Origin of the sequence: Primorskyibacter flagellatus (genome assembly GCF_048268605.1) — a bacterium.
In the GTDB taxonomy this organism is placed as follows: domain Bacteria; phylum Pseudomonadota; class Alphaproteobacteria; order Rhodobacterales; family Rhodobacteraceae; genus Primorskyibacter; species Primorskyibacter flagellatus.
In genome coordinates, this window is the sequence record NZ_JBLWVF010000005.1 from 1 (window position 1) to 113,156 (window position 113,156).

The following is a 113,156-nucleotide window of genomic DNA, read 5'->3' on the forward strand; positions in this document are numbered from 1 at the left end:
CAGTCACCGGCGCGAACGATACAGAGCCAGAAGACCCAAGCTCACCGTTTCGATACTGCCGCCGCCAAGTCGTCAAAAGCGACCGGCCAATGCCGTGTCGCCGCGCCGTGGCTGTCACCTGACGGTGGCCAATAAAGCTTTCTTCCACAATGCGCAGTTTGTCATCATCCGACCAATGCCGGCGGCGTTCACCATCGGCAGCAGACAGAACTTCGATTTGAGGGCGGTTGATAAAGTCGGACATAAGGTCGGACTTACCATCAGATTGAGCCTGAGATCAGACGGCCGTCGCCGGAGGTTTACGTGCAAACCGAGGGTCGCGAAGCCATTTATGGATCAGGTTGGTGTTCATCGCGTAGCGCCGCGCGACCTGCGCAACCGAGACACCGGGAACCCGCGCCTGCGCGCAGATCGACCGCTTCTCATCGTCTGACCAGATCCGCTTCTTCTGGCCCTTCTTGCCCGCCATCGCCCACCTCAAGATGTCCACTATCGATGGTGGACATCTAGCAGGCACTCCATCTCCCCGTCAGAGCGGGGAAACCGGACGGATACGCTGGACGTATCAGATGCCTGCAAGTTGAAAGCGCTGGAAGATGAGAACGCCAACCTCGGCCTCAGTCACTGATTTACAAACCTTCCTTTTACGGATCAATATGATACCAACAGGCAGGTTTACAAACTCGTGCTGAAAAGGAGGCCAATGAAGGCCAAACTCCTACAAAGAAACAAGTAAATTTGAACTACTGTATTGGAAGAAGAGGATTTGAGATGAACTACCTTAAGACTCTGATAGCCTTGGTTGCAGCCCTCGGATTGAATATTTCTAGCGCAGATGCAGAGGAACTCTACGAAGGCTTGGTCGAAACTCGCATTCTTGACTTCGATCCGCAAAGCGGCGTCAAATCGCAACACTTTTTCTTTGTTGATTTCAAGAGCGAGACTGTAAGCACAAGCTATGAAACTGGTTCCACAGACTTTTTTGGAGTAAATCTTGACAGCGTAAGAGATAACTTTGTAGCTTCATCTATTTCTTTTTCGGAAGATGCAGTAACTTTCGTCCTATCGGGTAGTACTGCATCTGGAGTCGGAATAATCCCAAATATTGACTACAAATTTGACATCATAATATCTCGGAGTGGTCAAATTAGGATTAGCGGATGCCACGACGGGTATCCAGCGTATCTAGTGCAATTCAACGGTTCTGACATCCATAGTTACGACCATAAACCAAAGAAAATTTATAAGCTCTTTGGGAACTGCGATGTTGCAGTATCCATATCAAAATGATGCAATCTGGAGATCATTTGCAATGATCCATGTCTGAATCTGCTTTTTTTGGCTCGTCGATCAAGAATTCAAATCGCTCAACTTGATCGGTCGCATCTGGATTGAGCGCGACGAGTGGAGCTAATTCACTCCCGTCACCGGGTGGCAGACCATCTATGGCCAAACGCCCGAGTCCAGATGTTTCCAGCACCAAATTGTAAGTGTAATCCTTCGAAGCGGCTGCACGAGACAGAAGCAAATCTTCGAAGCCAGCGTTGCGGTTGACACGCAACCGATATCTCCCTGGACACGGATCTGAGAAATGCAGCCAGAGGCCCGATCGCTCCGAACCCGTCTCTATGTCCACCGCTCTCATCGCGGTACCACCGGCGTCGCTAAAGCCAGCACCGAACACACTTGACCAAAATGCCTTTGGCCCCGTGCCGTAGCTCATGTTTCCAAATTGCCCGGTTTGCTGTAGCCGGCCTTCCGTCAGTCTGTAACTACTCCAGTCCGAGGCTTCTGGGTTTGAGTACTCTATGATTGGTTCGAAAGTCACATCGGCTTCATCGCCCCCTGGCCATGTCAACCAGACTTGGATGAACCGTTCACCACCACCGCCTGGCGCCCCAACGTCTATCGGGAGAGTGGCAAAAACTAGGAACAAAAAAAAAGCTGCACCAAATCCACCGGAGACCATATCGACAAAACTAAAACCAAACGTATCAGGCGGCTCCTCATCTAAGTCATCCAGTTCGGCATCCATCGACATGCGATCAATTCCCTGCGCTCAATCGGAATTCACCAGATTGCCTCAAGGAGGCAAATGACTCGGTTCCCTGTCCAGGGCTGAACGGAATGTCAAATTTGATCGTCTCAGAGTAGAGGTTACCAACCAGCACCCGCATGGCCACGTTTCGCGCAGGACGGCGAGCCGTGAACTCAATGGCGCTCGCACTGAACCCGCTGGGCATATGCACAAAGAACCTGCACTTTCTTGCCGCGTGCCCCGGTCCTTGTGGAGAAATCCAGTGTCTGACATCTTCGGGCGCCCCCGCCCCCACTCGAATCCCTGAGATTTCGCGACAATCGCGTGCGGCAAAGATCAGCGTAACACTAAGTCCACCATCGAACGCTCCATCGAAGGAACCATCTCCGAATGCAACCGTCTCAGTCTTGTCTGACGCCTCGTTTCGCGTCACCGACGGATCGAGCTTCACCAGCACAAGAAAAATAACAAAAAGAGCGATGGCAGCCCCAAAAACGCAAGTCAGCGCGTCAGCAAGGGACATCACAAATGAATTTCCGGTTGGCTCCTCACCAGGATATCGAATGGCTTCAGCCGCCGGTTGGGCTGGGACTTGCTCAGACATCCTAGACACGCAGGACCGTCACTTCGCTCAGTCGTTGCTCAGCACCGGCGACCAAGCTCAAAACTATGCCCAAGACGAGTGCAATTAGAGTTGTCGCAAATGCCAAGCCCAGATCAGTTGCAAGCGCACTGATCGCAGCGGACCGCTCATTGATCGTCGTTGCCCAGACAATCTGATCCGCCCCAGTCAAGCTCAGCATGATGCCACGTACCGTTCCAACGAAACCTATGGCTGGGAGAATCGCCGCTATAAGTCGCAGAGGCCATCGGCTGGACCGAAGCCCAAAGAGCAGGGAACTGACAGAAGTGCCATCTGCTGCAAACCAAATTTCTCTCTTAAAATAGGCAAGGCCAAGACTGACGAACCGAAATAGCGCGAAAAGCAGACCCAGAACAAACAGCACAATCATTGAGAACTGCTCGTATCCGGTTACCAATGTCAGCCAAAAACGTTCGTCGCGTGTGGCGTCAGCGGTCCGGATACGTCCTGCTACATAAAGAGCAATTTCCTCACGCATCTTCAGCACCTTGAATAGTTGCGCTGGATCGTCGAGGTCAAATCTGTCGGGTGTGGCTGCGGCTGAGGTGGAAACTTGGGTGATCGAACCCTGGCCTGGTTTTTCGGACTTGTTCAGAATTGCCGCGCAGAGGTTCTCGAATTCGTCGCTTTCCTCCGTGAGACGGACATAACTGCCGATAGTGCTGCCGTTGTCTTCGGACTTTCGCAAGTCCAGAAAGCTATTTGCCGCCGCTATCTGATCGCCACTATAAGCTGCGCCGGACAAAAGAAGTGCGGTCAGAAGTTCCTCGTCTCGGTAGGGCTGCGGCATTTCCTTACGGTATAGGTCTCGGAACCTGAAAAAATTGTTGGTTTCATTTCGCAACTTCTCCAAATCGCTCCGGGAAAACTCGTAGAGGCGAAGGTCCGTAAGGCCCGCTAGGTGCTCTCTATCGGCTCGAGAGGAAAGCGCTCGGTGGGAGATATCAAGCGTTCGGTCCTGCAGGTCCGCCAGAGTGAAGGCGATAGCCATCTCCAGCGCAACGTCATGCGCACGTACAACGTCTTTATCTTCGCCGTCACTTTGCCCGGCAATCCCGCATGGGCGTGTTAGAGACTGAAGGAGTCCAAAACTCGTCTCTTCCATCCTTTCCTTCGCACGAAGGAAGTCGATTATCATTGCGGTGGCCTTATCCGTCCGATCGGCCTCCAATAGGGCGCCTGGGTTCGGAAAGTTGCGTTCGTCCAATTGGTTTGTCTCGCGCAACAGTGACCAAATGGTCAGCCAGCTTAGCTGACCTCGCTCCGAACCTTGCGCGCTGCCTTGAACCACGTCCAATGCAGGGCCCTCGCAATCAGACTGAACAAGTCCCGGCGTTCGGGCGCACAGGTCGGCAAGCACATCGACCTCCGCAGTGGCGCTGTATAGGCGCGCCTGCGTTGAGTCTTGCAGATATCGGTAAACTGCGCTGCCGGTGAGCAATGACAAGGCGATGAGACCCACAACTGGCAACGCACCTAGCCCAAGATCGGGTGCTAGCCATTGCTTTCGTGGTACTAGCCAAGCGATCACAGGGCATGCGAAAACGAGCAGCACTGGCAGGAGGCCCGGCCCTAGCCAAAATGCTAGAAACAGTGCAACGAATGGCAAAACGCCATACAGCAAGAATTGCTCAACACGGTCACTGATATTGAACTTCATTCGAATGCCCCCGGGCATGAATCGTCAGGAAGACGAACTAAAGGATCTGGAAGCGCTCGAAGGCCCCGGTAGGTTCGATCGAAGCCTGGTGGATCAGTTAGCGCGAGGTCGACCGCGCCCTCTGCCAGCATTGCCTCAGCATCGCGAGGGGGGACTTGAACAGAGCCGAGTGCTGCGGAAATCTCTCCCCGAGTTGTGCAACGGCGTCTCGTGGCGCGCATTTCCGCAGTTTCGACCACTGTTTCATTCTCGGCGAACGTCGCATTCCACAGAACGTCGATGGCAAGGTTCTTGGAGACAACCCGGTCTAAAAGTAGATGGATGGTTTGACCTGGCTCTCCGTTGGCATCGAGATCATAGAATGCCCAGCTTTGAGTGCCCTTGCGCGGGTCGATCCCGGCGACAACTTTCCACCCCATCTTGGAGGGCGGTAACCGACGAACTTCCTCCCAGACACTATCGAGGATGATCTCTTTGGCCGGTGTGGCACCAGCAGACATTCGCAAAAATCCTCCATTTGCAGGGAGTTGCAGTGGAAACTCTATTTCCCTTTCGATTAGCGCAGTTTCAGGCCCAGCTTGCCAAAGCCAAAGTTGTCGTTCGCTCCGTGCAGCTTGGTCACCACTGGTTCCAAGTACGAGATAGTGGTCATTGGGAGGCGAAAGGATCTCGGGCCGCCGACCATTGGCAAGCCAGAAACCGAGCACCTTGGCCAGGATTTTTGGACGGGCGGAGTATCTCATCAGTGGATCATTCGCTGTCAGTACAAGCGGAATGACGTCCACTCGCCCCTCCGCAGCTCGATTGCGCATCATTAGATGCCAATTCAACAACTCTCCGGCAGCGTTTCGTTCAGTCCATGGCTCAACACTGTAAACTCTGTCTTCACTGCCTACTACATCCGGAACGCTAAAGGAGGTTTCCAGTTTCATGTTTCGTTGCTCGCCGTGACCTTCAACCAAAGGTGCCAATCCGGTGACCGTCAGCTGATAAACCCGCTCAGCGGAGACAAGGTCAGGTACCGGATATCCACTTCCAGCATCTCCAGGCACAACTTTCAAAAGACCGGCGTCCTGGCAAAGCGTAGCGATCTCGGGCGACGCAGCGATTGCCTTCTCAAGGACATCACCCGACGGGCAACGAGGAGCGATCAAATAGCGAGATGGTGACCCTTCCGTGGCCTGTTCATAAAACCAATCCCCCCAGATCGCCAAAGACCAGCCGTCAACCTCGGCACACGCCAGATGCGTAGAAAGGTTGATAGCACCTTCAAGCGGCTCGCTTCGCGTTTGGCCGGGCGCAACTCCTGCAATTGGGGTGTAGCTGAACGAGGGGGGTTCCAGGCTGTCGCAACGTCGCCATGAGGCGTAGCGGCGGTCTGTGCCGACGATTGTCTTATGTAATTGATACGCACTTCCGACCAGTTGGCACAATTCTGCGGTGGAACTCTCTGTATAGAGTCGCCACCATGGCCAGCTCTTGCCGGGTGGTTCTATGGGCCAGCGGAAAGCCGGAACAATCTCCGCCTGCTCGCGCACGGAATGAACAAAAAAGCGGGCATCAAGCTCGTCCGAAATGGTATTTAAACCAGGAGTCCCAATCACTTTTTCGCAGATGTTTGCGAACACTGTTTGGCCCCAAGGAGTCTGCTCAGGCGCGCCGCGGCCATCTCCTTCTGGAGGAGGGCTACCCGTTTCTTCGAGGTCTGCCGGTGTTGTGCCCGTCCCTACGTTGTCACCTGGATTATCTTGACCGTTATCTGCTTGGGCGGATGCCTCAGAATCCGCGTCACCTTCGTGCACACTCTGTGTTGACCCATCACCCGACATCACCGAGATAGAGATATCGGTCGGATCGATCTTTAGAAGGTCTTCCAGACTAATGTCGAAAAGCGCCTTTAACAGATCGATCAGGTATTGTGGGGTCATCGTTTCAATCGATGGCGTGACCGCTTTCACTTTAATGCCCAGGAACTTTAAGGCTACTTGCACACGTCTTAGATCGGCGTCAAAACGGGCACTTCCCGGTTTCCAACCAAACAGATTGAGACCAATTCCTGCCCCTATCTGGGGGTCCTTGAAGTCAAGATCGGTAACGGCGTGCATAAGTCCTTTGCCAATAAGCAAGTTTTCTTCCACCGTGACCTCGGCGAGGTGTTCTCTTTCAGACCCATCACCGCAAGCTTTGACACAAAACGCTACGTCAGTGCGAGACAGGTCGATTCCCAGCACGCCGAGTTGCGACTTGGCTAAGAACCGCTGTTCCCCTCCATCTAAGTCCAGAGCAATTCTGAAATCCAAAATGTCGCGGATTGCATCCGTGGTTTCCGCATCCAAGGTCGCCCGAACCTGCGATAAGTCCAGGACCCCCTTGGACTTGAAAATCTCTAATGCGCTCAGAACGACCAGATTGCCGGTCGCGGTGAACTTTGGCTTGTCGATCTCGCTGAGGTCCAGCAATGCACGCAGTTTGATGAGATGAGCGAGCTGCGGCTCAAAAACAGTCAAATCTGCACCGATCTCGATACCTGATTTGCCGCCATCCTCACCGGTGTAGAGGCTGATCAGTGTCTTCGACAGAGCCACTATCCCCAGATAGATCGGTGTCGATACACCTCCGGTGATCTTCTCGCCAAGTTTGACGCCCCCTTCACTGATGACAACGCGACTGGCGCCGACGATCAGGCCAGGCTCTATCGGGACTTCCGCCTTAACACCGAACACCAGGCCCCATTCACGTCCCAGATCATCAAGTCGGCCAAAACGCGGGTTCTCGATTTTTACTGTGTCTTCCGGAACAAAATCGAGGAGTTTCGCCACGGCTCCCTCTACTGCCGCCGTCATTGCGGCATCCTCATCGATCTGGATACGCATGGCATCCAAGCCCCGATCCAGCCTTAGTTCAAGACTGCCGGGAATGGCTATCCCGTAGGCTTCTATCCGGATATCCGCGGTCAAGCTCGGCGTTGGGCCAAATAGATCGAGGGCCATCGTTCCCGCGACCATTGAGACTTTGCCAATACCGGGAACCTCGAGTTCGGAAACCTGCTTCTCGATTCTTTCCGTGAGGGCCTGGCTCGCTGCAGCACCAAGCGCGTCGATGAGCAGGTCTCCAATGTCACGATCCAAGTGCAGAAAATTCTGCCGTGGCAAAACGACCGTGCCCACCATGGGCAGATCTTTAAGCGCCAAGTCCGCCGCAACCAGGTCATGCCCGACAGCTAGTCCACGTAGTTCGAAGTGCGGCCTCAAAGCCTCCGGCGTCACGGTTTCTATGCGGCACGAGAGCATCCGACCCAGGGTGTTCTGGTCGTTGTCTTGCATTTGCCGGAAATCAAGTTTGAGACCGGAATCCGCTTTCAGACGTATTCCCTCCACAGACCGTGCTGGAAGACCCGTACAAACACCTAATGGTGCTCCCTCCCCCGTTGCCCCATCGGCCAACGTGAAAACCAGTGGGAGCTGTCCGTCAATCGCCTCTTGGATCGCAGAGGCACCTGATGAGACAACAAAAGGTACGCCGAGTACATCCAGTGTTTGTGACTGAAGAGCGGTATCAACCGCCGCTGTCAAAGGTTCCGCCAGACAAGTGGTCGCCTGGGCTAGAACCGCATCGGCTGCCTCTCGCAGAGCAGCTTCCGAGCTATCGGCGAACAAGTCTTGGAACGGAATGGAAGCCGCCGCCTCAATCGGACAGCCCTCGATTTCCTTTTGAAAAGCGAGGCGCAGATGAAGATCGCCACCTCGAACTTCAGGAGCGACGTCGATAGACCCACCCAACGCTTCGGAAACGTCGGAGAACAGACCCGCAATCCGTTTGTTGACATCCTCCATCCCTGGAGTTGCAAAGACAATCCGCTGCATTTCCAAACCGGTTGCACCGAGGCTTAGCTCAACCCCCGCGCGAACCGCTACGGCAGACGCAGCGGGTTCATCCGGTAAACGAGCGCTCAGCTCGTAGAGTGCTCGGAAACCTAATGATGGGCGTTCCCAGTCAAGTGCAATCGCTATATCTGGGCTACCGTCGGCGGTTAGAACGGGGCCGAACCGAACCGGTGCCTCCGCATAGCTTCCGGGATCTGCCGGCAAGCGCAGGCTAGCCATGAAAGCCTCGATTTCGGCCAGTTTTTGCGACATATTCTCATTTATCTTCGTCTCAGCGGCCTCAATGAGTTTCGGGAACAACTCCTGCCATTCTCCGTTTTCCCTGAGCTTCAGATTGACTTGCCCTAAGGGGACATTGGCAACGGTGAGATCTCCGATCAATCCAATGTCACGTGTCGATCGATCATCCCCAAACACCACCTCGTCCAAAGAAAAAGACACGAACCGCGGCATGCCCAAACGGCGCAACGTATCTGTGAGTGTCTGTTGATTGGGCCTGATGGTGTCGACATCGTCGATTTCCTCGAGAAGCAGCCAACACTCGGCCAAGTCAGCTGCATCGCAATCATCAGGCAGCTTCAGACGTGTGAAGCGCACGCCTAGCGACGCCAAATCGGCTGCTGTCGCGGTATCTTGATCGCCCAAAATAGAATTGGGAACGCATTCTGAACCTGTTGTCTCGACCTCACCGGTCAAAGAGTAGGTGGTGTTGACTATGTCGCAGTCCGCGGTGGCACCGGCTGGCCCCGGAGAGCGCAGTTCAGGTAGTCGAACTGACAGGGTCCCTGCAAGACGGCGGGATCCATCAGCGAAGGTCCCTGCATCTTCTAAAGACAATCCAACCACACCGCCAACACTCATCCCTCCAAGGAACTTGTCGCCCAGTCCAACTCCCCCTTGGGGTGCCGTTGTGCTTGGTGTGAGAAAGAAATCGTTCTTCGCGAAGCGATCTTCTGGTAGGCGGACTGGATTCGGGCCATCGCTGCCTGCAGCCCATGAATTTTCTAAGAAATCAAAAAGGTCCTCCAAAGGGACTTCGAAGTCGCGCAGAAAACTGTCGGTACCAGCAGCACCGTAAAGCTCGGAATACGCATCCTTGTCGCCATCCTCGCCAAGGCTGCTACTTAAATTGGGCCGGGCCTGGCGCACCCTTTCGGCCAATGCGCGAAACTCGGCTGCCGCGATGCCCAGAGCGCCGAGTTCATCGTCATTGTAGGGCTCCAGCATCCTTAGGAGTGTCAGACGGCGCTCAAAACCCGCTTGGCGCTCACGTGCTTCCGCAACGCGGTCAAGAACCCAGTCTGCCTCGAGAGACAGAGGCGCACCCGCCGTTCTCTGGACACGCAAATAGGGTGCCAACGTCCCGATCAGAGACCTGAGCCTCTGTCCTCCATCAAACACGACGATGTGCTTGCTTTCTGTCCAATACGATGTGATCGGGCTGTCCTCTCCCCGCATTACCCAAGAGGCCAGCCGTTCCCGACGAGAATTGATGGCCGGACAGACGCCAGGATTGCTTGCGTCGGGAGATGCATCCGCGTCGAGAGCTCCACCCTGCCCGAGTTCCAGAGCTAAAACTAACGACATACCGCCGGAGGACCTTACCGTCAGTGCGCGGTCCTGTTTTCCCATGGGGTTTTGGATAACCGATTGGTCAGGCAGGCCTGAGCATCCCCAGAACAGGTCCTCGCCGAACGTTGGAGACAACAGGATGCGTGCAGCGCGACGCACCTCCTGAACGTCTGCTGGACTAAGGCTACCCCTTTCCTGCCGCATCAATGCATCGACACGTTCCAAATCACCAGGCTTGAGAACCGCAGCCGCAGCCTCTGGAGCGACCCGTGACTGCAGAGCCATCAAAGTGCGCAAGTAGTCAACGAATTCGTTTTCACTCCGCCCATGGACGATCATCACCATTGCGGAGCCTGTGGCCACTCTCCACCAGTAATTTCCAAAGACCCTCTCTTCGGGATCGAACAATCCCGCCTCCAGAGCAGCGTTCAAATAGGTTTTCGTCTTCGACAGATAATCCCTATGACTTTGGTCCTGCTCACTCCGAAGGATCAGCGAGGTTTGCAGACAGTACAGCGCCTGCTGCGTTCTCGTCAGCTCAGCCGTTATGCCCCGGCCCTCCGCGCTGCCAATGTCGATCAACTCAGGCAGGCGATCTCTTATGTAGCCTTGTTCCGCCAAGACCATCCGCAAATCGAAAGGCAACGGTGTATCGCGCATCCCCGAGAACATGGGATGCATATCTCGTGTTATGGTTCTTTCCGAAACCGGATCACGCAATTGAAATGGCCGAGAATAGCGCTCCTCCGTCAGAAGATAGGTGATGATGGGGAGATTGACGTTGTGATACAGTTCCCAGTTGATTGTTTGTAAAATCTGCCGGGCACGGCGACTTACCATGAGGCTTTCAGCGCCCGTGAGTCCGGCACAATCCTCATCAACAAAAACCTCATCGACCGTGTCAAAGAGCGCTTTGAATTGATCGGCGTCGTGCAACTCCAATGGATCGACCATCCCGATACCGAGGAGCTTCGTAACCGCTTCTGCGGCAGAAAAGAACCTGGGGTATGGATTACCGGCCCCTGCCTTTTTGATCAGCGCGTCCTGCGCAGCACGATAGCCCAATGATCGCTCAAAAATGGACGCGCTGAGCATCGTATGGCCACGTGCTCTCAAAATGCCCGCACAATGATACACATCGCTAACGATTGGATCGATGCGGCCATTTGCGAGCGCGGTCCGGTAGTCAGACCATCCAGCGATCGGGCCTGCGACCAAAGCCACGCCGAATTGGATCAGCAAATCAGGCGCGATGAATATTCCGGCGCGGGACGCATGCTCCGCAACCCAACCCGCAACAGTGCCGTCGCGGGCGGCGGAGGAAAGCCAAACGAGCGTACGGAACTGCGATAAGTCGCGACCAATCATGTCTTGGTAAAAGATCTCGATCGGGTTGCTACTACGCACAGAATCCGGATCGGGAACCAGCCGCGTTACCAAGTTTGCCACAGACAGGTTACAACCGCTCATGACATTGGCTCGGGCGGCCAACGTGTCGCGTGACGTCAGATCCAGTGTTGCCTGATACAACCATCCCAATGCAGTCCGAGCTGTTGGCGCAACAGGATGATTGATAAAGCGGCCATCGCTGGAAATGTGAACCTCCTCCACCCGCGCGGCATTCATCGCGCGCTGCATCCAGCCACGCGCCAATCTGTGGAAACCGACAATCGAGATAGGTGCATTTTCCGCGATGACTTGGGCGGACGCGTCATCCAGCGCTTTTTCGACAAGCAATGCTGTGGGCAAGTCCAATTCGATTACAAACACAATGTCCGGCGGAGGACCTAACGGTGGTCCTCCGTCTTTTTCTCCCCGCCAGCGATGCTTCGTAATTCCGTCAACGACCTGGAAAAGGTTTGGATGCCGCTGCCAATCAGAAGTGCTTTTGCCCGCGGTGAGGGCCGGGGTCGAGAGATCACGAAGCCCAAGCGAATAATGTGTTGCCAGTGTCCGCCGCGCGCTTGTCTCGTCATACAAGGGTGCGTCGCCCAAAATTCGTGCGATCGCTTTCTCCGGATCACCGGCATGCATCGCGACGTCAGGGCGGGCAATCGTGATATCGAGTCTAAGAGAGGACGCCTCAATCACCACGGCCGAACTGCTCGCGGCAGTTATCGCGTCCGGCTTGATACTGACTCTTAGTTCCGCATAGGCAGGTCGATCGGCAATGAGAACGAGAGCCGTTAGCAGAAATATCTTAAGAACAAAATTTCTCATTCACGAACAACCGTGATGCAAATAGATATTCAACGTAGCAATGGTGCCTAACTCTGTAAAGCGACATGGAAACAAAGAAAGAGTGATACCAGTCTTCATGGGCTTGATGTTGGTAAGGGAGTGACGCTTGCTCCGAGGTCGTTCGAGTGAATTGAACGACTGCGAGCTCAGTCAGTTGCCACTAAGGTTCGGCACGATCTGACGTAGGTTGGATCGGCTCACATCAATAAGAGACGACAACTTTCAGCATCGCTCCGAATATCCTGAAGCTGCCCCTTATCGAATGCTTCAAGTTTTGTGTTGTCGTCAAGCTGATCATCCAGCGTCCGATTAGAAACCGCAATTTGAAGTAGTATGCTCGACAGCCTGTCTTCGGCAAAATCTTGGTGCCGATTACGCAAAAATGGGTATAACCAAGACGGGTTTTCTCCAAATTCTTCGAGATCAGCATTCCTGAATGCCTCGAGACCTCGCGTCGTCATGACGAGCTCAAACGCATCCCGGCAAGTCGCTTCAATTGAACCGCATTAGAAAGCCAGCAGCTTCAGGAATAGGTAACGGCAGGGTTCTTAGATGCCGGGCGGGTAATGGAGAGCTCCGTTATATCCGTGTCTAATTGGCCTGCTGCCGGTTTTGTGGACGGCAGCTTAAGCTTGCGTTGACTTTGCTTGTTCGTTGCGCGTCGAAATCGCGGTGCTAGAATTGCTGTCGGTGGGCAATGGAGTCAACTGGGCACTTGTGAATGACCGCTCTCGCGAGATCTGCCGCATTGCCGAACATACCGTGCCGCAAGAGCGAAGGCATTCTGCGCCAGCAATAGCCACAGTAGCAAAAGGCGCGTTTGTCCCGCGGAGCAGATCTGACTGCCGCCCACTTCGAACGACTGCTTTCAGAAGCACATGCAGCTCCTGCGAACTAGCCACCATAGACTTCTCGTCCCCGGGGCCCGCCAAAAACCCCGAGGAAACCAAAACCCGCCAACGCGCCGAAATGCCCTCGACGCAGTGCGAAATCACGCGATCGAAACATGAACATACGCTGCACACGGCACCCCGCAACATACTGATATCATGCTAAAATCGCTACCATCCATCATGGGTGCGATGGATAGGCGAGCGGCGCGGGAAACGTCCGATTTCCCTTGTTTTATTGGGTATTCCTGCTCAGCCATCCGTTCGGTCTTTCTCTGTTTGGGCGTGTTTGCCCCCGTTCTTGCCCCCGGCGCAACAAAATGTTGCACCAAACCCGAAATGTTACAACGCCGCGCTCGCGATCCTCCGCGCCGTTTTTCCATAATGGAAACGGCGGCAAGTTCCCGCAGCGACACAAGCCCACGTCAACGCAACAGCGGTGAGTTATCGAACCTTGAGCATGGATCCAACCGCCGAACGGTTCCTGAGCCGATTTCCCGGATATCGAAACACACATCGGAGAGGAAATCCCCATGGGAACCATTAGCAACTGTATCTGTCAGGTCGTCGTGGCTGCCCATTTCTGACGGCTCTTGCACAACGCATTAGCGATGGTGACCAGCTTTCTGGCGACGGCGGTGATGATGACCTCGGCTACCTGCCGGTCAGTACATCAGGCAGCGCGCTGTTTTTTTTCAGCTGCTTAGAAAGCGTTGCGAGAAGACAAGCGTCGTCATCACCACAAATCTGAGATTCAGGGAATGGGCCACTGTCTTCGGCGATGCCAAAATGACAACAGCGCTTCCGGATCGCGCACGCCATCATTGTGCCATCATCGAAACGGGCAACACCTCATAGCGGTTCGCACAAAGCAAGCAACGCGGAAAAACATAAACCTCGCGCAAGCAAAGCCCCCAGACGGATCCGCTACATGAGGGTGGCCCGACTGGGCGCTTTGCACCACATAGGGAGGTAGATTTAATCGCTGAAACCGGCTCAGTTTTGAACGTTTACTGACATGCCGATATCCCCCGATCTGTCCCTTCTGGACTACTCCGCGCACACGGAATAGCCAATACAAACAAGCTTCTCTCCGGTGGGAGCCGGGTCCAGATCAAATGCAGATGTCGTTGCCCTAGCGAAACCTTTCATCGTCGTGACATCGCCGAAACATGGGCGCTCCCGGTGGTCAGGCATCTGAAGCCTGTCACCGAACGCGCCGTCCGTCTGAACCCGTCAGATCAATCCGTATTGGCGGGCCTTGTTTCGCAGGAATGGCAGGCCGTTCTCCATCACTTCGGCTTCGCCGGACGCGACAGGCCGCCAGACGGACAGGCCGTTTGCAAGCGCGGGCGGCATGTTGATAAAGCTCTCCATCGCGAGTCCCCCTTTGAAACCGATCGCGCGCAACGCACTGTAAATCTCGTCCCAAGCGATTGTTCCCGCCCCCGGCGTTCCCCGATCGGATTCCGACAGGTGGATGTAGCGCAGGTGGTCACGCGCATCGATGATGCCTTGCGCGATGCCCTTTTCCTCGATGTTCATATGGTAGGTGTCGAGATGAACAAATATGTTGTCCGCGCCGATGCGTTCGATCATCTCGACCGCTTGCCAGCCGGTATTGATCAGATGGGTCTCGTAGCGGTTGACCGGCTCGATTCCGAACAGCAGGCCCAGTGATTTTGCGTGTCTCGCCGCGCGGGCCATTGCATCCGCCACGTTATCCAACTCGGCTTGCGTCGGCGGCTGGCCCGTCCGTTCGCCGATGCCGCCGTAAACCACGCCGGACAATGCCTCTGCGCCGATTGCAGCACATTTATCCAGCGCCACGGTCAGGAAATCGACCGCGCCATCGGGGTTATGCGAGGCCCATACCTCTTGCGGCAGGCCCAGCGAACAAACCGCGCGCATCTTTGCAGCCTCCAGCATCTGACGGCTATGCGCAGCATCGACGCTTGGCGGATCGAGCAGCGCAATTTCAAGGAAATCCATGCCATAGGATTTCGCCTTGGTGACAGCCCTCTCGCAGCCCGCCCTGTCCCATGTCATGGTCCACATGCTCGTATGAACACCGAAGCCTTCCATATTATCCTCCCAGATCCTTTCTGGCCTGCACAAGCGCCACGGCAAGCCCTTCGTCAATCAGTAGTTTCTTGACAAACCCGGCGCGCAGCACCGCCAGTGTCGATGCCAATTTACCGACGCCACCGGCAAGAAGGACCGTATCCATCTTCGCCATGTCGGCAGGCTGCACGCAGGGTGTGCAGCGGTTCAGCTCTATATCCGCGACGGTGCCATCCGCCTTGTAAAAGACACCGCAGCAATCGCCAACCACCTGTGCATCAACAAGCTGCTGGATTTGATCCGCGGTGAAGATATCGCTGTCGAACAGGATCGCGCCTTCGCGGCATTCGCCGACGCTCATCAGCGCGTGATCGGCCTTGCGGGCGACATCCATCGCCTCGCGGACAAGACGCTGTGACATGATCCCCTCACAGGCAACTGCACTGTCTGTCACAAAAGGCGCAGGCAGCAGAATTGCCCGTCCTCCGGTCTGTGCCGCCAGCCTGACGCAGACATCGCCGGGGGCGGTATGTGAGGCATAGGTTACAGACCCCATCAGCGACACAAAGGTCAGGCCCGTGTTGCGCACACCTGTCAGGTTGTCTGCCATGGCGGACAGCGTGCGCCCCCACCCCAGCCCGACCGTGGCCTGGCTGTCGGCCCCGGCGATCCGGGCAAGATAGCCGCTTGCAAGGATGGCAACCGCATGGCGCGACATGACGTCATCATCGGTCGCAGCCCCTGTGGGCGCGACCTGCACCTCTTGCAGGCCAAACCCGTCAACCAGTTGATCGGCCAGTGCCAAAGTGCGCGAGGTTCGATGTTCGACGGTGATACGCACCAACCCCTGTTCGCGCGCGTCGGCCAGCATACGCAGCACTTTGAAGCGCGAAATGCCCAGCCGCTTGCTGACCTCCTGCTGGCTGAGATTGCCAACGTAATAAAGCCACGCTGCCTGTGCGATATCGTCATCAGCCTGGCGTTTCTGCAGCATCATCGCGCGTCCGAGACTCCTTGGATTTCCAACGACAAAATGGCTTGACCGACGAAATGATGCTAATATAGTCACAAACGTGCAGTCAATGCACAAGTGTTGAAAGCGCGCCGGGCCTAGCGGCTGCGGCCCTTTCGTCGGAGGTTCGAAGTAACATATTCTGCTTGGGTCGATGAGTTTCCTCGTGGTCCAAGTCAATGACCCGCAAAAGGCGGGCATAGGGAGAGAGACATGAAGACCAAGATCAAACTGCTTGCCAGTGCTGCGCTTGTATCGACCGCCTTTCTAGGCACTCAGGCAACAGCGGACAGCCACTCCAAGAACATTGCCACCGTGGTCAAGATCGCGGGCATCCAGTGGTTCAACCGCATGGAAGAAGGCGTGAACAAGTTCGCGGAAGACACCGGCATGAACGCGTTTCAGGTTGGCCCCGCGCAGGCGGATCCACAGCAGCAAGTAGCGCTGATCGAGGACATGATCGCCCAGGGTGTTGACGCGCTGGCCGTTGTCCCGATGTCCCCAGAGGCGCTGGAACCGGTACTGGGTCGCGCCATGGAGGCGGGCATCGCCGTGGTCACCCACGAGGCGGCGGCACAGGAAAACACCACCTACGATCTTGAGGCCTTCGTGAACGAGGATTTCGGCGCAAACCTGATGGAACAGCTTGCCACCTGCATGGGCGGTGAAGGCGAATATGCCGTGTTCGTCGGCTCGCTGACATCGCAAACCCACAACCAGTGGGTCGATGGCGCAATCGCCCATCAGGAAGCCAACTATCCCGACATGACGCTGGTCGGTGACAAGAACGAAACATTCGACGACGCCGAACAAGCCTATACCAAGGCGCAAGAGGTTCTGCGCGCCTTCCCGGATATCAAGGGCATGCAGGGATCAGCCTCGACCGACGTGGCGGGTGTTGGCCGCGCCATTGAAGAACGCGGCATGGAAGACGATACCTGCATTTTCGGCACTTCGCTGCCGTCGATCGCCGGTCAGTATCTTGAAACCGGTGCCGTGGACGGCATCGGGTTCTGGGATCCGGCCGTTGCAGGCGAAGCGATGAACAAGATCGCGGTCATGCTGCTGAACGGTGAAGAAGTCACCGACGGCATGGATCTTGGCCTGACTGGCTATGAGAATGTGAAACTCGATGGCAAGGTCATCTTCGGCCAGGCTTGGGTGAACGTGAACAAGGAAAACATGAGCGAATATCCGTTCTGATCCTGTCGCATCCGGGGGCGGCTTGCGGGCCGTCCCCATTTTTCAACTACACTCAAATCAAGTTGGTTGTTCATGTCCTCAGACCATGACACCGCGTTTATCGACCTGCGAGCGATCACCAAACGCTACGCCGGCGTTACAGCGCTCGACTCTGTCGATTTCACCGTGCAGCCCGGCGAGGCCGTCTGTCTGGCCGGTGAAAACGGGTCCGGGAAATCGACGCTTATCAAGATCATTTCTGGCGTGGAGCCTGCCACCGAAGGCACGATCCGCATCGCCGGTCAGGAGCATCCGACGCTCAATCCGCGGATTTCGGCAGCGGCTGGCGTCATGGTGATCTTTCAGGATTTCTCGCTGTTTCCGAATCTCAGCGTGGCCGAGAACATCGCCTTCGCCACCCAGCTTTCGACCCATCAGAGGTTCTTCAAAACCGGTGCCGTGCGCAAGATTGCCCGCGCCGCGCTGGAGCGGATCGGCGTGCAGATCGACCTAGATGCACGGGTCGAGTCCCTGCCCGTCGCGCAAAAACAGTTGGTCGCGATTTGCCGTGCATTGGCATCGAAGGCGCAGCTGATCATCATGGACGAACCCACCACGGCGCTCACCGAGAAAGAAGTTCGCCGCCTTCAGGGCATCATCCGGATGCTCAAGGAAGAAGGCGTCGCGGTGATTTTCGTCAGCCACAAACTGGCCGAAGTGCTCGACGTGTCGGAAAAGGTGGTGGTGCTTCGCAACGGCAAGAAGGTTGCCGAGGGGCCTGCATCCGAGTTCGATACGCAATCGCTGACCTATCACATGACCGGCCGCGACGTCCCCGAAATGCCGCCCAGCGACGTGACCGCCGGGGCACAGACCCTGATGCAGGTTCAGGGGCTGACCAAGGCAGGGTCGTTCTCCGACATTGATTTCGAGCTGAAGACCGGCGAAGTGCTGGGCATCACCGGCCTGCTGGGATGCGGACGCACCTCTGTGGCCAAGGCGCTCTTCGGTTTGGTCTCTCCGGACGCAGGCAGCATCACGGTCGATGGCAAGCCAGTGCCGCTGGGCGATCCGCAATCGGCGTCGATGGCGCGGATCGGCTATGTGCCCGAGGACCGCCTGACCGAAGGCCTGTTTCTCGGTCAGTCCATCCTGCGCAACGTCGCTGTCGGGCGTCTCGATGCGCATAGCAGCGGTGGATTTCTTAACATGCAGGGTCTGACCGAGGAGGCATCGGACTGGCTTCGTCGGCTCAAGGTCAAGGCACCGGATGTCGAAGCCCCGGTAAAATCCCTGTCGGGTGGGAACCAGCAGCGGGTCGCACTGGCGCGGTGGTTGTCACGCGCGCCCCGCGTCCTGATCCTGAACGGCCCCAGTGTCGGCGTCGATGTCGGATCGAAGGCCGATATACACGGCATCATCCGCGATCTGGCAAGCGAAGGCATCGGGATTATCGTGATCTCGGACGACCTGCCCGAGCTGCTGGCCACCTGTCACCGCATCCTGGTGATGCGCGACGGCCGTATTATCGACGCGCTGGACGGCAAATCGGTAACCGAAGACGCTCTTGCCCAGAGGCTTGCCTCATGACCAACCTTCTTCCCAAGGATTTCTGGAGCCGCAACGAAACGCTGGTCGCCGGTGTGATCGTGCTGTTCTGCGTTCTCGCAACGCTGTCGGATCCGCGGTTCTTCAGCATCACGACCGTGTCGGACCTGCTGCGCGCCTCTATCGTGATCGGCATTCTGGCCGTGGGCGCGATGCTGGTGCTGGTCTCGGGCGGGATCGATGTCAGTTTTACCGCAGTGGCCGTTGTCGCGATGTATTCATCCACCGTACTGGCGCTGGCCATCTGGCCCGACATACCCTGGCCGATGATCTTCGTGATCGCGGTCCTGATCGGTGCCGGATTAGGCGCGATCAACGGGTTTTTCATCGCCTTTCTGGGCCTTCCAACGCTGATCGTCACGCTTGGCACATTGTCGATCTTTCGCGGCTTTCTGCTGACCTTTATCGGCTCGCAACGGATTTCGAACCTGCCGCCCTCGATGCGCGATTTCTCACGCGGCGTTCTTGCGCGAGGCACCACGGAGGCGGGGAATTTCTACTCGATCCCCTGGGCGGTGCTTGCGCTTGTGTTCGTGATCGTCCTGACATGGTTCATCCTGCGCAAGACCATGCTGGGCCGGTCGATCTATGCCATCGGCGGATCGGTCGAAAGCGCGCGGCGCATCGGCATCAATGTCAAATGGACCCAGTTCTTTGTCTATGTCTATGTCGGCGCTCTGGCGGGCCTTGCGGGCATCATTCACGGGGCGGTCGGGCGTATGGCAGACCCGTTCTCGCTGGTCGGGCTGGAACTGTCGGTGATCGCTGCCGTGGTTCTGGGCGGGGCGCGATTGATCGGGGGGTACGGCACGCTGACCGGAACGATGCTGGGTGTCGCCCTGATCGTCATCGTCCAGAACAGCCTGATCGTGGTTGGCATTCCGACCACATGGCAATCCGTCACAATCGGCATCCTGATCTTGCTGGGCACAGGCATTCCCGCCTATCGCGCCAAGCGGACCGCAGCACAGGCAGGATGAGGGTATCATGTCTACACACACATCCATGAAAGACGTCACCGCCGCCCCGGAATTCCGGTTGCTGGTCATCGCGGTCTTTGTCTTTGGGCTGATGTCCGTCCTGTCGCCGGACCGCTTCCTGTCAACGCAGAACCTGACCTCCATGGCGTTTCAGTTTCCGGAATTTGCAATTCTGGCGCTGGCCATGACGATCGCCATGATGACCGGCGGCATCGACCTGTCGGTGGTGGGGGTCGCCAACCTGTCGGCGGTGGTGGCCGCCCTGATTCTGACGCAATTCTCGGATGCCGAGATGCCCGCCTCGCAATCGGCCATCTGGCTTGCCGTCGCCGTCACGGCGGCGCTGTGTATCGGGGCCATTGCCGGGCTCATCAACGGATCCCTGATCGCATTCTTTGGCCTGCCGCCCATTCTTGCCACGGTTGGATCGGGTCTGGTCTTTACCGGTTTTGCCGTTGCCATGACCGGCGGCAGCGCTGTGATGGGATTTCCGGGCACCGTTGCGCTGATCGGAAACGCGACGCTTGCAGGCATTCCCGTGCCGCTGATCCTGTTTGTCCTGCTGGCCGTCCTGCTGCACCTGATCTTGACACGAACTGCGTTCGGACTGCGAGTGACGATGTACGGGGCCAACCCGATGGCCGCGCTTTATGCCGCGATTGATGTCAACCGGGTGCTTCTCAAGGTCTACATGAGCGCGGGGGTGTTCTCGTCCATCGCGGGCCTCATCGTGATGAGCCGCGCCAATTCGGCCAAGGCCGATTACGGGTCGTCCTACCTGCTGCTGGCGGTGCTGATCGCCGTGTTGGGCGGGGTGAACCCCTATGGCGGCTACGGGCGCGTCATCGGTGTCGTGCTGGCGGTGCTGTCCATGCAGTTCCTGTCCAGTGGCCTGAACATGCTTCAGGTGTCCAATTTTGCGCGCGAGCTGATCTGGGGCGCGCTGCTGATCCTGGTCATGGTCATCAACACACATGCCGTCACCGCCCTGCGCGGCAGTCTGAAACCTTCAAAATAAACACCGGTCCCCTACGGGAGGAGGACATGATGAAAAAGATACTCAACAATCCGGAACACTATGTAGACGAGATGCTGGAGGGGCTGGTTGCCGCACATCCCGAATATTACCGCCTGCATGGCGACGGCGGCAAGGTCGTCGCCCGCGCAAAACCGGGCAAGGATGGCAAAGTCGGCATCGTCACGGGCGGCGGATCGGGCCACCTGCCCGTCTTTACCGGCTATGTGGGCACGGGTCTGCTTGATGCCTGCGCGATTGGGGATGTGTTTTCCTCGCCCTCTGCCGAACAGATGGCCGATGCGATCCGCGTGGCCGATAGCGCCGCGGGCGTGCTGCGGCTCTACGGCAATTACGGCGGCGATGTGATGAATTTCGACATGGCCGGAGAGTTGGTGGAATTTGAGGACATCACCTGCTCCACCGTGCTGCTGGCCGATGACGTGGCCTCTGCCCCACGCGAGGAGCATGAAAAGCGTCGCGGCGTGGCTGGCATGGTCTACGCCTTCAAAATGGCCGGTGCTGCCGCCGAGGAAGGCCGCGATCTGGAGGGCGTGACCGCCGTGGCGCAGAAAGCCGCCGATGCCTGCCGCTCGATCGGGGCGGCCCTGTCGCCCTGTACGGTCCCGCAAGCCGGCAAACCCACCTTCGAGATCGCCGATGACGAAATGGAAATGGGCATGGGCATCCACGGTGAGCCGGGTGTCTGGCGCGGCAAGCTGCAAACGGCGGACCAGATCGCCGGTGAGATGATGGATCGGCTGCTGGCCGATATGCCAATCTCCAGCGGCGACCGAGTTTCGGTCATGGTCAATTCTCTGGGCGCGACCCCGCCGGAAGAGCTGTATATTCTCTATCGCACCGTGAAGGCCCGGCTGGAGGATGCAGGCGCGACAATCGTCATGCCGCTGGTCGGACGCTATGCCACCTCGATGGAGATGGCGGGTGCCTCCTTCACCCTGTGCAAGCTGGATGAGGAGTTGGAAAGCCTGCTGCAAGCCCCCTGCGACTGCGCGTTCTGGAGGGTGGGATGACGATCACCCGTGACATGCTTCTGGCCGCCATTGACCGCGTCGCGGCGGCGATGGAACGCGATTTCGACATGCTCAACACCGCCGATGGTGCCTTGGGGGATGGGGATCTGGGGGTCACGATGACCCGCGGCATGCGCGCCATCAGCGCCATGAAGGACGACTTGCCCGACGATATCGGTATGGCGCTGTTTCAATGCGCGCAGGCCTTCACCAAATCATCGGGATCATCCTACGGCACGCTGATGGCCACCGGGCTGATGAGCGCCGCCAAAACCCTGCGCGGCGCGCAGTCGATTGACGCGGCCGACGTTCCGGACCTGATCGCGGGTGCGCGTGACAAGATGAAGGAACGCGGCAAGGCGGAACTGGGCGGCAAGACCGTGCTGGACAGTCTGGACTATGTTTCGCGCGCTACGGCCGAGGCGGATGCCGGGGAAATGGCGCGCGCGGCCGCCCAAGCCGCAGACAAGGCGCTGGACGATTTCCGCGACAAGCCCGCCACGGTTGGACGCGCCCGCATATTCGGTGAAAAAAGCATCGGATTGGACGATCCCGGCATGCTGGCCATGCAGTCCGTGGTCAAGGCGGCGACCGGACAGTAAAACCGCTGCCAAACGGGAAAGCCGAACATCGCTGTGGCTGAAGATGCGGTCCGGACCCTGCCCGGACCGCTTTGCCTTAGACCAGCGGATCGTCCCCGCCATAATACCGGTCGGCGTAATCCGCATGCAGGGCCTGATCGGCGGCGCTGAAACGGGGGCGCGCAAAATTGTGCTGGTGCCAATAAGGATAGACCAGCGGCAGACGACTGACATCGTTGAGGCGGGTCAACTCGTCTTCGGACAGCACCAGATCCACGGCACGGAAATTACGCTCGAACTGTTCCACCCTGCGGCCGCCGACAACCAGTGACGCGATCGCCGGACGGGTCAGAAGCCAGGCCAGCGCGACCTGAGCCGCCTCGACATCATGCGCCTCGCCGATTTCAACCAGCACATCGACGATGTTCCAAAGCCGCTCGGTGTCGCGGATCGGTGGCTCGTCCCAGCCCGCAGCCTGCCGCGATCCTTCGGCCGGACCCGCACCCCGACGGTGCTTGCCCGACAGAAGGCCAGCTGCCAAAGGCGACCACACAAGCACGCCCAGCCCCTGATCGACCGACAGCGGCAAAAGCTCATATTCCGCCTCGCGTGCCTCGATCGTATAGTGGATCTGCTGGGTGGCAAATCGGCTGGAGTGGCGCGGTGCAGCGGCCAGAGATTTCATCACATGCCACGCTGAAAAATTGGAACATCCCGCATAGCGGATCTTGCCCTGCTGGATCAGCGTATCCAGTGCCTCCATGGTTTCCTCGACAGGGGTCAGGCCGTCCCATTCATGCATGTAGTAGATGTCGATATGATCGGTGCGCAGCCGTTTGAGCGAGCGTTCACATTCGCGGATCAGATGCCAGCGCGACAGGCCTTCATCGTTCGGGCCGTCGCCAATCGGCATCCGCGCCTTCGAGGTGACAAGGATGTTGTCATATCGGCCTTCCAGCACTTCGCCCAGAATTTCCTCGGACAGTCCTGTGGAATACATATTCGCCTTGTCGAACAGGTTGATGCCGTTGTCGATGCAGGTGTCGACAAGCAGCCGTGCATCGCTGACATCCTGACTGGCGGCGCGCCCGAAGGCCCCGCGCCCGCCGAATGTGAACGTGCCCATCGTAAGAGCGGAAACCTTCAGACCGGTCTGGCCTAGGGTGCGATACTGCATGTTATGCTTCCTTAGTCTTCTGTGTTGTCTGCCTCTCGCGGCCCGTAGCTTTGGAACGCGACCAGCACTTCTGCGATCTCGGCATCCGACAGGATCTGCGCCTCTCCGCCGATGCTGCTGAACAGGTAGGTGCGCGCAAGCGTTTCAAGTTCTTCCAGCCGCCAACGGGCCTTGTCGATCGTTTCGCCCAGAACCGTCGCGCCGTGATTGGCCATCAGGCAGCCGTGCCGGTCCGCCATGATCTGGGCCATGTTGGCACAAAGTTCGGGACTACCAAAGAGCGCATAATCCGTCATCGGCACATTATTTCCGCCAAAGGCCGCTATCATGTAGTGGCACGCCGGGATCTGTCGGCGCTGTACCGCAAGCACGCTGCAATAGGGCGGATGCGCGTGCAAAACCACCGGCATATCGGGACGCGCGTTGTGCATCCCCTGATGGAATGGCCATTCCGAAGACGGCTTTGGGTTGCCGTCCTTGGGCAAGCCGGACAGCGGGATCGTGACCATCGCGTCGGGCGACAGGGCCTCGTACGGCACACCGGACGGCGTGATCAGGATACCGTCATGGGTCCGGGCAGAGATATTGCCCGAAGTGCCTTGGTTGAGGTGCCGTTCGTTCATCCAGAGGCAGGCGTCGATCAAGGCCTGACGGGTTGCGGTGGTATCGGGAAGCGGGGGTGCAGGCGTCATGGGTTCATCTCCAACAATTCTTGCGCGACCCGTGTACTGGTCGCGAGATGCGTGACAAAGCCGCCCTTGATGGCCGCCTTTGCAGGTGCCGCGCGGCCCGGCCCGGCGGCGACCAGAAGCGCCATATCCTTGCCGCGCATCTGATCCAGGGTCACGCCGATCATGCGGTCCTCAACCTCGGTCGGCACGGGCTGCCCCGCGCTGTCGATCAACCGGCCACAGATCACGCCGACTGCACCATTGTCACGGGCATCAGCGATGGTTTCAGCGCTCAGGATACCGGAGCGCACCACATGGGCGTCGGCATCGCAGGTGCCGCAAGCCAGAACGGTCTTGTTGCAGCCTGCCAGTGCGTCAAGCTGATCATGCACGACCGGTTCGGCTGACAGCGCGTCGCGCAACGCCTTGCTCGACAGCACCAGCGGCACATGCAGGTTGATGCATTGCCCGCCCAGCCGTTGCGCCAGCATCGCGGTACAGGCCTCGGCCGCAAAGCCAAGTGCGGCGGGGCGCGACCCCAGAAGCTGGATCACCGTCAGGTCCGGCACCGGCATGTTGGGCAATTGCTGCGCCATCTGATAGATGGTCGCGCCCCAGGACACGCCCAGCCTGTCGCCCGGCCCCAGCAGTCGGGGAAACCAGTCGGCAGCGGCCCGCGTCACCCGCGCGACACTCGCCGCAGCGCCGTCGGGATCGACCGGATCATCGGGCACCACAAGCGCCTCGGCCAGCCCGTAGACGGCGCAAAGCTCTGCCGCGAGCCGATGGCCGCAGAACACATCGCTGTCAAGATGCACGCGCACCCAGCCCCGCGCGCGCGCCTCATTGAGGTAATTGACCACCGACGCGCGGCTGATCCGCATACGTTCCGCGATCTCGTTCTGGTTCAGCCCGTCGTGATAATAAAGCCATGCCGCCTCGACAAACGGCGTGTCGTCGCGCGGCGGAAGCCGCGCAACATCCGTGGCACCGGGTTTTGCCTTGCCCAACGGCCCAACGGACATGGGCATCGCCTATTCTGCCGCTCTGGCAAAATCCGGGAACAGATTGGCCAGTCCCTCCTCGGACGCCTCGCAAACCCCGCGTTCGGTGATCAGGCCGGTGACCAGACGGTTCGGCGTCACGTCAAAGGCCGGGTTGCCCCCGTCCGTCCCGGCGGGCGTGACCTGCACGGTGCCGATGCGCCCGTCCTCTGTCAGGCCCTGCACATGGGTGATCTCCTGCGCGTTGCGCTCTTCGATGGGGATTTCGGCCACGCCGTCGCTGACGGTCCAGTCGATTGTCGGCGATGGCAGTGCGACGTAGAACGGCACCTCATTGTCCCGTGCCGCCAGCGCCTTGAGATAGGTGCCGATCTTGTTGCAGACATCGCCGCGCCGGGTGGTGCGGTCGGTTCCGGTGATGACCAGATCCACCATGCCGTGCTGCATCAGATGCCCGCCTGCATTGTCGGTGATATAGGTGTGCGGCACGCCGTGTTTGCCCAGCTCCCATGCGGTCAGCGCGCCCTGATTGCGCGGGCGGGTTTCATCCACCCAGACATGCAAGGCAACGCCCGCGTCATGGGCATGATACATCGGGCTTGTCGCGGTGCCCCAATCCACGGTGGCCAGCCATCCGGCATTGCAATGGGTCAGCACCCGCACAGGCTCACCCGCCGGTTTTCTGGCGGCGATCTCGTGGATCAGGGCAAGACCGTTCTCACCGATCCGGCGGTTGATCTCGACATCCTCATCGGCGATCTCATGCGCGAGGGTCAACGCGGCTGCGGCGCGGTCGGCCTCGGCCAAGGGGCGCAAAGCCGCCCGGCAGCGGTCCAGCGCCCAGCGAAGGTTGATGGCCGTTGGGCGGGTCTTCTCAAGAAACGTCCAGGCCGCATCCATATTCGTATCCGTTGGATCCTCGGCCATCGCGAGTGCCATGCCATAGGCCGCCGTGGCCCCGATCAGCGGCGCCCCCCGGACCCGCATCTGGTAGATCGCATCCGCAAAATCCTGCATCGTCGCCACAGGATCCACGCGGAACTCATGCGGCAACCAGCGTTGATCGATGATTTCCAGAACGTCCTTGTCATCGTTCCACCACAGGGACCGGTAATGCGTGCCGTCGATCTTCATAAGACGTCCTTTCCATTGTAGGCCCGTGCAAGGGCGCAAACCGCCTGCGCATCTGCAACCGTATCTGCCGTGTGAATCAGTTCCGCGCCCATCAAGAGGTTCCGGGCCTCAAGCGATGCGCGGACCGACATATCGGCGATGTCTTCGAAATCGGCATTATGTGCCAATGACAGGCAACGCCGATGCATCTCGATCCCGCAAACGGCCCAGGCGTCGCACCACAGCCCTGTCAGAACGGCGTCGCAGGCCGGCGTGCTGTCATGGCCCTGATCTTCGAACAGCGCGGCGGGAAACAGGATGCCCGTCCGCTCGGTCGCCCAGAGGTGGCGAAACTCCGACTCGAAAATGCGGCAGGTGTCCGCGATGAGGCCAAGGATCCAGTCCTGATATTCGTCAAGGTCAGCCCCGCGATGCGCAGGCTGGCTGAAATAGGCCATCAGGAAATTCGCACAAAGCATCCCGATATCGAATCCCAGCGGGCCGTATTGCACGAATTCCGGGTCAATCACCCGGCTGTCGCGACCCGTCGACATGATGGACCCGGAATGCAGATCGCCATGCACCATGGTTTCGGTATTCGACACGAAGCGCTGCAACGCCTGCTGCGCCTTGACCTTGAGGGCAACATCCGCGCGCAGCGTTGCAATGACGGGTTCCAGACCCTTCGTATGGCTGTTCATCTCTGCATCGAAATACGGATCGGTAAAGACCAACGCCTCGGTGATGGCGGGGATTTCCACATTGCCGGCAAACAGCGCCACATCCGCTTTCTTGTCCGGGCTGTTCATCGACAGTTCCGAGCCGCGAAAGGCCGTGCGTGCGCAGTAACGCCCCAGAAACTCTGCAAGACCGGCGACATGTTCGCCCGCGATCAGCTTGCGGCGCAGGATCACATGCGGGGCCAGAAACTCCATGATGATCAGCGCCTGCGACTCGTCGAAATGGTAAATGGCCGGCACCGCCCCCGGATCGCGGGCGGCCTGACGGATCAGCGCGTGATATTCGTAAAACGCCCGGTACAGGGGCAAAGGCCAGCTATCGCCGACAAGGCGCACATAGGGCAGCGCCTGTTTGACGATGACTTTACCGCCGGGGCCCGTGACGATGAACACAAGGTTGAGATTGCCGTCCCCGACCTCTTCCACCTGCCACAATGCCGGATCTTCACCGACCTGCGCTGTCAGGGCCGTCACGTCTTTCAACCGTTTCGGCAAGGTCTCCACGGTTAATGCTTCATACGCCGTGTCTGCGCTCATCAGCGATGTCTCCCTCTTGCTTCGACGCGCTGTCACGTCTTGGGTAGCCCCGTATTTATACTTTTGTCAAACCATTTGACAAATGCATTCCCCCGCGCCTACCGTCGCCCCATCAACGGGAGGAAGCGAGTGGCCGGTGACGCGCTCAAAGTAAACGGATTGCAAAAATCCTTCGGGAAAAACCATGTATTGCGCCAGATCGACCTGACCCTTTCGCCGGGCTCCGTCACTGTTCTGATGGGGGCGAACGGTGCGGGCAAATCGACGCTGGTCAAGGTGATCTGTGGCCATCATCACGCCGATGGCGGCACCATGACACTGGCCGGATCAGCGTTCGAGCCGACAGATGCGGCGGACGCGATCCGCAAGGGCGTCGTTACGGTGCATCAATCGATTGATGACGGCGTCATCCCCGATCTGGACGTCGCCAACAACCTGATGCTCGACAGTCTGGTGGATCGCGGTCACGGTCTGTTCGTGCGCGAACGCGACTTGCGCGCCCAGGCCGCCAAGGTGGCTGCCGCGATGGGCATCGACGTGAACCTGCGCGCGCGGGTGTCCGACCTGGCGGTTGCCGATCGCCAGATGATCGCCATCGCCCGCGCCATGGCCCGCGCCCCGAAAGTGCTGATCCTGGACGAGCCGACCTCATCGCTGTCCGCAACCGAAGCGGACCGGCTTTTTGCGCTGATCGACCGGCTGCGCGATCAGGGCGTCGCGATCCTGTATATCTCGCACCGCATGTCTGACATCCGCCGCATTGCAGACCGCATCGTGGTGATGCGCGACGGTGCAATCTCTGGTGTGTTCGACACGGATCCGCTTGATTACGAAGCCGCCGTCACGGCGATGTTGGGACACCGCATGACCGATGTGGATGTCGCGGTGCAAAACGGCACCAAACCGGTTCTCGAATTGCAGGATCTGCAACTGTTCGCCAATGCCGCACCGATCAACCTTGCAGCGCATGATGGCGAGGTGGTGGCGCTTGTCGGGTTGTTGGGCAGCGGCAAAAGTCGGCTGGCCGAGATCCTGTTCGGTATCGCGCGCGCCGCACAGGGGCAGATCCGCATCAACGGCAAAGATTACGCCCCCCGCTCGGTCGAGGATGCGGTTGCACAGGGGGTGTTCATGTCCCCGAAGGACCGGGGCACAAATGCGGTGATCCCGGCTTTCGACATTGCCGACAACATGACCCTGCCCTTCCTTCAGGGTCTCAGCGTCGGGTCATTCCTCAAGGCCCGCAGACAACGCAGCAAGGCGCAAGAGATGGTCGACCAGCTTGGTATCGTCTGTCAGTCGGTGGGCGACGGCATCAACACGCTGTCGGGGGGCAACCAGCAAAAGGCGATGATCGCCCGCTGGCTGCTGGAACCCGCGAAGGTGCTGCTGCTGGATGAGCCGTTTCAGGGCGTGGACATCGGGGCGCGTCGTGACATCGGTCGCCATATTCGCGCCACGGCACCGGGGCGCGCCACATTGGTCTTTCTTGCCGAGATTGACGAGGCGCTTGAACTCGCCGACCGCATCATCGTGATGAATGAGGGCGCAATCGTCGGCGAGCACGCAAACCAGAACATCGACCTCGCCGCGCTGGTCGCGGATATTTCGGGGGCCAAACCTATCGCAACAGGCACTGCTACATGAACGACCGACTTCTAGACTTCGCCATCCGTTATGGCTTTTTGATCCTGCTGATCGGGCTGATCGTCTATTTCAGCCTCGCGGCACCGGGCTTCTTTGGCCCATTATCCGCCGCATTCGTGCTGCAATCGGTGGCGATCACGGGCATCCTCGCGCTTGGTGTGACCTGCACGCTGGTTGTCGGCGGGTTTGACCTGTCCATCGGGGCGGTCGCGACATCGGCGCTGATGCTGTCGGCCTATTCCATGGTGATCCTCGAACATCCGGCCCCTGTGGCCGTTGCGCTGTGCCTTGCGATGGGTGCGCTGGTCGGGTTCATCAACGGATTGCTGATCGTGAAATTCCGGGTGCCGGACCTGTTGGCGACGCTGGGCATGATGTTCCTTCTGATCGGCTTGCAGCGCATCCCGACGCAGGGCAACTCCATCGCGACAGGCATGATGCTGCCGGACGGCAGCGTGGCCGAAGGCACATTCTCGGCCGCGTTCCTGTGGCTGGGCCGCCATCGTTTCGACGTGGTGATCGACCGGCTGTTGCCGATGCCCGTGGTGATCTTCGTTGCCATTGCCGTGCTGATCTGGCTGTTTCTGGGGTTCACCCGGCATGGTCGCCTGATGTACGCGATCGGGTCGAATGCGCGGGCGGCCGCGCTCGTCGGCACACCGGTCAACCGCTACAAGATCGCCGCCTACATGATCTCTGGCGTGACGGCCTCTATCGGGGGCATTCTGCTGGCCGCACGGCTGGGGCGCGGCGACATCGCCAGCGGCAACAACCTGCTGCTGGACAGCGTCGCGGCGGCGCTGATCGGGTTTGCGGTTCTGGGTGTGGCCCGGCCAAACGCATTCGGCACCGCCATTGGCGCGCTGTTCGTCGGCATCCTGCTGCAAGGCATGACGATGATGAACGCGCCCTATTACACACAGGATTTCGTCAAGGGGGCCGTGCTTGTCGCCGCTCTTGTCTTCACATTTTACCTGTCCTCACGCCGTACCGGCACGGGACATTGATCATCAGCGAATGGGAGAACGCGATATGTTAAGACGTCACTTCATGGCCATGGCGAGCGTGGCAAGCCTTGCGCTTGGCGCGGGCGCGGCAACGGCACAAGAGGCGCCCGCCCCTCTGGACAAACCCGAGGATGTGACCATCGCGCTGGTGCGCTACCTGTCCACGGGCGACTTTTTTCAGGCCTATCTGTCCGGCGTCGAAACCCAGGCTGATGCGCTTGGCGTCAACCTGCGCGTGCTGGACAGCCGTCAGGACGCGGCACTTCAGGCCGATATGGTCGATCAGGCGATTGCGCTGGGTGTGGACGGGATCATCATCCAGCACGGGCTGACGGAATCCATGCGCGAGGCCGCGCAGCGGGCCGTGGATGCGGGCATCAAGGTTGTGGCCTTCGATGTGAATGTCGAAAACGAGGCCATCCCCCAGATCGAACAATCCGATTACCTGCTGGGCAAGCTGGCGCTGGAACAGGCGATTGCCGACAATGGCGACAGTTTCGCGGCAGGCTATGTCTATGTTCCGGGCATTGCCCCGCTGGATCGTCGCCATGTCGCCTGGGAAGAGGTCAAGCAGGCCAATCCCGGCATCACCGAGGCGGCGCGGGTCGGCACGCTCGACAATCCGATTGCCAACGCCAACGCCAATCAGGCGCGCGCGGCGCTTCAGGCCAATCCCAACATCTCGGTATTTTTCGCGCCCTTTAACGAGTTTGCGAAAGGCGTGAAAATCGCCGCGGACGAGCTGGGCCTGAGTGGTGACTTGAGCATCTATTCCGCCGACGTCTCGACCGCGGATATCGCCCTGATGCGGGAACCGGGCAGCGCCTGGAAAGCGACCGTGGCCACGAACCCGTCCGTGGTGGGAGAGGTTTCGGTCCGGGCACTGGCCTTGATGCTGACGGGTGAGGATCCGGGAGCCTCCGTGGTGGTGCCGCCCACCCTGATCACGCAGACCTTCCTGAACGACAATGACATCCGCAATATGGAAGATCTGGGCGCGAAGATGCCCCAGTTCCAGCATGCCGATGTGGCGATGGCCGACTGGATGGCCCTGCCCGCGCGCTGATGCAAACTGATCCGGCCCTGACAGTTTCCGGGCCGGACCCCCAACAGGAACGGAGCGCCCCAATGCTGATCGGACTGGACCCACGAACGACACCCGAATTGCTCTACACGCTTGCGCGGATGGGGCATGGCGACGAGATCGTGATCGCAGATAGAAACTATCCGGCGCAGTGGTCGGCCGCAGGCTGTCTGGTCAAGGACGTGATCCATTATCCCGGCCATGACGCAACCATCGTGGCCGATCTGATTACCCGCCTGATGCCACTGGACACGTTCCACACGCATTCCGTCCTGCGCATGGAAATCGACGATCAGCCTGACACCATGTCAGAGGTGCATCAGGCCGTCTGGGACGTGCTGACACCGCGCTTGCCGGAGGGCGGAATTTTATCAAGCATCGAACGTCAGGCCTTTTATCGCCGCGCCGGGGGCAGCTTTGCCGTTGTGCAATGCAGCGAGGACCGCCCTTTTGGGTGCTTCATCCTGCGCAAAGGTGTCATTTTCTGAAATTCGGTCAGACTGCCCGATGGACGAACAGACCTCTGGCCGTTTAAGACGTATCCAGAAGTGTGGTCTGGTGCGATCGACGCCATATCGCCATGCCCATGACATCAGTGGCACCCCCAGGGCAACGACTAGCTATCGCTGCCCACGCCAATTTGCTGCATCACAGACCCTCCTGCCCTTCAAGCTTTGCCAAACGCGCCCGCAAATCCCTCTCGACCTCTTGAAGGCTTTGATAAGCTGCAAAGCGCAGCTCGTGTTGCGCGGCGATATGGCCCCCGGCAGGGTCAAACCGCGCGCCGATATGGGACATGCTGTCCATGCAATCCTGCAATGTCGCATGATGGCCAGAGGCAACGGCCCCCAGCATTGCCGCCCCCAGCAGCACCGGCGCTGAACAGGTGGTTGACAGGATCGGCAATCCACCCGCATCCGCCATAAGCTGCTTCATCATATCGCTTTCGCCTGCCCCGCCGCTGATCACCAGCGCGCGCGGTGCCACATTGTGGGCGCGCTGAGCTTCGATGATCTGGCGCAGCCCATAGCCGACGCCCAAGACCCCCGCCACATAGGTTGCCAGCATGTCCTCGAAATCCGTCGCCATTGTCAGACCGGACACCACCGCTGTTGCGTGGGGATCGGCATGGGGCGCGCGGTTGCCCAGAAAATCAGGAACGATGATGCGAGCACCTGCCAGGGTGACGGCGGAACTCAGGTCAGGACATCGACGCTGTGCTTCGCCAAGAAGATAGCTTTGGATGCTTTGCCCGGCGGCGTCGGCACGAGACTTGGCTTCGGCACGGGCGGGATGTGTGGCGATCAGATGCGCAATGGCCTCGCCGGCCGCGGATTGCCCGCCCTCACTCAGCCAAAGCCCCGGCACCATGGCCGAATAATAAGGGCCCCAGACACCCGGTACAAAATGCGCCTGCGCAGACGACGCCATCGTGCAGGCCGAGGTTCCAAAGACATAGGCCATTGTCGCCTCTGCCCCGGCATCACGGTCTGCACCAACGGTGCCTATGCCACCAGCATGGGCGTCAATCAGCCCTGCACCGACGGGCGTGCCCGGACGCAAGCCCAGGGACTCCGCTGCCTTCTTGGTCAACCCGCGGCCCAAAGGACTGCCGGGGGCGACGATTATCTGACCAATGCGCGCGTAATCCTCCTCTGCCAATTCGCTCAATCCGATCTGGTGGAAATAGCTGGAAGCCCACTTGTCTTGATGGGCCAGATAGGTCCACTTGCAGGTTACGGTGCAGGCGGAACGCGTCAACGACCCGGTCGCGACCCATGTCAAAAAGTCGGGCAAGTCGAAAAATTGCCCTGCGGATGCAAAACGGTCAGGCAGGTTTTCCTTGAGCCACAGAAGCTTGGGCGTTTGCATTTCCGGTGAAATGCGCCCACCGACATAGTCCAGCACCGAATGGCCTGTGGCGTTGATCCGCGCGGCCTGATCCATGGCGCGGTGATCCATCCAGACCATCACGTTGCGCGCGGCATCCTCGGTCAAGCTGACCGAGAGCGGCTGCATCTGCGCATCCAGCATCACCAGCGAACAGGCCGCATCGAAGCCAAGGCCCGCGACCTGCTCGGGATCAATCCCCGTCTGCGCCATCACGTCTTGTACCGCATGGCAGACAGCGGCCCAGATGTCGTCGGACGATTGTTCGGCGATATCGCCCGCATCACGCCACATCTGAATGTCGCGCTTCCGGCTGGCCAGCAAGGTGCCTGCCGCATCGAACAGCCCGGCGCGCGCGCTGCCGGTTCCGACATCAACACCTACAAAATAAGGTCCGGTCATCTACAGATCCACAGCATTGGGCAGAAGGACCAGATCGCGAATGGTCACGTTCCGCGGCCGTGTCAGCATGAAAACCACGCAATCCGCAACTTCCTTGGGTTGCATCAGGCTGCCTTCGGCCAGCGCCTGATCCATCTTGGCCTTGGGCCAGTCATCCAGCAACGCCGTGACAACAGGCCCCGGCAGGATCGCACCCACCCGCACCCCGTGTTTGGACATTTGCCGACGCACTGTGTGGGTGAAGGCCTGCACCGCATGTTTGGACGCTGTATAGATCGGTTCCCATACGACGGGAACGACCCCGGCGACAGAGCTGGTAAAAATGACATCGCCGGATTTCTGCGCCGCCAGATGCGGAAGCACGGCATGGACCGATCGGAACACCGCGTTGATGTTGAGGTTCAGCACCCTGTCCCATTGATCCGGATCGCCTTCAAGAACGTCGCCCCCCACATAGGCCCCCGCATTGGCGTGGAACACATCCAGCCTGCCGGCCTGTGCCAAAATCTGCGGCAGCATCTGCGCGACGCTCTCCGGGTTCAACAAATCGGTCACCACCGGATAGGTGCCTGCGCCAAGCTCTGCACAGGCTTTCTGCACCGCAGCCTCGTTGCTGTCGATCAGCGCCACCCGCGCACCTGCAACCAGACATTCCCGCGCGCAAGCCAGACCGATGCCAGAGGCCGCGCCTGTGATGGCAACAACCTTGCCGTTCAGATCATTCATTTCGACTGCTCCCTAAATGCTGGAATGACCGCCTTCGATCATCATGATGGCCCCGTTCACGAGGTCCGAAGCGGTTGAGGCGAGATAAAGCGCCATATCCGCAATCTCGACCGGTTCCCCGAAACGCCCAAGTGGTGTGCGGGCGATAAACGGGTCTTTCTTCTCGGGCGCGGACCAAAGCTGTTTGCCCATCTCAGTCATCACCACGGTCGGGCAGATCGCATTGACCTGTACGTTATGTGGCGCGGCCTCGACCATCAGCGATTTGGTCAGGGCGTTCAGCCCGCCCTTTGAGGTGGCATAGGCCGCATGGTCTTGCAGCGCGATAACGCCGGTCTGCGACGAAATGTTGATGATCTTCCCCGATCCGCGCGCCATCATTCCGGGCAGCAAAGCCTGCGACAGCACAAAGGGGGCTGTCAAATTCACGGCCATCGTCCGTGCCCAATCCTCAATGGCATAGGTGGTCACGGGCCCGGTGACCGCGATCCCGGCCGAATTGACCAGAATGTCGATGTGTCCCGCTGCACCTGCCAATGCTGCTTTGGCGATGCCGGCAGTTTCATCCGCGCAGGCCAGATCACCCGTCACAGCCGTAAATTTGCGTCCCCGTGCCGACACGATCCGGCCCAGTTCCGACAACCTGTCACGATCCCGCCCATGACCGATGATATCCGCGCCTGCATCGGCAAACACCTCGGCGATGGCAAAGCCGATCCCCGACGATGCGCCCGTCACAAGCGCCGTGCGCCCGGCAAGGCTAAATCGGGTTTCCCAGTCCGACATGGTCTACTCCAGATTGGTGTGATTGGCGCGCATCGCCTCTGGTGACAGGGCCAGACGGTCGCGCAGATCCAGAACCAGAAATTCAAAGAACACCAGCATCAGCACCTCGAATAATGATCCCATCGGCAACACAGAATTGTCAGTTACCCCCTGATCCGACGCCATGGTCTGCGCGGGCAGATGGATTACCAAATCCGCTTTCAGCGGCACAGCCCCGTCAGGCGTCGCCGTAATGCACAGCACCCTTGCGCCCGCGTTCCGCGCGACCTGTGCCAAGCCCGCAACTGTCGAGAAATCACCGGGGCCCGCGCTTATGAACAGCACGTCGCCATCCGCAACCGGCGGCACTGTCATGTCGCCCGCCACATGCGCATCAAGGCCCAGATGAAACAGGCGCATTGCCAGCGCCTTCATCATCAACCCCTCGCGCCCGACGCCGTAGCAGACGATACGGCCGGCACCGGTCAGTTCCGTTGAAAGGTTGTCGATCTGATCCAGAACGGCTTTGCCCAGACCCGGCCGCAATTCGTCCAGAACCCGCTCTGCCAGTCTCTCTCGGGACGGGACCATCGCTCAGGCGTCCTGCATGCTGATCTGTATCTTGACGTCGGTCGGGCGCGCCTCGACGGCGCGATCAAAGGCTTTCACGCTGTCGGAGAATGCAAATGTGGCCGAGATCAGCGGTTTGAGATCAACTTTGCCAGACGCCAAAAGCTCTATCGCGCGATCATACATGTTTGCATAGCGAAACACCGTTTCCATGCGGATTTCCTTGGATTGGGCCAGCACGATGTCCACCGGGACCGGATCCACCGGCATCCCGACCCAAACCACGCAGCCCGCAGGTGCCACTGCCTCCAGCGCTGTCTGCACCGATTTTGCCGCCCCCGCACATTCAAAGACCACATCAGCGCCCCAGCCAGACGTGCCCGCGCGCACGACCTCTGCCGCGTTGTCCCTGGTCACGTTGATCGGGTGGATATTCCCGTAATTTGCGGCAACGCCCAGCTTTTCATCGACCAGATCAGAGATATAAACCTTGGAGCATCCCGCCGCCAAAGCCGCCAGCGCCACCATGATTCCGATTGGGCCAGCCCCTGTGACCAGCGCCACATCGCCGGGCTTGATCCGGGCACGGGTTGCCGCTTGCATTCCGATCGCAAAGGGTTCGACCATCGCACCCTCGGCAAAACTCACATTCTCGGGCAGTTTATAGGTGAAGGCAGCGGGATGGACCACCGACGGCGTCAGGCATCCATGCACCGGCGGCGTGGCCCAGAACCGCACATCGGGATCGACATTATAGACACCCAGCTTAGTGGCCTTGGAGGCCATGTTGGGAATACCCGGCTCCATGCAGACGCGATCCCCGACCGCCAGATGTGACACGCCCTCGCCCAGTTCCGTGACAATGCCCGCGGCCTCGTGGCCCAGAACCATCGGCGCGTTGACGACAAAGGGGCCAATCTTTCCATGCGTGTAATAGTGCACATCGCTACCGCAGACACCGACCGTATCCACGGCGATCCGCACGTCACCCGGCCCCACATCATCTGGCAGGGCAATGTCCCTCAGCGCCAGCTTGTTCTTTTCTTCCAATACCAGTGCAATCGGCATCGCTACCCCCGTCTAAACTGAACCTGTTCAATCAGTGTCCCGCGCCACTGTCGAGTTTTCAAGCAATGCGCGGGCCGTGTCCTCATCCGTCACCAACGTGTTCACAAAACCGCGCCGTAGCGCCGCCGTTATTACCGGCACCTTATGCGCGCCCCCCGCGGCAAGGATCACGTTGGGTATCGCCGTCAGGTCCTCCAGCGAAACACCGATAACGCGCTGATTCACCGGATGGTCGATAAGCGCACCATTCTCATCAAGCACATGCCCGATAATGTCGCCCACGCCGCCGCACGCGCGCAGCTCTTCGGCGTCAATATCCTTGGGCAGCGCATCGCGGACCAGCAGCGAACTGCACAGATCCCCGGTCGCCAACGCGACCGCCCCGCAAGAGCGGATCTTGTCAAGCATATCCGCGATAATGTCCTGCTGCATGAACATCGCCTGGCTTTCGGCACTTCCGGCAAATAACGGCGCGGTGAAAAAACTGTGTTCCGCGTTGCACAGATCGGCAAGCCTTGTGGTGATTTCATAGCCGTTCACATCCGACCCGCGCACGATGCCGCCCATGATCGACACGATCTCCAGGTCGGGCCGGTCGATCGGCTGCATGAAGCGGGTGGCCAGATTAAGCGTATTTCCCCAGGACATGCCAAATTTTTGCAAACCGGGATCAGTCAGAATTGGTCCCAGATAGCTGCCCAACCCCGCGCTTATCAGTGGCGTTGTCGAGGCAGGGCTTTGCGGCGAAGGGACGATCACGGCACGCGCCAGCCCGAAACCGCGTTCGATTTTCCATTCCAGATCCGCCGAGGCCGCATAAATGGAATCGACACTGATCCTCAAGATGCCGCGGCGCCGGGCCTCGCCGAGTGCCTTGTTCACGCGCATTCGGGTGATTCCGAACCGCTTTGCGGCGTCGGCCTGTGTCAGGCCTTCGATCTCGCAGGCCCAGGCCAGACGTACCAAAAGCTGTTCGTCCTCATCGATCTGTTCAATTTTGACACTCCGCGACATCTGAACCGCTAGACGTCATAGCGGCGGGGCCGCAGGTGGAGCTTGCCGCGCGTGCACAATCCGGAACCGGCATCGCTCATTTGACCGCCCCCATGGTCAGACCACGCACCAGTTGCTTGGACGCAAGCAGCGCAAAGATCAGCACCGGGATCACGATCAGCGTAGAGGTCGCCATGATCTTGCCATAGGGAAGGTTGTAGCCTTCCATGAAGGACACGGCCATTGCGGGGGCAGTCTTGGCCTCGGACCGGGTCAGGATCAGGCCGAACATCAGCTCGTTCCACGAGAATATGAACGAGAAGATCGCCGAGACCGCGACGCCCGGCATGGCCAGGGGCAGACAGATCTTGCGCATGATCCTGAATTGCGACGCCCCTTCCAGACGCGCGGCTTCGTCCAGATCGTAAGGAATACCGCGAAACTGGTCCGTGACGATCCAGATCACGATCGGCAGATTGAAGGTCAGGTAGATCAGGATCAGCGTGATGTGCTTGTCAAGCATCCCCAGATTCCGCGCGATCAGGAAGAACGGCAGCGCCAGCACGATGGGCGAGACCATGCGGTTGGTGATGAACCAGAACCAAAGGTCCTTTTTCCCACGAAACTCGAACCGAGCCAGTGCGAAAGCGGCGGGCACCCCCAGAAAAATTGCCAGAACCGTGGTCGAGATCGCAATGATCAGAGAGTTGATCAGCGTGCGCAACACGCCATCTTCGAACAGCGCTTCGCGGTAGTTGTTCAGGGTCGGCTCGAATATCCAGACCGGCGGCGCCTCCAGCGCGACGATCTGTGTCTTCAAGGACGTGGTCACCATCCAGTAGAACGGAAAGACACAGACCGCGATGATGACGAAAAGCAGCAGGATCTGAGAGGCCAGTGACCGCGTGGTATTCATCGCTCAAACCTCTTTGTAGAAGACGCGAATATAGATCTGCGCCAGAATGATGGTGATGATCAGCAGGATGATCGCCTGCGCAGATGCCAGCCCCTGATCGAACCCGCGAAAACCGACGCGCTGGATCATCAAGGATATGAACTCGGTCGCGGCACCGGGCCCGCCGCGTGTAAGTGTGAACACCATGTCAAACAGCTTCAGCGTGTCCGCCGTCCGCAGGATCAGCACGGCCACGAGACCGGGCAGCAGGAAGGGCAATTGAACATAGCGCAGGACCGTCCACCAGCTTTTGGTTTCCAGACGTGCGGCTTCCTCGACCTCGCCGGGGACCATGGTCAGACCCGCCAGCAGCACCAGCGCGACAAAAGGCGTCCACTGCCAGACATCCCAGAAGATGATCATGGCAAAGGCATTGGTCGGATCGCCGATCCAGTTGATGTTCGCGCCGCCAAGCATTTGATTGATGACACCGAATTTCTGGTTGAACATCACCTGCCCCAACAGGCCGACAACCGCATAGGTCGTGGCCATCGGCAGCACCAGCGATAGCCGCGCAAGGGTCTTGAGGATGGTCAGCCCCGGTTTGTGCAGGACCAGTGCGATGCCCAGCCCAAGCGCCAATTGCAGGGGCAATGCTGTGCAAAGCAGAAAGAACGTCCGTCCCATCGCCTGCCAGAACACCTCGTCTGTCAGAACCGTCCAATAGTTTTCAAGCCCGATGAACTTGACCTGCTTGAGCTTGATCAGGTTGAAGAAATGCAGCGAGGTCCACGCCGCGTAAAGCAAGGGCGCGATGCCGACGATCGCAAGACCGAAAACTGCCGGAGCAATAAAACCGATAACTGTACGTCTGGAAACTTGTCCGCGCATGCTGCGCCTCCCGGCAGTCAGAGCGAGAGCGGCACGTTCTGCGCCGCCCTCTTGTTGGTGTGTGGCTTATTGCGCGAGCGGCTTTTCGCCCGAGTAATACCCGGCTTCTTCCAGCACCGCTTCCATGCGGGTGCCGATTTCCTGAGCGCCCTCTTCGGTCGTCACCTCACCCAGCATCATCTTCGTGCCCCATTCCTGCACGATCTCGGTGATTTCGGGCCATTCGGCAAAGCGTGGGCGGAATTCAGGCACACCGTCCTGCCAGCTTTCGACCAGCGCGGGGATATACTTGAACGTCTCGGCCAGCGCCGGATCTTCATAGGCGGACTGCCGGGCGCTGACACCGCCGCGTTCGACATACTCGACTGCATTGGCTTTGGAGGTGGCCCACTGGATGAACAGATAGGCTGCGGCCTGCTCGGCCTCGTCCGCCTGACTTGCCACAGCCATAGAGAACCCCCCAAGTGCAGGCTTGCGGCCTGCCGGGCCTTTTGGCTCTGGCGCGATTTCAACGCAGTCCGCGACCTTGGAAGTTTCCGGCGAGACGACGCTGGAATAAAACGCCGACCACTCGGTGATCATGGCAATATCGCCTTGAGCGAAACCGTTCACGACCTCGGCATGGTCATAGGCCACGATGCCATCCGGCATGTATTGCATCAGATCCTGACGGAACTGTAGGCCCGCCTGCGATTCAGGCGAGTTGAGGTTGGATTTGAAATCCGCGTCCAGGAAAGACCCGCCAAACGGCCAGATCATCCGGGCAAAACTGTCTGCCGACTGGGTTTCATTGCGCTTGGATTGCAGCGCGAAGGCGTATTTTCCGTCTTTGGTCAACGCCGGTCCGTACTCATCCTTCAACTCTGTCCATGTCTCGGGTGGGCCGTCAAAACCGGCTTCTTCAAGCATGCAGCGATTATAGAACATCAGGCCCGAATAGTTATCGACCGGAAGGCCATAGGTTGTGCCGTTCCAGCTTCCGAACGCGTTCAGCACAAGCGAGAAGAAGTCGTCGATATCCAGATCAGGATCGACAATATCTGGAAACTTGGCCTGAACATCAGCAAGCGGCAACGCCCAGTCGTTTTCCGCAAAGTTGCCGATCCAGACAAGGTCGATCAGCACGACATCCAGATCGCCGCCAGCCACGAAGTCGCGAACCTGTTCGCCCAGAGCATTCTCATACGGGTGCTTGATGACGTTTACCTTGATGCCGGTTTCTTCCTCGAACGCCGGCAACATGGCTTCAATCGCCTCGTAGCCCGGACGCAGCAGGAACACGACATCGACAGTGGTGCCCGCATATGGCTCCGCCGCTTTTGCCAGGCTCCAGCCATGCCCCTCAGCCAATGCCCCCGTCGCCATGACCCCGCTCAAAGCCACGGAACATAGTAGCTTCCTGATACTCATTTTCTCATCCTCCCTATCGCAGTAATTGATTGACAATCATATGTGTCTGCGTGGATACAAATGTAAATTCGACGGGTATGAAAAAGCAAGTGCTTTCTTTCACTCAAGCCGGTTGAAACCCAAAGGTGACGACGGAGGAAGTCCACGATGGCCACAGTACAGATCCGAAAACTCAACAAGTATTACGGTAAGATGCAGGCCCTTTTTGATGTGGATCTGGATGTGGCGGACGGTGATTTCGTGGTCTTTGTCGGGCCTTCCGGCTGCGGGAAATCAACGCTTCTGCGCGCCCTTGCAGGATTGGAAGGCATTGATTCCGGCACGGTGAAGATTGGCGGAAAAGACGTATCGAATGCTGAACCTGCGGATCGTGGCCTGTCGATGGTATTCCAGTCCTATGCGCTTTACCCGCATATGACCGTCCGCCAGAACATGGAATTCGGGATGAAGGTGAACGGCGTCGCCCCTGCCGAACGCACCGAGCGGATAGATGAGGCCGCGCGCATTCTGCAACTGACCGACTATCTTGACCGCAAGCCGTCGCAACTGTCAGGCGGTCAACGTCAGCGTGTCGCGATCGGCCGGTCGATCGTCAAGAACCCGTCGGTTTTCCTTTTCGACGAACCACTGTCCAACCTTGATGCCAAACTCCGCGTTCAGATGCGGGTGGAGCTTGAGGCTTTGCACAAGCAATTGGCCGCGACAATGATCTATGTGACCCATGACCAAGTCGAGGCCATGACGATGGCGGACAGGATCGTTGTGCTCAACGGCGGTCGCATCGAACAGGTCGGCACCCCGATGGAGATCTATCACACGCCGGACAGCAAGTTCGTCGCCGAATTCATGGGCTCACCGGCCATGAACGTGTTCCGGCACAGCGGCATGCGCGATATGGCTTTGCGCCCGGAGGCGACCTATATCGGCTGCCGTCCGGAACATATGGTTATCCACCCGAAAGGCGGGGGAAACGTTGACGCGGTTGTGTCGAACAAGGAACAACTGGGCGGCGAAAACCTGCTATATCTAAGACTGGCTGACGGCCTGACCTTGGTCGCACGCGTTGATGGCGACGACCAGACGGCGGTGAATGCCGAGGTCGGCGTCGAATTTCCTCCCAATCGCCTGCATCAATTCGATCAGGCTGGCCGCGCGCTGCGATAGGACGGTCCTTTTGGCGCTCAACAACAATGATCCCCGATGCTCCGCCCCCGTCACCGACCTGGTGATCCTGGATTTCGACGGCGTTGTGGCGGATAGCGAGGTCATTTCACTGGGCAGTTTGCAATCCGCCCTGAAAGACTTTGGCGTCGTTTTCGATCTGCCCGAGACGCGTCGTCGATTTTTGGGAAAATCCCTGAACGCGATCAAAGCCGATGCGAGCCAAATCGCCCCCGAAGGAAAATGGGACGGTTTCGAAAACCACTGGCATTCCATCCTGTTTGAAAGGTTCTCGAAAGAACTGGTTCCTGTTGCAGGCGTGGCCGATTTTCTTGCACGTCTCAAAGCGGATGGGCTCCCCTATTGCATTGCGTCAAGCAGCGGGTTCGAACGCATCTACTTTGCGCTGAGTGTCATGAAGCTGACCGACCAATTCCCCTGTGTTTTCAGTGCCCAACAGGTGACGCAAGGCAAGCCAGCTCCAGATCTGTTCCTGTATGCGGCCCGGAGTATGAACATTGCCCCCGAAAGATGCGTGGTGATCGAAGATTCGCCATATGGCATCCTGGCCGCAAGGGCCGCGGGAATGCGTTCAATCGGCTTTCTGGGGGGGCAACATCTTGCAGGATCGCGAAAATCGCATCGCCAATTGCTATTGGCGCAGGGCGCGCACGAAATTGTCGATGCTCTCGATGAGATCACGTTTGAGGGACAAGCACATTTGCAGGACCGTGTGTGATTTTTTGTTCTTGGAGCTTTGGCGGTCAAGGGTGCGGGGGGCTATACGCGGGCCGCGCCTAGAAGAGCCGGAACATGTCTGCGCTGATGCCCGGTGCTGGTAGGGGCGGCATCCTGGATGGCCGCCACATTCGTGCGTGATGGCTTGGGATTCAGGCCAGCTTAACCCCAGGCACGCAAGCACATCGTCGTGATCGCGTGCCGGGAAACACGTGCGGGAATGAGGGGCCAACCCCTCATACTCCCCGGAGTATTTTGGCCAAGAAGAAGCGCAAAAGAGTCTGAGGAGCGGTGGTGTGCCATTTCAAGCGGGGACCTGCGGCGGCCCTTATGATCCCAGAACGCCGACGGACAAGGTCCTGTACATGCCCCAAAGCGTCGTCACGAAAATGGCCGCCATAGCCACGGACTGAACCCAGACACGGTGGCGGTGCAAATGGCGAAAGAGCGCCTCACCCTGAGGACCCTCGGCACGGATGCGTTTTGCGGTAAGCAGCGACAGAAGCGCCACGAAACCCAGTGGCAAGCCCAGAAGAAACAGTGCCTGGGCCAACTCGATCCAATACACCCAGCCAAGAATCAAAAGCCCGGTGAGCATGAAACAACCCAGACCCAGCAGCCAAATCCCGGCCTGGTCGGCCATGCGGAGACGTCGCAGGACGTTGATGCGGACCATGTCTTCCAGGTCTTGCTCTGCCTGACCACCCTGTCTGCGCGCGGCGGCAATCATGTGGTAGGGCACGCCAAGCACATGGTGGCTGACCATCGACCAGACAGTCGCGAGCATGATCCAGAACCAAATGCTGGAAAACGACCGCATGTCGATTGCCTCGAATATGGTTCCGTACAAATTCTATCCTCTGCCTTTTCCGCGTAATTTCGTGTCGATATGCATGCTGGCCATGACCGTTTGCCCTTAACCGCGCCCTTTCGCAAGACATGCGCGTGCAAATCCGGTTTGGGACGACGGGCCGGGAGTGGCCTGCCACATCGTGAATGCGCCGCAAAGCTGTCCGGTTGCAGGCCTGCGCGATGGCGGGCCTGCCCTGTTGCTCCGTCTTGGTTGTCGACAGGCAGTGATGACAAGAAATCGTCGGTTGCTTCCGCAAGCCCTCTGCCAAGTTGCGCACCCGCAAGGTCTGGACAATGCGCCCCCTGACGGTGCATCCAAAGGGTCAGACGCAATTGCCAGAGGTGAACGTCTTTGTCACATCAACAGGCCCCCTTCCCCGCCGCCCGGTTTCGGCGCGCGCGCCAGTCCGAGGCCATCCGGTCGCTGGTCCGCGAGAACGCGCTTTGCCCGTCAGATCTTATCTGGCCGATCTTCGTGCGCGATGGCGAAGGCATCGAAGAACCTGTCCCCTCGATGCCCGGCGTCGTGCGGCGGTCGGTCGATCTGGTGGCGCAGGCGGCGCGCGAGGCGTTTGCCATGGGCATCCCGGCGATTTGCCTGTTCCCCTATACCGATCCGGCACTCAAGACCGCCGATTGCGCCGAGGCCTGGAACCCCGAAAATCTGTCGAACCGCGCCACACGGGCGATCAAGGCAGCAGTGCCCGACATGGCTGTGATGACGGATGTGGCGCTTGATCCGTATAACAGTGACGGCCATGATGGCTTTGTCGAAAATGGCGAGATCGTCAATGACCGTACGGTGGAAGCGCTGGTGAAACAGGGGCTGTCTCAGGCCGATGCTGGCGCGGATATTATCGGGCCGTCGGATATGATGGACGGACGCATCGGCGCGCTGCGTCAGGCGCTTGAGGGCGCGGGGCATTCCAATGTCATGTTACTGAGCTATGCGGCGAAATATGCCAGCGCCTTTTACGGCCCGTTCCGCGATGCCGTGGGCGCATCGGGCGCGCTGAAAGGCGACAAGAAAACCTATCAGATGGATCCGGCCAATGGTGATGAGGCGTTGCGTCTGGTGGCCCGCGATCTGGGCGAAGGCGCGGATATGGTGATGGTCAAGCCGGGCATGCCGTATCTGGACATTTGCCGCCGCGTGAAGACCGAATTCGGCGCGCCGACCTTTGCCTATCAGGTATCGGGCGAATACGCGATGATCCAGGCGGCGGCGCAGAACGGCTGGATCGACGGAGAGCGCGCGATGCTGGAAAGTCTGATGTGTTTCAAACGCGCAGGCTGCGACGGTGTGCTGACCTATTTCGCGCCCGAAGCTGCGCGCGCGCTGGGAGCATAGCGGACACCCGCCGAACGGCCACGCTTTGGCGTGACAGACGGCGGGTTTCCGCGTATAAACCGGCATAACCGGCCAGAAGCGTCGGATCCGAGGCAATCAGGCGCAACCGACACGCGCCGCATCAGAACGAGAGCAGGCAACATGAGCCAGATTTCCCGACGCAATCTTACACTTTCTCTGGGGGCCCTGCCCCTTGTCGCGGCCTGTGCCAACGGCATCGGCAGTGACGGTCCGCAACGGATCGACGCCCGCGTAGACGCTACCTTGGCGCAGCTTTTCACGAACTTTCCGGGCACGCGCTCTTTGGAAAGCAAATCGACCGGTATGCTGGTCATGCCGCTGGTCACCGAAGCCGGTCTTGGCCTTGGCGGTGCCTATGGGCGCGGCGCGCTGCGTGTCGGTGGTGTGACGGTTGATTACTATTCGACGACAAAGGCCAGCGCAGGCATTCAGATCGGTGCGCAACAATATGCGCATGTGCTGTTTTTCATGACCGAAGATGCCTTGCTGAATTTCCGCCGTTCGCCCGGATGGGCCGCCGGTGCGAACGTGCTTTATGCCACGCCGGAAACCGGTGCGACGCTTGGGGCCGAAACGACAACCTCCATGGCACCGGTCATTGCGGTTGTCTTCGGCCAGTCCGGCCTGCGCGTCGGCGCGACTCTGGAAGGTGTGAAATACACCCGCATCATTCCATAGCGACAAGGCGAAACGCCAAGCCAATCGGGGGGCTATATGCCCCCCGCCAACCGTTTTTGCATGTCATCAGTGGTAGGTAAATTCCCCGACGACGTTCTGCCATTCCCCCGATGACAGCATCTTGCGATGGGTGAAGCGGACAGAATGCAACGGGCCTTCGATCTCGTCCTGCCAGTATTCGATGAACCGGAACAGTTTCGGATGATCCGGCGCAAGATCGTATTCCTGCCAGATAAATGTGTTGAGAACATTCCGGTAGTCCGGCATCCGGTAGAACATTTCGGCCGTGGTCAGCCCGTAGCCACGCAGCATCAGTTCGGTTTCGCTTTCCTGCATTGGGAACCTCACGTTTCTTATGGGTCTGTAAATCATGCCGGGCAAAGATTTACTTTTCAATAAAAACAGTGTGTTGGCAGAGTGTTCTGGTGGCTGCCAGAGGAACTTGGTCACACCCATTGCACCCCATATCCTGCCTCTGATATAAGGCGGGCAACAAGATATAGAAAAACAGGAAGATGGGAACCTGACGTGAGCGATACACCGGAACCCCCTGAAAACATGGGAGAAAATGCACCGGAACGCCCGGCCTATAGCGGGCCGACGGTGTCGATCACCGACGAGATGAAGACCAGCTATCTCGATTACGCGATGAGCGTGATCGTCAGCCGGGCGATTCCCGATTTGCGTGACGGGCTGAAACCCGTGCATCGGCGTATTCTTTATGCGATGCATGAAACCAACAACAGCCACGACAAGCCGTACCGCAAGTCGGCCCGTCCCGTTGGCGATGTCATGGGTAAGTATCACCCGCATGGCGATTCCGCGATCTATGACGCGCTGGTGCGGATGGCGCAGGATTTCTCCATGTCGCTGCCGCTTCTGGACGGTCAGGGCAACTTTGGCTCGATGGATGGCGATAACGCCGCCGCCATGCGCTATACCGAAGTCCGCATGGACAAGCCTGCGGCCTACCTGCTGAACGATATCGACAAGGACACGGTCGATTTTCAGGACAACTATGATGGCAAGGATCGCGAACCGACGGTCCTGCCTGCACGGTATCCGAACATGCTGGTCAACGGGGCCGGCGGGATCGCCGTCGGCATGGCGACCAACATTCCGCCGCACAATCTGGGCGAGGTCGTGGATGCCACGCTGGCACTGATCGAAGACCCGGATCTGAGTTCCGAACAGCTGATCGAATATGTGCCCGGACCCGATTTTCCAACGGGCGGTATCATGCTGGGCCGAACCGGCGCGCGCAAAGCCTACCTTGAGGGGCGTGGCAGCGTCATCATCCGCGCCAGAACGCGCGTCGAAGAGTTGCGCCGCGACCGTTGGGCGATAATCATCGAAGAAATCCCCTATCAGGTGAACAAGGCCACGATGATCGAAAAGATCGCCGAGGCTGCGCGCGAAAAGCGCATCGAAGGCATTTCCCACGTTCAGGACGAATCCGACCGTGACGGCGTGCGCGTGGTGATCGAGCTGAAACGTGATGCCACGGCCGAGGTCGTGCTGAACCAGCTTTTCCGCTTTACCCCGATGCAGACCTACTTTGGCTGCAACATGCTGGCGTTGAATGGCGGACGTCCGGAACAATTGACGCTGCGCGGCTTTTTGACAGCCTTCGTCGATTTCCGCGAGGATGTCGTGGCGCGGCGCACCGCCTATCTGCTGCGCAAGGCGCGCGAACGCAGCCATATACTGTGTGGTCTGGCTGTCGCCGTCAGCAATGTGGACGAGGTCGTCGCCACGATCCGCGCCTCTGCCGATGCCGCCGAAGCACGTACCAAGCTGATGGAACGACGCTGGCCAGCCGGCGAGATCCTGCAATATATCGCGCTGATCGACGACCCGACCCACAAGGCCAATGAAGACGGCACATATAACCTGTCCGAAGTTCAGGCCCGTGCCATTCTGGAACTGCGCCTGCAACGCCTGACCCAGTTGGGTGTCAAGGAAGTCACGGACGAGCTGGAAGAACTGGCCGGCAAGATCAAGGAATATCTTGAGATTCTGGGCAGCCGCGAACGGATCATGGAGATCATCTCGAACGAGCTTCTGGAGGTGCGCGAGCAATTCGCCGTGCCCCGCCGCACCGAGATCGTCGACTGGTCCGGCGATATGGAGGACGAAGACCTTATCGAGCGTGACGATATGGTCGTGACCGTCACCCAGTCCGGATACATCAAACGCACGGCGCTTTCGGATTTCCGCGCGCAACGGCGTGGCGGCAAGGGACTGTCGGGCATGTCCACCAAGGACGATGACGTTGTCACCACGCTTTTCGTCGCCAATACCCATACGCAGCTGCTGTTCTTCACCACGGATGGGATGGTCTACAAGCTGAAAACCTGGCGTCTGCCGCAGGGTGGCCGCACGTCCAAGGGCAAGGCGATCGTCAATATCCTGCCGATCCCGGTAGGCGTTTCGATTGCCGCGATCATGCCGGTGGACCGCCCCGAAGAGGAATGGGACGCACTGCAAATCGTCTTTGCTACCAGCGCGGGCGACGTGCGCCGCAATGCTCTGTCGGATTTCACCAACGTGATGCGCAACGGCAAGATCGCGATGGATCTGCCCGAAGGCGTGGAACTGGTGAATGCCCGTATCGCATCCATGGATGATGACGTGATGCTGGTGACAGATTCAGGCCGCGCGATCCGTTTCCGCACCACTGATGTGCGCGTCTTCAAGGGCCGCAAATCGACCGGCGTGCGCGGCATCCGTCTGAACGGCGACGACCGCGTTGTGTCCATGGCCGTGATTCGTCACTTCGAGGCAAGCCCGCAGGAGCGCGCGACCTATCTCAAGATGCGCCGGGCGATGGCCGGGCTGACGGATGAGGTTGATACCGATGACGACGAAGAAGCCGTCGCGGGTGTCGAGGTGTTCACCCAGGAACGCTATGCCGAAATGTCGGCGGCGGAAAACCTGATCCTGACGATCACGGCCAAGGGGTCGGGCAAACTTTCCTCCAGCCACGATTATCCGGTCCGCGGGCGCGGTGGTCAGGGCGTGAATGCCATCGACAGGGCCATGCGTGGCGGGGCCGTGGTTGCCGCCTTCCCGGTCGAGATTGACGATCAGATCATGCTTGCCACCAGCCGCGGCCAGTCGATCCGCGTCCCGGTCGAGGGCATCTCTTTCCGCTCGCGTAGCGCCGGGGGCGTCAAGGTGTTCGACACGGCCAAAGGCGAGGAAGTCGTCAGCGTCGCCTGGATCGCGGATCAGGGCGAGGATGACCCCGCCGAAGAAGGCTGATTTCCCGATCAACGGTAATACCTGAAAACGGGCGGCAATCTTGTCGCCCGTTTTCTTTTAAGAAGGTTTTGGAGAAGGCACTGGACAAGATCAAATCAACGCCCCGGTACAGGATAGACTTCGCGGCTATCCAAGGACCGACCTGATCTTCGACGTCGCGTGAAGGCCGTTGCGATCATGCTGCGCGGGGTCCCCAAAACCATTGCTCCGTTGGGCCGCATAGCCTGCGGTATCTCTAATACTTAGAAGCCGCGCGTCAGACCCCGTAGATCGCGCCGAACTTGGCCTCCAGATAATCCAGCAAGGGCGCCTCGCTGGGTGCCTTACCGCAGGCCAGCGTGATCAGCTCGCGCGGCTCATATAGCCCGCCATGCTGCTGCACGTTCTCCCGCAACCAGCCCGTCGCGCCGCTGGTATCGCCGCGCATCAGTTGTTCATCAAGCTGCGGCACGTCCCGGAGCAACGCCTCGTGCAGTGATCCGGCATAGACATTGCCCAGCGTATAGGTCGGGAAATAGCCAAACAGACCCACCGACCAATGCACATCCTGCAAGCAACCGTTGGAAGGCTTGTTGACCGGATAGCCGAAATCCGCCTCGAACCTTTCGTTCCACGCCTGCTCCAGATCCGCCACGGGCAGATCGCCCGAGATCAGCTGACGTTCCAGGTCAAAGCGGATCAGGACGTGCAGGTTGTATTGCACCTCATCCGCCTCGGTCCGGATATAGTCGCGATGCACCGTGTTGACGGCGGCATAGAAGGCATCAGCACTGTCCACGCCAATATCGCCAAACCTGTCGCGCATCTGCCTGTAAAGATATTCGCAGAAGGCACGGCTGCGGCCGATCTGGTTTTCGTAGATCCGGCTTTGGCTTTCATGCACCCCCATGCTGACCCCTGCCCCCAGCGGCGTCAGCAGGAAATCGGAATGGATATTCTGCTCGTAACAGGCATGGCCCACTTCGTGGATCGTCGAATATACGCAATCAAAAGGGTTCTGTGCGTCGGTGCGCGTGGTGATACGCACGTCCTGCCCGCTGCCGGAACTGAACGGATGCACCGCTTTGTCGATCCGACCACGCGCAAGGTCATAGCCGAAGGCTTTGGCGATGGTTTCGGACAGGGCCAGTTGTTGCGCCACGTCGAACGTGCCGCTCAGCCCCTTGGGCGTGGGCGCGCCCAACAATTTCTCGCGCAAGGATACCAACCGGGGGCGTAGCGCGCCGAAGAGGTTTTCCAGAAAGGCGGCAGAGGCGCCGGGTTCGTAATCCTGTATCATCGCGTCATAGGGCGTGTAATCCGTGCCCTCGGCCAGCGCCGCGCCCTCTTCCTGACGCAGGCGGATCACCTCGGCCAGAATCGGGGCAAACCGCTGGAAATCATCCGCCGCGCGGGCCTCTGCCCAGGCACCCTGTGCAAGGCTGGCCACACGCGCCAGTTCCGCCGACAGGCGCGCAGGCACCCGTGTGGCACGATCATGCGCCCGGCGGATATGGCGCATCTGGGCGGCGGCCACAGTGTCCAGCGCGGCATCGTCGATCCCGGCCAGCCAGTCGCCAACGCGCGGATCGGTGCGGCGGGCGTGCAAGACGCCCTCCATCGCGGCCATTTCCTCGCCCCGCTGGGCCGCAGCGCCGCGCGGCATGACGGTTTCCTGATCCCAGCCCAGACGGCCGGACACCTGCTGCAACGCTTCGGTTTCGCGCTGGAATGCCAGCAGGTCCTGATATGCCGACATGGGCTAGCCTCTCACGGATTGAGCATGGGGATATTGCGCGGCAAAGCGCGCCCGCAGGATCAGCACCCAGGCAAGGATCGCGCCCAACTGATGTAGAATGGCGAAATGCAGCGGCGCGGAATACATCACCGTGACGATGCCCAGCACCATTTGCAGCAGGATCATGGCGATCATCGCGTTGAAGGCAAAACGCGTGGTGCCATTGGGCGAACGGCGCGCCCTGAGCCTGACGACGATGGCGTAGACGACCAGCAGATAGCCCGCCATCCGGTGCATGAACTGCACCAGCCCGGCATCCTCGAAGAAATTCCGCCAGAGCGGTTCTATCTGGAACGGGTCCGGCGGGAAAAAGCCCCCGGCCATCAGCGGCCAGTCGATATAGTTGCGGCCCGCATCGATGCCCGCGACAAGTGCGCCCAGCAGGATTTGCAGAAAGGCCAGATGCATCAGGCCGGTGCCCATGCCGAACAGTTTGCGTTCGCGGGACCTTCGGGCCTGCATGAGGTCGCGCTCCTCGCGTGACAGCATCAGGATGTACCAGGTCAGAAAGCCAAGGATCACGAAGGCCAGCCCAAGGTGAATCGCCAAGCGGTAGCTGGCCACGCTCAACATCGAGCCTTCCAACCCGCTGGTCACCATCCACCAGCCGACAAAGCCCTGAAGCCCGCCCAACGCGCCCAGAAGCAACAGGCGCGGTGACCAGCCCGGCGGGATCTTCCGCGCCAGCAGAAAGCCGATGAACCCAAGTGCCCAAACCAGCCCGATCACCCGACCAAGCTGTCTATGCCCCCATTCCCACCAGTAGATCGCCTTGAATTCGGACAGGGTCATGTCCATGTTTTGCAATTCATATTGCGGGATTTTCTGATAAAGCTCGAACTCTGCTTGCCAATCTGCCTGCGTTATTGGCGGCAGTGCGCCGGTCACGGGCTTCCATTCGGTGATCGACAGGCCGCTATCCGTCAGACGGGTCAGCCCGCCCACGAGGATCATCGCCACGACCAGCGCGAAGATCAGCACCAGCCACAGCCTGACCGGCCCGCGCGCGCCGCGTTTGGCGCGGTCGATCACGCCGGTCTGCGGGACCGCCTTGTCGCGCGTCTCGACCTCTTCGAAGATGCTGCGTTTCTGGCTCATCAGGCTATTCTCCTTCGCGGGCCGCAAGGCGCCGGGTCAAGCCCGGCGCGGGTGTGCGCAGACATTAGGGCTACCCCCCCGTGGCTTCAAGTCAGTCGCCACGTTCCTTCCATCGGACCATCTGCCGCAGGATCCCGTGCAGCATCTGCACATCGGCGCGCGTCATCGGCATCCTGCTCCAGAGGTTGCGCAGGTTGATCTTCATGCTTTCGGCCTTGGCTTCGGGAAAGAAGAACCCGGCCGTGTCCAGGCGTTCCTCGTAGTGTTTTGCCAGCGCGTCCAGTTCCTTGCCATTGGCCCATTCGGACCCGCCCATGGCCATGTCCTCGGCCACGACATCAACCGTTTGGCGGCGCCATTCATAGGCGGTCAGCAGAACACATTGCGCAAGGTTCAGAGACGCGAAGTCCGGGTTCACGGGCACCGAGATAATGGCATTGGCCTGGGCGATATCGGCGTTTTCTAGCCCCGCGCGTTCCGGCCCGAACAGCACGGCGACCTTCTCGCCGCGTGCAATCCGGTCGCGGGCCTCTGCCATGGCACGTTCGGGGCTGAGCACAGGTTTCGTCAGCCCGCGCGGTCGCGCCGTCGTTGCCAGAACGTAGGTGCAATCGGCCACGGCCTCTGCCACAGTCCCCGCCACCTGTGCCTCGTCCAGCAACCGTCCGGCACCGGCCGACATGGCAGTCGCGTCGGGATTGGGCCATCCATCACGCGGCGCGACCAGCCGCATTCGGTCCAGCCCGAAATTCCACATCGCGCGCGCCGCGGCACCGATATTCTGACCCATTTGCGGGCGGACGAGCACAAAGGCAGGTTGGGGCGTCGCGGATGGCATGGGGTCTCCGGTATGGTTTCGCGGTTCCCGATACGCAAGCCGCCCCCGGACTGCAAGAGACGCGGGCGCGGATCACCATACCATGACTGGTTTTGCACTGCTTGAATGGCTGCAAACCATTTCGGACTCCGCCTCTGCCGCCGGATGCCTGCGATAATGAAACCATCCACGAGAGGCTGACACATATGGCCGTGGCCTTTGTCAGCTCCTTGTTCGACAAATAGGCCCGCCGCGCTGTGCAAACCCCCATGGTCAAGGGCAAAAACCCGCGCTATAGAAGGCGCTCGACAGCTTTGGGAGCCAAAATGATGGCCGAGACGGAAACGCCGCAAATCTATCTCATCACTCCGCCGGAATTCGAGCTGAGTACCTTTCCCGAGCTTTTGGGCCGTGTGCTGGACAGCGCCGAGATCGCCTGCATCCGCCTGGCCCTTGCCACACGGGACGAAGACCGGATTTGCCGCGCGGCCGACGCCGTGCGCGAAGTCGCCCATACCCGCGACATTGCGCTGGTGATCGAGGAGCACGTCCTGCTCGCACAGCGGATCGGGTTGGACGGGGTCCATTTGACCGACGGGTCACGCTCTGTGCGCAAAACCCGCAAGGATCTGGGTGCGGATTCGATTGTTGGCGCGTTTTGCGGACAGTCCCGCCATGACGGGCTGATTGCCGGTGAAGTTGGGGCCGATTACATCAGCTTCGGCCCGGTCGGAGACAGCCCCCTGGGCGACGGAACGCGCGCAGCAACAGAACTGTTCGAGTGGTGGTCCGAGGTCGTCGAAGTGCCGGTGGTTGCCGAGGGCGCGCTTGACGTGAAGACCGTGGCGGAACTTGCGGGCTATACGGACTTTTTTGGATTTGGCGAAGAGGTCTGGACAGCAGATGATCCGGTGAAGGCACTGTCCGACCTGATCGCGGCGATGGGGTAAGGCACCGACGCGCGAAACCTCGCTAGGATCGCTCTCTTAGCTTCTGATTTTCCAATGACTTCTTATGGCTTTCGCGCACCGAATCTTCTGTAGCGCGGGCCAAACTCTTGCGGTTCGGAAAATCGTCGACACGCAAAGGCGCATGGTAGATCAGTTCTATCCACCCCTGACGCCGCGCTGCCAGTGTCTTGAGCAGATGCGAGCCGAAATCCATATCGCCCCACCATCCATAGAAGCGCAGGCTTTCACCCTTCGGCGCATGATACACCAGCGTGACCGGCTGAACCCAGATCCTGTGCTTCAGGTGTTCGGAAAAGAACGCCGCGTAAAGCGTTGACTTGAATGGAAGAACGCGCAGCCCATCGGTCGAGGTTCCTTCGGGGAAGAACAGCAGCTTGTGCCCGGCCAGAAGTCTGTCCTCGAACAACCGGGTTTGCGCCCGCGCTTCTCGCGGATCACGCCGGATAAACACCGTTCCCGTCGCCCGCGCCAACCAGCCGATGCCGGGCCAGCCCGCGACTTCAGATTTCGAGACGAAATAGATATTCTTTCGCGAGTTGAGCAAGAAAATATCCAGCCAGGACGAATGGTTGGCGACGATTGCACCATGATGCTGCATCTGCTGGCCGCGCACCGTCAGCCGTAACCCCATCAACACCAGTGCCACCCGGCAAACGCTCTGAGTGACATAGGGCGTCCACGGGCGCTGTACCCCGTTCAGCGGCCTTTCGATCAGGCGCAACAACAGCAGCACACCCAACCCGCCGAACACCACCGTCCCGACCGCCAACCCCCGCAAGACAACACGAAGCCAGCCTGCCGGGCCAATGCGAACCGGCTCTTCCGGCTCATCTGCATCCCAGGTGCCGCTCATGCGTCGCTGCGTTGATAAAGCGATCTCTGCCGCTGATTCATCCGTGCAGTGTCCATCACCAGGCAGACATCGGTCGTATTGAACTGGGTATCGACAAAGACACCGTCCCCGACAAACCCACCCATCCGCAGATAGGCCTTTATCAAAGCGGGCGTCTCGACCATCGCACGGCGACGGTCGATCCTGTCCTCGGGCAGCAGATCCATCGGGTGATAGCTCCGCGCCCGCACCCGCAACTCAGGCGGGGCAAGATGGCGCGCCCGCAAAAGCGATAGAGGTTGCGCCAAGGCCTGCGGATCGGTGCCGTGAAAACTGGCCACGCCGAACAGGATCTCAATCCCGTGTTCTTGAACGTACTCCGCCAGCGCCCCCCACAGATGCACCATCGCCGTGCCTCCGCGGTGATCGGGATGAAGGCACGACCGCCCCAGTTCCAGCAAACGCCGCCCCGAGGCGCGCAGCGGCGCAAGATCATATTCATCCTCGGAATAGAACTGCCCAGCAGCTTTGGCCTGATCGCTTCGCAACACCCTGTAGACGCCGACGACAGATAAATCGGTGCCGGCCGGCGCGTGAGTATCAAGCAGAATCAGGTGATCGAAATAGGCATCGAAACGGTCACGCTCCAGCCCGGCAGCGTGGTCGACAAGCACACCGTCGCCGCCCAGTTCACGGATAAACACATCATAGCGAAGCCTTTGCGCCGCTGTGACCTCTGCCCGGCTTTGCGCCAGCCGCGCGACATATCGAGGGAGTTCTGAGTGCATTCCGTCCGGTTCTATTGTTGCGCTGAGCGAACACATTAATAAGACTGCCCGTTGCAAGATCGCAACCGTTTTGCCACTGGCAATTCAACCTTGGGGTGATCTAAGGTTGCGTTTACCATTCGTAAAGACTCCTATGTCCTAGTCGTCGGCATCAAACACCGGCACCAGACTCACGCGGGAACCTTCTATGACTTTCTTTCCGGCTTCGCGAAAATTCACGGTGATACGTCCGGCAATATTGGATTGCACCTGTCCCAGCCCCCAATCAGGGCAGTCTGGATGGCGCACAATCATTCCTGGCTCCAGAAAAGCGTTCAGGTCGTCCATGACGGCTCCTGTCGTGAGGGGGACCAATGATGCAGGGTAACGCGAACCTGGCAGAGTTGATAGGCTCTCGGATCTGTCATGACCTGATCAGCCCGATTGGCGCAATCCAGAATGGGTTGGAACTGATGTCGTTGACCGGCGAAATGGGACCCAACCCGGAGATGGACCTGATTTCGGAAAGCTGCGCGCATGCCAATGCCCGGATCCGGTTTTTCCGCGTTGCATTCGGATCCACCGGGGGCGGGCAATCGCTGAGTGCCGGCGAAGTGCAAAGCATCATCGCGGGCATGTTTCAGGGCGACCGGCTGAGCGCGACGTGGAATCCCCGCGACGCCACGCCCCGCGAAGAGGTGCAACTAGCGCTATTGGCCCTGCTTTGCATGGACAGGGCGTTAAGTCGCGGTGGAGAGGTCCGCATCGACTGCGATCAAGGCGAATGGCATCTGTCTGCAAGCGGTCCTCAGCTTCGTGTTGATCCCGAAATGTGGAAACTTCTGCGTAATGCCACCGGCGGGTCGGATGTCATGCCCGCCGATGTGCAGTTCCCGTTGCTTTCGGTGCGCGCAAGCGACCTTGGGCGCGATATCAACTGGCGCGAAAACAGCGAGACGCTGGATATCCGGTTCTGAGGACGGATCCGCGCAGTCAGTCGCGCAAAGTGCCATCGCCCGTCACGATATACTTGAAGCTTGTCAATTGCTCTGCGCCCACCGGACCGCGTGCATGCATCTTGCCGGTGGCAATACCGATCTCGGCACCCATGCCGAACTCTCCCCCGTCGGCGAACTGGGTTGAGGCATTGCGCATCAGAATGGCGCTGTCCAACCGCTCGAAAAACCGCTCCGCGGCGGCGTCATCCTCGGTGATGATGCAATCGGTGTGGTTGGAGCCATATTGCCGGATATGGGCAATCGCTGCATCAATATCCGGTACGACCCGCGCAGCAATATCCATATCCAGATACTCGCGCCCCCAATCGTCGGTCGAGGCCGCCTGCGTGCCTTCGATGGTCTGAAGCGTCTCATCCGCATGCACGCGAACGCCTGCGTCGATCAAGGCGCGAATGACGCCCTGGCCCACCGTGTCCAAAGCCTCTTGATGGATCAGCACACATTCGGCGGCACCACAAATTCCGGTGCGCCGCGTCTTGGCGTTCAGGACAATGTTCAGCGTCTTGACCGGATCGGCGTCCTTGTCGATGAAAATATGCACAATGCCTTCAAGATGGGCGAAAACCGGCACGCGTGCCTCGCGCTGGACCAGCCCGACAAGGCCCTTGCCACCACGCGGCACGATCACGTCGATCGTGTCTGTCATCGTCAACATTTCGCTCACGGCGGCACGGTCGCGGGTGGGCACAAGCTGGATCGCATCTTCGGGCAGACCCGCTATGCGCAAACCTTCGACCAGACAGGCATGGATCGCCTGTGAGGAATGAAAGCTTTCAGAGCCGCCGCGCAGGATCACCGCATTTCCGGCCTTGAGACAAAGCGCGCCTGCATCCGCTGTCACATTGGGCCGCGATTCGTAGATTACACCAACGACGCCCAGCGGTGTCCGGATGCGCTTGATATGCAGGCCCGAGGGTTGGTCCCATTCTGTCATCACCGCGCCAACGGGATCATCCTGCGCCGCCACGGCGCGCAATCCGTCGCAAATCCCCTTGATACGCTCATCGGTCAGCGAAAGCCGGTCCATCATCGCATTGGTCAGACCCTTTTCCCGGCCGAATTCCAGATCCTTGGCATTCGCGGCGACGATGACGGCCCGCGCGGCCCACACGGCATCGGCGGCAGCCTCAAGCGCTCGAGCTTTGGCCGACGGGTCGGCATAGGCCAACTTTGCGGCGGCCGCTTTGGCACGTTCACCGATCTCGGCCATGACGGCGGGAATGTTGTCGAGGTCTTTCATGGGTCAACCTTTCGCATGGGGCCGGGCGGAAACGGCCGCGGACAGTATAACAGACGACGCGCTCATAGCGCCATATCATCGCGGTGGATCAGTGCGGCCCGGCCGGGATAGCCCAGCAATGCCTCGATCTCGTCACTGCGATGGCCGGAAATCACGCGCGCCTCTGCGGCGGTATAGCGCGACAGTCCCTGCCCCAGAGTACGGCCGGACAGATCACTGATCTGCACCGGATCACCACGCCCGAATGTGCCGGAAACTTCGGTGACACCCGCAGGCAGCAGACTGTTGCCCTGTCCGAGGGCGCGCGCGGCCCCCTCATCCAGAACCAGCGTTCCGCGCGGTTTCATCGCCGCAATCCAGCGTTTGCGCGCGGCGTGCGGATCCAGCAATGGGGTAAACCAGGTCGCGGGCGCGCCGTCCTCCAGCGCGCGCAGCGGATGCAGCACAAAGCCATCGGCGATGGCCATGGCACAGCCAGACGCCGTCGCGGTTTTGGCCGCCATCAGCTTTGTCTTCATGCCGCCCTTGGAAAGGCCCGAACCGGCATCGCCTGCCATGGCCTCGATCTCTGGCGTGATCGTGTCGATGACATCGTATCGGCACGCGGTCGCGTCCGTTGCCGGGTTGGCCGAGTAGAACCCATCGACATCCGACAACAGGATCAACTGGTCCGCCCCCACCGTGACCGCGACCTGAGCGGCCAGCCGGTCATTGTCACCATAGCGGATCTCATCCGTGGCCACGGTGTCGTTCTCGTTGACGATCGGCACCACGCCGAAGCCGACCAGCGTCTCCAGTGTGGCGCGGGAATTGAGGTAGCGACGGCGGTTGGCGCTGTCCTCCAGCGTGACCAGCACCTGCGCGGTGGTGATGTCATGCGGGGTCAGCGCCTCTTCGTAAGCGCGGGCCAGGCGGATCTGGCCAACTGCGGCGGCGGCCTGGCTTTGCTCTAACGCGAGAACCGTCTCGGGCAGGCGCAGCACACCGCGCCCCAAAGCGATGGACCCCGAAGACACAAGGATCACATCCGTCCCGCGCGCCTTGATCCGGGCCACATCCGCGGCCAGCGCGTGCAGCCATTCGGATCGTAATGCACCTGTGGACCGGTCGACCAAAAGGGCCGATCCGATCTTGACGACAAGCCGCTTCGCCTGACTTAGGGACGCCACGCTTCCGTCTCCTGCTGGGGGCCTTTCTGGCGGATGCGGTCCTCGGAAATCTGTGCCCGCACGGCGCGCAGAACCTCTGGCAAGCCTTCACCGGACACGCCGGACATCAGCATAACGGGTCCGCCCACCACGGCTTCCAGCTCTTCTTTCAGGAAGGCACGTTCTTCGTCGTCCAGCGCGTCGATCTTGTTGAGCGCGGTCACGCGCGGTTTGTCCGCAAGTGCAGCACCGTAGGCTTCAAGTTCGTCGATAATTGTCCGGTAATCCACCATGGGGTCGCCCGATGTGCCATCGACCAGATGCAAAAGCACAGAGCATCGTTCGACATGGCCAAGGAACAGGTCACCCAGCCCCCTGCCCTCATGCGCGCCTTCGATCAGGCCGGGAATATCGGCCATCACGAATTCCGCGCCATCAATGCCGACAACGCCAAGATTGGGATGCAGCGTGGTAAAGGGATAGTCTGCAATCTTCGGCCGCGCATTCGAGGTGGCGGCCAGAAAGGTGGATTTTCCTGCATTGGGAAGGCCCAGCAGGCCCGCATCCGCGATCAGTTTCAGCCGCAGCCAGAGCGTGCGTTCCACACCCTCCTGCCCCGGATTGGCACGGCGCGGTGCCTGGTTGGTGGAGGTCTTGAAATTCAGGTTGCCCCAGCCGCCATTGCCGCCCTTGGCAAGCAGAACGCGCTGGCCAAGCTCGGTCATGTCGGCGATTACCGTTTCTTCGTCCTCATCGAGGATTTCGGTCCCCACAGGCACCCGCAGCACGATGTCTTCGCCCGTTTTGCCGGTGCGCTGCTGGCCCATGCCGTGCTGACCGTTATCGGCGAACCAATGCTGCTGGTAGCGAAAGTCAATCAGCGTGTTCAGCCCATCGACCGCTTCGGCCCAGACGTTGCCGCCATTGCCGCCGTCGCCACCATCGGGACCGCCGAATTCGATATATTTCTCACGGCGGAAGCTGACTGCGCCGCCCCCGCCCGAGCCCGAGCGGATGTAGACTTTGCACAGATCTAGGAATTTCATCGGAGCCCCCGGAGGTTTTGCCTGTCAGGCGTTACTGTGTCTGGCGTCAAGGCTCAAGCCCCGAGGTGGTGTGCGGCGCTTGACCCAGCGCCGCAAAAGCGGCCTAGCCGCGCAGTTTCTTGATGTAGGTCCAGGTCGGAACCGTGGCGTTGCGCGCGACACAGAAAACTTCTGCGTCACCGATATATTCAAAGCCGCAATTGGTCAGCACCCGCGCCGAAGCGGGATTGTCCTGAAACACGCTTGCGAACATCGTCTCATTCTCCAGCGGATTCGCTGCGACCAAGGTCTCTACCGCCTCGGACGCATGGCCGGTGTTCCAGTAGGCAGGCGCAATCCAATAGCCGACTTCGGATTGGTTGCGGTCCATCTTCTCAAGCGAGATGATCCCCATCACTTCCGGCCCCTGGATTTTCGTCCCGTCGATCACCCAGACGTCCTCATCACGCACCGGTGCTTGTGCCCGTTCGATGAAAGCCTCAACAGTGCCCGGCGGCAACGGATGCGGGATAGAGGCGGTCATCTGCGCGACGCGTTCGTCCCCTGCATGCAGTTCGATCAGGCCAATATCGCTTTTGCGCAACGGGCGCAGGTCAAAGCGGTCGGCTTGAACAACCGCTTGCGGGTTGATCTTCTGGTCAAGGCTCATCGGGTTCCTCCCTAAAAGAGCGTATGGCTGTTGCCGCATATAACGGACACAGGATTATGGTTGCCCGGCGCACTACGGCCGCCGTCGATGGGCTTGTCGCGCCACGTTCCAGACATTTCAGCCGGATGAGAAAACCTGCGTAACCTATCCTGATAGATGGCGATTGGTGCTTTGGCTTGCAAGACGTGCCTCCGCAGATCGTCTGATCTGCCACGTCCGCCAAAGTTATGAAATAAGAAAAAGGGACCGGCCCCGAAGCCGATCCCCCAAATTGTGTCTCACCAATGGGTCGGCTTATTCAGCGGCCTCCGCCACTGGCAGAACCGAAATAAAGGTGCGGCCCTTGAGGCCCTTGTGGAACGTCACCTTGCCTTCTTCGGTGGCAAAGATCGTGTGGTCGCGGCCAAGGCCGACGCCCTCACCCGGCCACCACTTCGTGCCGCGCTGGCGGCAGATGATGTTTCCGGGGATTGCATGCTGCCCACCGTAGAGCTTTACGCCCAGACGGCGGCCGGCAGAGTCGCGACCGTTGCGGGAGGAACCGCCTGCTTTTTTATGTGCCATCTTTCAGCTCTCCTTACTTCGATGCCAGATCTTTGGCCTGAGCGATCCAGCCTTCACGCTCGATCCGGCCCTTGAACGACAGTTTCTCGTCCATCTCGGTGACGTCTGGCTCGGTCCAGGCTGCGATCTGGGCGAATGTTGTCACGCCGTTTTCATGCAGTCTTTTTTCCAGCGCGGGGCCGACGCCCGACAGTTTTTTCAGGTCGTCACCGCCAGCGGCTGCGGCTTTCGGCGCGGATTTCTTAGCGGCGGCCTTTTTCGGTGTGGCAACGGCCACGCCTGCGACTGAACCGGCACCTACGGCGGCCTTCACACCGGATGCATCCGCGCCAGAGGCAAGAATGTCGGTAATCCGCAGCAGCGTCAGTTGCTGACGGTGGCCCTTGGTGCGCTTGGAGCTGTGCTTCCGGCGGCGCTTGACGAAGTTGATGACCTTGTCACCCTTGATCTGGTCGATCACGTCGGCCTGCACGGCAGCATCGGCCACCAGAGGTGCACCGACAACGGGGCTGTCGCCACCAACCATCAGAATCTCGTTGAACTGGATCTTGTCTCCAGCATCGGCAGCCAGCTTTTCCACCCGAAGCACATCGCCCGACTGTACTTTGTATTGCTTGCCGCCGGTTTTCAGAACCGCGAACATTTCGGTCTTCCTTGTCTCTTCCGCGTCCTGTGGCCCCGGCCCTGCCGGTGTTCATGGGCCTGCGCCCGCCTCGAACTGCGTGCCCCTTTGCGGGACAACGTTAATAAAAACACGACAGCGGAGCCAAAAGCCCCGCCGAACATGTCGGGCGCTTATCGTGAACCGCCCCCCGATTGTCAAGCTTTCAAACTGGCTTTTTGACGGATGTCCCGCGCCTACAGGTCCTGACCTTGCATCTGGCGCGCGGCAGCCAGTCCAAGTGCATATGAAATATCACCGTACATATCGTCAAACCCGGCAAACAGCGCCCGGTTCATGGCCGCCCCAGCCTCGGTTCGCGATAACGCGGTATAGTCCTCGATGACCTCCGGCTCCAGCGGGCCGTACGCCATCAAAAGATACCCGTAAAGCCATTCGCGCGTATCAACGCGGGTTTCTTCCTCCTGTGCCCAGACATCCGAAACAATCTCGTCTTCGGACATGCCGACCGCGCCGCCCTCGGCCAACCCACGATAGAACTGATAGCTGGAATTCAACGCGCCGACGACATTGGCCTCGATCAGATCGTTGACCTCGACAAATTCGTCGAGCAACCGCAGGCGATCATCGTCACTGCCATCAAGATTACGAAACGCGGCGCGGGCCTGCTCTTCGACATCCTCATCGACCAGGGCCCGCCTGGCACTGATTTCCAGCCTGACGATGCGCTGGCCTTGTGTGGTGCGAAAAAACGCAAGCAGCGGATCCAGATCGGTATCCGCCAACGTTTCACGGAACCCTTCGCGGACCGAGGCTTCCATCTTTTCGACTGAATAGATCCGCTGAACCGTTGCGTTCCAGCTTGGGCTTGGACCGCCGGGGATCAAATCCTCGGCCAGTTCCGCTCCATAATCAACCCCCTCGTCCTGCATCACCGCGATCACCTCGGGGATACCAAGCGCATCCAGCAACTCGTCTGCCTGGCTGCTTGCGGCAGGCAGTGCCATGAATATAAGGGGCAGTGCCAGAATTTGACGAAGAAACATGATGGGCATCCATTGTAGCGGTTCAGAACGTCAATTAGTCCCTTGACGCGCGATTTCCAAGCCGTGCCGCATCGCCGACGAGGACTGCGGCAGTTATACTGTTCGATTTACCGGCTGCACAATTGGTGGTCGTCGGTTGGAAAATCGTATTGCCGCGCGTCACGGTCTTCCGGTTCCGCATGTTGCGCCCGACCGATGAGCCTGATCCCGAACACAGATGCCGCACAAAGATTTCATGCCTCAATCAGTGACTTTTGCGGTTGCACCCCACCGCCAGAGCCGCTAAATGCCTCCTCCACCAGACCCCCGCGGAGAGGTGCCGGAGTGGTCGAACGGGGCGGTCTCGAAAACCGTTGAGGGTGCAAGCCTTCCCAGGGTTCGAATCCCTGTCTCTCCGCCAAGATATCAGATTAAGGCGCTGTCAGTGTTAAATAATTTAGCGAACCCCTAAAGCGCATCCCCCACTACATCCCCCAGATTGACAGCGCATGCTCCGGAATACCTTGGAACTCGGCGGCCAACGCACATCGCAACGTCACTCATCAACATGAGAATGGTGAAACCTAACAAAAGCTAACATTGAATGACAGTTTCTTTCGCGGCCACATCAGCCACCGAACACTCGAGCGCTGGCGTTGGGTCCAGGAGGGCCGGCGATACCTGAAGATCGGCGGCCGGGTCGTGTATAGACTATCCGACGTCGAGGCATTTGAACGCCACGTTCAAACCTTTCCTGACGAGCTACTGGCCGAAGGCTGAGCAACCAACCCCGCGCCGCCCAAGACTCCGACATCACGAAAAAGGCAATCTTACGAAGCATTTCGATTGAACACGACATGACTCCCCGCTAGCGTTCAGCTAGCACAAAAAATGGGCGCGCATATTAATCAAACGCGCCGAGTCGGGAGTGCGAAGTGGATAGTGACAAATCGGATCTTCGTTGGGGAGTCGCTCAGCGCCTCGAGTTCATCGATTTCCGATTGTTCTGAGCTAGATACGACAGCCGCCTGCATTTCGTGCAGGGATGTAACGCAAAGCCGACGCTGCCGAATGGGCTTCCAGCACATTGTATCGCCGACTAACTTCGGCAGGCGCGCGTCCGCCATACAGGTTAGCTATGGCGACATGCCGTGATTGTATTTTCCAAGCGCGCCGGCAAACTTCATGATCCGGTCAGCACGGCGCGCATCTGGTTTGCGCGCCGCCAGACGGCCCCGTTTTGGCCGTCTTGTCGATCGGGATGCTCTTCATCTTCAAACCTAAACCGCCGCGCCTGTGCGTGGTGTGAACCCTTGTCGCGCACCCGTCGCGGCGCAGAAAACAGAAAGCCCATTCGCCCCATGAAACTAGCTGCAGTCACCAACGAAGTCGCTCCGCTGACCGCCCCTGGAACGCTCGATACGATCCTGAAAGCCGCCGTTGATCATGGTATCACCATTTTCGAAGCCCGCACCGTTGAGGCAAAGCGCTTTCCCCTACTGACGGGTCAGGCGTGGGACGTGCTGAAAGGCGCGAAGGATAAATACGGCATCACCTATTCCGCCGCCTCTGCCGGTAACTTCATCGGTATGGAGGTCGGCAGTGATATGGTTGATCTGCACAAGGGCGGTCTATGGGACATGAGCATGGATATGGCGGAAAAGCTGTCGACAAACACGCTGATTACCTTTGCCCCCCAACGCAGCGCCAACGCCAACACTGCCGAGTTGAACCAAGTGGTCGATTTGCTGGGCGAAGTTGTCGACAGCGCTGCCGCCCGTGGCATCAACGTCCAGCTTGAAAACCTGCCGGGCACTTGGGCCGACACCAGCGATGCCTGCCTTGCCCTGCTCGAGGCTGTGAACCGCGACAGCTTTGGCTATGTCTGGGACACTGGCAACCTGTATGAAGCGGAAAACGAAACATTCGAGGCCGGATTTGAAAAGCTCAAACCCTTCATCCGCAACGTGCACCTGAAAGACGGCCAGATCATTGATGGCAAGATGACGTGGCAGCATTACGGGACCGGTGTAACCAACGTGAAGGGCCAGATCGATGCGTTGAAGGCCATCGGCTACGACGGCACGCTGGCATTGGAAGCCGCGCGGATCCCGCATATCGAAGGCGACTTCGAGGCATCTTTGGGCTATCTGCGCACAATCCTGTAGCGCAATTTCATCCCTGCTAGGGGATGACTATAACCGATCAAAGTGGCAGGGGATTCCCTGCCACTTTTTTATTGCCGGACCCGATTTCAGTCGAAAGAACAGGTCCGTGCATCGTCGGAATTTCCCGAATAAGTTCGCGCGGAGCCTACATTTTCAGCGAAACCGTTGCCCCTCACAGCGTCCATAACTTTGCGGACGACACAGGGCGACGGTGCGACAAGCCCTTAAAAAAATTGGAAATACAGCTTCAAAACGCCGCTTTAAGCGGCAATCCAACGGCGCACATTGGCTTTGGCTATGTCGTCAGTTGGCTTTGCTATTATACAAATCCATCCGCCTCCCTGCACAGTGATCCCACAATAATTCGAACCCGACACCACCCGGTTCAAAAGAAAAACGACCACCAAACAGGGAACGCTTATGACCTATACTTTGAAAACTCTCACCCGTCGCACCGGCAAGGCCGTGAAAGCCGCATTGCTGGCCGGCACCATCCTGAGCTCCACCATGACTGGGGCGGCGCAGGCACAAGAAACCGTTGTTGTCGCCGTCAGCCCACTCGGCGCGGATTCCAACCTGTACTGGACCACAACAGGCGCCTTCATTCTGCCGTCGCTGCAGACGCTGGTCGGGCAAGATCCTGAAACGGGCAAGTATGACAACAGCCAACTGGCCGAAGGCTGGGAGCACAACGAAGACTTCACCTCGTGGACGTTCCGCCTGCACCCCGAAGCCAAATTCAACGGCGACTGGGGCCCCGTGACATCCGCAGATGTGGTCCACAGCTTTAACCTGCACATCGGCGACGATGCCAAACTGAGCGGTATCAGCGCCTTCCGCGAAATCGAAGTCACTGCCGTTGATGATCAAACCGTCCAGTTTGACCTTCCATCACCTGAGCCGAACTTCCTGTTCTCCCACGCAGGTCGCGGATCGCTGGCGATTTACAGCAAGGCGCAGTTCGACGCCGAAGGCATCGAAGGATATGAAACCGCCCCCGCAGGTTCTGGCCCGTTCCAATACGAAGGCCGCGAAACCGGTCAGTCGGTCACATTCAGCACCATTCAGGGCCACTGGAGCGGTGTCAGCGCCGACTATGACGCGATTGAATTTCGCTGGGTGAGCGAGCCGTCCACCCGTCTTGCCATGCTCTCTGCCGGAGAGGCGCATGCCGTCACCTTGCCCCGCGACCTGCAAGACGATGCAGCCGAGGCCGGTCAGACCATTCTGGCGTCCAGCGAAGGCGCGATGCAGACTTCGATGTTGTTCACCGGTCAGTTTTTGAACCCTGAAGGCGAAGAAAACCGCGATGCCCGCACCTATGCCTGGGCTGACCAGCGGGTCCGCGAGGCGATGAACCGCGCGTTGGACCGTGACGCAATCCTTGAAGCGCTCTATGGTCCCGAGGTCCGGAAACTTTCCGTCTTCACAATGGATCCGCGTTTCACCGGATATTCCGAAGAACTGGAAGAACGGTTCGACGAAGCCTACGGATACGACCCTGAGCGTGTGGCGGAACTTTTGGAAGACGCAGGCTACCCTGATGCTTTCGACAATCCGAAAATCCCGCTTGTGGTGACGAGCCTTGCTGGCAACCCCGAGTTCGCGCAAATGGCCGAACTTGTGCAGGCCTATTTCGACATCGCCGGTATCCAAACCGAAATGCGCGAACAGGACTGGGCGACGGGCAACACCGCAATCCGCGGCTTCTCGGCTGACTTCGTGACGCCGATGCGCAATGCGCCTGTCCGGCCCAGCGCCCTCGGGGTCCAGATCTACTTTACGTCACTGGCCAGTCCGCACCTTGATCTTGGTGATCCGGACATCAACGCACTGGGCGCCGCTTTGGTCGAGGAAACTGATCCAGAGCAGCGTGACGCGACCCTGAACGAGATGTTTACACGCATCTTTGACAGCTATGCCCACCTGCCGATGGCGACAGTTCCTGCCGCTGTGGCCGTGAACAGCGATCTTGTCGAAGGCTGGACCTTCCCGGGTTCGACATCTTCGGGCCTCAGCCATTTCGAACTGATCGAACTCTCGGATTGATCGACCTGACTTAACTCTCGTCGGCGCATCAGGACGGGGCGGTTCCTCCCGGCCCCGTCCTGATTGCACGTAAGGAAACACATAATGCTGCGCTATGTCTTGCTCAGGGTCTCGTCGAGCCTCTTTGCACTTTTGATCATTACGATGATCGTCTTCTCTCTTTCACAGCTTTCGGGCAGTCCGGTGGATGCACTTCTGCCGGATGACGCCACACAGGAACAGATCGACCTTTTCATCAGTGAATGGGGTCTGGATCAGCCCTTGTGGAAGCAATACGTCACCTTCCTTGGCAACGCGGTTCAAGGCGATTTCGGGGTCTCCCTCAAATGGCCGGGCGAAAGTGCGATGGGCTTTGTGATGGACCGTATGCCTGCGACCCTAAAGCTGGGCGGGTTGTCGATCCTGATCACCCTTGTCATCGCCCTGCCTCTAGGCATCGCCGCTGCAGTCTACAAAGGATCGCTGATCGACATATTCGCGCAGGGCTTTGCGCTGATGGGGCAGTCGATGCCGAATTTCTGGCTTGGCATCGTGCTGATCTGGGTCTTCTCGGTCTGGCTCGGCTGGTTGCCGACCTCTGGTATCGGGACGTTTGCACATCTGGTGCTTCCGGCGATTGCCATCGCATGGTTCCAGATTTCGGCACTCGCGCGGCTGACCCGCTCTGCCATGCTCGAGGTGCTGGACGCCGAATATATTAAACTGGCCCGCGTCAAAGGGGCGTCGGAATGGGCGGTCGTGTTCAAACACGCGCTGCGCAATGCGGCGGTGGTGCCGCTGACCTACTTCGGCATTCTTGCAGCGTCGATCCTGACGGGATCGGTCGTCATTGAATCGGTCTATTCCTACCCCGGAATGGGCTGGGTCGCGATCGAGGCGATCCGTGGCCGCGACTTCCCCGTCGTGCAGGCCGTGATCATCGCCTACGCCGTTATTTACATGCTCTCCAACCTTCTCGTCGACTTGCTCTACGTCGTCGTCAACCCGAGAATCCGACATGGTTGAGGTTACAACACCAACGCGCACAGGCCCCAGTATCTGGCGGCAGCTGCGCGACCTTCCACTGCTGCCAATGATCGTATTGCTGACAGTGTTCATCATTCCGGCCTTCTTCGCCGATTTTATTGCCCTGCACGACCCCTACATCCCCAACTTGCGGCAGCGCTTGCAGCCGCCTGTCGGCTTCGGGGGCACTTGGGAATACCCGTTCGGCACTGACAGATTGGGCCGTGATATCTACAGCCGGATCGTGCATGGCGCATGGTATGTGCTTGCGGTTTCGATGATCGGGATCGCGGTCGGCGTGGTTGTCGGCACGACGCTAGGCCTGATCGCCGGGTATGTGCGCGGCTGGTTTGACGGGCTCGTCATGCGTCTGGTCGATATCTCACTGGCCCTGCCTGCGATGCTTTTGGCGCTGGCGCTGGCCGCTGCCATTGGTGCAAGCTTTCTGTCCGTGGTGATCGTGGTCGGCTTCGCACTTTGGGCTTATTTTGCGCGGCAAGTGCGGGCCGAAGTGCTGTTGCTGCGCAATGCCGATTTCGTGGCAAGGTCACGGGTGGCGGGGTCATCACACACCCGTATCCTGTTCCGCCACATCCTGCCCAATGTCACCAACACCATCGTGGTGCTTGCCACCTTGCAGGTCGGCATCGCGATTATGCTGGACGCGTCGCTCAGCTTTCTGGGTATCGGTATCCCGCGCCCAACACCGACATGGGGGCTGCTTGTTTCAGACGGGCGCGACTTCATCGCCACCGATTGGTGGATCGCCTTCTTCCCCGGCCTTGCCATCATGCTGACCGTGCTTTCGGTCAATATGATCGGCGACTGGCTTCGTGACACCCTCGACCCAAGACTAAGGCAGGTTTGATATGAACACCCAAGACACAGGCCCCCTGCTCGACGTCAGGAACCTCAGGGTCGAACTGACCACCAAAGCCGGAAGCTTCTTTCCGGTCAACGATCACAGCTTTTCGGTTCAGGCCGGAGAGACGCTGGGAATTGTCGGTGAATCCGGATCTGGCAAATCGATTACCGCCATGTCGCTGATGCGGCTGCTGCCCAAACATGAGGCGAAAATCCGCGGCGGCAGTGTTAAGCTGGACGGACGCGAGCTAATGACCCTGAGCGAGAAGGAAATGCGTCATGTGCGCGGGGCGGACATCTCGATGATCCTGCAAGATCCGCAAACCTCGCTCAATCCAGCGTTCACTGTTGGCAGCCAGATCGGCGAGGCCCTGAAGCTGCACAGCGATGCCCCCCGCAAGACCCTGCGCGAGCGTACCGTCGACGCGCTGCGGCGGGTCAAGGTTGCCGCCCCAGAACATCGGGTCGACAACTACCCCGGCGAGATGAGCGGCGGTATGCGGCAACGTGTTGTCGGTGCCATCGCCATTTCCTGCCGTCCTAAGGTCATCATCGCAGATGAACCGACCACGTCGTTGGATGTGACGGTGCAGGCGCAGTACCTGCGGCTGCTTAAGCAGTTGCAGGAAGACACCGGCATGGCGATCTTGTTCATCACCCACGACTTCGGCATCGTCGCCAACCTGTGTCACCGCGTGATCGTGATGTATGCTGGCCGGATCGTTGAATCCGGTCCGGTTGCGAAGATCTTTGCCAATCCGGCGCACCCCTATACCGAGGCGCTAATTGCCGCCGTGCCGAGCTTGCACGGGCAAGAAGGGCGTTTGACCACCATCCCCGGTCAGCCCCCTGCCCCAACCGACAAAATCACCGGCTGCCCCTTCGCCCCGCGTTGCGCCTATGCCGATGACAAATGCCGCGCAGAAGCGCCACCAACCGTCGCCGCAGACCCCTCTGGCGACCACACAACCAGCTGCTGGAGGGCCGTGCCCGCATGACCGATACACCCATTCTTGAGGCGCGTAACCTGTCAAAACACTACACAGTCAGCGCTGGTATGTTCACCACCGAAACCTGCACGGTGCGCGCCGTTGAAAACCTGAATTTTCAGATCGCCAAGGGCGAGACCCTAGCATTGGTCGGGGAATCCGGGTGCGGCAAGACCACGACAACGCGTCTGTTGTTGCGCCTACAAAACCCGACCAACGGGGCCATCCGTTTTAACGGCGATGATATCAATCAACTGTCCGCGGGCGGACTGCGCCACTACCGCTCAAAGGTGCAGGCCGTGTTTCAGGACCCGTGGTCGTCGATCAATCCACGGGTCCGCATCCGTGATTTCGTTGCCGAACCGCTGATCGTGAACGAAACGCTGACAGCCGGAGAGGTCGACCGGCGCGTACATGAGGCCCTCGATGCAGTCGGCTTGGGCCCCGCCCACGCCCGCAAATACCCGCACGAATTTTCTGGCGGCCAACGTCAGCGGATCGCCATCGCAAGCGCGATGGTGTCGCGGCCTGACTTGGTGGTGTTGGATGAACCCGTGTCGGGGCTAGATGTCTCGATCCGCTCGCAGATCATTAATCTTCTAAAGGATATGCAGGCCGAATATGGCGTCAGCTTTCTGCTGGTGGCACATGATCTGGCAACAACCCGTTACCTCGCCGATAGGGTCGCGGTAATGTATCTGGGATCAATCGTGGAAATGGGCGAAACTGACGCCGTGTTCGACGCGCCCAACCACCCCTATACAGAGGCGCTTTTGTCCGCAGCCCTGCCCAGCACACCTGGCACCAAACGAGACGAGATCATCTTGGGGGGCGAAGTGCCCTCGCCCATGTCGCCGCCCGATGGCTGTGCCTTCCACCCGCGCTGCCACCGCAAGATTGGCGAGATTTGCCAGACCGCCGCGCCTCAGTTGTCGGTGCAACCTGACGGGCGCTGTGTCGGGTGCCACCTGTATACCTGACACTGTTCTACACAAAACAACGTCAAAAGGCAGGCCTGTCGGGTCCGCCGTTTTGTGTTTATGGCACGTCAGCCGCGCGACTTGCGTCACACCGCGCATAAAAAAAGGCGCCAGACGCTGCGATGCAGGGTCCGACGCCTCAGGTTGGTGCCGTAAGGGGAGAGTTTACGACAGGTTCGCGACCGCTTTGGCGATTTTATCGCAAGCGGCCTCAATGACATCCATCGACGTTGCGGTGGAGATACGGAAATACGGCTCTAGCCCATATGCGCCGCCATGAACCGAAGCCACGCCAGCCTGTTCCAGCAGATAGAGAACGAAATCGAGATCGTTTTCGATTGTGTCGCCCTCTGATGTGGTCCTGCCAATGACACCCGCGCAGCTAGGGTAGAGGTAGAACGCGCCATCAGGCAGCGTGCAGCTGAGGCCGTCGATGCCATTGATCAGCGCATAAGCGCGGTCGCGGCGTTCTTTGTATACCTCGACCGTTTTTCCCACGGCCTCTTGCGGCCCCGTCAGCGCAGCGGCGGCAGCGGCCTGGCTGATGGACGATGGGCAAGACGACATCTGCGATTGCAGCTTGTTGATCGCATCGATCAGGAATTTCGGCCCAACCGCATAGCCGATCCGCCAGCCGGTCATCGCATAGGATTTGGACACACCATTCACCACAAGGGCCTGTTCCGCCAGTTCGGGTGCAACGCCCAGAATGCTTTCGGTTTTGAAGTCCGCGTACCAGATCCGGTCATAGATTTCGTCGCACATTACCAGCACATGGGGGTGGCGCTTCACCACCGCTGCCAAGGCCCGCAAATCGTCGCCATTATAGGCCGCACCTGTCGGGTTGGACGGAGAGTTCAAGATCACCCAGCGGGTTCTCGGCGTGATCGCTGCCTCAAGCGCCTCTGGTGTCAGCTTGAACCCGACGTCTTCGCCGCATTCGACGATGACAGGCTTGCCGCCATTGGCGATGACCATATCGGGATAGGACACCCAATACGGCGCAGGCACAATGACTTCGGTGCCTTCTTCGACCGTGGCCATCATCGCGACAAACAGGATTTGCTTGGCGCCGCCGCCTACGCAAATCTGGTCAAGCCCGCACTCAATCCCCAGACGGGTGGAAAAGTCGTGCTGCACGCCTTTGCGCAGCTCTTCGGTGCCATTGACGGCGGTATATTTGGTGTCACCCTCGGTGATCGCTTGAATGCCGACCTGCTTGATATCTTCGGGGGTGTCGAAATCCGGCTCACCCACGGTCAGGTTTAGGATCTCGCGGCCCTGTGCCTTGAGGTCGCGCACTTTTTGTGCGGCAGCGACGCTCGGTGACACGCGGATCGAGGTTACGCGGTTGGCTAGTTTTTGGGTTGTCACGGTTATCTCTCCTGAGACGTCAGTTTTATTGTTTGAGGTGGCCCCGCCCGATTGGTAGGCGGGGCCGAGCGCGCAGGCGCTATTTGTTTCCGGTCAGGATAACCTCGTCACCGACGCGCCTAGCGGTGCGCAGGCCACCGGGCACCTGAAGGATCGGAAGCAGTTCGATCATGCCGATGTTGACGTATTTCGGCGTGCCGATCGCATAATCGACGGCATCGGCAATGTCGGACACCTGCGGCATCTCGAAGCCTTCGAAGTATTTCGCCTTGGCCTCTTCCGGGCTGATCTTTTCGACGTTCGCAAAGATATCGGTTTCGACCCGACCGGGGCTGATTTCGGTCACGCGCACGCGGCGGCCAAAGGCATCGACGCGCAGTTGGCGGGAAACGGTGTGCATAGCTGCTTTTGTTGCGTGATAGGCGATGTGACCGCCGAATTCGTAATGGGCCGCCATCGATGTGATGTTGAGGATATGACCGTTGTCGCGCTCCATCATGCCAGGCAACAACAGGCGTGCGAGATGCAGACAGGCGCGCAGGTTAACGTCGATCTGTTCGTCGATGTCGAAAGCTTCAGATTGCAACAGGCTGCCCGGGCGGGACACACCTGCGCAGTTGACCAGAATGTCGATCTCAAGCGGTTCCAGCTCTTTTGTGACGGCGTCCAGATCGGTCACATCGATCGCGTGGGCAATGATATTGTCGTATTCCGCCGCCAGTTCGTTCAGCTTTTCAGCGCTACGGGCGAAGGCGTGAACCGTCAGACCTTTTTGCGCAAGACGCTCGGCAATACCGCGCCCCATTCCGCCAGAGGCACCGGTCACGAGGGCTGTTTTGTAGTCAGAGAAAGGCATTCTTTTGTTCCTGTCCTATTAGGTTGTTCCAGTCCGACGGATTTGCCGAGGCCGTTGTTCTTATTGAGCGTTGTGTTGCGCACTCAGCGAGGTGATGTCCCCGCCGTTTGCGGTAATGTCGTGGCGCAGGCGCTTTGCGAGGGTCACAGCGCCGGGGGTGTCGGAATGCACCAAGACCGATTGCACCGGCATCGCGATTTGCTCGCCCGTGACGCAGGTCAGTGTTTGATCCCGCAGCACCCCCAAAACGCGTTTCACGACTTCGGCTTCGTCTTTGATCACCGCGCCGAACTCACCGCGCGGGGCGAGTTGGCCGTTGGGCAGATATCCGCGGTCTGCCAAAAAAAGGCGGACAACGCTGCCGCCACAGTCCAAGGCTGCGGTTTCCAGCGCACTGCCCGGCAGCACGAGGAACGCAATCTCGGGGTCGAAATCCATGGTCGCTTTGGCCACGGCCTCTGCGATCGCCGGATCAGCACTTGCCAGATTTCCTAATGCGCCGTGTGGATTCATATGTGTGATGCGATGCCCTGCACGGCGGGCAAAGGCGGCAAGCGCGCCGATCTGATACAGCACATGGGCTTCTAGTTCGGGCAGCGGAATATCCATCTTGCGACGGCCAAACCCCATGCGGTCCGGAAAGCTGACATGCGCGCCAAGATCAACGCCGTGATCCTTCGCCAACCCAACCGTGCGATCCATAATCAGCGGGTCACCCGCGTGATAACCGCAGGCCACATTGGCCGAACTGATCTGCGCCATCAACGCCTCGTCATCGGCCAGAGTATAGGGGCCGTAACCTTCGCCCATGTCGGAATTGATGTCGATTTTCATGTGTCGGCCTCCATTTTGAACAACGGGTCGCCGTAACCGATGGTCTGGCCCTGTCGCGGGCCATCACCGATCAGGACGCCACACTTGGGGGCAGTCACCTGCACCCGCGCACCATCAAGTTCGACGTAGCCCAACACCTGACCCGCGCTGATGTGGTCACCGTCCAAAACAGCGGCCAACCCATCATCTGCCCCGCAGGCAACAAAGCGACCCAAGGCGGGGCTTTTGACAGCTATCTGCGCCGCTTTTTCGACCGGCGCAGCAGCCATGACAGGCGCGTCCAGCGCCACACCTAGCGTCAGGACCTCTCCGCCACATTCGACCTCAAGCCGTGTGGTGCCGGTGCGGCGCATCGCCTCGATCAGGCGCGATTTGTCTGTGTCGCTAAACATCTTAATTCCACGTTTTCTGTAGGTGGCGGGTTTTGGTGATGGCGCGGCGCGCTTCGTCCAACATCGCGATATCTGCGGTTTCAGCGTCGCGCGTTTGCTTCATATCTATGCAGACAAAACGCAAAGTATCGCCCGGCCGCGCCTGTGCGATACGCCACAAGTCCGGCTCGATCACGCAGGCAATTTTGGGATAGCCGCCCATGGTCGCGGAATCGGCAAGCTGGATGATCGGCTGCCCGCCACTGGGGACCTGAACGATGCCCGGCGCAATCCCGTGGGAGCGCAACTCGCCCTGTGCCTCGCGGTGCAATTCGGGCCCCTCCAGACGGAAGCCCTGACGGTTGCTGGCTGGGGTGACCGAGTAAGGCTGGCCGAAGAAGGCATTAATCGACGCCTCCGAGAACTCTAGCGTTTCGCTTGAGGGAAGGACCCGCAAAATGATGTCTGCCGTCCCGTCTTCGCGCAGCACAGGCAGCGCGTAGCTGATCGGGGACATGCGGGCGCAGGGGGTCGCACCACTTAGGCAGTCGCCAGCCGCAAGCACACGGCCTTCAAAGCCGCCGAACCCTTCGCGCAACTGGGTGCTGCGCGATCCCAGAACCTCAGGCACATCGATGCCGCCGGGAAGGCTAAGATAGACCCGCGCCCCGTCCCGCATGGCACCAAGGGACAATTCCTGTCCGGCTTTTGCTGACCCCGCCCAACAGCGCGGCAGGACCACGCCGTCCAGCGTTGCGCCGCAAGCCGCGCCGACCAGCGAAAACACTGTATCCTGCGCAAAGATAAACCGTGCAGGCGTCAGCGGAATTTCCAGCGCAGCCGCGCTTTCGCCATTTCCCAGCAGCAGGTTCGCCACCCGCAACGCAAGCAGGTCCATCGCGCCTGCGCGGCCAAGGCCCTGCTGCCAATGACCGACGCGGCCCAAATCTTGCACCGTGGCCAATGGCGGTATCGACACAACCTCAATCATGCGATCACCTCCGTAGGGATGAACCGGATAGCATCACCCGGTTCCAGCAAAGCAGCGGGTTCTTTGAAAGGGTCGAAAAAGCTCACGTCCGCAGAGGCCACGGTGTTCCACCCACTTGGCCCCGCCGACGCCGAAATCCCCGTCTGCAAGCCCGCAACCGACAGCGACCCGCCTGGCAGGCTTTGCAACGGCACCTTGCGGCGCGGTGTTTCAAGCCGCGGATCAAGCCCGCCAAGGTAGCAGTATCCAGCGTGGCTGCCGACGGCGAAAACGGTGTAATCGGGCGCCGTGTGGCGGCGCACGACCTCGTCCACGCTGAGGCCAGTCAAATCGCAAACGTCTTGCAAATGCGGCCCGCCTGCCCCGCCATAGACGATCTCAATCTCGAGGATTTTGTCGGTCAGGTCTTTCTGACGCCCTTCGGCCCAAAGGGCATCCAGCTCACGCTTTAGATCGTCCAGATCGGTCGGTACGCGATCAAAACGCAACGTCAGATTGGTCATACCAGGCACCGCTTCGGCCACGTCATCACGGGCACTCGCCGCATCCGCCAAGGCCCAGAACCGCCGCTGGTGATCCAGATCAAAGGGGCAATCGGCCTGATAGATAAAAGAGCGGCTGCCGATGGGGAAAAGACCTGCTTCAGGCATCTGCAGTCTCCTTTTTGGAAAGCCACTGTTCGAAATGGTGGATCGAGATGCCGCCCGCGACAAACCCGTCTTCGGCCAAAAGGGCGCTGTGCAATGGCGCGTTGGATTTCACGCCCTCAATGCGCAGTTCCGCCAGCGCGGTCTGCGCCCGCGCCAAAGCCTCGTCACGGGTTGCGCCATAGGTGATGACCTTGGCGATCATGGAATCGTAATGCGCCGACACCTCGGCCCCTGCGACCATGTGGGTGTCGACACGCACCCCCGGTCCCCCGGGCACATGCAGCGCGGTCACCCGTCCGGGGCTGGGGGCGAAGGTGTCAGGGTCTTCGGCGTTAATCCGGCATTCAATCGCATGGCCCGTTGTGGTGATCTGGTCCTGCGTCACAGGCAGTTTCCCGCCGCGCGCCATGTCGATTTGCAGGGCCACGATGTCCAGCCCCGTCACCAGTTCGGTCACGGGATGTTCCACTTGAATTCGGGTGTTCATCTCAATGAAATAGAACTGGCCATCCTCATACAAAAACTCAAACGTGCCAGCGCCGACATAGCCGATCTCGCGGCACGACGCGGCGCAGCGTTCGCCCACTTCGGCGATCAGCGCGCGGTCAATTCCTGGTGCCGGAGCCTCTTCGATCAGTTTCTGGTGCCGCCGCTGCATCGAGCAATCGCGATCCCCCAGCCAGATTGCCTGTCCGTGGGCGTCTGCGATAATCTGGATCTCCACATGACGCGGCTTTTGCAGGAACTTTTCCATGTAGATGTCGGGGTTGCCGAAGAACCGCGCGGCCTCTTGTGCGGTCAGCATGCTGGCCTCGGCCAGCTCCTCGGCTGCGCGCACAATCCGCATGCCGCGCCCGCCACCGCCACCGGCGGCCTTCAGGATCACGGGATACCCGATTTCTTCGGCGATGGCTTTGACGGCCTCGGGGTCTTTGGGAAGAGTGTTGTCAGGGCCGGGTACACAGGGCACACCGGCGGCGATCATCGCGGCCTTGGCCTGCACCTTGTCGCCCATGCGGCGCATGACGTCTGCGTTCGGGCCGATCAAAACCATGCCCGCTTTGGCCACAGCCTCTGCAAAGGCAGCGTTTTCGGACAGGAACCCGTAACCGGGATGCACAAAATCGGCGTCCAGTAGCTGTGCTGCCTGAATAACCGCAGGGATATTGAGATAGCTTTTGGCAGCCGCAGCAGGGCCGATACAGATCGCGTCATCAGCCAGATCCAGATAGGGCGCGCCGCGGTCCGCTTCGGAAAAACCGCAGACCACGCGCAGGCCCAGCCTGCGACAGGCGCGAATGATCCGCAGTGCGATTTCACCACGGTTGGCAACGAACACGGTTTGCACAGGGGAATGGTCACTCATGGTTGCACCTTCAAAAGCGTTGCGTCCGCCTCGACCGAGGCGCCGTCTTCGATACAAATTTTAGCCACGGTGCCGTCCTGATCTGCGACAATGGCCGACATCACCTTCATGGCCTCAATCACGCAGACGGTTTGGCCTTTGGTGACCTGCGCCCCAACGGTGACGAAGGGGGCTGCATCGGGCGCTTCCGCGAGATGGCAGATCCCGCCAAGAGGGGCCGAAATCGTCACTAGACCAGCCGTCTCTTCCAAATCGAGCGCGTGAGCCGCGACCGGATCAATCGCGGCAACCGCGCCCTGCACCGCAGGCACATCGCGCTGCAGCGTGATCCGGTGGCCGGTCTCGACATAAGTGTATTCATTCAAATCATTACGCGCTGCCCATTCCATGGAGGATATCAAGGATTCGACTGTTATCGACATCTGCGAACCGGTTCCTTTTGATGGGATCGACTGTGTTGGGTCGAGGTTAGCATTGGTCCGGACTAATGATGTCAGAGCGGTTTGAAATGACCCGCCCTCAGGTGCATATCAATCTGTGATCATGCCAGACCCAACCGATGTTATCCGCCGACTGACCGATTTGATATCCTGCGCGCATCCGGGCACCGGGCCCGCCAGAGATGCCAAAGGAGCATAGATAAATTGCCTAATATCATCACCAAATTCGAACGGGCCAAGCCCGAAGACGTGGCCGCCCTTGCCAAATTCGGCAGCGCGACCGTCCACGAAGCCCAAGGCCGTTTGGGCGCGCTTAGCCCCCGCCTGAAACCAGTCGACCGCGATATGAAAATTTGCGGGCCCGCCTTTACGGTTCTCGGCGCCCCACGCGACAACCTGATGTTGCAGCTTGCTATTGAATACGCCCAAGAGGGCGACGTTATCATCATGTCCGCAGGCGAATACGAGGACGCCGGTTGTTTCGGGGACGTGCTGGGCAATGCCTGCGTTGCCAAGGGCATCGCCGGTGTGATCGTGGACACGGGCGTGCGCGACACGCAGATGTTGATCGAACTGGGCCTGCCCGTGTTCTCGCTGAGCGTTTGCATCAAGGGCACGGTTAAGGAAACGCTGGGACAGACCGGTGTTGATATCGTCATCGGTGGCGAATTGGTCCACCCTGGTGATGTGCTGTGTGGTGATGCCGACGGTCTGGTTGTTGTGCGCAAAGAGGCCGCCGCCGAAGTGGCCCGCCTGTCACAAGAGCGCGAAGATATCGAAACGGATCTGATCGCGAAATACAAAGCCGGTCGCACGGTGATTGACCTGTGCGGGCTGGAGCCTGTGCTGAAGGCCAAAGGCCTGACCACCGACCTTTAAAAGACTAACGCCCCACGTTTTGCGTGGGGCGGATACTCAATAAAAGAAGCCCGAACCGGTCCATCCGGTTCGGGCTTTTTAATGTCTCGCGGTGGAAGGGGGTTGCCCCCCTCACCTAGCCCAACAACAGGTCGGGCATGATGGTCACGATCTGCGGGAAGACCGCCAGCAGGATCACGAACAGGATCATGATCAGCAGGAACGGGAACGTCACCCGTGCGATATAGCCGGTGCTGCGTCCGGTGATATTCTGGATCACCGCAAAGTTGAACGCCACTGGCGGTGTGATCTGCGCCATTTCAACGACCAGCACCATGAAGATACCGAACCAGACTTTGTCAAAGCCTGCCGCCTCGACCAATGGCAGAACCACGGGCAGCGTCGTCGCGATCATCGAAAAGCCTTCCAATGCTGTGCCAAGCACAAGATAGAGGCCGATGAGTGCAAGGATCAGTACAATCGGCGCAAGGTCCAGCGAGGTCACAAAATCAGCGACAGCCGCAGGGATGCCAAGGGTTGTCGTGACATTGCCCAGAACCGACGCGCCCAGAATGATGATGCCCATCACCGAACAGGTCTGCACCGCGCCCAGCACCACATCGCGCAACACCTTCAGCGACAGACACCGCTGGTGCAACGAAACAAGAAACGCCCCAAGCACACCAAGGGCCGCGGCCTCTGACGGGGTGGCCAGACCGCCATACATCGACCCCAGAACACACAGGATCAGGAACAACGCAGGCGCCAGATCGCGCAGGGCCGCAAACCGTTCGCGCAGAGGCATATGGCGCAGCGCCCGCTCGCTTTCGGGGATTAGCTCAGGCTTCATCGCGCTGCGGATCATGATGTAGGTGCCAAAGCTGGCGGCCAGCAGCAAACCGGGCAGGAACCCGGCGGTGAACAGGCGCAGCACAGATTCATTGGCAAGCACGCCATACATGATCATCACCGTCGACGGCGGGATCAGAAAGCCCAGCGTGCCAGCGCCTGCAAGACCGCCGATCGCAAGCTCGGGCGAGTAGCCCCGCGACAAGAGCTCTTTCAATGTCATGCGGCCCACCACCTGCGTGGTCGCCGCCGAGGACCCTGAAATTGCCGCAAAGATCGAACAGCCAACAATGTTCACATGAAGCAAACGACCTGGCAGCAGACCCGCCCACGGGGCAAGGCCGGTGAACAGTGCTTGTGAAATTTTGGTGCGGAACAGAAATTCCCCCATCAGGATGAACAACGGCAAAGCGACCAGATCAGGCGTTGTCAGGATGTTGAAAACATACTGCGGGAACAGCTTGTCGATCGGGATATGCGTAAACATAACCGTCAGACCGATGGCCGTTGTCAGCAGTGCAATGCCGATCCAGGCGCCCGCCGCCAAAGTTCCGAAAAGCAGCCCGAACAGGCTGGAAACGATCGCTCCCATGAAAAATGTCCTTAATTCTTTTGACCTGTTGAGGCGCGTTATTCGATGGCGCTGGCAGTACCAAGCGTTGGATTATCGAGTGTGTGTCCGGCCAGAGCGCTGACAAGACGGGCCACCATCTGGAAGGCCAGAACGGCCGCGCCCAGCGTCAGCACGGCTTGCGGTATCCACAGCGGTGTAAAGCTTTCTTGCGACACCTCGCCGTAGCCGTAGGTGCGCAGGGTAAAGTCGAACAGCCAGAAGGCCATGGCGACGCTCACGGCAGACCCCAACGCGGCCGAGAAAACCTCAAGCACGCGCACCAGAATGCGCCGCTGCGACGACATCACCAGTTCAACCCGCAACTGTAATCCGGCGCGCAGAGTCATGCCCGCCCCGAGTAGAAAAGCAGCCCCCATCAGATAGGCACTGTATTCCCACCCAACGCCCGTGCCTGACGGCACAAAACTCAGATATTGGCTGAAGAAGGCCAGCAGGATGTCGATCAGCACCAAAAGCGTCAGCGCCACAATGCACAGGCCTGCGATCCACGCCCCGAGCAATGAAACCACATCGGCAGCCCGTTGCAGGGCCGCAACCGGACCGCGAAGCGACGGCCCGTGGGCCGCCGCTGTTTCGTGAGTGGTGTTTTGCGCCTTAGTCATTGGTGCGGGACTGAAGATAAGCCTCGGCAATCGGCAAGGCGGCTGGCACGCGCTCAAAGAAGGCGTCCTGCACGGTTGTCGCGCGTTCGCCGATCTCGGACATCAGCTCGTCCGACAGCGGCACGAGGGTCATGCCTTCGGCTTCCATTGTGGTCACACTTGCCACATCAGCGGCGCGGGAGACCTCCCAGAAATCAGGCTCCAGATCGGCGGCAACTTCTTCGATCGCGGCACGGTCCTCTTCAGAGATGCTGTTCCAGACATCCATGTTGATCGTTACGGCGTTGGAGCCCCATGTGTGGTTTGTCGCGTAGATGTAATCGAGGAATTCCCAGAACCGACCGTCGACACCGGATGTCGCAGAGGTCGCAACGCCTTCGACACGGCCAGAGGCCAAAGCCGGCAGCAATTCGCCCCATGGCATCACAACGCCGTCCATGCCGATGCTGCTGATGATGTCGACTGTGTTTTTGTCGGCACCGCGCACCGGAATGCCTTCAAAGTCATCAATATTTTCAACCATTTCATTTAGGTAAACATACTGCGCGGGGGACGGCACCATATAGAGCAGCTTCTGGTTGTTCTGCTCGAACAGCTCTTCGATTTCGGGGCGCAGGAAGGCGTGGTAGGCTTTCAGATCGTCCATAGAGTTTACAAGGAACGGCACACCTTCGGCACCGAACAGCGGGTTGCTGCCAACCTGCTGGCTGATGTTGATGTCGGCCATATCAACTAAACCGTCACGGACGGCACCCAGTTGATCGGGGCCTTTGAACCCAAGCGAGCCTGCGGCATTCACGGTGATCGTGACTTCGCCGTCTGTGGCCTCGGCCACAGCATCGGCAAAGGTGCGGGCGTTTTCGACCATGAAGTTACCTTCGGGCAGAACGTCCGACAGGCGTAGGTTCGTTTCAGCGGCAGCAGCCCCGACAGTGGCGACGGCTGTGGCTGTTCCCAGAATGAACGATTTAAAGACAGACATGCAATTCTCCCGATGTGTTTGACCTCTGGATATCCGAGGCCGGCTTACAGTGAAGCCCGTTATTTCTTGTTCGTACCTCTGACATGCTAGGATGCCTGTCAGAATTGCGGAAACACAGGTTCGTTCTGACGTGATCGCAGAATCCTATGCTTCAGCCGACATCCACTACGTTGGGTTCAGTCCGAATTTGGGGCGTGGCTTATTCGCTATGGAGGGTTTAATAAAGCCGCATGGACATTCGAAAACTACATTCCTTCGTCAAAATCATCGACATCGGCAGCATCACCCGCGCCTCTGCCATCCTGCACATTGCTCAACCTGCGTTGAGCCAGCAGGTTGCCGGCCTTGAATCGCACTACGGCAAGCCCTTGCTGGTGCGCTCGAAACGCGGCGTCGTGCCCACTGAAGCGGGTAAGGTGCTGTATCGTCATGCACAGCTGATCTTGCGGCAGATGGAAGAGGTCGAACTGGATATCCAGGCCGCCTCCGAAGACATACGTGGAACCGTCCGAGTGGGCCTTGCCCCCCTTGGGTTGGGCTCGCTGCTCGCCGCACAGCTGATCGAAAAGTTGCGCGCCGATTATCCGGGGATCATGCTGTATATCAACGAAAACGTCGGCGGCGGTGCCATGAGCGAGCTGATTATGACCGGCAAAATGGATGTCGCACTGATCTTCTATCCCGGCGCAATTCCGAGCCTTGCTTTTGAAAAAATCTCTACTGAGGAACTCCACCTTGTCACCACGTCCGAGGACTTCGATCACACTGATGACATCGCCTTTGCAGACGCTGTTGCCCGTCGCCTAATTCTGCCCAGCAAGATCCACACCCTGCGTCAGGTCATCGACACATCGTTGGCGCGCACTGGAACAACGGCCCAGATCGTCGCTCAAACTGAATCCATTTCGGTCCTGTCCAGCGCATTGAGTGAGGGTTTAGCGGACACGATCCTGCCGCTGTCGGCGGCAAAAGCTGTACAGCGACGCGTGCCAGAGGCGAAGATTTCCCCGATCCGTCGGCCGAACATGCGCAGCAACATGGCTGTCTGCTGGTCCGCGCAACTCCCGCTTAGCGAGGCAACGCTGGCGGTGCAAAAATGCCTGATCGACCTGTCGCGGCAAATGACGCAATAGATCAGTGCCTTGCTGCATAAAGCTGTGCAGCGTCTTCCCCGACATGACATTGCCACCCTTCGCTTTAACCTGAGGGCTTTGGTGTGGGCCGACTTTAGGCACATTCTGCCGAATAGAAGTGCGCGATGGTCTCAAGATGGAGCCGTACAAAAGAAAGGGGGCCGAACTAGCCGGTCGAGGCCCATTCTGAATTTTAGCGACTTAGTTGGACGCTTCAAGGATCGCGTTCACCAGCTCATCGCCGTTGGCTTCGATGTAAGCCTCCGGGGGCGGCCGTCTGATCTTGGGATCGATCCGATGGTAAGTCCGACCTTATGTCCAACTTTTTCAACCGCCCTCAAATCGAAGTTCTTTCCGCCGCTGACGGTGAACGCCGTCGGTATTGGTCGGATGATGACAAACTGCGCATTGTGGAGGAAAGCTTCATCGGCCACCGCCAGGCGTCAGCCACTGCGCGGCGGCATGGCATTTGCCGGTCGCTACTGACCACCTGGCGGCGGCAGTATCGAAACGGTGAGCTTGGGTCTTCTCGCCCTGTATCGTTCGCGCCGGTGACCATTACGAAGGAAACTCCTGCACCGCAGGCAAATCCGGTTGATCCCTGTCCGCGTTTGGATTGTCAGGTTGAAATAGCCCTCCCGAACGGGCGCCGGGTCATCGTGCCGGTGGACGTGGAGCTCGAAGCGCTTGCTCGGATCTTGTCAGTGGTGGACGGGTAATGATCGCGTTTCCGGCTGGCGTGAAAGTTTGGATTGCGGGCGGCGTCACCGACATGAGGCGGGGCATGAACACGCTGGCGCTACAAGTGCAGGAAGGGCTCGGCCGCGATCCCCATGCGGGCGAGATCTTCTGCTTCCGAGGCCGCAAGGGCGATCTGGTGAAAATTCTTTGGCATGATGGCGTCGGCATGTCGCTCTATCTGAAGCGCCTGGAGGCAGGCAAGTTCATCTGGCCGGTGAGCCGGTCGGGCGACGCGGTGCAGATCTCGGCGGCGCAGTTGGGCTATCTTCTGGAGGGCATTGACTGGCGCAACCCGCGCTGGACGCAACGCCCTGCAAAGGCTGGATAAATCGCACTGAAAGGCCTCTTTTTATTGGTTCTTCATGAGCGTGAGTGATAGACATCCGCCATGTCTGACGCCGCCTCCGAACTCGCCAAATTGCGCGCTGCCCTGGCCGCCGCAGAGGCCCGTGCAGATGTTGCGGAAAGCGAGCTGGCACAGACCCGCGCAGTTGTCTCCTGCTCTGAGGCGATGATTCAGGAGCTCAAGCTCGAGATCGCCAAACTGCGCCGTGACAAATACGGTATCTCGTCAGAACGGCGCGCGCGGTTGGTCGATCAGCTGGAATTGCAGCTTGAAGAGCTGGAAGCGGCAGCAACCGAGGATGCACTGGCCGCAGAACAAGCGACCGAGAAAGCCAGCACGGTGCGCGCCTTCACGCGTCGCCATCCGGTGCGCCAGCCGTTCCCCGACCACCTGCCGCGCGAGCGGGTTGTCGTCGAAGCACCGGCCGCCTGCACCTGCTGTGGCTCCGACCGGATCGTGAAGATGGGCGAGGACATCACCGAGACTCTGGAGGTGATCCCCCGTCAGTGGAGGGTGATCCAGACTGTGCGCGAGAAGTTCACCTGCCGGACCTGCGAGAAGATCAGCCAGCCGCCGGCCCCGTTCCATGCGATCCCGCGTGGTTGGGCCGGGCCCAGCTTGATCGCCATGCTTATCTTCGAGAAATACGGGCAGCACCAGCCGCTGAACCGGCAGGCCGAACGCTTCGCCCGTGAAGGTGTAGAACTGAGCTTGTCGACCCTGGCTGACCTGGTCGGGCACGCGACTGTCGCGTTACAGCCGATCCATGCCCTGATCGAGAACCACGTACGCGCCGCTCATCGCCTGCACGGCGACGACACGACAGTGCCGCTTCTGGCGCGGGGCGGTGCGAAGAAGGCTCGGCTTTGGACTTATGTCCGTGATGACCAGCCCTGGAATGGTGGCGCGCCACCGGCCGCGTTCTTCCGCTTCTCTCGCGACCGTTCGGCAACCAATCCCAATCATCACCTGGCCGGGTGGCAAGGCGTGCTGCAAGCGGACGCATATGGCGGATACAACGATCTTTACCGCGCTGACCGTGACGCAGGGCCAGTGACCAGTGCGCTATGCTGGGCACATGCGCGCCGGAAGTTCTTCGAACTGGCCGACATCGCGGGCAACGTGCGCAAGGGCAAGCCCGCCCATCAGATCTCGCCGGTTGCCCTAGAAGCGGTGAAACGGATCGACGCCATCTTCGACATCGAGCGCATAATCAAAGGGCTGGATGCCGATGCCCGGCTTGCCGCCCGTCAGGAACTCGCCCGTCCCTTGGTAGATAATCTCCATGATTGGCTGCAGGAAGAGCGCGCAAAACTGTCCAGGCACAACAAAGTGGCCAAAGCGATCAACTATATGTTCGAAAAAGACGGCCGTTGGCCGGCCTTCACGGCATTCCTCGATGACGGCCGCATCTGCCTGACGAATAATGCGGCCGAACGCGCTCTGCGTGGCGTGGCTATGGGCCGAAAGTCATGGCTTTTTGTTGGCTCCGAGCGCGGCGGGCACCGTGCCGCCGCCATGTATACCCTCATCGTCACCGCTAAAATGAACGACATCGACCCGCAGGCCTGGCTGGCAGATGTTTTCACCCGGCTGCCCGACATGCCCGTCTCGCGCGTGCATGAACTTCTGCCCTGGAACTGGAAAGCCCTGTCCCTCGCCGAGGCGGCGTGACCATGCAGCTGAACAAGGTGTATTCCGTCAAGACGATCGACCGCGTCGCTGCTGAACTCGGAGAAACCGTTGATCGGATCTTCGATCTCGCCATCGACATGGAAACCGAAGATGGCGTGATCTGGGTCTACGGCCCCGGCGACGAACGCGTCATCGCCTTCACTCCGTTCGGTGTCGAAAACCTGCGAGAACTCATCGAGATGGACGCTGAGCACGCACGATGACCTCGCCGCGGCCTACGCCGGATGCTTACGCTTCGATGAAGGCTTCCCAAACAGGCTTCACTGCCACTTGGAAGGCCGCGCCGTCGACGTCGCGGTTGACTGTCATGCCGACTGCTTCAAGCGCTGCGATCATTTCGTCTTCTTTCTCGATGCTTAGCTCACGCTGCATGGCGACCGCTTCGGCGGCAACTTCAAGGATGATCGCCTGTTCGTCTTCGCTTAGACCATCACAGTGTCGCTGTTCAGCGCCAGCGGGGCGTAGGCGTGCTGGGTGATGCTCAGGTAGTCCTGCACTTCGTAGAACTTGAACAGGTTTAGACTGGTAACACTTTTCGCAGTATTTTGGCACTCAATTTCGCGGGCTTTTGATGTGCCGCTCCTTAGGTTGGGACAGGCTGAACGCAGCAACCGGATCGGACCCATTTAGACGTATCGTTTTGAGCCTATCGCGGGCGGCAGTGGCTAGGTCAACGTGGATTGGGCGGGCTTCAGGACAGGCGTAATCATTCTGTTGCGGGCCGATTCCGGGGACTTCAACAACTCCAGCACCAAGTCTGCGGTGCCTTCGCCGATTTCAAGCGGTTTGGGGTCAATCGTCGTCATCGCCGGCACGCAGACCTCCGAGATGTCATAGGCCCCGAATCCGGCAAGCGCGATCTGATCGGGCACTTTGATGCCGCGCCGCTGACATTCAGACAGGGCACCGAATCCAACCAGATCGGATACGCAGATCACAGCGTCCGTATCGGGGAACTGATCCAGCAAGGTGCCCATAGCGACAACACCCTTGCCCATCGGATCTTGCGGTGCGCCCGATCCAACCAACCGGTTTGCCTGCAACCCATGCCCCTGCATCGCGGCACGGAATCCGCCACGGCGGTCTTGTCCGCGGCTGTCACTTTCAGAATCGCCGCCCATAAAGGCGATGCGTGTGCGCCCTTGCGCGACAAGGTGATCAACCAGCAATTGCATGGTATCGGCGTTGGAAAAGCCCACCACGTGACCAATCGGATCGGGCGGGTTGTCCCATGTTTCAATAACCGGAACCCCTGCCCCCGACAACATCGCGCGGGCACGGTCGGTGTGGCACCCGCCTGTGACGATGATGGCCTCGGGGCGGCGGCGCAGGAATTGCGCGATCAGTTCTTCTTCGCGCTTCATATCGTAGTTCGAGTGACCCAGCAGAACTTGATAGCCTTCCTGGCTCAGTTTGCCGGTCAGCGCCACAACGGTCGCCGCAAAGTTCGCGTTGTTCAGGGACGGTATAGTGACCGCGATGAAATCGCTGCGCTGGGTGCGCAAGTTTGCGGCTGCCGAATCGAAGACGTAGCCCAGTTTGTCAGCCGTGCGCTGAATCTTTTCCCGCGTGTCCTTGCCGACAGACGCGTCTTCCTTGAAGGCGCGACTAACGGTCATGACGGAGACTCCCGCTGCCCGAGCAACGTCTTTCATTGTGGGGCTGCGCTTCATTCTTCGTCCTTGGTTGTGATCGTTACCACTCTTGCAGATTTAAACATGTGCGCGCAACTGCACATTAATTGGCGTGAATTGTGACATCGAACACGGCACATCCGGCGATTAATCCGGCAAATCCTCTGGTCCCGCGAAATACTCCATCAATGCGGCTTGGTCTTCACCGCCCAGCCCTGCGGCGGTCAGCAGACGGCGGACCTCGGCGCAGATGGCTGTCATCGGCATGGCAGTGTTGGTGCGCCGCGCCAGATCCTGCGCGCCGTTCAAATCTTTGACCATGTTGTCGATGCGCCCCGTGCGGCGGCAATCCTTGGCGACATAGCGTGGCATGTATTCTTGCAGGATCGCGCTGTCCGCACGCCCGCCCTTCAGCGCCGTAGGGATTTTCGCGGCATCAACGCCGGCATCTTGCGCCAGTTGCGTGGCCTCTGCCACGGCGAGGAAATTCAAACCGCACAAAACCTGATGGATCAGTTTGGTCGTCTGGCCCGCGCCAACCGGCCCCATGTGCGTGTAATTGGTCGCGACATATTGCAAGACGTTGTGCGCATCCGCGACATCGTCGGCCTCGCCGCCTGCCATCAATGTCAGCTCTCCCGTCAGGGCCTTGGCCCGCCGCCGGACAGCGGGCTGTCCACCCAGCGCAGGCCTTTTTCAGCCGCGCGCGCCGCCAGGTCTTTTGTCGCTTCGGGATCGATGGTCGACATATCAATGATCAAGGTTCCAGGCTTTGCGCCCTCGGCCACGCCGCCCTCGCCAAAGACCGCCAGATCAACGGTGTGCGGGGCATTCAGGCTGGTGATAATGTAATCGCTTTGCGCTGCCGCCTCGGCGGCGGAGGTGGCCGCAATTGCGCCGTATCCGACCAATTCGGCGACTTTTTCAGCGTCCAGATCGAATACCATAAGCTGATTTCCCGTCTGCGCCAGCCGCTGGCCAAAGGCCCCGCCCATGGCGCCTACGCCAATCAATGCAACCTTCTGTGTCATGTCCTGTCCTCCCTAAAATGTGCGACCAATTCGGCCACACTCGCGTCTGGCACCTGATCAATATCAACGCGTGTTCCCACCTCATCAGTTCCCAGCGGTTCCAGCGCTGCGAACTGGCTGTCCAGCAATGTGGTGGGCATAATGTGGTCCTGCCCCGCCGCCATACGTTGCGCGATAACATCGCGCGCGCCATCCAGATGCAAATGCGCAACCGGAGCCGCCGCCGTCTCACGAATGATATCGCGGTAACTGCGTTTGAGCGCAGAACACGCGATGACCAAAGGCCCCTCCGCCTGCGCAAAACTGCGCTCGACGATTTCCAGCCAAGGCCTGCGATCATCATCTGTCAGCGCATTACCAGCTGCCATCTTTGCGATGTTGCTTTGTGGATGCAGATCATCGGCATCCACAAAGCGCGCGCCGATCTGCGCTGCAAAGGCCGCGCCAATGGATGACTTACCACAGCCCGACACGCTCATGACCACAAAGCGATCCATCATAGCGACGCGGTGATGCCGCCATCCACAAAGATCGTTGCGCCGTTCACGAACGAAGACGCATCCGAAGTCAAGAAAATACAGGTCCCGACCAGCTCTTCGACATTGCCCCAGCGTCCGGCGGGCGTGCGTTTCGCCAGCCATGCGGAAAACTCGGGATCATTGACCAAAGCCTCGTTCAAAGGCGTGTCAAAGTAGCCCGGCGCCAAGGCGTTACACTGCAATCCGTGCTGCGCCCAATCGGTCGCCATGCCTTTGGTCAGGTTGGCAACCGCACCTTTGGTGGCCGTGTAGGGCGCAATGCCGGGACGCGCCAAAGCGGTTTGTACGCTGGCGATGTTCACAATCTTGCCCTTGCCGCGCCCGATCATGTGACGCGCACAGGCCTGCCCCACGTGGAAGACAGAGGCGATGTTGGTTTGCAGCAAGCGCTCGAAAGCATCCGCCGGAAAATCTTCCAGCGCCTTGCGGTGCTGCATGCCCGCATTGTTCACAAGGATATCGATGGGGCCGTGCGCCTCTTCGAAACCGTCGACTGCCGCGCGCACGCCTTTGTGGTCAGTGGCGTCAAAGCACAACACATCGACCGTCGCGCCCTCGCCTTTCAGGGTTTCCGCCGCCGCCTGCGCCTTTGCTTCGTCGCGTCCATTGATGATAACCGATGCGCCCGCCGCGGCCAAACCACGCGCCAGCGCAAAGCCGATACCCTGCGACGATCCGGTGAGCAGGGCACGTTTTTCTGTAAGATCAAATAAATTCAGGCTCATAGCGCGGGCTCCTCGATGGGTGGAATGATTAAAGATTTCTCGCGCTATGTTATCGATAACAAACCATGTCAATGCAAGATGTGAATTTGCAACTTACGTCTGGACGCCTCCCTTCCCTTCGCATATGTTATCGATAACAACGTTGCTAAAGTGCAGGAGCCTACGATGACAAAGCCGGACATTCTTCAGGTTGGATACTACCCCGAATGGGATCAGGATCCACTGGATGCAGCATTTAATATGCACAAGTACTTCGAGGCAGACGACAAAGACGCCTTCCTCGCGAATGTCGGCCCGAGCATCAAGGGGATCGCCACACGGGGCGAACTTGGCACGACACAAGCGATGCTGGATGCCTGCCCGAATCTCGAGGTCGTCTCTGTTTACGGTGTCGGCTATGACGCAGTGGATGTGGCAGCCTGCACAGCGCGCGGCATTGCCGTGACCAACACGCCGGACGTGTTGACCGATGATGTGGCCGACCTTGGCGTTGCGATGATGCTGGCGCAGTCGCGTGGCATGATTGGTGCATCGCAGTGGGTCCGTGACGGCTCGTGGGAGGCCAAGGGCCTTTACCCGTTGCAGTCCCGCGTCTGGGGTAAGAAAGTCGGTGTCCTTGGTTTGGGCCGGATAGGGTTCGAGGTTGCCAAGCGTCTGGCAGGGTTCGATCTTGATATCGCCTACAGCGATGTCAGCGCCAAAGACTACGCGCCCGACTGGACCTTTATCCAAGATCCGGTGGCACTTGCCGAACATGCGGATTTCCTGTTCGTCACCCTCGCCGCATCTGTCGAGACCCGCCACATCGTCGACAAAGACGTGCTGGATGCGCTTGGCCCTGACGGCATGGTCATCAATATCTCTCGCGCAGGCAACATTGACGAGGCCGCTTTGCTCGACGCGCTTGAGGCGAAAACCGTCGGCGCTGCGGCCTTGGACGTGTTCGAGGGCGAACCGGCGCTGGACCCGCGTTTCTTGGCGTTGGACAACGTGATGGTGCAGCCGCACCACGCATCCGGCACCTATGAAACCCGCAAGGCGATGGGCAAACTGGTCTATGACAACCTCGCGGCGCAATTCGCTGGCAAACCGCTTTTGACGAAGGTGAACTAGGATGAGGGCCCTTGTTATTCACGCACCAAAGGACCTGCGGATCGAAGACCGTGATGTGACCCCGCCGCAAGCCGGAGAGGTCCAGATCACCATGGCCACGGGCGGCATCTGCGGCACGGACCTGCACTATTACAACCACGGCGGTTTTGGCGCGATCAAACTGCGCGAGCCGATGATTTTGGGTCATGAGGTGGCGGGCCACGTCACCGCATTGGGCGACGGCGTTGACACGCTACAGGTCGGACAGTTGGTGGCCGTATCGCCCTCGCGCCCGTGCAACAGCTGCAAGTTCTGTCTTGAAGGCCAGCAGAACCAATGTCTGAACATGCGGTTCTATGGCTCTGCGATGCCAATGCCCCATATCCAGGGCGCGTTTCGCCAAGTGTTGAACGTCACCGCCAGCCAATGCGCGGTGGCCGACGGGATCACCTCGGGCGAGGCCGCGATTGCCGAGCCACTGGCCGTGACCCTGCATGCGACACGGCGGGCCGGAAACCTTGTGGGCAAATCCGTTCTGGTGACAGGCTGTGGCCCCATTGGCATCCTGTCGATCATGTGCGCGCGGCGTGCGGGGGCTGATTTCATCGTGGCAACCGATCTGTCGGACTTCACCCTCGAGATGGCCCGCAATGCTGGCGCGGACGAGGTCATCAACATGGCAACGACGCCCGATGGCCTCGACAAATTCACCCCCGACAAAGGCACCTTCGATGTGCTGTATGAATGCACGGGCGCCGTGCCGGCCCTGACCGCAGGCATCCACGCCATGCGGCCCGGCGGGACGATCATGCAGCTTGGCCTTGGCGGCGACATGTCCCTGCCGATGATGGCAATCACCGCGAAAGAGCTGTCGCTAAAGGGCTCGTTCCGGTTCCACGACGAATTCCACACTGGCGTCAGCCTGATGCAAAAGGGCCTGATCGACGTAAAACCCCTGATCACGCATACGGTGTCGATTGATGATGCCGTGTCAGGGTTCGAACTGGCGCTGGATCGCACCAAAGCTATGAAAGCCCAGATTACTTTTTCTTAAGGGCGAGCCATTCATAGTAGGCGGCGTGATCTTTCTCGCCGCCTTTATGTACTTCTACAAAATCGCGGAAACCTGCCGTTACTGTTTCGGACAACGGCAGGGACAATCCGGCCTCCGTTGCCAAGGCCATCGCGTTGTCCAGATCTTTCAATTACGCGACAGACCGCCCGCCAGGGGTAAGGTTCCCCTTGACCATGCGCGCGCCGTGCAGGTCAAGAATACGGCTATCGGCAAAGCCCCCCATCAGCGCCTGCCGCAGCGCCGCCGGATCACAGCCGCCTGATTGCGCCAGCCGGAAAGCTTCAGCGACCGCGCCAATGGTGGTTGCCACGATCAACTGGTTCGCCAACTTTGCCACCTGTCCGGCCCCGACAGCGCCCAGCAACGTGGCCCGCCCCATGGGGGCAAACACAGGTGCCGCGCGATTATAATCAGCCTGCGCTCCGCCCACCAGAATGGCCAGAGTGCCCCCCTGCGCCCCCGCAACACCACCCGACACCGGCGCATCCAGATAGGACAGACCGTGGCGGTTCGCACTAAGGCCCATGGCACGGTCAATCTCAGGTCCAATTGACACCATATTGATAATCAATCCACCCTCCCCCACGCCTGTGAAAAGCGCATCGGTCAGAACCTCGCGCACCGCCGCGCCGTCCTTCAGCATCAAGACAACGACCTGCGCCCCTGCGACGGCCTGTTCGGGAGTGTTGGCGACGGTGCAAACATCCGCCAAGGCATCCGCTTTGGCCGCCGTGCGGTTCTAGACTGTGACGTTGTGCTCTTTCGCCAAACGCCGCGCCATTGGCCCACCCATCAGGCCTGTTCCAAGAACTGTGATCTTCATAGCTGTGTGTGAATCGGCATGCAAAATTGGCTCTGTAGCAGATTTGGTGCAGTCCAACGTGCCAAGCGCTATATTTCGGCAGACTTTGAAGGAGGTTGTCGATGGCGTCACAGTTTTCACGGCGGGATTTCCTGCCAGCGGGGCTCAAGGCCGATCAGGTTGAGCTTGCCGGGAACACGGTCCGGATTCACGCGCGTTCCGCCAAAGCCGCGGCGGCGTGCCCGCGCTGCGGCACAGTCTCACGCCATGTTCACAGCAAATACCGCCGACGGCCTGCCGATCTTCCTGCGCATGGCCGGAAGGTGGAACTGGTTCTGCTGGTTCGCCGCTTTCGCTGCCGTTCTCTGCGTTGCCCAGCCAAGATTTTCGCGGAGCGATTTCCACCGGACGTGACCCGGCCGCATGCGCGGCGCACCTCCCGTCTGCAAGGGCTGGTTCGGCACCTCGGGCTGGCACTCGGCGGGCGTCCGGCACAGGCGCTCGCCGCACGGCTCCTGCTGCCGGTTAGCAAGGATACTTTCCTCCGCAGCATCCGGGACACGGCTGAGGCCTCAAGCAGTGATCTGCGCGTTATTGGTATTGATGACTGGGCTTGGCGAAAGGGGCAGCGCTACGGCACTTTGATCTGCGATCTGGAGAGGCACCGGGTCATCGACCTTCTGCCGGACCGAGAACCCGCTACGGTCGAGGCCTGGCTAAGGGCCCGTCCGGGGATTGAGGTCGTCGCCCGCGACCGCAACGGAGGCTATGGTGGTGCCGTCTCGCGCGCCCTGCCGAAGGCTGTTCAGGTCGCCGATCGCTGGCACCTGTTAGAAAACGCGAGTGCCGCTTTCCTGTCCGCTGTACAGCGCAACATGCCTGCCATCCGCAAAGCGATCGGGGCGAAGGCACTGGATCGAAAGCTGCTGACGGCCGCTGAAAAGCTGCAATACGAGGGCTATCTGCGCCGCCAGCAAACCAACCGGATGGTTCGTCAGATGGCTGATGACGGCGTGCCGATCCGGCGGATCATTCGCCAGACAGGGCTCAGCCGCCAGCTCGTCCGTCAGATTTTGCGCGGGGAGCGCGAGGATGTTTTCCGCATCCGTGAAAGCAGTCTGACTCCTTGGCTGCCGCGGCTGGAGCGGGAATGGGCGGGCGGCTGCCGGAACGGTGCCGAACTCTGGCGCCGGCTGCGTGCCGATGGATTCCAGGGCAGCCTACGTGTCGTCGGGGAATGGGCCACGCGCCAGCGCCGTGCCGAGCGGGCGGTTCCATCCGGAACAGCAAAGTCGCCGCCCGCCCGCAGGATTGCCCGCCTCATGACCTTGGGCCGGGATCATCTGTGCAAGGCGGATGCGATCCAGGTTGCAAGGATCGAGGCCGCGTTGCCAGCCTTGGCCAGCGCCCGAATGCAAACCGACCGGTTCACCGACATGGTGCGCAATGCGCGCGAAGGCGCGCTGGAAGGATGGCTGAAAGAAGCGGAGGACGGGCTGCTCGGTGCCTTCGCTCGTGGGTTACGGCGCGATCAAGCCGCGGTCGCCGCAGCGCTGAGGGAGCCATGGTCGAATGGGCAGACCGAAGGGCAGATTAACCGCCTCAAGACGCTCAAACGCCAGATGTATGGAAGGGCGAACATCGACCTGCTCAAGGCGCGGCTCGTTCAAGCGACCTGAACTGAGAGAGGCCGAAGTTGCACCAAAACTGAGTCAGACCCAATCTTGCATGCCGGTTCACATGGATCACTTCTGCTTTGAACAGGCCAATCATCGTCTCGGCCAGCGCATTGTCATAGCTGTCACCCACCGTTCCGACACTGGGTTCCAGGCCCGCGTCAGCCAACCGTTCTGTGTATTTGATCGACAGATATTGGCTGCCCCGGTCGCTGTGATGGATCAAGCTCCCTGCGGGCCTTCGCTCGTAAAGCGCCTGCTCAAGCGCATCCAAGACAAACTGTGTTTGCTGCGATCTGGATGCGCGCCAGCCGACGATCTTGTTCGCAAACGTATCGATGACAAATGCCACATAAACGAACCCTTGCCAGGTCGAGACGTAAGTAAAATCCGACACCCAGAGTTGGTTTGGCATCGATGTGCGGAACTGTCTGTTCACACGATCCAATGGGCACGGCAGGGCTTTGTCCGGCCGCGTTGTCTTGATCTTCTTGCCACGACGGACACCTTCGATACCGATGTCACGCATTAATCGTTCTACAGTGCAGCGTGCGATATCAAACTTCTCTCGTTTCATCGCGTGCCACAGTTTACGTGCGCCATAAACCTCAAGATTTTCTTCCCAGACACGCATCAACTCTGGGCGCAATTCGGCGTCCCGCTTGGCGCGATCCGACGCAAGGTCTGGATCACGCTCAATGGCCAGATGCGCATAGAACGTTGACGGGGCAATCTGCAGAACGCGACAGATTGGCTCGACCCCACAGATTTCCCGATGTGCTTCGATGAAAGCAATCATTTCCGAAACGGGCGGTCGAGCTCCGCCTGAGCAAAATACGCTGATGCTTTCTTCAGGATTTCATTGGCTTGTCGAAGCTGGCGGTTCTCACGTTCCAACGCCTTGATCCGGTCCCGTTCGGCGGTCGTCACACCGTCTCGACGACCGCTGTCCGTCTCAGCCCGCCGAACCCATGCACGCAGCGTATCAGGCCCACAACCAATTTTGGGCGCAATCGATTTGATCGCAGCAGACTGGCTGTCAAATTCGCCCTGATGCTCGAATACCATCCGCACAGCACGTTCGCGCACTTCAGGTGAGTATCTGTTTCCACATTTGTTCTTTTCCATAACCCAGTATCCTTACTTCTGGGTCTCCGGCAAACAAGGGGCGGTTCACTTTTGGGTAACCTAGAGTTTAGAGACGGGGTCACTCCCAACGTTGAGTGAGGCCGTTCCAATTCCGCTCTTGGGGCCCGTGACGCTCCCACAACGACAGCCTCCGCCACTCATCGCGTGTAACCACTTTGCCAGTCCATGTTCGGGGGTTGCCCTGGACGGATAAGCCATGCCGCAACATGTCCTCGCCATCCCGTACGTTATGCACTGCGACAGGTTTGACGGACTTCTGAATTCGTGCCGGTGGGCCTGCTACACCCGCTACTTTCGCTACACGAGCCGACAGTGAAGCGGATGTAGCAAGCGCGCGACTTTCGGGGGCGATTTCTTGCCCACCCTCAATTTCCGCAAGAGCAGCGGTCACATCAAACCACATTGCCGCTACCATTCACGATTTGCCATGCCGCCTTGCGCGGCGCTCCGCGCACGACAGTTCCTCGCTCGAGCCGCACAAGCCACCCGTGATTCTCTAGGATGATCAACGCAGCACATGCCTTCGGTGTTTCGCGAAGGGAGTTCGGGCCAAACTGAACCACGTCCCGCGCCATCACTTCCGGGTGCTCCCATTTTTCCACCAGCCATTTGCGCAGCATCTCAGCCCTGTCGACTTCCGCAGAAACCGAGGCCGCATCGGCCAGCCGCACCGCTTCGCTTAGGTAGAATTGCGCAAGCGTGATACCATTGCCCATGTCCTGCGCGGTGACTGCGGGAGTTTCGAGGTCTTGCCAGAGTGCCAGCACACCCGCGATGCGCGCGGCCTGTTCTGCCGTTTTGCTGGCATAGCCCGTGACGTGCGTAAGATCGCCACCTGGGGCCTGTGCGGCTTCAATTGTATCAGCAAAGCGGATCAGAAGATCGCGAGCTTCAGGTGCAAGTGGCAAAACGCGGGGCAGAAGCTCGCGGGTTTCTTCATCCATGGGCATGGGCGTTTCGAGGATGGCGCGCAGGCGGTCCGCAAACTTTGCCAGCACCCCGTCGTCGACTCGGGCGTTCGCGTGTAGGCGTGTCCCGATTGTGCTCGGTGGCTCGCAAATCAGAAACCGCGGCAAGAAGCCGGTATCAGCTGCCATCCGGTCTGCCATGAAAGCGCGGGCAACAGAAGGCTGCACCATGAGATGCACCGCCAGCCGCCGCCCGTAGAGGGTTGCGTGTCCATCCCCGGCACGAGTGCGGCGTATGGCGTTGCCCTGCCAGAGATCATTCAGCGCGGCCAATGTGCTCTGCCTGTTTTCCGAGTTCATGCCGAAACCGCCAAGAAACTGCCCGCCTTCATCACTGAAGATTCCCAGCGACGGTTGCCCTGTCTGATAGAGTTTTGTCAGACCTGCGAAGGTTGGTTCGGTCACAGTACGATCGTTGTTGGCCGGTTCGGCGGGCTCAACACCCAGCGCGTCTAGATCGGCTCGCGCAGCAACCTTCTTCTCGCCCTTGCTTCTTTTGGCATCCGCAAGAATGCCGTCACGCTCACCCTTCCAGACCGCATGGGCGTTCTGCCATGCCGTGACCGCGTCACGCTGCGCTTTCGCCTCCTGATTCTCGAAGTCGCGCAGCGCAGCCATAAGCGGCGCATCGCAGCTTGATTTCCTTTCACCGCTTCGCGCGATGGTCAGTGCGTAGAGCGACACCGGGCGCGGTCCGCCCAGCGTTTCCACGTTGGCAAATCCCTGCACCACCAGCGATGCCACAGTCAGTGCCGATGCTGCGGGAATAGCGACCGGTGCCTGCGTCCTGCCCTGTACCGCTTCAACTGCGGCGCGCAGCGGCCCCAGATCGACCGAAGGATAGGCCGCGGCTGGAGCAATTTCGCGCACCAGCGGTTGCGGCCCCTCGACGGCGAATTGGATAAGGTCGGGGGCGAAAACTTTCATTCGTTTCCCCTTGTCGTGGTCAATATATCGTTCCAGTCGCACCCATCGGGAGCAGGTAGCAGCGAAACGACCCAGCCTGTCGCGTGCGCTCGCTCAGCCAAGGCATCCGCCGCATCGCGGCCCGCCGTGTCGCCGTCCGAGGCAATTGTCAGACGCCCGGGTTCTGTCGGCAGACGCAGTCCGCGCAGCCCAGATGTGGACAGCGCAGCCCAGATGGTCGCTGGTACGGGTAGCAACCCACATGCGAGGCTCAGGGCGGTCTCGATTCCTTCAGCCACGACCAAACTGCCACGGGCCTCCGTTAACCTTACAGCACCGCCAGTGACTCCGCCGAGCATCGCCTTGACAGGAGTGAGTGCCGCCTTGCCGCAACCGTCCGCGCGAAGGTAGGTGCGGTGCACCGCGAAGCCGTCGCCGCCCTGGATGAGAGCGACAAGCGCCGGATGTTGCGACGCCGTCGCGCCTTGCCAGCAGAAAGGATGAAAGCGAAGTGACGAAGGAAGCGCGCAGGTGATACCGCGGCTGCGAAGATATGTTTCGGCAGGTGTGTCATTGATTTCCTGCGCCTCCTGCCAGAGGCGATGCGCTTGACGTGTGCGCTTAGCCGCTGCAGCCTGCTTTTCCGCCTCACGACGGGTGAACTCCAACGGGTTGGGAGGGCGATAGCCATTGGTGCTAATGTGCGCCGCCGCGACAATGTCCGTAAAATCACAGCCCAGTTTGTGACAGTGCAACAGCAGGCGCCCGTTGCCACCCTCTCGGATGGCGAGGGCGTTCTGGTCAGCGCGACGTTCGGGCTGGCAGATTGGGCAGGCTGCCGAACCGTAAGCGCCCTGCCACTTTCCGCCAAAGTCCAAGGTGAGTGCATGCGCGCTCGTCACGGCTGCACCTCTTCCACTTCGCCTTGCGCGTTCATCCAGGTTTCGATGTCGTTTTCGCGCCAGGCGACGAGGCGCGTGCCCAACTTTACGGGCTTGGGAAACATCCCTTTGTTCATCCAGTCGTAGATGGTCGACCGGCTAAGGCCCGTGCGGGACTCCACGGCGGGGCGACGGAGCAGATTATGTGACATGGTCTTCCTCTTGGTACTTCTCAGTTACAGGAGGACCTTGCCATACCGACAAATCGCAGGATAATGCCGGAAACTCATTTGTTTCAGAAGGTTTTTTTTACCTTCTTTTGCAAATGCTTCTGCCGATTGCCGTGCAAACTCGCGTGCCGTTCCCTTGATTCCTACAGCTTTGTAGACGTCTTGCACCATCTCGAAAAACTTGCCCGAGGGAGCAGACTTGTAGGGGTCCCAGGAAGGAGAAGCAGGTGTGGCAACAAATTCGTCGAAAGCAAGAACGCAGATGTCGGCCATCGCACGCGCACCCTCAGCTGGAGGGCGGCCATCAGTTTTTTCATTGTTGGATTCGAGGACTTCGATTGCCCGAGCGACTTGAGAGCCCATCGCCTTGATGGATGCAGCTTTATCGAGAACACGTTGACGATACCCGAGATCAAGCAGGATTCTGACCTTTCGATCTTTTTTCAAACTCCGGGACGTCATCCAGTCCGACAATTACTCGTGACAAAGTCTCACGACCGATCAGATTTAGCCAAACGCTCTCTCAGTTTAGGCCGGCGTTGGTTTCAAAAACCCTGACGACGGATAATCGCGGAACGCGGCGAGAACCTCTGGATCACGTTCGCCGCCGACGATGGCGCGGATGAACCGCATGCCGGTCGCGGCGGTGATGTCGGAGACGACGTGATGTAGTTGAAGGTTCATCTCCTTCTACGTCTTCTGCATGTGCTGGATGTGGGCGGCAGCGCAGCGTATTCTGTCAGGCGTTCGCGCTGGCGCATGTAGGCGCGCAGATTAGCGATCTCGGCCTCCGGGCGAAAGCTGCCGCGGAGCAATCCATAAGAGTGCAACTGTCGCAGCCAACCTGCATCACTGACGTCGGTTTTGCGACCCGGCACGTTCTTGGCATAGCGGGCATTCACAAGGATGACCTCGAAGCCATGAGCTTCCCGGATCTTGAAGGCCGGTATCCAGTACACGCCGGTCGACTCCATTGCTACGCTGGTAACGCCGCACGACCGGAGCCAGGCGGCCAGGTCGTGCAGGTTCTTGGTGAACGTCCCAAAGGCGCGCACCGGCGTGGCGTCGCTGTCCGGGTTCAAAGCAGCCAGTGCATCGTCGAGCCGATTTCGATCGCAGCCGCCTTGGGGGTCACGAAGGCCTAGCGCGTCACGATGGACGTGGGATTCTACTATATGGCGAACGCGGGCGGGCGGCTTCTCGAGAGCGTCCTGTCCGGACTCACCTACCAGATTGGCGGCCTCCCACTCATGCTTGCTACGGCCATGGTCGGACTTTCCGCGCTCGCTGCCGGGCGTCTCACCTCGACGGAGCCCGAGGTCACTCCGACATGAGCGTCTTCGAGCGGTATCTGACCGTCTGGGTCGCGCTCGACATGCTGGCGGGCGTCGCCATCGGGGTCATGGCTCCCGCGCTCGACGCGAGCCGCTGAGCGGACCCGAACGCCCCCCCCTTGACGGACCGTGCGCATATTTGCTTTGACCGGCGGAGAAGTGGTTTTGTTCTGAGGGTTACGTCATGCGCGCTTTGTCTTTTGTTCTCGGCTGCCTGATCGGCGTCGGTGGCCTGTCCCTTCCTGTTGCGGCGCAGCAGGCCAGCATCGCCGATGCGATCGTGGCGGAGACCACCGATTTCCAGATCTTCTGCTTTACCAACCAGCGATGCAACGCAAAGCAAAAGGTCACAAAACCGCAGCGCGCCGCTGCTCAGCGCGGGCTCGAGGAACTGCAGAAGGCGCGCGCCTGGCTCGAGGGGATGGGCTTTGACGTGGCGAACGCGGACATGGATGCGGGCACGGATGGCAAGAAGGCGCTGCGCCTGCAATTCGACACCGCCACGCACGAGCGGCGCTGCGCCGGGATGGCGTTCGCCTGCCGTGCGCTCAGCCTGCTCGGTAAAGGCCGCGTGATTCTGCCCGTAGAATATGTCGACGGCCTTTCCGATGGGGGCACGCTGGTGCACGAATACGTGCATACGCTTCAGCCCTCGCGCGATGGTGAGGGGGTGGATTGGCTCAATGAGATGGTGGCGACCGCCATCGGCTCGGCTTGGGTGCGCGAGCGGACCGGGCGGAGCGAGGTTTACGAGCCAAAGTACTCGATGGTTCTCGACCGCGAGTTCTGGGACGGGAATGACGATCCGGGCTATGGCAAGTGGGACTATGCTATCTCATTGGGAGAAAAGATCGGCAGCCAGGACGGCGTGGCCTATCTGGCGCAGGACAGGTTCATCAAGGCTGCCAATCATGCCGACCTGCGCAGCGGTAACGGCATGACGCTGTTTTACGACAAGGCACTGGTGGGCGACGCCACCTTCGTCAAGTTCTTTCCAGACTATGTCGCGCGCTTCAATAACGTCCAGGAGGACATTGCGCAGCAGGGCCGCACCGGCAAGTATTTCTACTACGGCAATATCGCGAAGCACGCGGTCGAGGTGACCTCGACTACCTTCACCCACGAGGACCGCTTTGACGGCAAGGCGACCGCATTCGCCGCGCATCCGATGCTGCTGTCGCTCGAGGTGACGCCGACCCCGGACACGCCCCCGTCCGAGAACATCCTGCTGGCGACGGTCGAGGTGACCGAGGCCGACGATCCGGGCAGCCTGACACTCATCCGCGAACACCGGCTGGCGAAAGAGAAGCTGCGCGATTCCTTCTTGCTCGACGGCAACAATCCGCCCGAGGAACTGGGCTTCTTCCGCGTGGCGAACACGCCCGCGCCTGACACCACTGCGGATAACGGTTTCGTCCTGAAGGTGGAGACGCGCCCGGTGAGCTTCGATCCGCCCACCTGTTTCCAGGCCGGAAAGCCGTCAGAGATGACGGTCACCGGCCTGCCCGAGGGCGGCGGAGACAACTGGCGGCTGAAGGTCGACAACGGCAGCGCGGAGGGCCGCACGATCACCCCCGCCAGGCCCGGCAAGATCGACGTGAAGGTCGAGATCGACAGTCCTGTTACCCGGCGCGAAACGGGGCTTGCACCGAAGGCGCCGTCGAAAACGCGGGTGGATATTGGAACCTTTGACGTCGCTGCCGACGATTGCATGGTGCGCCTGACGATGGGGCCGGCGGTCATGACCTATGTCGCCGACGGCAGCTACACGGAGTTCAATAGTCCCACTGGCGAAGCGATGTATATCAGCGCTTCGAACCTCGCCATGTGGCAGGGCGGCGGCTGGATGAACGTGCCGCCGCAAGCCAAGGCGATGATCCTCGGCGGCATGAAGCAGAACAATGCCGCGCTGCGCATGGAATTCCCGGGCGCGCATGACGACGAAGGTGATTTCATGTCGCAGATGCCAAAGATATTCGCCAAGCGGTTCGGCTGGGCGAACCTCAAGGGCACGCTCGCCCCAGGCGGCGGGACGCCCAAGCGCAACCACGCGCCCTGCCTAGACGGCACCAGTGGGTGCAGCTCGATCGTCTTCTCGATGGAGGGTCACCCGGTGCCGGTCACCTTTGACGCGCAGAAGCGCCCGAAAGTGGTCTCCTTCGAGGGGCAGGACATAGTCTTCGAGTACGGCACGTGGTCCGTGCGCCGCCCGCCAGGCTGGTGACGGGCAACGTTTTGGAACAGCTGACATTCGGGGCTGATAGCCAATGATTCCTCATCACGGTCGGGCTGTAACGCGACCTGGTGGCGCGCCTGCTTCCTGACCGGTAGGCGTGTCGAGATCGACAAAAATGGCGTCGAGAAACTGGTCCGGCCCATCACCCTCAATCGCAAGAATGCCCTGTTCGCCGGCCATGGCGAAGGTGGCATCGCTTGGACGCTTTGACGTCTTGAACTGCGGCTCCACCGCGCCTTCGCGCAGATACTTCTTGATGGTGTTACGAGACAAACCCGTCCGCCAGGAAATTTCACGTATCGGCATTTTGTCACGCAATGCCCAGCGTCTGAGGACACTCAAAAAATCCCATGTCGATCACTCCAAATCTCCCCAACCAGAAACGTCGGGGAAGTATGTCCACATGGGTCAATTCTCAATGACAATTTATGGGACTACCGGGTCAGTTCTCAGTGACAATCAACACGATGCACGCCGAAAGTTGGCGCTTTGGCGCTACGACTACAGTAATGTCAGGCCGCACTCATCGCTCGAGAACCAAACGCCCGCAGAAGCGCGCCGGAGAACCAGAAAACCCAAATCCAATCTGCAGAATCTCGTTTTGAGTGAGGGGGCGGGTCACTGCGGGACGACGTAGATACCTAACCTCGGCACGGAATGTCCATAGCCGCCATGAAGGCACCGGGACCTTCCGCGCTGAGCGCCTGCGTTACGCCATTGGCGTGCCGTTCAGCCGATCGTACAGAACCATCAGCGCCGACGTATCCTGGTCGTCCAGATCGGCACCCTTGGCAGCGCGCAAGAGTTGATGCGCAAGAGCCGTCGCAGGCTGGACGAGCCCCGCCTCGGCACCAATCGACTCGGCAATCCCGATGTCCTTGCGCATCAGCGCAATGCGGAAGCCAGGTTCGGTCTGACCATCCATATAGCGCTTGGCGTTGTTCTCCAGAACACCGCTGCGCCCGGTACTGGTCAGGATGAGCTCGCGCATCACTTTGGGATCGACGCCGCCCGCGCGGGCCATGCCGATGGCTTCGCTGACGCCCATCAGGTTGGCCAAGACCATGGTCTGGTTGCAGGCCTTGAGAGTCTGGCCCGCGCCAATGTCCCCGACGCGGCGGACCGAACGCCCCATCGCCTCGAAGACCGGAAGGGCGCGTTGAAAATCGGCCTCGCTGCCACCGCACATGATGGACAGGGTCGCTTCATCGGCACCCTTGCGCCCGCCGCTGATGGGCGCGTCGACGAACGCGCCCCCACCGACTGCGATGCTGGCGCCGATGGCGCGTGCCTCATCGGGGGCGATGGTGCTGCAGTCTATCAACAACCCGTCCGTCCAACCGTCCGAGGAAAGCATCCCGTCCTCGCCCGAGACCACGACCTCCAGCGCCGCGTGGTCGGGCACGCAGGTGACGACGATACTGGCCGCCACCGCCACTTCCCGCGGCGTTGCCACGACCGTGGCCCCGCGGTCGCGGAAAATGTCGGCCTTTTCGGGCACCGACGTTGTTACGGTGACGGCAAATCCCGCCTTCAGCAGGTTGTGGGCCATGCCGGCTCCCATGACTCCCAGGCCGATGAATCCAACGTTTTCGGTCATTCCCAGACACATCCCTTTTTCTCGAGAACCGACCTAAGCCCGGTCAGTTCAAGCATATTGGCACCTTCGCGAAGCTTGTGCATCATCACCGCCTCTTTGTTATCGCGGGTGCGGGACTCCCGGCAGGTCTCTTCGATGTCGTCCTTGCGCACCACCACAAGCCCGTCATCATCGCCGGAGATGATGTCACCCGGTTCGATGTAGATACCGCCTAGAACGATGGGCGCGTTGACCGTCCCGAGCGTTTCCTTGACGGTGCCCTGCATCGCAAGACCGGTGGCAAAGACCGGGAACCCCAGCTTGTGGATGGCTTCGCCGTCGCGCACGCAGGCGTCGATTACCAGACCGGCAATACCCTTGGCCATGCAGGCCGTCGACAGCACCTCGCCAAAGCCGCCCTGCTCGCGCAGACCGCCCGCCGAAACCACCAAGACGTCGCCCGGCTGACAGACATCCAGCGCAGCGATCAACATCAGGTTGTCACCGGGGGCACAGGTCACGGTCACGGCCGGGCCGCACACGGTCATGCCGTTGTAGATCGGCCGGATGCTGTGGTCGATTGCGCCCCTCCGGGCCTGTGCCTCGTGCAATGTCGCCGGTGGAAATTCGGCGGCCATCTTCTGCTGCTCGGGAGACGGGCGAACGATGTTGCGGATGATATGTGTCATGCTTTGACTACCTTTCAGGTCCGATGTTTAGGAGATTGGGAAAATGCGCGGTAAAGGTGGTAGCAGCCCATCGCAGCCACCAACGCCGCCAGCACCTGCCGCACGAGACCCGGCATCATAGCGATGGGCACCGCCACCAGCAGCGCCGCGACAGGCAGGAAGTACGGTGCACAGACCGCGTCGCGGCGGTTCTGGTAGATCGGGAAAAGGACCGACAGGACCGCCAGGATCAGGAACAGCAGCGACCAGGGCCGCGTGACAAAGACGACGAGGTCAGGGTTGATCGACATCGCCCGGATCAGGTTCACCTCGGCGATCGTGCCAAGGACGACCCCCAGGATCAGCGGCGCAAGGGGAAAGTTCGCCCGCGCCATCACGTATCCGACGATGCCGAAGATAAACATCGTCCAGACGTCGAACATCGTGTTGTTGACCGAGAACACGCCCATGGCACAGTAAAACAGGATGATCGCGACCAGGATGTAGATCGGAACCCGGATACACATGATGAAGACGCGCAGCGTTACCGACTGCATCGCTACCATCACGATATGAGCAAGGATGAAGGTCACGAAGATCAGATAGGCGATCGCGGGCTGCTCGCGGATGAAGGTTGGGCTGGGCGCGACATCGTGGATCAGCAGGGCCGCCAGCACGACCGCGGCAACCGCGTCGCCGGGGATGCCCAGCGCCATCAGGATCATCAGCGAACCGCCCTGGGTCGCGTTGTTGGACGCCTCGGGCGCTATGATGCCTTCGACAGCGCCCTTGCCGAATTCCTCGGGGTTGCGCGACGCCTTCTTGGCTTGGTCATAGGCCAGGATGTTCGAGATCGATGCCCCGGTCGCGGGCAGGATGCCGACAAACAGACCGATAAAGCTGGACCGGATTGTCGTGCGCCAATTCGTCAGAATCGTCCGGATCGCCCGCAGGTGCGGGATCCGCTGGCTACCCGCTTCGCTGTCCATGGACAGCGACCTGCGGCCGATTTCCCGGCTGGGCATATCCAGCAATAGCTGGCTGAAGGCAAAGACGCCGATTAGGATCGGCAGATAGTCGAACCCGCCGTCCAGGGTCCGGTTGCCAAAGGTGAGCCGCGAAACGCCGTTCACCTGTTCTTCGCCGATCGCGGCGATCAACAGGCCAAAAGCGCCGGCAAGCAAACCCTTGACCATGTTGTCGCCAGACAGGCTTGCCGTGATCGTCAAGGCAAAGACGATCATCATGAAATAGTCCCACGGGCCGATTTCCAGCCCGATGCGCGCAAGGTACGGCGACAGCACCAGCAGCGACAGGCCGCTGAGGATCCCGCCAATGGCAGAGGACCAGATCCCCAGCCCGAGCGCCAAACCCTGGCACCCGGACCGCACCATGGGCAAACCGTCAAAGGTCGTCGCGACCGACGCCGGCGTGCCCGGAATGCCGATTAGCATGGCCGAGATCAGGCCACCCGACAGGCCACCCACCATGACACCTATCATCAGGCTAAGCCCGGCGCCCGCGTCCATCCCATAGGTGAAGGGCAGCACAAGCACGACCGCCATGGTGATCGAGAACCCCGGGATTGCCCCGACGATCAGCCCGGCAAATACGCCGCCGACCATCATAAGCAGGTTCCAAACCTGGAAGGTCTCGGCGAGACCAAGCATCAGACCATCGATCATTGTGAAACTCCAGAAATCACGTCCCGCATCCCGATCACCACAGGGTGCCGGTCGGCATGATCACTTTCAAAACATTGGTGAAGATAATCCACATCAGCCCCACCGAAGCGAGCGCGATGACCGTATGGATCATTATCATTCGGGGGCGGGGTTCGCCGATGAACGACAGGATGGCCATGACCATCACAAAACCCGCCAGCGGCGTTCCGATCAGCGGGACCGCGTAGACGAAGAAGCCGAAGCTGGCAAAAACGCCCAGCGCGATCACATCACGGCCGCCCAGTTTGCCGCCCATTCCATGCGCGGCCGCGGCATCCGGATAGTTGCGCTTGCGCCAGCCATTCAGGATCATGACAAGCGCCAGAACGCCGATAATACCGATAACGATTTGCGGCCAGATCTCGGCACCAAAGCGGGTGGACGGAAAGTTCCTGACAAAGGTTGTCTGATGCATCAGGACTGCCGAACCGGCCAGAATCCCGATGCCCAGACCGACGTTCTTCGGTAAAAAGGACATTGTCTATCTTCCGTTGATCCGCGCACCTGCCATTCGCTGGCAGGTGCGCGACGTTGGTCAGTCAGCCATGTAGATGTCGAGTTCGCGGGCGATCCGCTCCCAGTCATCAGATTGCTGCTGCCACCAGGCGGCGTACTCTTCCGGCCCCCGGTAATCGATGATCGCGCCCAGACGCTTCAGCTCGGAAACGGTCTTTTCATCCTCGAGCACCGACTTGAAGAGGTCGCCATAGTGCTGTGCGATCTCGTCCGATGTGTCGGGCGGCAACATAAAGCCGCGAACGCTGGCAATTTCCAGACCTTCGACACCCTGCTCTTTTGCCGTGGGTACGTCGGGCATCGTCTCGCTTCTTTCCTCGGCGATGTAGCCCAGCGGCTTCAGCTCACCGCCAAAGTACTGGCGCGCGTCGGATTCACCGACCTGACCCACATGAACGGTGTCCGACAGCAGCGCCGTGATGCGTTCACGTCCACCTTCGTACCCGATGATGTTGAACTCGATATCCAGCTTGTCTTGTATCAGAAGCAGGAAGAAGTGGGTGTTCGACCCAAGGCTTGCCGCGGCCAGGACTTCGCCCGGGTTTTCGGCAGCGTAGTCGCGCATTTTCGCAAGCGAATCGAACGGTGCGTTCGGGCCCGCCGCATAGAGGCCGGGCTCGACCGTCGCCATGGCCGCGGGGGTGAAACCATCCCAATTGAAATCGACGCGTCCGGTGATGTAGCTGCTCAGGATGGCCTCGTGCTGAAACAGCAGCGTGCAACCGTCGGGGGCTGCTTCGTGCACTTCGCGTGCACCGGTGTTGCCGCCCTGTCCGGTGATGTTGATCACCTGCAACTGCGGCTCGCTACCAACTCGGTTGGCGGCGTCCACAAGGATGCGGGCGTGGACATCAGAGCCACCACCGGCACCGTAGGGCACGATCACGCGAGCCGTCTGACAGGGAAATTCGGCTTGCGCCTGGGCAACTCCGGCCAGTCCAAGCGCGCCGGCAAGTGTACCGATAGTGAGAGCTACACGATTCATGTTTTCCTCCTCCTGAGCGGGCCTCGTTTGTGTGGCCCAAATTCTGCGGCACACTCTATCGGCGCACCTTTAATTGATCAAATATATATTTGATATCACTTTGCATATAAAATGTATATAGTAGCGAATATAGGAGGTGCGCTATGACCATGGACCTGCGCAAGCTGCGGATTTTCGTCACGATTGCCGAGACGGGCTCGTTCACTCAGGCTGCGAGCCACCTGCGTGTTGCCCAGCCGGTTCTCAGCTATCACATGACGGCGTTGGAGCAGCATCTTGGCGTGACCCTGTTGACGCGAAATGCACGTGGGACGGCCGTGACAGGTTCCGGTCGCGTGTTTCTAACGCATGCCACCAACATACTTAAATCGCTGGAAGAGGCAGAGGCCGCGACCCGCAAGGGCGACAACAGCGTGTCGGGCGATGTCGTGGTTGGGCTGCTCAACTCCATCGCCATTTCGCTAACGGTGCCGCTGTTGCGCGCTTGCCAAGACAAGCATCCGTCCGTGCGCGTGCGGCTTGTCGAAGGCAACAGCCAGACATTGCGGGCCGGGATCGAGACCGGCGAATATGATCTGGCGATCAATCTCGCGACGGTGGTGCGGGAAAAAATCCGACCAATCGCCGAGGAAGATTTCTACCTCGTGGGCCGCCCGCCGCACGTGACGTGTTCGGACGATGTACCGTTCCGCGATCTTCTTGCGATACCGCTAATCCTGCCGTCAACCCAGCATGGGTTACGCATGCTGGTGGAATGGAGCGCTTTGCAGATCGACGCGCAGATTAGACCCCTTCTCGAAGTGGATGGCATCAGCAGCGTCAAGGCGCTGGTGCGCGACGACTTTGGTGCCACCATCTTCAGCCGCTCGTCCCTTCAGAACGACGATCTGGCACGGGATCTGAACGCGCGGCGCATCATCGACCCGCCGATTCGCCGCCGCCTGGTGCTTCACCAGCAGACCGGGCGGCCCACAACCCGAGCTGTCTCCGAGGTTGGACGAATTGTCCTTCAAACCATCCACGACCTCGCGTCCGACGGGCTGTGGCGGCATCTCGATTAGGGGCGGCAGTCAAGGCGGCTTGATCGCGCCCGGGACGCTTCCGACGGTGGTTCGATGGCGCGGTACATCCTCACCGTCCCATGCAAGGCACTTCGATATTGCTCCCCCTAGGGTGGGCCGGATCGTCCGAAATCGTCCGCCTGATAGTCGGGTCAGGGCAAAATGCGCCGTTCTACCCTTTCAGCGAAAAACCCGCGCAGGACACGTCAGCGGGCCCGGGCTTTGATGATGTAACTGCTCCCCAACGGCGTCGATGTGCCAAGGTGGGTCTACAATGACCCACAAAAAGGAGAGCGGTCATGTCGGATATTACCACAGTCGGCCTCGATTTGGCGAAGAACGTAAGAAGTGGCTCGGTTGATCTGAACAGGTTCCGGCTCGGTTATGCCGCTGCCGCTTCGGGCATCGACTGGCTGAAGTAGGCCTGATTGGGGGTTTTCCCGTCAAGCGATGAATGGGGACGGCGGCTGTTGTAGGAGCCGATGTATCGGCCGATCCCAGCCCGGGCCTCCGAGACGCTGGCATAGGCCCGCAGATAGACCTCCTCGTATTTGATGGCGCGCCAGAGGCGCTCGACGAAGACGTTGCACCGCCAGGCCCCTTTGCCATCCATGCTGATCCTGATCTCACGGGCGGCCAGCGCGTCTTCCACAGCTTCTATGCAAAAGTCGGCCTCCAGCGTGATCGATACGCGCCATGCCAGAACCCGGCGGGTAAACCAGTCCAGCACGGCGGCCAGATAGATGAAGCCGCGCGCCATCGGGATGTACTACTCCGATAGGTTGGTGATTGTCGCCGAGGCCCGTGCGGGACTCCATGGCGGGGCGACGGAGCAGATTATGTGACATGGTCTTCCTCTTGGTACTTCTCAGTTACAGGAGGACCTTGCCATGCTGACAAATCGCAGGATAATGCCGGAAATTCATTTTATTCTGGAGGTTTTTTTACCTTCTTTTGCAAATGCTTCTGCGGCTTGTCGTGCAAACTCGCGTGCCGTACTCTTGATTCCTGCAGCTTTAAAGACGTCGCGCACCATCTCGAAAAACTTGCCCGAGGGAGCAGTCTCGTAGGGATCCCAGGAAGGCGAAGCAGGTGTGGCAACAAATTCGTCGTAAGCAAGAACGCAGATGTCGGCAATCGCACGCGCACCCTCAGCTGGAGGGCGGCCATCAGTTTTTTCTTCGTAGGATTCGAGGACTTCGATTGCCCGAGCGACTTGAGAGCCCATCGCCTTGATGGATGCAGCTTTATCGAGAACACGTTGACGATACCCGAGATCAAGCAGGATTCTGACCTTTCGATCTTTTTCAAACTCCGGGACGTCATCCAGTCCGACAATTACTCGTGACAAAGTCTCACGACCGACAGTATTTAGCCGGTCGAAGGCTGATGCCGCCTTTGTCAACGTATTGTCGAGGATTTTGAGGCTCTTGATCGCCTCGGCTACCTCCATGTCACTTTGACGTGGGAAATGCCTTTCTCTGTCCGCAATTTGAATGGAAATGAGGAGTTTAATAAGCACATCGATTTCGGTCATCGTTGCCGAGCGCAAATGCTTCTGCAAGACAGGTCTTAATTGCACTGCATTTTCGGTCATTCGCCCATACCTTTGTCGGCATCCTGAAGTGGGGCCGACTCTGTTCCGCGCTGCACACGTCTTGACCAAGCCGTCATCATTTCCCGCCGTCGTTCGAGCATATCCGAACGCTGATAGGCCCGCTCTACTTCCGAGCCGATGAAATGCGCCAGCGAAATTTCCGCCATGTCACGCGGATAGCCTTCCTCGGCCGTCCATTGCCGGAAGGTGGAGCGCAGGCCGTGAGGCACGGCGGGGCGCTTGCTAACAGGGTCCAGATAACCATTGTCGCCTGCCTTTACCCGCGCCTCCTGTATCCTGCGCATGACGGCGGAGATACTCATGTCGCTCAACATTCCTCCGCGTGGAGCAAAGAACACGTGAGAAACGCCATCCAGGCGCGGCAAGGTTTCCAGCAGAGCCAGCGCCTCATGCGTGAGCGGCACACGATGCGGCCTACGGTTCTTCATCCTTGAAGCCGGAACATTCCAGACGGCCCGTGTAGCGGGTGTAGCGCACGTAGCAGCGCCTCCGGTATCGATTTCATCCCATGTCATACCACGAACCTCGCCCGATCTTGCAGCTGTCAGGGTCAGGAATTGCAGTGCTCGCGCGGCCATGCCGTCGCGCTCCGCAAGGTCGGCCCACCAGCGCGATACGTCTTCTAAGGCCAAAGCGGGGTGATTGCCGCCGTTTGCCACCTTGGCAGGCTTGGGCAGCATCTCGGATAGATTACCCTTCCAGCGCGCCGGATTGTCGCCAATGCGATGCCCTGCCACAGTCGCCCAAGACAGAACGTTTTCGATTCTGCCGCGAAGACGGGATGCAGTTTCAGTTTTTGTCTGCCATATCGGCTCCAACACGCGCAGAACGTCATGCACGGTGATTTCCGAAACCAGCGTTTTCCCAAGCCTCGGCGCTGCGTAGGTGTCCAGGGTCGAGCGCCATTGCTTCCGGTGTTTTTCATTTTTGAACTCTGACAACTTCGCCGCAAGGTACTTGTCTACGGCATCTGCAAACCTCATACCTTCTTGGGCTTTGCGCTTGTCAGCCAGGGGGTCGCCCCCAAGCATTGCCTTACCCCGGTTCTCGAGCGCCAGCTTGCGCGCTGTGGCCAGTGTGACCGCAGGTGGGCTGCCAAGCCCGAGTTCGCTCCGCTTCCCGCGAATGGTGATGCGCTGGACCCATTGTTTCGCGCCGCTCTCGGCCACACGCAAGAAGAGGCCCTGACCGTCAAAGTACTTGCCGGGCTTCGTCACGGTCTCCACAAGCCGGGCGGACAGAGCGCGTTCCGGCTTTCTACAATTCTCCCGCACCAAGATATCCCCCAATTCATCCCCCACCTTAACGTGGATCAGGCCGGATCATGCAGGAACATGGCGCACAATGAAAGGTGTAAGTGCCTATATTTAAAAGAACCTTACGGGACGCTATGGAAACCTCTGGAAATGCTCATGGCGGCCTGTCTCTCCGCCAAAAAAAACCTGCATAGGTTTCGGATTTTACTTTCCCAATACAGCGTCTTAGTAAAACGCAGGCACACCTGAATGCGTCAGGTTGCTAGACAATTTGCTACACGTTTCTTCTCGTTCACAGTGCTGCGTGCTGACATCTTTAGCAGCAGAAGGGTCTCCAGCGCGCCTGAAGCGGGGTGTCTAAGCCCGCGCATCTCAGGGGAAGATTATGAATAGAGTGACTGGCGCAATTCGTTCAGGGCGTCTTGGGCGCGCAGTAGTCGTGCACGGCTTGCAGGGCCTCGATCTGCGCCCGGCTCAGCGTGATGATACCGTCGCGGATCGCGGGCCAGGGGAAAGCGCGTTCCTCCAAGCGCTTGCAGGCCGTCACAAGTTCGCTTCCGTCCCGGAACAGGATCGTCATCCGATCGGCGCGCTTCGCCTGGAAGACGCAGCCCATGCCGGTGAACGGATCTACCTCCAATTCCGACGGGATCAGGGCGACGAGACCGTCATGCCCCTTCCGCAAGTCTACGGGCTTCGTCGCCACCGAGATCCTGACGCCCTGCGAGGACATCAGCCACAACGTGGGGCGGGGACACCGCTTACAATACAATTGAAATTTTGGGCAGGCTGCATTCGTGTTCGCCAACGCATCCTCGTCAGGCATCGGTACGGTCCGTCCTGCATGCATGCATTGGAATTTCAAAGGCTTAAAACCGTTCCTTCTAATCAAGAAGCCTCGGCATCACGGGTGACGCAACACCGGGAACTTCGTCTTCGATCCGGGCCATCAGAATTCGGCATTGACCAACGACGGTCTTCAGAACCAGGCACTTGCGAAGAAATTCAACTCGGCTACGCTTCCATGCCGCTGACCACATGTATGGTTGAGGACGGGATGGCGAACCCGGTTCCGTTGGTTTCGACCACTTCGCGGATCTCATAGAGCAGTTCTTCTTGAAGGGCGGTGAATTCGTCCATGCTTTCGGCGGCGAGATTTGCGTAGATATCGATCAGGATGGCGAACTCGCCGTATTCCACCAGCCGCACCCGCAACGGGCTTTCGGGCACCCGGTCATGTGCCGCCAGGTAATCGCGCACCCCGGCGATGATTTCTTTTACTGTATCGGACGGTGTGTCGTAGCGAAGGCGGATCTGGTGGCGGAACATGAACGCGCCGCGCTTGCTGTAATTGACGATCTTGCGCTTCGACAAGTCAGCGTTGGCAACGGTGATAAGGGTTTGATCCAGCGCGCGAATTCGGGTGGAGCGGATGCCGATTTCCTCCACGGTGCCGGCCAGGTCGTCAAACGCGCAATATTCCCCGACCCGAACGATCCCGTCAGCATAGAGGATCAGACCGCCGATGAAATTTTCAAGCGTTGGCTGCGCGGCCAGGGCGATGGCCAGACCACCAACGCCCAGACCGGCGATCACACCATAGATCGGGATGCCGATCTGGGTTGCACCGTATCCCAGAACCAGCAACGCGATCCCGAAGGAAAGCGCCCTGAAGCCGGTTTGAAGCAGGCTGGAGTCAAAGCTGGTCGGGCTTTCGGTGGTTTGCACGGTCCAGATGTAGATGAGTTGCAAGACCTGGTAGGTCAGCCAGGCGGCCGCGATCCAAACGATCAGGCTGCCGACGGTAGTGATGAAGAACAACAGCGCACCGGTGATGTTCAACTGATCGTTACAGACATGAACGGCGAGGTTCACGGCCAGGATCAGCAGCACCGGGTGGGCAATGCGCCGCAACTGTCTGCGACCACGGCCCTGCGGGATGGGGCGGCGCGCGTTCCAACGCAGATAGAGGATGATCGCTGACAGGAGCACCACGACCGTCAGGATCATCCCGATCCATTGCCATACGGTTTGACGACCGATCTGCCGCATCAGCC

The 113,156-nt window shown here is 59.5% G+C and carries 105 protein-coding genes, 1 tRNA gene, 8 pseudogenes and 1 other annotated feature (1 of these 115 running past the window's edge); of the genes and pseudogenes, 40 read left to right on the forward strand and 74 right to left on the reverse strand.

Going from position 1 to position 113,156, the window contains the following annotated elements:
- The coding region (locus ACN0WV_RS07600) for a transposase (RefSeq protein WP_417604785.1) at positions 1-244 on the reverse strand (244 nt) is incomplete at its 3' end.
- 33 nt (positions 245-277) lie between these two features.
- Positions 278-469, reverse strand: coding sequence for a transposase (locus ACN0WV_RS07605; RefSeq protein ID WP_417604786.1), 192 nt, complete (start codon positions 467-469; stop codon positions 278-280).
- A 302-nt stretch (positions 470-771) separates the two neighbouring features.
- Between ACN0WV_RS07605 and ACN0WV_RS07610 the strand changes: the two genes are divergently transcribed.
- On the forward strand, positions 772-1,290 hold the full coding sequence (locus tag ACN0WV_RS07610) for a DUF3238 domain-containing protein (protein WP_417604788.1): 519 nt from the start codon (positions 772-774) through the stop codon (positions 1,288-1,290).
- A gap of 13 nt (positions 1,291-1,303) precedes the next feature.
- Here the strand turns inward: ACN0WV_RS07610 and ACN0WV_RS07615 are convergent, their stop codons facing one another.
- The 5 genes from ACN0WV_RS07615 to ACN0WV_RS07635 all read right to left on the reverse strand — a co-directional run bounded on the left by ACN0WV_RS07615 (position 1,304) and on the right by ACN0WV_RS07635 (position 12,499).
- A complete protein-coding gene (locus tag ACN0WV_RS07615) occupies positions 1,304-2,041 on the reverse strand; it encodes a hypothetical protein (RefSeq protein WP_417604790.1) in 738 nt (245 codons plus the stop codon).
- 4 nt (positions 2,042-2,045) lie between these two features.
- On the reverse strand, positions 2,046-2,561 hold the full coding sequence (locus tag ACN0WV_RS07620; RefSeq protein ID WP_417604792.1) for a hypothetical protein: 516 nt from the start codon (positions 2,559-2,561) through the stop codon (positions 2,046-2,048).
- Between the two features lie 82 nt (positions 2,562-2,643).
- Complete coding sequence (locus ACN0WV_RS07625) at positions 2,644-4,341, reverse strand: MotA/TolQ/ExbB proton channel family protein (protein ID WP_417604794.1); 1,698 nt, start codon at positions 4,339-4,341, stop codon at positions 2,644-2,646.
- On the reverse strand, positions 4,338-12,017 hold the full coding sequence (locus ACN0WV_RS07630; protein ID WP_417604795.1) for a hypothetical protein: 7,680 nt from the start codon (positions 12,015-12,017) through the stop codon (positions 4,338-4,340). Before ACN0WV_RS07630 ends, ACN0WV_RS07625 begins: the two co-directional genes overlap by 4 nt.
- Before the next feature lie 218 nt (positions 12,018-12,235).
- Positions 12,236-12,499 carry a hypothetical protein gene (locus ACN0WV_RS07635; RefSeq protein ID WP_417604796.1) on the reverse strand — a complete coding sequence of 88 codons (264 nt, stop codon included), beginning with the start codon at positions 12,497-12,499 and terminating at the stop codon, positions 12,236-12,238.
- A gap of 1,072 nt (positions 12,500-13,571) precedes the next feature.
- On the opposite strand from ACN0WV_RS07635, the pseudogene ACN0WV_RS07640 reads away from it, so the two are divergent.
- Positions 13,572-13,786, forward strand: a pseudogene (locus ACN0WV_RS07640) (ATP-binding protein); the annotation flags it as partial.
- 378 nt (positions 13,787-14,164) lie between these two features.
- Here the strand turns inward: ACN0WV_RS07640 and ACN0WV_RS07645 are convergent.
- Both ACN0WV_RS07645 and ACN0WV_RS07650 read right to left on the reverse strand, forming a co-directional pair.
- Complete coding sequence (locus ACN0WV_RS07645) at positions 14,165-14,977, reverse strand: sugar phosphate isomerase/epimerase family protein (RefSeq protein ID WP_417604798.1); 813 nt, start codon at positions 14,975-14,977, stop codon at positions 14,165-14,167.
- A gap of 37 nt (positions 14,978-15,014) precedes the next feature.
- Positions 15,015-15,989: a sugar-binding transcriptional regulator gene (locus tag ACN0WV_RS07650; protein ID WP_417604799.1), complete on the reverse strand. Its 975-nt coding sequence runs from the start codon at positions 15,987-15,989 to the stop codon at positions 15,015-15,017.
- A 228-nt stretch (positions 15,990-16,217) separates the two neighbouring features.
- Here ACN0WV_RS07650 and ACN0WV_RS07655 point away from each other — a divergent pair, with 228 nt between their 5' ends.
- The 6 genes from ACN0WV_RS07655 to ACN0WV_RS07680 all read left to right on the forward strand — a co-directional run bounded on the left by ACN0WV_RS07655 (position 16,218) and on the right by ACN0WV_RS07680 (position 22,425).
- The gene (locus tag ACN0WV_RS07655) at positions 16,218-17,207 is read left to right on the forward strand and encodes an autoinducer 2 ABC transporter substrate-binding protein (protein ID WP_084350051.1); all 990 of its coding nucleotides are present in this window, start codon (positions 16,218-16,220) and stop codon (positions 17,205-17,207) included.
- Positions 17,208-17,279: 72 nt separating this feature from the next.
- Complete coding sequence (locus ACN0WV_RS07660; protein WP_417604801.1) at positions 17,280-18,776, forward strand: sugar ABC transporter ATP-binding protein; 1,497 nt, start codon at positions 17,280-17,282, stop codon at positions 18,774-18,776.
- Positions 18,773-19,774 (forward strand): ABC transporter permease, encoded by a 1,002-nt coding sequence (locus ACN0WV_RS07665; RefSeq protein ID WP_417604803.1) that lies wholly within the window; start codon positions 18,773-18,775, stop codon positions 19,772-19,774. The genes ACN0WV_RS07660 and ACN0WV_RS07665 overlap by 4 nt, the downstream gene beginning before the upstream one ends.
- 7 nt (positions 19,775-19,781) lie before the next feature.
- Positions 19,782-20,792: an ABC transporter permease gene (locus tag ACN0WV_RS07670; protein ID WP_084350054.1), complete on the forward strand. Its 1,011-nt coding sequence runs from the start codon at positions 19,782-19,784 to the stop codon at positions 20,790-20,792.
- A 29-nt stretch (positions 20,793-20,821) separates the two neighbouring features.
- A complete protein-coding gene (locus ACN0WV_RS07675; RefSeq protein ID WP_417604805.1) occupies positions 20,822-21,823 on the forward strand; it encodes a dihydroxyacetone kinase subunit DhaK in 1,002 nt (333 codons plus the stop codon).
- Complete coding sequence (locus ACN0WV_RS07680; RefSeq protein WP_417604807.1) at positions 21,820-22,425, forward strand: dihydroxyacetone kinase subunit L; 606 nt, start codon at positions 21,820-21,822, stop codon at positions 22,423-22,425. Before ACN0WV_RS07675 ends, ACN0WV_RS07680 begins: the two co-directional genes overlap by 4 nt.
- Positions 22,426-22,501: 76 nt before the next feature.
- Here the strand turns inward: ACN0WV_RS07680 and ACN0WV_RS07685 are convergent, their stop codons facing one another.
- From ACN0WV_RS07685 to mtnK, 5 genes are read right to left on the reverse strand one after another with little or no spacing between them, the layout of a single operon-like run.
- Positions 22,502-23,581 carry an aldo/keto reductase gene (locus ACN0WV_RS07685; protein ID WP_417604809.1) on the reverse strand — a complete coding sequence of 360 codons (1,080 nt, stop codon included), beginning with the start codon at positions 23,579-23,581 and terminating at the stop codon, positions 22,502-22,504.
- Positions 23,582-23,592: 11 nt separating this feature from the next.
- Positions 23,593-24,273, reverse strand: coding sequence for a class II aldolase/adducin family protein (locus ACN0WV_RS07690; protein WP_417604811.1), 681 nt, complete (start codon positions 24,271-24,273; stop codon positions 23,593-23,595).
- Positions 24,270-25,283, reverse strand: a complete 1,014-nt coding sequence (locus ACN0WV_RS07695; RefSeq protein WP_417604812.1) for a sugar-binding transcriptional regulator — start codon at positions 25,281-25,283, stop codon at positions 24,270-24,272. Before ACN0WV_RS07695 ends, ACN0WV_RS07690 begins: the two co-directional genes overlap by 4 nt.
- A 3-nt stretch (positions 25,284-25,286) precedes the next feature.
- A complete protein-coding gene (gene mtnA, locus ACN0WV_RS07700) occupies positions 25,287-26,390 on the reverse strand; it encodes an S-methyl-5-thioribose-1-phosphate isomerase (RefSeq protein ID WP_417604814.1) in 1,104 nt (367 codons plus the stop codon).
- A complete protein-coding gene (gene mtnK / locus ACN0WV_RS07705) occupies positions 26,387-27,646 on the reverse strand; it encodes an S-methyl-5-thioribose kinase (protein ID WP_417604816.1) in 1,260 nt (419 codons plus the stop codon). Before mtnK ends, mtnA begins: the two co-directional genes overlap by 4 nt.
- 129 nt (positions 27,647-27,775) lie before the next feature.
- On the opposite strand from mtnK, the gene ACN0WV_RS07710 reads away from it, so the two are divergent.
- The 4 genes from ACN0WV_RS07710 (at position 27,776) to ACN0WV_RS07725 (ending at position 31,872) form a co-directional block, all read left to right on the forward strand.
- Positions 27,776-29,293, forward strand: coding sequence for a sugar ABC transporter ATP-binding protein (locus ACN0WV_RS07710; protein ID WP_417604817.1), 1,518 nt, complete (start codon positions 27,776-27,778; stop codon positions 29,291-29,293).
- Positions 29,290-30,300, forward strand: a complete 1,011-nt coding sequence (locus ACN0WV_RS07715) for an ABC transporter permease (RefSeq protein ID WP_084350062.1) — start codon at positions 29,290-29,292, stop codon at positions 30,298-30,300. The genes ACN0WV_RS07710 and ACN0WV_RS07715 overlap by 4 nt, the downstream gene beginning before the upstream one ends.
- Before the next feature lie 25 nt (positions 30,301-30,325).
- Entirely contained in the window at positions 30,326-31,366 is a 1,041-nt protein-coding gene (locus ACN0WV_RS07720; protein ID WP_417604819.1) for a substrate-binding domain-containing protein, read from the forward strand.
- A 62-nt stretch (positions 31,367-31,428) separates the two neighbouring features.
- Positions 31,429-31,872, forward strand: a complete 444-nt coding sequence (locus tag ACN0WV_RS07725) for an RbsD/FucU family protein (RefSeq protein WP_417604821.1) — start codon at positions 31,429-31,431, stop codon at positions 31,870-31,872.
- Between the two features lie 160 nt (positions 31,873-32,032).
- Here the strand turns inward: ACN0WV_RS07725 and ACN0WV_RS07730 are convergent, their stop codons facing one another.
- The 9 genes from ACN0WV_RS07730 to ACN0WV_RS07770 form a co-directional block, all read right to left on the reverse strand.
- Entirely contained in the window at positions 32,033-33,676 is a 1,644-nt protein-coding gene (locus tag ACN0WV_RS07730; protein WP_417604822.1) for an FGGY-family carbohydrate kinase, read from the reverse strand.
- Positions 33,677-34,402: an SDR family oxidoreductase gene (locus ACN0WV_RS07735; RefSeq protein WP_417604823.1), complete on the reverse strand. Its 726-nt coding sequence runs from the start codon at positions 34,400-34,402 to the stop codon at positions 33,677-33,679. It abuts the gene before it with no gap.
- 12 nt (positions 34,403-34,414) lie between these two features.
- Complete coding sequence (locus ACN0WV_RS07740) at positions 34,415-35,188, reverse strand: SDR family NAD(P)-dependent oxidoreductase (protein WP_417604825.1); 774 nt, start codon at positions 35,186-35,188, stop codon at positions 34,415-34,417.
- Between the two features lie 3 nt (positions 35,189-35,191).
- Positions 35,192-35,758 carry an SIS domain-containing protein gene (locus ACN0WV_RS07745; protein WP_417604827.1) on the reverse strand — a complete coding sequence of 189 codons (567 nt, stop codon included), beginning with the start codon at positions 35,756-35,758 and terminating at the stop codon, positions 35,192-35,194.
- 3 nt (positions 35,759-35,761) lie between these two features.
- Positions 35,762-36,805: an NAD(P)-dependent alcohol dehydrogenase gene (locus tag ACN0WV_RS07750; protein ID WP_417604829.1), complete on the reverse strand. Its 1,044-nt coding sequence runs from the start codon at positions 36,803-36,805 to the stop codon at positions 35,762-35,764.
- A 27-nt stretch (positions 36,806-36,832) separates the two neighbouring features.
- Positions 36,833-37,819: a sugar-binding transcriptional regulator gene (locus ACN0WV_RS07755; protein ID WP_417604830.1), complete on the reverse strand. Its 987-nt coding sequence runs from the start codon at positions 37,817-37,819 to the stop codon at positions 36,833-36,835.
- 76 nt (positions 37,820-37,895) lie between these two features.
- A complete protein-coding gene (locus ACN0WV_RS07760; protein WP_417604831.1) occupies positions 37,896-38,714 on the reverse strand; it encodes a carbohydrate ABC transporter permease in 819 nt (272 codons plus the stop codon).
- 3 nt (positions 38,715-38,717) lie between these two features.
- Positions 38,718-39,584, reverse strand: a complete 867-nt coding sequence (locus ACN0WV_RS07765; protein ID WP_084350071.1) for a carbohydrate ABC transporter permease — start codon at positions 39,582-39,584, stop codon at positions 38,718-38,720.
- A gap of 66 nt (positions 39,585-39,650) precedes the next feature.
- Entirely contained in the window at positions 39,651-40,994 is a 1,344-nt protein-coding gene (locus ACN0WV_RS07770) for an ABC transporter substrate-binding protein (RefSeq protein ID WP_417604833.1), read from the reverse strand.
- Between the two features lie 147 nt (positions 40,995-41,141).
- Here ACN0WV_RS07770 and ACN0WV_RS07775 point away from each other — a divergent pair, with 147 nt between their 5' ends.
- Positions 41,142-42,158, forward strand: coding sequence for an ABC transporter ATP-binding protein (locus ACN0WV_RS07775; RefSeq protein ID WP_417604835.1), 1,017 nt, complete (start codon positions 41,142-41,144; stop codon positions 42,156-42,158).
- 10 nt (positions 42,159-42,168) lie between these two features.
- Positions 42,169-42,894, forward strand: coding sequence for an HAD family hydrolase (locus tag ACN0WV_RS07780; RefSeq protein ID WP_417604836.1), 726 nt, complete (start codon positions 42,169-42,171; stop codon positions 42,892-42,894).
- Positions 42,895-43,221: 327 nt separating this feature from the next.
- On the opposite strand, the gene ACN0WV_RS07785 is transcribed toward ACN0WV_RS07780, so the two are convergent.
- Entirely contained in the window at positions 43,222-43,680 is a 459-nt protein-coding gene (locus tag ACN0WV_RS07785; RefSeq protein ID WP_417604838.1) for a component of SufBCD complex, read from the reverse strand.
- 417 nt (positions 43,681-44,097) lie between these two features.
- Here ACN0WV_RS07785 and hemB point away from each other — a divergent pair, with 417 nt between their 5' ends.
- Positions 44,098-45,096: a porphobilinogen synthase gene (gene hemB / locus ACN0WV_RS07790; RefSeq protein ID WP_417604840.1), complete on the forward strand. Its 999-nt coding sequence runs from the start codon at positions 44,098-44,100 to the stop codon at positions 45,094-45,096.
- Between the two features lie 141 nt (positions 45,097-45,237).
- Positions 45,238-45,795 (forward strand): lipid-binding SYLF domain-containing protein, encoded by a 558-nt coding sequence (locus ACN0WV_RS07795; protein ID WP_084350076.1) that lies wholly within the window; start codon positions 45,238-45,240, stop codon positions 45,793-45,795.
- 66 nt (positions 45,796-45,861) lie between these two features.
- On the opposite strand, the gene ACN0WV_RS07800 is transcribed toward ACN0WV_RS07795, so the two are convergent.
- Positions 45,862-46,131: an usg protein gene (locus tag ACN0WV_RS07800; protein ID WP_116597027.1), complete on the reverse strand. Its 270-nt coding sequence runs from the start codon at positions 46,129-46,131 to the stop codon at positions 45,862-45,864.
- A 222-nt stretch (positions 46,132-46,353) separates the two neighbouring features.
- Between ACN0WV_RS07800 and gyrA the strand changes: the two genes are divergently transcribed.
- Positions 46,354-49,062, forward strand: a complete 2,709-nt coding sequence (gyrA, locus tag ACN0WV_RS07805; RefSeq protein WP_417604843.1) for a DNA gyrase subunit A — start codon at positions 46,354-46,356, stop codon at positions 49,060-49,062.
- Between the two features lie 256 nt (positions 49,063-49,318).
- Here gyrA and ACN0WV_RS07810 read toward each other — a convergent pair whose 3' ends face one another.
- From ACN0WV_RS07810 to ACN0WV_RS07820, 3 genes are all read right to left on the reverse strand, one after another.
- A complete protein-coding gene (locus ACN0WV_RS07810; protein ID WP_417604845.1) occupies positions 49,319-50,800 on the reverse strand; it encodes a carboxypeptidase M32 in 1,482 nt (493 codons plus the stop codon).
- Between the two features lie 3 nt (positions 50,801-50,803).
- A complete protein-coding gene (ctaA, locus tag ACN0WV_RS07815; RefSeq protein WP_417604847.1) occupies positions 50,804-51,937 on the reverse strand; it encodes a heme A synthase in 1,134 nt (377 codons plus the stop codon).
- Positions 51,938-52,028: 91 nt separating this feature from the next.
- The gene (locus ACN0WV_RS07820; protein WP_417604848.1) at positions 52,029-52,775 is read right to left on the reverse strand and encodes an RNA methyltransferase; all 747 of its coding nucleotides are present in this window, start codon (positions 52,773-52,775) and stop codon (positions 52,029-52,031) included.
- 308 nt (positions 52,776-53,083) lie between these two features.
- Here ACN0WV_RS07820 and ACN0WV_RS07825 point away from each other — a divergent pair, with 308 nt between their 5' ends.
- A complete protein-coding gene (locus ACN0WV_RS07825) occupies positions 53,084-53,704 on the forward strand; it encodes a thiamine phosphate synthase (protein ID WP_417604849.1) in 621 nt (206 codons plus the stop codon).
- Positions 53,705-53,726: 22 nt separating this feature from the next.
- Here ACN0WV_RS07825 and olsA read toward each other — a convergent pair whose 3' ends face one another.
- From olsA to ACN0WV_RS07840, 3 genes are all read right to left on the reverse strand, one after another.
- Positions 53,727-54,578, reverse strand: coding sequence for a lyso-ornithine lipid O-acyltransferase (gene olsA / locus ACN0WV_RS07830; RefSeq protein ID WP_417604851.1), 852 nt, complete (start codon positions 54,576-54,578; stop codon positions 53,727-53,729).
- Entirely contained in the window at positions 54,575-55,345 is a 771-nt protein-coding gene (gene olsB, locus ACN0WV_RS07835; RefSeq protein WP_084350083.1) for an L-ornithine N(alpha)-acyltransferase, read from the reverse strand. The genes olsA and olsB overlap by 4 nt, the downstream gene beginning before the upstream one ends.
- 138 nt (positions 55,346-55,483) lie before the next feature.
- The gene (locus ACN0WV_RS07840) at positions 55,484-55,672 is read right to left on the reverse strand and encodes a DUF3553 domain-containing protein (protein ID WP_084350084.1); all 189 of its coding nucleotides are present in this window, start codon (positions 55,670-55,672) and stop codon (positions 55,484-55,486) included.
- Between the two features lie 29 nt (positions 55,673-55,701).
- Here ACN0WV_RS07840 and ACN0WV_RS07845 point away from each other — a divergent pair, with 29 nt between their 5' ends.
- Positions 55,702-56,301, forward strand: coding sequence for a histidine phosphotransferase family protein (locus tag ACN0WV_RS07845; protein ID WP_417604853.1), 600 nt, complete (start codon positions 55,702-55,704; stop codon positions 56,299-56,301).
- Positions 56,302-56,317: 16 nt separating this feature from the next.
- Here the strand turns inward: ACN0WV_RS07845 and ACN0WV_RS07850 are convergent, their stop codons facing one another.
- From ACN0WV_RS07850 to ACN0WV_RS07880, 7 genes are all read right to left on the reverse strand, one after another.
- Positions 56,318-57,583, reverse strand: coding sequence for a glutamate-5-semialdehyde dehydrogenase (locus ACN0WV_RS07850; RefSeq protein WP_417604855.1), 1,266 nt, complete (start codon positions 57,581-57,583; stop codon positions 56,318-56,320).
- A gap of 62 nt (positions 57,584-57,645) precedes the next feature.
- Positions 57,646-58,752, reverse strand: coding sequence for a glutamate 5-kinase (gene proB, locus ACN0WV_RS07855; protein WP_417604857.1), 1,107 nt, complete (start codon positions 58,750-58,752; stop codon positions 57,646-57,648).
- Positions 58,740-59,777 carry a GTPase ObgE gene (gene obgE / locus ACN0WV_RS07860; protein WP_417604859.1) on the reverse strand — a complete coding sequence of 346 codons (1,038 nt, stop codon included), beginning with the start codon at positions 59,775-59,777 and terminating at the stop codon, positions 58,740-58,742. The genes proB and obgE overlap by 13 nt, the downstream gene beginning before the upstream one ends.
- A 103-nt stretch (positions 59,778-59,880) precedes the next feature.
- Positions 59,881-60,426, reverse strand: coding sequence for a GNAT family N-acetyltransferase (locus ACN0WV_RS07865; protein ID WP_417604861.1), 546 nt, complete (start codon positions 60,424-60,426; stop codon positions 59,881-59,883).
- Positions 60,427-60,720: 294 nt separating this feature from the next.
- On the reverse strand, positions 60,721-60,990 hold the full coding sequence (gene rpmA / locus ACN0WV_RS07870) for a 50S ribosomal protein L27 (protein ID WP_084350090.1): 270 nt from the start codon (positions 60,988-60,990) through the stop codon (positions 60,721-60,723).
- A 13-nt stretch (positions 60,991-61,003) separates the two neighbouring features.
- Complete coding sequence (locus ACN0WV_RS07875; RefSeq protein WP_417604864.1) at positions 61,004-61,633, reverse strand: 50S ribosomal protein L21; 630 nt, start codon at positions 61,631-61,633, stop codon at positions 61,004-61,006.
- Positions 61,634-61,848: 215 nt separating this feature from the next.
- A complete protein-coding gene (locus tag ACN0WV_RS07880) occupies positions 61,849-62,658 on the reverse strand; it encodes a DUF2059 domain-containing protein (protein ID WP_417604865.1) in 810 nt (269 codons plus the stop codon).
- A gap of 310 nt (positions 62,659-62,968) precedes the next feature.
- Between ACN0WV_RS07880 and ACN0WV_RS07885 the strand changes: the two genes are divergently transcribed.
- From ACN0WV_RS07885 to ACN0WV_RS07915, 7 genes are all read left to right on the forward strand, one after another.
- Positions 62,969-63,058, forward strand: a tRNA-Ser gene (locus ACN0WV_RS07885).
- A 940-nt stretch (positions 63,059-63,998) separates the two neighbouring features.
- Positions 63,999-64,805: a sugar phosphate isomerase/epimerase family protein gene (locus ACN0WV_RS07890; RefSeq protein WP_417604867.1), complete on the forward strand. Its 807-nt coding sequence runs from the start codon at positions 63,999-64,001 to the stop codon at positions 64,803-64,805.
- Positions 64,806-65,225: 420 nt separating this feature from the next.
- Positions 65,226-66,854, forward strand: a complete 1,629-nt coding sequence (locus ACN0WV_RS07895; protein WP_417604869.1) for an ABC transporter substrate-binding protein — start codon at positions 65,226-65,228, stop codon at positions 66,852-66,854.
- 84 nt (positions 66,855-66,938) lie between these two features.
- Positions 66,939-67,859, forward strand: a complete 921-nt coding sequence (locus ACN0WV_RS07900) for an ABC transporter permease (protein WP_417604871.1) — start codon at positions 66,939-66,941, stop codon at positions 67,857-67,859.
- Positions 67,852-68,727 (forward strand): ABC transporter permease, encoded by an 876-nt coding sequence (locus tag ACN0WV_RS07905; protein ID WP_417604873.1) that lies wholly within the window; start codon positions 67,852-67,854, stop codon positions 68,725-68,727. The genes ACN0WV_RS07900 and ACN0WV_RS07905 overlap by 8 nt, the downstream gene beginning before the upstream one ends.
- A 1-nt stretch (position 68,728) precedes the next feature.
- On the forward strand, positions 68,729-69,721 hold the full coding sequence (locus ACN0WV_RS07910) for an ABC transporter ATP-binding protein (RefSeq protein WP_417604875.1): 993 nt from the start codon (positions 68,729-68,731) through the stop codon (positions 69,719-69,721).
- Positions 69,718-70,692, forward strand: a complete 975-nt coding sequence (locus ACN0WV_RS07915; protein WP_417604877.1) for an ABC transporter ATP-binding protein — start codon at positions 69,718-69,720, stop codon at positions 70,690-70,692. Before ACN0WV_RS07910 ends, ACN0WV_RS07915 begins: the two co-directional genes overlap by 4 nt.
- Before the next feature lie 165 nt (positions 70,693-70,857).
- Here the strand turns inward: ACN0WV_RS07915 and ACN0WV_RS07920 are convergent, their stop codons facing one another.
- The 8 genes from ACN0WV_RS07920 to ACN0WV_RS07955 all read right to left on the reverse strand — a co-directional run bounded on the left by ACN0WV_RS07920 (position 70,858) and on the right by ACN0WV_RS07955 (position 77,556).
- Positions 70,858-72,066, reverse strand: a complete 1,209-nt coding sequence (locus ACN0WV_RS07920) for an aspartate transaminase (protein ID WP_417604879.1) — start codon at positions 72,064-72,066, stop codon at positions 70,858-70,860.
- A 79-nt stretch (positions 72,067-72,145) separates the two neighbouring features.
- On the reverse strand, positions 72,146-72,922 hold the full coding sequence (locus tag ACN0WV_RS07925) for an SDR family oxidoreductase (protein WP_417604881.1): 777 nt from the start codon (positions 72,920-72,922) through the stop codon (positions 72,146-72,148).
- A gap of 60 nt (positions 72,923-72,982) precedes the next feature.
- The gene (locus ACN0WV_RS07930; protein ID WP_417604882.1) at positions 72,983-73,756 is read right to left on the reverse strand and encodes a LamB/YcsF family protein; all 774 of its coding nucleotides are present in this window, start codon (positions 73,754-73,756) and stop codon (positions 72,983-72,985) included.
- Complete coding sequence (locus ACN0WV_RS07935) at positions 73,753-74,148, reverse strand: acetyl-CoA carboxylase biotin carboxyl carrier protein (RefSeq protein WP_417604884.1); 396 nt, start codon at positions 74,146-74,148, stop codon at positions 73,753-73,755. Before ACN0WV_RS07935 ends, ACN0WV_RS07930 begins: the two co-directional genes overlap by 4 nt.
- Before the next feature lies 1 nt (position 74,149).
- Complete coding sequence (locus ACN0WV_RS07940) at positions 74,150-75,118, reverse strand: 5-oxoprolinase subunit C family protein (RefSeq protein ID WP_417604886.1); 969 nt, start codon at positions 75,116-75,118, stop codon at positions 74,150-74,152.
- Positions 75,115-75,768 carry a 5-oxoprolinase subunit PxpB gene (pxpB, locus tag ACN0WV_RS07945; RefSeq protein WP_417604887.1) on the reverse strand — a complete coding sequence of 218 codons (654 nt, stop codon included), beginning with the start codon at positions 75,766-75,768 and terminating at the stop codon, positions 75,115-75,117. The genes ACN0WV_RS07940 and pxpB overlap by 4 nt, the downstream gene beginning before the upstream one ends.
- Positions 75,761-77,134: an acetyl-CoA carboxylase biotin carboxylase subunit gene (gene accC, locus ACN0WV_RS07950; RefSeq protein WP_417604888.1), complete on the reverse strand. Its 1,374-nt coding sequence runs from the start codon at positions 77,132-77,134 to the stop codon at positions 75,761-75,763. Before accC ends, pxpB begins: the two co-directional genes overlap by 8 nt.
- Positions 77,131-77,556 (reverse strand): acetyl-CoA carboxylase biotin carboxyl carrier protein, encoded by a 426-nt coding sequence (locus ACN0WV_RS07955; protein WP_417604889.1) that lies wholly within the window; start codon positions 77,554-77,556, stop codon positions 77,131-77,133. Before ACN0WV_RS07955 ends, accC begins: the two co-directional genes overlap by 4 nt.
- 222 nt (positions 77,557-77,778) lie before the next feature.
- Here ACN0WV_RS07955 and ACN0WV_RS07960 point away from each other — a divergent pair, with 222 nt between their 5' ends.
- A complete protein-coding gene (locus ACN0WV_RS07960) occupies positions 77,779-78,453 on the forward strand; it encodes a 4-carboxy-4-hydroxy-2-oxoadipate aldolase/oxaloacetate decarboxylase (protein ID WP_417604890.1) in 675 nt (224 codons plus the stop codon).
- A gap of 115 nt (positions 78,454-78,568) precedes the next feature.
- Here ACN0WV_RS07960 and ACN0WV_RS07965 read toward each other — a convergent pair whose 3' ends face one another.
- From ACN0WV_RS07965 to ACN0WV_RS07975, 3 genes are read right to left on the reverse strand one after another with little or no spacing between them, the layout of a single operon-like run.
- A complete protein-coding gene (locus tag ACN0WV_RS07965; protein ID WP_417604892.1) occupies positions 78,569-79,873 on the reverse strand; it encodes a TRAP transporter large permease in 1,305 nt (434 codons plus the stop codon).
- Between the two features lie 38 nt (positions 79,874-79,911).
- Positions 79,912-80,517 (reverse strand): TRAP transporter small permease subunit, encoded by a 606-nt coding sequence (locus tag ACN0WV_RS07970; protein WP_417604893.1) that lies wholly within the window; start codon positions 80,515-80,517, stop codon positions 79,912-79,914.
- Positions 80,510-81,499: a TRAP transporter substrate-binding protein gene (locus ACN0WV_RS07975; protein WP_417604895.1), complete on the reverse strand. Its 990-nt coding sequence runs from the start codon at positions 81,497-81,499 to the stop codon at positions 80,510-80,512. The genes ACN0WV_RS07970 and ACN0WV_RS07975 overlap by 8 nt, the downstream gene beginning before the upstream one ends.
- Positions 81,500-81,729: 230 nt before the next feature.
- Between ACN0WV_RS07975 and ACN0WV_RS07980 the strand changes: the two genes are divergently transcribed.
- The 5 genes from ACN0WV_RS07980 (at position 81,730) to ACN0WV_RS08000 (ending at position 85,617) form a co-directional block, all read left to right on the forward strand.
- Positions 81,730-82,632 carry a LysR substrate-binding domain-containing protein gene (locus ACN0WV_RS07980; protein WP_417604897.1) on the forward strand — a complete coding sequence of 301 codons (903 nt, stop codon included), beginning with the start codon at positions 81,730-81,732 and terminating at the stop codon, positions 82,630-82,632.
- Positions 82,633-82,946: 314 nt separating this feature from the next.
- On the forward strand, positions 82,947-83,351 hold the full coding sequence (gene tnpA, locus ACN0WV_RS07985; protein WP_417604898.1) for an IS66-like element accessory protein TnpA: 405 nt from the start codon (positions 82,947-82,949) through the stop codon (positions 83,349-83,351).
- On the forward strand, positions 83,351-83,701 hold the full coding sequence (gene tnpB / locus ACN0WV_RS07990; RefSeq protein ID WP_224557963.1) for an IS66 family insertion sequence element accessory protein TnpB: 351 nt from the start codon (positions 83,351-83,353) through the stop codon (positions 83,699-83,701). Before tnpA ends, tnpB (ACN0WV_RS07990) begins: the two co-directional genes overlap by 1 nt.
- A 60-nt stretch (positions 83,702-83,761) precedes the next feature.
- Positions 83,762-85,393 carry an IS66 family transposase gene (gene tnpC / locus ACN0WV_RS07995; RefSeq protein ID WP_417604901.1) on the forward strand — a complete coding sequence of 544 codons (1,632 nt, stop codon included), beginning with the start codon at positions 83,762-83,764 and terminating at the stop codon, positions 85,391-85,393.
- A gap of 2 nt (positions 85,394-85,395) precedes the next feature.
- Positions 85,396-85,617: a hypothetical protein gene (locus ACN0WV_RS08000; protein WP_417604903.1), complete on the forward strand. Its 222-nt coding sequence runs from the start codon at positions 85,396-85,398 to the stop codon at positions 85,615-85,617.
- A 25-nt stretch (positions 85,618-85,642) separates the two neighbouring features.
- Here the strand turns inward: ACN0WV_RS08000 and ACN0WV_RS08005 are convergent, their stop codons facing one another.
- The 6 genes and pseudogenes from ACN0WV_RS08005 to ACN0WV_RS08030 all read right to left on the reverse strand — a co-directional run bounded on the left by ACN0WV_RS08005 (position 85,643) and on the right by ACN0WV_RS08030 (position 89,343).
- Positions 85,643-85,966 carry a type 2 periplasmic-binding domain-containing protein gene (locus ACN0WV_RS08005; protein WP_417604905.1) on the reverse strand — a complete coding sequence of 108 codons (324 nt, stop codon included), beginning with the start codon at positions 85,964-85,966 and terminating at the stop codon, positions 85,643-85,645.
- Positions 85,967-86,079: 113 nt separating this feature from the next.
- The gene (locus ACN0WV_RS08010; RefSeq protein WP_417604907.1) at positions 86,080-87,087 is read right to left on the reverse strand and encodes a LacI family DNA-binding transcriptional regulator; all 1,008 of its coding nucleotides are present in this window, start codon (positions 87,085-87,087) and stop codon (positions 86,080-86,082) included.
- 108 nt (positions 87,088-87,195) lie between these two features.
- Positions 87,196-87,672, reverse strand: coding sequence for an NAD(P)-dependent oxidoreductase (locus tag ACN0WV_RS08015; protein WP_417605100.1), 477 nt, complete (start codon positions 87,670-87,672; stop codon positions 87,196-87,198).
- Positions 87,652-88,079, reverse strand: a pseudogene (locus ACN0WV_RS08020) (NAD(P)-dependent oxidoreductase); the annotation flags it as partial. The pseudogene ACN0WV_RS08020 and the gene ACN0WV_RS08015, both read right to left, overlap by 21 nt.
- Entirely contained in the window at positions 88,076-88,579 is a 504-nt protein-coding gene (locus ACN0WV_RS08025) for a gluconokinase (RefSeq protein WP_417604909.1), read from the reverse strand. The gene ACN0WV_RS08025 and the pseudogene ACN0WV_RS08020, both read right to left, overlap by 4 nt.
- The gene (locus ACN0WV_RS08030) at positions 88,576-89,343 is read right to left on the reverse strand and encodes an SDR family oxidoreductase (protein ID WP_417604910.1); all 768 of its coding nucleotides are present in this window, start codon (positions 89,341-89,343) and stop codon (positions 88,576-88,578) included. Before ACN0WV_RS08030 ends, ACN0WV_RS08025 begins: the two co-directional genes overlap by 4 nt.
- 165 nt (positions 89,344-89,508) lie before the next feature.
- Here ACN0WV_RS08030 and ACN0WV_RS08035 point away from each other — a divergent pair, with 165 nt between their 5' ends.
- Together ACN0WV_RS08035 and ACN0WV_RS08040 are read left to right on the forward strand one after the other, a co-directional pair.
- On the forward strand, positions 89,509-90,456 hold the full coding sequence (locus ACN0WV_RS08035; RefSeq protein WP_417604912.1) for a 2-hydroxyacid dehydrogenase: 948 nt from the start codon (positions 89,509-89,511) through the stop codon (positions 90,454-90,456).
- Between the two features lies 1 nt (position 90,457).
- Entirely contained in the window at positions 90,458-91,489 is a 1,032-nt protein-coding gene (locus ACN0WV_RS08040) for an L-idonate 5-dehydrogenase (protein ID WP_417604914.1), read from the forward strand.
- On the opposite strand, the gene ACN0WV_RS08045 is transcribed toward ACN0WV_RS08040, so the two are convergent.
- The 3 genes and pseudogenes from ACN0WV_RS08045 to ACN0WV_RS08055 all read right to left on the reverse strand — a co-directional run.
- Positions 91,476-91,640 (reverse strand): hypothetical protein, encoded by a 165-nt coding sequence (locus tag ACN0WV_RS08045; RefSeq protein WP_417604916.1) that lies wholly within the window; start codon positions 91,638-91,640, stop codon positions 91,476-91,478. The genes ACN0WV_RS08040 and ACN0WV_RS08045 overlap by 14 nt on opposite strands.
- Entirely contained in the window at positions 91,641-91,889 is a 249-nt protein-coding gene (locus ACN0WV_RS08050; protein ID WP_417605102.1) for an NAD-binding protein, read from the reverse strand.
- Positions 91,887-92,237: pseudogene (locus ACN0WV_RS08055) on the reverse strand (NAD(P)-binding domain-containing protein); the annotation flags it as partial. The pseudogene ACN0WV_RS08055 and the gene ACN0WV_RS08050, both read right to left, overlap by 3 nt.
- Positions 92,238-92,434: 197 nt before the next feature.
- Here ACN0WV_RS08055 and ACN0WV_RS08060 point away from each other — a divergent pair.
- Entirely contained in the window at positions 92,435-93,991 is a 1,557-nt protein-coding gene (locus ACN0WV_RS08060) for an ISL3 family transposase (RefSeq protein ID WP_417604918.1), read from the forward strand.
- Here the strand turns inward: ACN0WV_RS08060 and ACN0WV_RS08065 are convergent.
- The 6 genes and pseudogenes from ACN0WV_RS08065 to ACN0WV_RS08095 form a co-directional block, all read right to left on the reverse strand.
- Positions 93,963-95,116, reverse strand: a protein-coding gene (locus ACN0WV_RS08065) for an IS3 family transposase (protein WP_417604920.1) whose coding sequence is annotated in 2 segments (ribosomal slippage) — positions 93,963-94,822 and positions 94,822-95,116 — 1,155 coding nt in all. Because the reading frame shifts where the segments join, the coding sequence is not laid out codon by codon here. The two genes, ACN0WV_RS08060 and ACN0WV_RS08065, sit on opposite strands and share 29 nt — an antisense overlap.
- Positions 94,713-94,829: a sequence feature (AL1L pseudoknot), on the reverse strand. (Overlaps the previous gene by 117 nt.)
- A gap of 413 nt (positions 95,117-95,529) precedes the next feature.
- Complete coding sequence (locus tag ACN0WV_RS08070; RefSeq protein ID WP_417604922.1) at positions 95,530-97,032, reverse strand: YfjI family protein; 1,503 nt, start codon at positions 97,030-97,032, stop codon at positions 95,530-95,532.
- A complete protein-coding gene (locus tag ACN0WV_RS08075) occupies positions 97,029-97,913 on the reverse strand; it encodes a DUF7146 domain-containing protein (protein WP_417604923.1) in 885 nt (294 codons plus the stop codon). The genes ACN0WV_RS08070 and ACN0WV_RS08075 overlap by 4 nt, the downstream gene beginning before the upstream one ends.
- Complete coding sequence (locus ACN0WV_RS08080) at positions 97,910-98,104, reverse strand: helix-turn-helix transcriptional regulator (RefSeq protein ID WP_417604924.1); 195 nt, start codon at positions 98,102-98,104, stop codon at positions 97,910-97,912. The genes ACN0WV_RS08075 and ACN0WV_RS08080 overlap by 4 nt, the downstream gene beginning before the upstream one ends.
- 24 nt (positions 98,105-98,128) lie before the next feature.
- A complete protein-coding gene (locus ACN0WV_RS08085; protein ID WP_417604926.1) occupies positions 98,129-98,569 on the reverse strand; it encodes a hypothetical protein in 441 nt (146 codons plus the stop codon).
- 120 nt (positions 98,570-98,689) lie between these two features.
- Positions 98,690-99,257: pseudogene (locus ACN0WV_RS08095) on the reverse strand (IS110 family transposase); the annotation flags it as partial.
- Positions 99,258-99,267: 10 nt separating this feature from the next.
- Between ACN0WV_RS08095 and ACN0WV_RS08100 the strand changes: the two are divergent.
- The 4 genes and pseudogenes from ACN0WV_RS08100 to ACN0WV_RS08115 form a co-directional block, all read left to right on the forward strand.
- Positions 99,268-99,456, forward strand: a pseudogene (locus ACN0WV_RS08100) (organoarsenical effux MFS transporter ArsJ); the annotation flags it as partial.
- A gap of 184 nt (positions 99,457-99,640) precedes the next feature.
- On the forward strand, positions 99,641-101,680 hold the full coding sequence (locus ACN0WV_RS08105) for a hypothetical protein (RefSeq protein WP_417604929.1): 2,040 nt from the start codon (positions 99,641-99,643) through the stop codon (positions 101,678-101,680).
- A 93-nt stretch (positions 101,681-101,773) separates the two neighbouring features.
- Positions 101,774-101,899 (forward strand): annotated as a pseudogene (locus ACN0WV_RS08110) (IS66 family transposase); the annotation flags it as partial.
- Between the two features lie 247 nt (positions 101,900-102,146).
- Positions 102,147-102,266: pseudogene (locus tag ACN0WV_RS08115) on the forward strand (integrase core domain-containing protein); the annotation flags it as partial.
- A 135-nt stretch (positions 102,267-102,401) separates the two neighbouring features.
- Here the strand turns inward: ACN0WV_RS08115 and ACN0WV_RS08120 are convergent.
- The 5 genes from ACN0WV_RS08120 to ACN0WV_RS08140 are packed head-to-tail and all read right to left on the reverse strand — an operon-like array spanning position 102,402 to position 107,164.
- The gene (locus ACN0WV_RS08120; RefSeq protein WP_417604931.1) at positions 102,402-103,304 is read right to left on the reverse strand and encodes an NAD(P)-dependent oxidoreductase; all 903 of its coding nucleotides are present in this window, start codon (positions 103,302-103,304) and stop codon (positions 102,402-102,404) included.
- Complete coding sequence (locus ACN0WV_RS08125) at positions 103,289-103,960, reverse strand: 4-carboxy-4-hydroxy-2-oxoadipate aldolase/oxaloacetate decarboxylase (RefSeq protein ID WP_417604933.1); 672 nt, start codon at positions 103,958-103,960, stop codon at positions 103,289-103,291. Before ACN0WV_RS08125 ends, ACN0WV_RS08120 begins: the two co-directional genes overlap by 16 nt.
- A gap of 14 nt (positions 103,961-103,974) precedes the next feature.
- Positions 103,975-105,624, reverse strand: a complete 1,650-nt coding sequence (locus tag ACN0WV_RS08130) for a tripartite tricarboxylate transporter permease (RefSeq protein ID WP_417604935.1) — start codon at positions 105,622-105,624, stop codon at positions 103,975-103,977.
- Positions 105,625-105,658: 34 nt separating this feature from the next.
- Positions 105,659-106,141 (reverse strand): tripartite tricarboxylate transporter TctB family protein, encoded by a 483-nt coding sequence (locus ACN0WV_RS08135; RefSeq protein ID WP_417604936.1) that lies wholly within the window; start codon positions 106,139-106,141, stop codon positions 105,659-105,661.
- A 57-nt stretch (positions 106,142-106,198) separates the two neighbouring features.
- Positions 106,199-107,164, reverse strand: coding sequence for a Bug family tripartite tricarboxylate transporter substrate binding protein (locus ACN0WV_RS08140; protein WP_417604937.1), 966 nt, complete (start codon positions 107,162-107,164; stop codon positions 106,199-106,201).
- Positions 107,165-107,307: 143 nt separating this feature from the next.
- Between ACN0WV_RS08140 and ACN0WV_RS08145 the strand changes: the two genes are divergently transcribed.
- On the forward strand, positions 107,308-108,225 hold the full coding sequence (locus ACN0WV_RS08145) for a LysR family transcriptional regulator (RefSeq protein ID WP_417604938.1): 918 nt from the start codon (positions 107,308-107,310) through the stop codon (positions 108,223-108,225).
- Positions 108,226-108,607: 382 nt separating this feature from the next.
- On the opposite strand, the pseudogene ACN0WV_RS08150 reads toward ACN0WV_RS08145, so the two are convergent.
- The 5 genes and pseudogenes from ACN0WV_RS08150 to ACN0WV_RS08170 form a co-directional block, all read right to left on the reverse strand.
- Positions 108,608-108,994, reverse strand: a pseudogene (locus ACN0WV_RS08150) (transposase); the annotation flags it as partial.
- Positions 108,995-109,147: 153 nt separating this feature from the next.
- Complete coding sequence (locus tag ACN0WV_RS08155) at positions 109,148-109,822, reverse strand: hypothetical protein (protein ID WP_417604940.1); 675 nt, start codon at positions 109,820-109,822, stop codon at positions 109,148-109,150.
- Complete coding sequence (locus tag ACN0WV_RS08160) at positions 109,819-111,144, reverse strand: tyrosine-type recombinase/integrase (protein ID WP_417604941.1); 1,326 nt, start codon at positions 111,142-111,144, stop codon at positions 109,819-109,821. The genes ACN0WV_RS08155 and ACN0WV_RS08160 overlap by 4 nt, the downstream gene beginning before the upstream one ends.
- Positions 111,145-111,511: 367 nt before the next feature.
- Positions 111,512-111,832 (reverse strand): IS66 family insertion sequence element accessory protein TnpB, encoded by a 321-nt coding sequence (gene tnpB, locus ACN0WV_RS08165; protein ID WP_417604943.1) that lies wholly within the window; start codon positions 111,830-111,832, stop codon positions 111,512-111,514.
- Positions 111,833-112,113: 281 nt separating this feature from the next.
- Positions 112,114-113,156, reverse strand: the 3' portion of a protein-coding gene (locus ACN0WV_RS08170; protein ID WP_417604945.1) for a mechanosensitive ion channel family protein. The gene runs 841 nt beyond the window's last position; only the last 1,043 of its 1,884 coding nucleotides appear in the window; its start codon lies beyond the right edge, outside the window; it ends in the stop codon at positions 112,114-112,116.

Bases quoted from the DNA above. Each gene is read 5' to 3' on its own strand.
- ACN0WV_RS07605 (WP_417604786.1), bottom strand. From the start codon at position 469: ATGGCGGGCAAGAAGGGCCAGAAGAAGCGGATCTGGTCAGACGATGAG.
- ACN0WV_RS07610 (WP_417604788.1), top strand. From the start codon at position 772: ATGAACTACCTTAAGACTCTGATAGCCTTGGTTGCAGCCCTCGGATTG.
- ACN0WV_RS07615 (WP_417604790.1), bottom strand. From the start codon at position 2,041: ATGTCGATGGATGCCGAACTGGATGACTTAGATGAGGAGCCGCCTGAT.
- ACN0WV_RS07620 (WP_417604792.1), bottom strand. From the start codon at position 2,561: ATGTCCCTTGCTGACGCGCTGACTTGCGTTTTTGGGGCTGCCATCGCT.
- ACN0WV_RS07625 (WP_417604794.1), bottom strand. From the start codon at position 4,341: ATGAAGTTCAATATCAGTGACCGTGTTGAGCAATTCTTGCTGTATGGC.
- ACN0WV_RS07630 (WP_417604795.1), bottom strand. From the start codon at position 12,017: ATGAGAAATTTTGTTCTTAAGATATTTCTGCTAACGGCTCTCGTTCTC.
- ACN0WV_RS07635 (WP_417604796.1), bottom strand. From the start codon at position 12,499: ATGACGACGCGAGGTCTCGAGGCATTCAGGAATGCTGATCTCGAAGAA.
- ACN0WV_RS07645 (WP_417604798.1), bottom strand. From the start codon at position 14,977: ATGACATGGGACAGGGCGGGCTGCGAGAGGGCTGTCACCAAGGCGAAA.
- ACN0WV_RS07650 (WP_417604799.1), bottom strand. From the start codon at position 15,989: ATGATGCTGCAGAAACGCCAGGCTGATGACGATATCGCACAGGCAGCG.
- ACN0WV_RS07655 (WP_084350051.1), top strand. From the start codon at position 16,218: ATGAAGACCAAGATCAAACTGCTTGCCAGTGCTGCGCTTGTATCGACC.
- ACN0WV_RS07660 (WP_417604801.1), top strand. From the start codon at position 17,280: ATGTCCTCAGACCATGACACCGCGTTTATCGACCTGCGAGCGATCACC.
- ACN0WV_RS07665 (WP_417604803.1), top strand. From the start codon at position 18,773: ATGACCAACCTTCTTCCCAAGGATTTCTGGAGCCGCAACGAAACGCTG.
- ACN0WV_RS07670 (WP_084350054.1), top strand. From the start codon at position 19,782: ATGTCTACACACACATCCATGAAAGACGTCACCGCCGCCCCGGAATTC.
- ACN0WV_RS07675 (WP_417604805.1), top strand. From the start codon at position 20,822: ATGAAAAAGATACTCAACAATCCGGAACACTATGTAGACGAGATGCTG.
- ACN0WV_RS07680 (WP_417604807.1), top strand. From the start codon at position 21,820: ATGACGATCACCCGTGACATGCTTCTGGCCGCCATTGACCGCGTCGCG.
- ACN0WV_RS07685 (WP_417604809.1), bottom strand. From the start codon at position 23,581: ATGCAGTATCGCACCCTAGGCCAGACCGGTCTGAAGGTTTCCGCTCTT.
- ACN0WV_RS07690 (WP_417604811.1), bottom strand. From the start codon at position 24,273: ATGACGCCTGCACCCCCGCTTCCCGATACCACCGCAACCCGTCAGGCC.
- ACN0WV_RS07695 (WP_417604812.1), bottom strand. From the start codon at position 25,283: ATGCCCATGTCCGTTGGGCCGTTGGGCAAGGCAAAACCCGGTGCCACG.
- mtnA (WP_417604814.1), bottom strand. From the start codon at position 26,390: ATGAAGATCGACGGCACGCATTACCGGTCCCTGTGGTGGAACGATGAC.
- mtnK (WP_417604816.1), bottom strand. From the start codon at position 27,646: ATGAGCGCAGACACGGCGTATGAAGCATTAACCGTGGAGACCTTGCCG.
- ACN0WV_RS07715 (WP_084350062.1), top strand. From the start codon at position 29,290: ATGAACGACCGACTTCTAGACTTCGCCATCCGTTATGGCTTTTTGATC.
- ACN0WV_RS07720 (WP_417604819.1), top strand. From the start codon at position 30,326: ATGTTAAGACGTCACTTCATGGCCATGGCGAGCGTGGCAAGCCTTGCG.
- ACN0WV_RS07725 (WP_417604821.1), top strand. From the start codon at position 31,429: ATGCTGATCGGACTGGACCCACGAACGACACCCGAATTGCTCTACACG.
- ACN0WV_RS07730 (WP_417604822.1), bottom strand. From the start codon at position 33,676: ATGACCGGACCTTATTTTGTAGGTGTTGATGTCGGAACCGGCAGCGCG.
- ACN0WV_RS07735 (WP_417604823.1), bottom strand. From the start codon at position 34,402: ATGAATGATCTGAACGGCAAGGTTGTTGCCATCACAGGCGCGGCCTCT.
- ACN0WV_RS07740 (WP_417604825.1), bottom strand. From the start codon at position 35,188: ATGTCGGACTGGGAAACCCGATTTAGCCTTGCCGGGCGCACGGCGCTT.
- ACN0WV_RS07745 (WP_417604827.1), bottom strand. From the start codon at position 35,758: ATGGTCCCGTCCCGAGAGAGACTGGCAGAGCGGGTTCTGGACGAATTG.
- ACN0WV_RS07750 (WP_417604829.1), bottom strand. From the start codon at position 36,805: ATGCCGATTGCACTGGTATTGGAAGAAAAGAACAAGCTGGCGCTGAGG.
- ACN0WV_RS07755 (WP_417604830.1), bottom strand. From the start codon at position 37,819: ATGTCGCGGAGTGTCAAAATTGAACAGATCGATGAGGACGAACAGCTT.
- ACN0WV_RS07760 (WP_417604831.1), bottom strand. From the start codon at position 38,714: ATGAATACCACGCGGTCACTGGCCTCTCAGATCCTGCTGCTTTTCGTC.
- ACN0WV_RS07765 (WP_084350071.1), bottom strand. From the start codon at position 39,584: ATGCGCGGACAAGTTTCCAGACGTACAGTTATCGGTTTTATTGCTCCG.
- ACN0WV_RS07770 (WP_417604833.1), bottom strand. From the start codon at position 40,994: ATGAGTATCAGGAAGCTACTATGTTCCGTGGCTTTGAGCGGGGTCATG.
- ACN0WV_RS07775 (WP_417604835.1), top strand. From the start codon at position 41,142: ATGGCCACAGTACAGATCCGAAAACTCAACAAGTATTACGGTAAGATG.
- ACN0WV_RS07785 (WP_417604838.1), bottom strand. From the start codon at position 43,680: ATGCTCGCGACTGTCTGGTCGATGGTCAGCCACCATGTGCTTGGCGTG.
- ACN0WV_RS07795 (WP_084350076.1), top strand. From the start codon at position 45,238: ATGAGCCAGATTTCCCGACGCAATCTTACACTTTCTCTGGGGGCCCTG.
- ACN0WV_RS07800 (WP_116597027.1), bottom strand. From the start codon at position 46,131: ATGCAGGAAAGCGAAACCGAACTGATGCTGCGTGGCTACGGGCTGACC.
- gyrA (WP_417604843.1), top strand. From the start codon at position 46,354: ATGGGAGAAAATGCACCGGAACGCCCGGCCTATAGCGGGCCGACGGTG.
- ACN0WV_RS07810 (WP_417604845.1), bottom strand. From the start codon at position 50,800: ATGTCGGCATATCAGGACCTGCTGGCATTCCAGCGCGAAACCGAAGCG.
- ctaA (WP_417604847.1), bottom strand. From the start codon at position 51,937: ATGAGCCAGAAACGCAGCATCTTCGAAGAGGTCGAGACGCGCGACAAG.
- ACN0WV_RS07820 (WP_417604848.1), bottom strand. From the start codon at position 52,775: ATGCCATCCGCGACGCCCCAACCTGCCTTTGTGCTCGTCCGCCCGCAA.
- ACN0WV_RS07825 (WP_417604849.1), top strand. From the start codon at position 53,084: ATGGCCGAGACGGAAACGCCGCAAATCTATCTCATCACTCCGCCGGAA.
- olsA (WP_417604851.1), bottom strand. From the start codon at position 54,578: ATGAGCGGCACCTGGGATGCAGATGAGCCGGAAGAGCCGGTTCGCATT.
- olsB (WP_084350083.1), bottom strand. From the start codon at position 55,345: ATGCACTCAGAACTCCCTCGATATGTCGCGCGGCTGGCGCAAAGCCGG.
- ACN0WV_RS07840 (WP_084350084.1), bottom strand. From the start codon at position 55,672: ATGGACGACCTGAACGCTTTTCTGGAGCCAGGAATGATTGTGCGCCAT.
- ACN0WV_RS07845 (WP_417604853.1), top strand. From the start codon at position 55,702: ATGCAGGGTAACGCGAACCTGGCAGAGTTGATAGGCTCTCGGATCTGT.
- ACN0WV_RS07850 (WP_417604855.1), bottom strand. From the start codon at position 57,583: ATGAAAGACCTCGACAACATTCCCGCCGTCATGGCCGAGATCGGTGAA.
- obgE (WP_417604859.1), bottom strand. From the start codon at position 59,777: ATGAAATTCCTAGATCTGTGCAAAGTCTACATCCGCTCGGGCTCGGGC.
- ACN0WV_RS07865 (WP_417604861.1), bottom strand. From the start codon at position 60,426: ATGAGCCTTGACCAGAAGATCAACCCGCAAGCGGTTGTTCAAGCCGAC.
- rpmA (WP_084350090.1), bottom strand. From the start codon at position 60,990: ATGGCACATAAAAAAGCAGGCGGTTCCTCCCGCAACGGTCGCGACTCT.
- ACN0WV_RS07875 (WP_417604864.1), bottom strand. From the start codon at position 61,633: ATGTTCGCGGTTCTGAAAACCGGCGGCAAGCAATACAAAGTACAGTCG.
- ACN0WV_RS07880 (WP_417604865.1), bottom strand. From the start codon at position 62,658: ATGTTTCTTCGTCAAATTCTGGCACTGCCCCTTATATTCATGGCACTG.
- ACN0WV_RS07890 (WP_417604867.1), top strand. From the start codon at position 63,999: ATGAAACTAGCTGCAGTCACCAACGAAGTCGCTCCGCTGACCGCCCCT.
- ACN0WV_RS07895 (WP_417604869.1), top strand. From the start codon at position 65,226: ATGACCTATACTTTGAAAACTCTCACCCGTCGCACCGGCAAGGCCGTG.
- ACN0WV_RS07900 (WP_417604871.1), top strand. From the start codon at position 66,939: ATGCTGCGCTATGTCTTGCTCAGGGTCTCGTCGAGCCTCTTTGCACTT.
- ACN0WV_RS07905 (WP_417604873.1), top strand. From the start codon at position 67,852: ATGGTTGAGGTTACAACACCAACGCGCACAGGCCCCAGTATCTGGCGG.
- ACN0WV_RS07910 (WP_417604875.1), top strand. From the start codon at position 68,729: ATGAACACCCAAGACACAGGCCCCCTGCTCGACGTCAGGAACCTCAGG.
- ACN0WV_RS07915 (WP_417604877.1), top strand. From the start codon at position 69,718: ATGACCGATACACCCATTCTTGAGGCGCGTAACCTGTCAAAACACTAC.
- ACN0WV_RS07925 (WP_417604881.1), bottom strand. From the start codon at position 72,922: ATGCCTTTCTCTGACTACAAAACAGCCCTCGTGACCGGTGCCTCTGGC.
- ACN0WV_RS07930 (WP_417604882.1), bottom strand. From the start codon at position 73,756: ATGAAAATCGACATCAATTCCGACATGGGCGAAGGTTACGGCCCCTAT.
- ACN0WV_RS07935 (WP_417604884.1), bottom strand. From the start codon at position 74,148: ATGTTTAGCGACACAGACAAATCGCGCCTGATCGAGGCGATGCGCCGC.
- ACN0WV_RS07940 (WP_417604886.1), bottom strand. From the start codon at position 75,118: ATGATTGAGGTTGTGTCGATACCGCCATTGGCCACGGTGCAAGATTTG.
- pxpB (WP_417604887.1), bottom strand. From the start codon at position 75,768: ATGCCTGAAGCAGGTCTTTTCCCCATCGGCAGCCGCTCTTTTATCTAT.
- accC (WP_417604888.1), bottom strand. From the start codon at position 77,134: ATGAGTGACCATTCCCCTGTGCAAACCGTGTTCGTTGCCAACCGTGGT.
- ACN0WV_RS07955 (WP_417604889.1), bottom strand. From the start codon at position 77,556: ATGTCGATAACAGTCGAATCCTTGATATCCTCCATGGAATGGGCAGCG.
- ACN0WV_RS07965 (WP_417604892.1), bottom strand. From the start codon at position 79,873: ATGGGAGCGATCGTTTCCAGCCTGTTCGGGCTGCTTTTCGGAACTTTG.
- ACN0WV_RS07970 (WP_417604893.1), bottom strand. From the start codon at position 80,517: ATGACTAAGGCGCAAAACACCACTCACGAAACAGCGGCGGCCCACGGG.
- ACN0WV_RS07975 (WP_417604895.1), bottom strand. From the start codon at position 81,499: ATGTCTGTCTTTAAATCGTTCATTCTGGGAACAGCCACAGCCGTCGCC.
- ACN0WV_RS07980 (WP_417604897.1), top strand. From the start codon at position 81,730: ATGGACATTCGAAAACTACATTCCTTCGTCAAAATCATCGACATCGGC.
- tnpA (WP_417604898.1), top strand. From the start codon at position 82,947: ATGTCCAACTTTTTCAACCGCCCTCAAATCGAAGTTCTTTCCGCCGCT.
- tnpB (WP_224557963.1), top strand. From the start codon at position 83,351: ATGATCGCGTTTCCGGCTGGCGTGAAAGTTTGGATTGCGGGCGGCGTC.
- tnpC (WP_417604901.1), top strand. From the start codon at position 83,762: ATGTCTGACGCCGCCTCCGAACTCGCCAAATTGCGCGCTGCCCTGGCC.
- ACN0WV_RS08000 (WP_417604903.1), top strand. From the start codon at position 85,396: ATGCAGCTGAACAAGGTGTATTCCGTCAAGACGATCGACCGCGTCGCT.
- ACN0WV_RS08010 (WP_417604907.1), bottom strand. From the start codon at position 87,087: ATGAAGCGCAGCCCCACAATGAAAGACGTTGCTCGGGCAGCGGGAGTC.
- ACN0WV_RS08015 (WP_417605100.1), bottom strand. From the start codon at position 87,672: ATGGCAGGCGGCGAGGCCGACGATGTCGCGGATGCGCACAACGTCTTG.
- ACN0WV_RS08025 (WP_417604909.1), bottom strand. From the start codon at position 88,579: ATGATGGATCGCTTTGTGGTCATGAGCGTGTCGGGCTGTGGTAAGTCA.
- ACN0WV_RS08030 (WP_417604910.1), bottom strand. From the start codon at position 89,343: ATGAGCCTGAATTTATTTGATCTTACAGAAAAACGTGCCCTGCTCACC.
- ACN0WV_RS08035 (WP_417604912.1), top strand. From the start codon at position 89,509: ATGACAAAGCCGGACATTCTTCAGGTTGGATACTACCCCGAATGGGAT.
- ACN0WV_RS08040 (WP_417604914.1), top strand. From the start codon at position 90,458: ATGAGGGCCCTTGTTATTCACGCACCAAAGGACCTGCGGATCGAAGAC.
- ACN0WV_RS08050 (WP_417605102.1), bottom strand. From the start codon at position 91,889: ATGGGGCGGGCCACGTTGCTGGGCGCTGTCGGGGCCGGACAGGTGGCA.
- ACN0WV_RS08060 (WP_417604918.1), top strand. From the start codon at position 92,435: ATGGCGTCACAGTTTTCACGGCGGGATTTCCTGCCAGCGGGGCTCAAG.
- ACN0WV_RS08070 (WP_417604922.1), bottom strand. From the start codon at position 97,032: ATGAAAGTTTTCGCCCCCGACCTTATCCAATTCGCCGTCGAGGGGCCG.
- ACN0WV_RS08080 (WP_417604924.1), bottom strand. From the start codon at position 98,104: ATGTCACATAATCTGCTCCGTCGCCCCGCCGTGGAGTCCCGCACGGGC.
- ACN0WV_RS08105 (WP_417604929.1), top strand. From the start codon at position 99,641: ATGCGCGCTTTGTCTTTTGTTCTCGGCTGCCTGATCGGCGTCGGTGGC.
- ACN0WV_RS08120 (WP_417604931.1), bottom strand. From the start codon at position 103,304: ATGTGTCTGGGAATGACCGAAAACGTTGGATTCATCGGCCTGGGAGTC.
- ACN0WV_RS08125 (WP_417604933.1), bottom strand. From the start codon at position 103,960: ATGACACATATCATCCGCAACATCGTTCGCCCGTCTCCCGAGCAGCAG.
- ACN0WV_RS08130 (WP_417604935.1), bottom strand. From the start codon at position 105,624: ATGATCGATGGTCTGATGCTTGGTCTCGCCGAGACCTTCCAGGTTTGG.
- ACN0WV_RS08135 (WP_417604936.1), bottom strand. From the start codon at position 106,141: ATGTCCTTTTTACCGAAGAACGTCGGTCTGGGCATCGGGATTCTGGCC.
- ACN0WV_RS08140 (WP_417604937.1), bottom strand. From the start codon at position 107,164: ATGAATCGTGTAGCTCTCACTATCGGTACACTTGCCGGCGCGCTTGGA.
- ACN0WV_RS08145 (WP_417604938.1), top strand. From the start codon at position 107,308: ATGACCATGGACCTGCGCAAGCTGCGGATTTTCGTCACGATTGCCGAG.
- ACN0WV_RS08155 (WP_417604940.1), bottom strand. From the start codon at position 109,822: ATGACCGAAAATGCAGTGCAATTAAGACCTGTCTTGCAGAAGCATTTG.
- tnpB (WP_417604943.1), bottom strand. From the start codon at position 111,832: ATGTCCTCGCAGGGCGTCAGGATCTCGGTGGCGACGAAGCCCGTAGAC.